Consider the following 115,343-nt stretch of genomic DNA (forward strand, 5'->3'; position numbering starts at 1 on the left):
TTTGCGGTGGCGCGGCTGCGGCGCGACGCGCCGCCCGAGTTGGCGGAGACGGTGGAGGTGCTGGCCACCGAGACGGCGCGGCTCGAGGCGCTGGCCAAGAATTTCTCGCAGTTCGGCAAGCTGCCCGAGGGGCCGCGCGCCGCGGTGGATCTGGGCGATCTGGTCCGTTATACCGCGCGGGCCTCGGTGCCCGAATCGGTGGCGCTGGCGATCGAGGTGCAGGACGGGGTTCCGATGGTGTGGGGGCACCACGATGCGCTGGCCCGCGCGTTCAGCAACGTGGTGCTGAACGCGGTGGAAGCGTGCGGCGGGACGGGCGCGATCACCGTGCGCGTGCAGCGCGCGACGTGCGGTGGCCGCGACGCGGTGGCGCTGGAGGTCCACGACACGGGGCCGGGGATCGCCCCCGACCGGTTAGCGCGGGTGTGGGAACCGTACGTTACGTACAAGGCGGGCGGCACCGGGCTGGGGATGGCGATTGCGCGCCAGACCGTGCTCGCCCACGATGGAGAGGTGTTTGCCGAGAGCACGCCGGACGCCGGCACGACGATCCGGTTCGTGATCCCGGTGGGCACGGAGACCGGCACCACGCCCGAAGGCGCCGGAGCGTCACCTCACTCATGAGACACGCAAGGAGCGCGGCACGATGAACGGTCAGGAAATGATAGTGGCGGTGACGTCCCTGGGGCTCGTGGCGTACTTCGTGCGCTCCGTCACCGGACTGATCGGCCGCAAGATCGACGCCCATCAGCGCGGGGCGCTGCATCCCGACACCGACCAGCGCATGGCGCGCATCGAGCAGGCGGTGGACGCGATCGCGCTCGAAGTGGAACGCATCTCCGAAGGCCAACGGTTCACCACGCGATTGCTGGCCGAACGCGCCTCCGTGGCGCCGCCCCTGCCCTCCTCCAAACCGCCGGTGCAATCATGAACACGCCCTTTCTGCTCCAGCAGATCATCATCCCGAGCGGCATTCCCAGCGACGTCGTGCCGATCGTCGGGATCGTGTTCGGCACGATCATGATCATGGTGCTCGGCACGCCGATCATCCGGGCGATCATCCGGGCCGTGGAGCGGCGCGCCGCGCCGCCCGCGGTGCCCTCCGACCTCAACGCGCGGCTCGAACGCATCGAGCAGACGGTGGATTCGATCGCCATCGAGATGGAGCGCGTGTCCGAAGCGCAGCGCTTCCTGACGCGGCTGCAGACCGAGCAGCGCGCGATCGGCAGCGTGCTGCCGCAGCCGCCCCGCTGACCGTCGCCCGCCCAGCGCGCCCATGTCCACCGTCCTGATCATCGACGACGAGCCCAACATCCGCCGGATGGTGGGGGCGTTGCTCGCCGCCGAAGGGTTCGAGGTGCGCGACGCGGCCGACGGGGCCACGGGGATCGCCCAGGCGATGGAGTTCGAGCCCGATGCCGTGCTGCTCGATCTGATGATGCCGGGCGAGCTGGACGGGATGGCCGCGCTCAACAGGCTCCGCGAAGTGGCGCCCGACACGCCGGTGGTGATGATGAGCGGCAAGGCGGGGCTGAGCGACGCCGTGAAGGCCACCAAGCTCGGCGCCTTCAACTTCCTGGAAAAGCCGCTGAGTCCGGAGAGCGTGCTGCTGGCGCTGTCGTCGGCCATCGAACTGCGCCGGGCGCGACGGGAAGCCAAGGCGCTGCGGGCGGAGGTGGGGCTGGGCGGCGAGATGGTGGGACGCAGCCCGGCCATGGAGAAGGTGCGGGAGATGATCGCGCGGGTGGCGGCGACGGACGCCCGGGTGCTGATCACCGGCGAATCGGGCACCGGCAAGGAGCTGGTGGCGGCAGCCATCCACAACGCCAGCGAGCGGCGCGACCGGCCGTTCGTGCGCGTGAACTGCGCCGCCATTCCGCGCGATCTCGTGGAGAGCGAGATGTTCGGCCACGAGAAGGGGGCGTTCACCGGGGCGTCGGAACGCCGCATCGGACGGTTCGAGCTGGCGCACACGGGCACGCTGCTGCTCGACGAGGTGGGCGATCTCGGGCAGGAGGCGCAGGCCAAGCTACTCCGCGCCATCGAGGCCAAGGAGATCGAGCGGGTGGGTGGCGGGAAGCCGATCCGGGTGGACGTCCGGATCCTCGCCGCCACCAACAAGGATCTGGCGCGGGCCGTGAGCGAGGGCGCGTTCCGCGAGGACCTGCTGTTCCGGCTCAACGTGATTCCGCTGCACGTGCCGCCGCTGCGCGAGCGGCCGGACGACATCCCGCCGCTCGTGGCCCACTTCTCGGCGCTGCACCGCGTGCGCACCGGCCACCCGGCGCCGCGGTGGACCGACGATGCCCTCACGCTGCTCACGCGGTACCGGTGGCCGGGCAACGTGCGCGAGTTGGCCAACGTGGTCGAGCGCCTGGCCATCCTCCACGCGGGGCACGACGTGACCACCGACGACGTGCAGGGCGTGATCGCGATCGGCGACGGCGCGGCCGCGGCGCCGGCGTTCCCCGACGCGTCCAAGCTCACGCAGCCGCTGAGCGACACGCTGGACGACTATGAGCGGATGCTCATTTCGCGCGCCCTGTCGGTGGCCGGCGGGAACGTGGCCGAGGCGGCGCGTCGTCTGCAGACCGACCGGCCGAACCTGTACCGCCGCATGCGCCGGCTCGGGATCGGCAATGGCGGGGATTGACGTGCGAGCGACTCAGGCCCTGAGGGGATGCACATGCGACGCATGATGTTCACGCTGGCGCTGGTGATCACCCCGCTGGCGCTCGCCGCGCAGCAGCGCGACACGACGCTCGCCGGACATTCGCTGCCGCGCGACGTGGCGCGGGAGGCGGTCCGGCTGTTCAATGGCGCCGCCACCCTGCGCACCACGGGGCCCATGGACATCGCCGAGGGTCGCGAGATCCACGGCGACGTGGCCGTGCTCAACGGCCCGCTGACGATCGCCGGGCACGTCACCGGGCGGGTGCTGGCCATCGACGGCGACGTCACGCTGCTGCCCACGGCGCGCATCGACGGCGACCTGCTGGTGGTGGGCGGCGAGGTGGACGGGCGCGATCGCGCCTACGTGGGGGGCGAGATCCGGGTATACCACAGCCGGCTGCGGTACACGCAGGCCGGCGACCGCATCGCCGCCGCGGAGCCCGACTCGGGGCGCGAGGAGCCCTGGTGGCGGCGGTTCGAGCACCGCCGCGACGAGAGTGGGAGCTCGTTCCTGGTGGCGAGCGCGGGCGCGTACAATCGCGTGGAGGGACTGCCGATCAATCTCGGCCCGCAGATGTTCCGCGACTTCAGCAAGGGGAGCGCCCGCCTCGACGCATACGCGGTGGTGCGGACGGCGAGCAGCTTCCGCGCCGGCAGCAACGACGTGGGCCACAATCTGACCGGCACGCTGCGCCTGGGACCCGGCAACGGGTTCCTGGTGGGCGCCGGCGTGTACGACGTGGTGGAGCCGGTGGAGTCGTGGGGGCTCTCCAATCTGGAGGTGGGCCTGGCCTCGGCCCTGTTCCGGCGCGACTACCGCGATTATTTCCAGCGCCACGGCGGCAACGTGCGGGCCGGCGTGTACGCGCGCGACAACACGACATTCACCATCTCGTATGCCGACGAGCACTGGACGCCGCGAGCGGCGAACAATGCGTGGACGCTGTTCCGGTCGGGCTCCCCGTGGCGGCCGAATCCGGCGATGGACGCCGCGCACTTCCACCTGCTGAACGCCACGTTGCACGTGGATACGCGCACCGATGAAGCCAATCCGTGGGCGGGGTGGTACGTGATGGCCGACCTCGAGCGGGGGCGCGGCCACATCGATGCCCTGGGGGCCACGGGGGTGGCGCGGGCGTATCCGGCCGGCCGGCCGGTGACCTACGAGCGCGGGTTCCTCGACCTGCGGCGCTACAACCGCATCTCGCGCCACGCCCAACTCAATCTGCGTCTGGTGACCGGCGGCTGGCTGGGCGGCGACCCGCTGCCGCTGGAGCGACGGCTGTCGGTGGACGGCTACGGATCGCTGCCCGGGTTCGAGTTCCGCACCGGGCGCGCCGGCGAGGACGTGAGCACGTGCAGCGTGGGCGCGATCCCGCCCGGGTATCCGGCGCAATGCGACCGGATCGCGCTCGGGCAGGTGGAATACCGCAGCGATCTGCACGTGCCACTGTTCAACTGGGACGATGACAGCTGGGTGCGGCCGCACTTCACGGCCGACGGGACGTGGGTGGTGTTCCTCGACGCCGGACGGGGGTGGCTGGTGGGCAACCCGGGGCCGCCGATGACCTACACGAGCGGCGGGATGCCGCCGTTGGGATCGTTCCGCAGCGACCTCGGCGTGGGTCTGGATTTCGACGTGCTGGGCATCTACCTGGCCAAGCCGCTGTCGTCACCGCAGCTGCCGATGCGGCTGTTCCTCAGTCTCCAGCACCGCTTCTAAGACGTGCGCTCCGCAATCCGGATCCTCCTCGGCCTGACGCTGCTCGCGGCGCCCCTCAGGGCGCAGCGCGGCGCCCAGTTACACGTGCAGCTGGCCACGGCGGGGAGCGCGGAGCGCGAGCCCGGCGTGTCGGTGTCGGGCGTGCTGGACGACGCGCAGCTCCGCGAGCTGATGCGGAACGGATTTCCGGTGGCGCTCCACTTTCGCCTCGAACTGTGGCGCATCGGCGGCGTGTTCAACGAACTCGAACGCTCCACCAAGTGGGACGTGCTGGTGCAGTACGACCCGGCGCCGTACCGCAAGGCGTACCGGGTGGTGCGGCGCGCCAACAACCAGACCGAGGATTTCGGCTCGCTCCCGACGCTCGATGCCACCGACGCCCTGCTGGCGCAGCCCTATCGCGTGGCGTTGCTGCCGGGGCATGCCGGCGCCCGGTACTACTACAACGCCGTGCTCGAGGTGGAATCGCTGAGCGCCAACGACCTGAGCGAACTGCAGCGGTGGCTGCACGGCGACCTGGGGCCGGCGGTACGGGGCAAGGGCAATCCGCTGTCGGCGCTCCGGAACGGCATCGGGCGGCTGCTGTCCCGCGTCCTCGGCGGGACCAAGCGGAACTACGAAGCGACCTCACCCACGTTCGTCGCCGAGCCGCGGTAGCGGCCGGCCGGGCGCGTTCACGCGTGCTCGACCTGGTGCTCGAGTCGTTCGAGCTGATGGAGCACGGCGTCGCCGTAGAAGGTGCGGATGTACCGCGCCTGGATCGGCGTGAGCTTGCGCACCGCCCAACTCAGGTGCACGAAGTGCGGCTCCAGCGGATGGGTGAGCGGATGCATGCCGATCTCCTCGGGCATGCGGTTTCCCTTGCGCGTGTTGCAGGGGCTGCAGGCGGCAACGACGTTGGTCCACTCGTTGGTGCCGCCGCGCGACAGCGGAATGAGGTGGTCGCGGGTGAGCGATTCGCGGGGCTTGAGTTCGGTGACGTGGCGCCCGCAGTACTGGCACTTGTAGTGGTCGCGCGCGAACAGGAAGGTGTTGGTCACCTGGCGCCGGAAGCGCCGCGGCACGTGGATGAACTTGGTGAGGCGGATGACCACCGGGCGCGGCATGGTGAGCCGTTCGGAGCGCACCATGCGGTCCTGCTCGGCTTCGACGATCTCCGCCTTGCCGTCGATCACCAGGCGCAGGGCCCGCTTGAGGGGCACCATGGTGAGCGGTTCGAACGAAGCGTTCAGCGCCAGGCAGCCGACAATCACACGCGCCTCCTGCTGGTGGCACGCGGGGTCGCCTGACGCCGCCTACTACTCATCGACCCGCCCCGACCGGTTCGGGAATCGGCGTGAGCCATCCATGCCGGTCCTCGATGGTCCCGTGGGAAATGCCGAGGTATTCCTTCTGGATGGCCGCCGTGATCGGGCCGCGTTTTCCGTCGCCCACCGGCATGCGGTCGACGCTGCGAATAGGCGTGATCTCCACCGCCGTGCCGCAGAAGAACAGTTCGTCGGCGATGTACAGGAATTCGCGCGGCATGAGCTCCTCGCGCACCTCGAGACCGAAATCAGCGGCGATGTCCATGACGGTGTCGCGGGTGATGCCCGGCAGGATGCCGGCGCTCACCGGCGCCGTGTACAGCACGCCGTCGCGCACGACGAACAGATTCTCGCCGCTACCCTCGGACACGAACCCGGACGAATCGAGCATGATGCCCTCGGCGTAGCCGTCCGCCTTGGCTTCCATCTTGGCGAGCTGCGAGTTCAGGTAGTTGCCGCCGGCCTTGGCCATCGTGGGGAAGGTGTCGGGGGCGGCGCGCCGCCAGCTCGACACGCGCACGTCCACGCCGGCCTCGAGGGCATCCTGGCCCAGATACGCGCCCCATTCCCAGGCGAGCATGTACACCTCCACCGGCGCCGAGCCGGGCAGCACGCCCATCTGCTCGCCGGTGCGGATGACGACCGGGCGGAAGTAGCACTCCCTGAGGTCGTTGGCGGCGATGGTATCGAGGCAGCCCTGCACGAGCTCGTCCACCGAGAATCGGACCGGCATGCGGTAGATCTTGCAGGAGTCGAGCAGGCGCCGCATGTGCTCGCGGGCCCGGAACACCGCGCCGCCGGTGGGGGTCTCGTAGCACCGCATCCCCTCGAACAGGCTCGAGCCGTAATGGACGACGTGGCTGATCACGTGGATCGTCGCGTCCTCCCAGTTCACGAGTTGACCGTCGCGCCAGATCTTGGCCGTGCGACCGGTCTTCGGCTGCGCCATGGGAATGCTCCTTGAGCCCTGAGTTCCCTCTATGATAAGCGGTGGACCGCGCCAGCCGCTAGCGGAACTCCGCCCCTACGCCCGGCCGGCGAGCCACTGCTGCAGGCGATCGGCGGTGAGCTGCACGCGCTGCGGGAGCCCGGCGTCGCGGTCCACGAGCGCCCCGTTCCGCACGAGCACGCGTCCGGCCACGGTCACCAGGCGGGCCGGCGTGCCGTGCAGCGCGAACAGCACGGCGCCCTCCACGTCGTGCACCGGGCCCGCCATCTCATCGAGCGGGAACGCGGCGAGATCGGCGGACTTGCCGGCCTCCAGCGACCCCACCTCGCGCTCCATCCCGAGCGCGCGCGCGCCGTCGATGGTGGCTAGCCGCAGCGCGCGCGCCGCCGTGACCGCGTCGTGCCGATGGACGCGCGCCCGTTGCTGCAGGGTGGCCAGCCACGCTTCGCCGAGAATATCCATCCGGTTATTGCTGGCCACGGAATCGGACCCGAGCCCGACGGCGATGCCGGCCTCCAGAAACTCGGTGAGCGGCGCCACCCCGTGGCCCAGCTTGGCGTTCGAGGCCGGACAGTGGACCACCGTGGAACCCGACGCGGCGATCGCATGCACATCGGTGGCGTCGGCGTGCACGCAGTGGATGAGCAGTGGCTGGGCATCGAGCACGCGGAGCCCGCGGAGCAGTTGGATGGGACTGCGCGCCCGCTCCTCGACGCGGATGCCCCGTTTGAGCAACGCGTCGGCGAACTCGCCGCGCGCGTCGACGACGAGGCGCTGCTCGGCCTCGCTCTCCGCGATGTGGATCGCCATCGGCAGATCGGCCTGGATGGCGTACCGGGTCGTGGCCGAGAACAGGCGGTCGCTCACCGTGTACGGCGCGTGGGGCGAGACGCCCACGCGGACGAGCGAAGTCTGCCGCGCGCGCAGCGCGTCCACCCGACCTTTGAGTTCGGCCAGCGCTTCATCGCAGGCCACCGGCGCCGGCCCGAACACTTCCTGATACACGATGCCGCGCACGCCCCGCTCCAGCATCGCGTCGAACGCCACGCCCGATTCGCAGGTATCGGCGTACGTCGTGATCCCGGCGCGGAGGCCCTCATCGAGGCCAAGGCGGGCCGAGTCGAGCAGCATCTCGCGCGTGCAGACGTTGCGTCGTGCCGTGGTCAGGCGCAGGATCCACGACCGGAAGTCGAGATCCTCGAGAAAGCCGCGCATGGCGGTGAGCTCGAGGTGCGTGTGCGCATTGATCAGCCCCGGCATCACCACGGAGGCGCCGAGTTCCACGTCCTCGCCGGGCGGCGCGCCGGCCCGCGGTCCCACGTAGGCGATGCGGTCGTGGGCCACGGCCACCGTCCCGTTGCGGACGGCGGGCGTGGCGATGGGCAGCACCCAGGCGGCATGGTAGCGGATCATGGCATCCCGCCGCCGCCCGGCTTCTTCTTGGGCGGAATGTAGAACGGACTGGTCGTATCCCGCGTGACCGGTTTTCTGGGAATCAGTACGGCCGGCGTCGTGTCGGGCCGCAACACCACGCCGTGCGCGGTGTGCACGGTGCACGGCCGCGTGGGCTCGGTGCCCGAGAGATAGACCTCGCTCATCACGTCGCTGGAGGGGCAGTACGGGGTACGGAGCATATTGGTGGTGAAGTCGATCTCACGCGTCACGATGCCGCCGGGACGGGGCCAGTCGGGCGGAGCCGGCTTCCGACGATACACCTCGGTCATGAAGGCTGTCCATGCCGGCGCGGCCAGGAGCCCCCCTTGCGCGTTGGCCTTGATCTTGGCGGGTTTGTCGAACCCGAGCCAGATCCCGGCCACGAGATCCGACGTGTAGCCGATGAACCAGACGTCGGCGCCGTCGTTGGTGGTCCCCGTCTTGCCGCCCGCGGGAATCGTGAAATACTGGCCCACGGAGCCGGCCGCCGACCCCTTGGTCACGACGTCCTTCATCATGTCCACCATCAGCCACGCCTCCTGCGGCGTGAGGATGGTGGTGAGCTGCGGACCCTGCGTCCACAACACCTTGCCGTCGGCGCTCTCCACCCTGGTGATCCCGAACGGCGCGGCCCGCGTGCCGAGGGTGGCGAACGTGGTGTACGCGGCGATCATCTCGATGGGGTACACGTCGGCGGCGCCGATGTTGATGGACGGATACGGGGGGATGGGCGTCGTGATGCCGAACTTCCGCGCCTCGTCGATCACGTTCTGCTCGCCGAGCCCCATGCCGATGCGGATGGCCGGCACGTTGCGCGATTCGTAGAACGCCTTTCGCAGCGTCATGCGGCCGTCGAACTTGAGATCGAAGTCCTGCGGGGTCCAATCGGTACCGTCCACCTGCGGCACGGACAGCGGCTCGTCGTCCACGAGGTACGACGGCGTGAGCCCGTTCTGGATGGCGTCGGAGTACACGATGGGCTTGAACGTGGAGCCGGGCTGCCGCAGGGCCTGCGTGGCGCGGTTGAACTTCGAGTCGTCGAAGTCGCGCCCGCCGACCATGGCCAGCACGGCGCCGGTGCGCGGGTCCAGGGCCACGAACGCGCCCTGCAGATACGGCGAACTGGCGTCGGCCTTGGCGTCGCCCTCGCTCGCCTGGGCCAGATAGTGCTCGAAGGTGGGGTGGTGGTACGGGCCGTACTTCCCCGCCTCGATCGCGCGCAGCTGCGTTTCCATGGCCCGCTCGGCCGCCGACTGGAGATCGAGATCGAGCGTCGTATAGATCTTGAGCCCCTGTTCGTACAGGCGCTGCCCGAACCGGGCGTCGAGCTGCTGACGCACCCACTCGACGAAGTACGGGGCCACGTCGCCCGATTCGGAGCGGCCGGCGAGCTGCAGCGGGTAGGCCTTGGCGAGGCTGGCGTCGGCGTCGCTCACCAGGCCGTCCTGGCGCATCAACTCGATGATCGTGTTGCGGCGCTGCACGGAGCGGTCGGGGAACCGGCGCGGATCGTAGCGGCTGGGAGCTTTGGGGAGGGCGGCGAGCGTGGCCGCTTCGGCCAGGTTCAGGTAGCGCGCCGACTTGCCGAAGTAGCGCTGCGACGCCGTCTCCACGCCGTGGGCGCCGTTGCCCAGGTAGATCTGGTTGAGGTACAGCTCGAGGATGTGGTCCTTGGAGTATCTCCGCTCGATGGCCAGGGCCACCTTGGCTTCCTTGAGCTTCCGGATCAGCGACTTCTCGCGCGAGATGCGGTCGGGAAACACATTGCGGGCGAGCTGCATCGTGATCGTGGAGAAGCCCTGCGCGTAACCGCCGCTGCGCAGGTTGCGCAGTCCGGCCCCGAACATGCGGATGAAATCGATGCCGTGGTGCGAGTAGAAGCGCTTGTCCTCGGTGGCGAGGAAGGCGTCGCGCACCACGGGCGGGATGTCGGCGAGCTTGATCAGCGTGCGGCGTTCGAGGCCCAGCTCGGTGATGAACCGTCCGTCGGCGGCGTACACCTTGGACGTCTGGCGCGGCGTGTAGGCCTCGAGCACGCCCACCGACGGGCAGCGCCCGGCGCTGCAGACCAGCGTCCAACTGGCGATCGCGAAGCTGGCGCCGAAGGACACCGCGAACACCCCCGTGACGACGACGCGGCGGGTAAGTACGGGGTGCCGCTTGCGGAATCCAGCCAGAGAGAGGCGCACGATGGCTGGAAGCTAATGGCCCGCCGTGACATGCAGCAACGCGCGGCGTGTGACATTCCCTCCCGGGGCCTCTATAATTGTGTCCATGTCCGCCCATTCCCTGCTCGACGAGCTCCGCTGGCGCGGCCTCGTATACCAGCACACCGACGGCCTGGCCGAAGCGCTCGGCGCCGGCGTCGTATCGGGCTACGCGGGGTTCGACCCCACGGCGCCGAGCCTGCACGTGGGGAACCTCGTGCCGGTGATGGGGCTCATGCACCTCCAGCGCCAGGGCCACCGGCCGGTGGTGCTGGTGGGCGGCGGCACCGGCCTGATCGGCGATCCCAGCGGGCGGACCAGCGAGCGCCAGCTCGCGTCGCCCGAGGTGGTGGCGGCCAACACGCGCGCCATTCGCGACCAGCTGGCGCGGTTCATGGATTTCGACGGGCCGCGGGCCGCGATCATGCGCGACAACGCCGACTGGCTCACCACGCTCGGCGCCATCGAATTCATGCGCGACGTGGGCAAGCACTTCACCATCAACTACATGTTGCAGAAGGAATCGGTGAAGGCGCGGCTCGAGGGCGGGATCTCGTACACCGAGTTCTCGTACATGCTGTTGCAGGCGTACGATTTCCTGGAACTCTGGCGGCGCGACGGCGTCACGCTGCAGGTGGGCGGGAGCGACCAGTGGGGCAACATCACGGCCGGCATCGAGCTCATCCATCGCGTGGAGGGCACCGGCGCGCAGGGTCACGCGCTCACGCTGCCGCTGGTGACCACGGCGAGCGGGGCCAAGTTCGGCAAGAGCGAGGCCGGCGCGGTATGGCTCGATCCGAACCTCACCTCACCGTACAAGTTCTACCAGTTCTGGATCAACACCGACGATCGCGACGTGAGCAGGTACCTGCGCTACTTCACGCTGCTGTCGCGGGACGAGATCACGGCGCTGGACGCCCTCGTGGCCGAGCAGCCCGAGCAGCGGGAAGCGCAACGCGCCCTCGCTCGCGAGATGACGCGCCGCCTGCACGGCGGCCCCGCGCTCCAGGCCGCCGAGGAGGTGTCGGCGTTCTACTTCGGCGGGCTGGAGCCGGCGGCGCTGTCGGCCGATGCCCTGGCGCAGCTGCGCACCGACGCGCCGTTCGTCGAGGTGGCCGAATCGACCGTGGCCGGCGAGAGCGCCGGCCAGATCGACGTGCTCAAACTCCTCACGGCGGCCGGCATCGCCAACTCCAACGGGGCCGCGCGCCGGCTGCTGGAGCAGGGCGGCGTGTCGGTGAACAAGCGCAAGCTCGGCGCGTCCGACCGGTACCTCGACGCGGCCGGCGTGCTCCTCACCGGGCGGCACCTGATCGTGGGCAAGGGCAAGCGCGAGTACGCCCTGGTGCGCGTGGCCGGCTGACCCTCAGCGCGCGCCGATCACCTCGAGCGCGCGGGTGATGTCGTCGTCGGTGTTGAAGCAATGGATGGCCAGCCGCATCGCGCCTTCGCGCTGCGAGTGGGCGACGCCGGCGTCGCGGAGGCGCTGGCTGGTGGCCTCCGGATCGGGGGGCGCGACGCAGACGATCCCGGCGCGCTTGCCGGCGTCGGCCGGCGTGACCAGCCGCATGTCGTCGCGCGCGCGAGCCCAGTCCACCACGCGGTCGGCGAGCGCGCGCACGTGGGTCTCGATGGCCGCCGGTCCGAGTTCGAGGAGCAGCGCCAGACTGGCGTTCATGCCCGCGAAATCCTGGAACGGCACGGTGATGAATTCGAAGCGCCGGGCGTCGTCGCGCCAGGTCATGTCGTAGTCCAGCAGCTTCCGGAAATCGTCCGATCCCTTCACGGCCATCCAACTCACGAACGGCGGATCCAGCGCGGGAATCAGATCCTCGCGCACGTACGTGAATCCGGCGCCCCACGGCGAGAGGAGCCACTTCTGCGCGCCGCAGCTGAGGATCGCCGGCTGCACGGCGCGCACATCGAGCGGCAGGGGGCCCAGTCCCTGGATGGCATCCACCACCAGGTGCACGCCGCGCTCGCGGCAGCGGCGTCCCATGGCCACGAGATCCACCCGGTAGCCGGTGGCGAATCCCACCCACGAGACGGCGAGGATCTTCACCTGCGGATCGTCGAGCGCGGCGAGCAGCGCCGCCTCGTCGGTGAGGCCGTCGCGCATCGGGATCACGCGCACCGTGGCGCCGCGCTTGGGGGCGAGTTCGAGCCACGGATAGACGTTCGCGGGAAAGTCGCCGTCGGGCACGACGACCACGTCGCCCGGCCCCAGCGGCAGCCCCGCCGCGGCCAGGTTGATGCCGTAGCTGGTGTTCACCGCGAGCGCGATCTCGGTGGGGCGCGCGTTGATCAACCGGGCCACGAGCTGCCGGGACGCGGCCAGCGTCTCGAAGAGCAGATCGTCGCCCATCCGGTGCGGCATGTGGCGGAGGTCGGTGAACGCGCCCACCGCTTGGACCGTGCGCCGCGGCAGCGGCCCGGTGGACGCGCTGTTGAGAAACACAGCGCTGGCGGGATCCATCCAGGGGAATTCGCGCGCGCGCAGCGCATGGACGTCGTAGCTCATGACGGTGGAACCTCGGGAACGGCGGACGCCCGGTTGGCGCCGCGGGGATCGAGGGCGTCGCGCAATGCGTCGCCCAACAGGTTGAAGGCCAGGACGGTGAGGCCAATGGCCAGGCCGGGAGCCACCGAGGTCCACGGCGCGCTCTGCAACTGCGCCAGGTCGCGCGCATCGGCGATCATCGCGCCCCAGCTGGGCGTGGGTGGCTGCACGCCCAGCCCCAGAAACGACAGCGACGACTCGGCCATGATCGCGCCGGCGATGCCCAGCGTGGCGGCGATCACCACGGGCGCCACCACGCTCGGCAGGACGTGCCGGAGGATCACGCGCCGGTCGCGCGCGCCCAGGGCGCGCGACGCCTGGACGAACTCCAACTCGCGCACCACGAGGACCTGGCCGCGCACCAGCCGCGCCATCGCCGCCCACCCCACGAATCCGATGGTGAGAAACACGACCGTGAGCGACGGTTGCAGCGCGGCGACGAGGGCGATCAGCAGCAGGAGCGTGGGAAAGGCCAGCGTCACGTCGGCCAACCGCATCACGAGTTCGTCGAGCCACCGGCCGTAGTATCCCGCGGCCAGCCCGAGCGCGAGGCCCACGGTGAGGGCGATGGCCTGCGAGAAGACGCCCACCGAGAGCGAGATCCGCGCGCCGTAGACCAGCCGCGCCCACACATCGCGTCCCTGCACGTCGGTGCCCAGCCAATGGGTGGCGCTGGGCGGCAGCAGCTGGGCGCGCAGGTCGATGGCCACCGGACTGTGCCGGGCGACGAGCGGCGCGGCCACGGCCACGAACCCCATCGCCACGATCACGCTCCCGGCGAACCAGGCGCGGGCGTCGCGGCGCAGGATCTCGCGCGGACGCGCGCTCACGACGGATCGCCCAGTTCGGCGGGCGTGCCGGGCCGCTGATGCTTCCAGCGGCGGTGGTGCCAGAAGTACTGCTCGGGGGCGCGACGCACCCAGCGTTCCAACACGTTCGTGTAGGCGCCGACGATCGCGTCCACGTCGGCCTCGCGGTCTCCCGTGCGCACCGTCTCCACGGGCTCGAAGCTGATCGCGAACCGTCCGCTCGGCTGCCGGAGCGCGGCGCCGAACACCATCGGGGCGTCGAGGCGCAGCGCGAACACCGCCGGCCCGCGCGGTGTCTTGGCCAGGCGGCCGAAGAACGGCACCCAGGTGGAGGCGAGGCCCGCCGCGCCCTGATCGAACAGGAAGGCCACGGCGCGTCCGCCGCGCAGGGAGCGCGGCACCTGACGCACCGCGTCGGCGTCGTGGACCACCGTCATCCCGATGCGCTCGCGGGTGCGCGTGAGGTACCCGTCGAACAGCGGATTCTGCATGCCGCGGGCCACGGCGTCGAGCGGGATGCCGCGGGCCGCCAGGTACGAGCCCCCCAACTCCCAGTTGCCCAGGTGGCCGGTGAGCACGATCAGTCCGCGGCCCAGCGCGCGGGCGCGCTCGACCACCTCCCAGTTGTCCACGCGTTCGAAGAGGTCGATCACGTCCTGGCGCGAGTAGGACGGGAGCACGGCGGTCTCGATGAACGTGCGCCCCAGGCTCTCGTAGCTGGCGCGCGCCACGTCGTGGACGCGGTCGGCCGTCCAGTCGGGGAACGCGGCGCGCAGTTGGCGCTCGACCACGCCGCGGCGAATGCCGAGCGGGGCGTAGGCCAGCGCGCCGAGGCGGGCGCCCACGGCGCTGGCGCGGCGGAACCCCAGGGCGTCGAGCGCGCCCACGGCGCCGCGCAGGGCGGCGTACTCGGCGCGGTGCGACAGGGTGATGCGGTGGACTGCCGCGTCGCTCATGGGCCCGTGGCGGCGGCGGGCTGGCGCTCGTCGCGGAACTGCAGCGAGTGCAGGCGGTGGTACGCGCCGTGCAGCGCGAGCAATTCGCCGTGCGTGCCCCGCTCCACGATCTGTCCGCGGTCGAGCACGAGGATCTGGCTGGCGTGGGTGATCGTGGACAGCCGGTGCGCGATCACGAACACCGTGCGTCCGGCCAGCAATCGGTCGATGGCTTCCTGCACCAGCCGTTCCGACTCGGTGTCGAGCGCCGAGGTGGCCTCGTCGAGAATCAGGATGGGCGGATCGGTGAGCAGCGCGCGGGCGATGGCGATGCGCTGCCGCTGGCCGCCGGAGAGGCGGGTGCCGCGTTCGCCCAGCACCGTGGCGTAGCCGTTGGGCAGTTCGGTGATGAACCCGTGGGCGTTGGCGGCGCGGGCGGCGGCCTCGACCTGGGCGTCGGTATACCGCGCGCTCGCGCCGTACGCGATGTTGCTGCGCACGGTGTCGTTGAACAGCACGGTGTCCTGACTCACGATGCCGGTGAGGGCCCGCAGCGACTGGAGCGTGATCTGGCGCGTGTCCCGGCCGTCGAGCACGATGCGGCCGGCCGTCGGCTCGTAGAAGCGCGGGATGAGATCGACGAGGGTGCTCTTTCCGGCGCCGCTCGCGCCGACGAGCGCGACCACTTCGCCCTTGCGCGCCACGAAGCTGATGTCGGTGAGCACCGGCTCGTGGTCGTAGGCAAAGCAGAGGCCCTCGAATTCGAGGCGGTCGCGGAACTCCAGCACCTGCACCGTGCCGCGGTCCATCTCCGCTTCGGTGGGCTGGTCGAGCACGCCGAACAGGCGCTCGGCGGCCGCCATGGACTGCTGCGCCGTGGTCGGCGCCTGCGACAGCTGCTTGAGCGGCGGCAACAGGCGCATCACCATGATCATGAAGGTGATCAGCGTGGCGCCGTCGAGGGTGGCCCCCGGCGCCAGCACCTCGCGCGCCCCCATCCACAGGATGAGCACCGCCACCGCGGTGCCGATCACCTCGGTGAGCGGCTGCGAGAGCACCGCCGTGCGCGCCACGCGCACCATGCCGCCGGAGTAGCGGTGGTTGGCGTCGGTGAACCGCCCGTCCTCGTACGGCTCGGCGCCGAACGACTTCACGAGGCGGATGCCGCTCACCACTTCCTGCAGCACGCTGGTGATCTCGCCGTAGTCGTTGCGCAGGCGCCGGTAGGCATGCCGCAGCCGCCGCAGGATGGGCTGGAGCGCCAGGGTGAGCAGCGGCGCGATGACCAGCGAGACCAACGTCAGGCGCGGCGAGTAGTAGAGCAGCACGACCACCGTGGCCGCGATCTGGGCCACGTTCTGGATGCTCTTCGTGACCAGCTCGGTGATCAGGGCCTTGGTCTGCTCGGTGTCGGAGAGGACCTTGGAGATCACCTGGCCGGTCTTGGTGCGCTGGAAGTAGCCGAGCGGCAGCCGCTGGAGATGGGTGAACACGCGGTCGCGCAGGTCGCGGGTGACCAACTCCTGCAGCGCCGCGCCCAGTTGGCCGCCCATCCACACGAACACGTTCTTCACGGCCACGATGATCACGATCGCGACGATCATCGCCTCGAGCGATTGCAGCGGCTTGGCCGGATCGAGGAACGCGCCGACCATGCGTTCCTGCAACGCCGCGAGCTTCCCGCTGGTCGGGATGTACTGCTTGGCCTTGAACAGCGCGTTCAGGAACGGGATCAGCAGCGTGAACGAGAACGCGTCGAGCGTGGCCGCGATGACGCTGCTCCCGATCGTGCCCGCCATGCGCCACCAGTGCGGGCGCACGAAGCGCAACAGCCGACGATACAATCCCATCAGCGGCGCGGCGTGAGGAGGGACACCGGCAGAATGCACTCCTCGGGGGTCACGCCCCCGTGCAGGAACGATCCGCGATACCGGCTCTGGTACTCGCGCAGTTTGGTGGGATACACGAAGAACCCGTCGCCGCTGGCGAGCAGGGTGTGCGCCCCCATGCCGCGACGCGGCAGCTTGAGCGCCTCCTCCCGGCGGAACAGCAGCGCCTGGTCGGGATGCTCGGCCCGCAGGTCCTCGCCGAACTTGTAGCGCAGATGCGGCGTGGCGTCGCGCTTGGCGAACACCGTGACCGGCGTGTGGCAGTGGATGGACCCGTGGTCGCTCGTGATCAGCACCTTGAGCCCGCGGCGGGCCGCTTCCTTGAGCACGGTGAGCAGCGGCGAACGCTGGAACCACTGGTGCGTGAGCTGGCGGAGCGCGACCTCGTCGCGCGCCACCTCGTACAGAATCGCCGATTCCGAGCGGCCGTGGGTGAGCAGGTCGATGAAGTTGAACACGAACGCACTGATCCCGTCGGGGGCGATGGCGTTGGCGAGCCGGCGCTCCAGATCGGAGGCGTCGAGCATCGTGTTCACCTTCTCGTAGCGCACCGGCACGCGCCGGTTCAACTCCACGAGCTGCGCCTCGAGCAGGTCGCGCTCGTGCGCGTTGAGCGATTCGTCGTCGCGTTCGCCCCACCAGTCGGGGAACCGGGCCGCGATCTCGCTGGGGAACAGCCCGCTGAACAGGGCGTTGCGCGAATACGGCGTGGCGGTGGGGAGAATCGAGAAATAGTGCGTGGTCTCGACCTCGAACAGCTGGGCGATGATCGGCTCGATCACCTTCCACTGGTCCAGCCGCAGGCAGTCCACGACCACGTAGAGCACCCCGCGGTCGTGCTGCAGCACCGGCATCAGGAATTCCGAGACGATGTCGATGCTCAGCGGCGGCCGATCGCCGTCGAGCCGAGCCAGCCAGTCGGGGTAGGCGCGCATCATGTAGTGGGCGAATTCGCGGCGTACGTCGGGGTACAGGCCGCGCAGCGACTCGTGCAGCCCGGACTCTCCCGCCTCGGCCAGATCGAGGTCCCAATGGGTGAGTTCGATGTACCGGTCGATCCATCCGCGCCAATCCAGATTGCGCATCTGATCCGTCTGCAACTCGCGGAATCGATCCACGAATCGGCGGGCGAGCGCCTGCTGCCGGATGCGCGGCCCCTCGAGGAGCCGCGCCACGAGCGCGAACACCTGTCGCGGCGTGACCGGCTTGACGAGGTACCCGCTCATGTCGGCGCCCAGCGCCTCGGTCAGCGTCTCGTCCTCTTCGCTCTTGGTAACCATCACGATGGCGAGGTTCGGGTCGATCTCGCGCAGCTCGCGAAACGCCTCCAGGCCGCGCTTGCCCGGCATCTGCTCGTCGAGGAGCACCAGATCGAACGTCCGTCGCCGAACCATCTCGGCGGCGTCGTCCGCGTTGGTCGCCATCTCTACCTGGAACCCCTTCTCGCGCAAGAACATGCGGTGGGGTTCCAGAAGCTCCGCCTCATCGTCCACCCAGAGGACGGACTTCGCCTGGTGCGCCATGTAGGCAGAATGTAGCCGTCAGAAAAAGTGCGAGCAACGGAGTGATCCACGTCGCTGGCAATGCGGTGCCTGACGGCGCAGATTGCGCCCGTGCTCACTCTTCCACCGTATGCCGTCGCCGCGCCCGCTTTCCCCTTTCCCGCGCTCGCGGCCCTGGCGGGGCGTGTGCCGCTCGGCGGGGCGCGGGAAGCGGTGATGGCCTGCTTCATGGCCGTCCGGCTGGCCGGGGACGCGGTGGAGACCGGGGCGTCGGCCGTGCCTCCGTCGCTCCGCGCGGCGCGGGCGCGGGGCGCGCGCGCCTGGCTCGGCGCCCTGGCCGTGCCGGCAGGCGTGCGCGGGCCGGTGGGCAAATTGATCGACGCCAGCGCCGCCCAGGATCCCTCCGCCATCCGGGTTCCCCTGGCCTCGGTGATGACCGTCACGGCGAGTTACCTCGATCCGGCCGCACGTTCAGAGCTCGAACACCTCGCGCAAGCCCTTGCGGCGTAAGGCGGTTCTGCTTGCTCGCCCGGGCGGGCGAGGCGTATAATGGGCCATGGCTCGGAGCACTGACATCTCACCGATTTCCAAACTGCTGTCGCGCGTTGACGCGACCGCGGACGGGGCACCCGTCAGGGACACCGTACCGAGCGGATTCCCGAGCATCGATCGCATGCTCGGCGGCGGCCTTCGGGGCGGGGACCTGCTCGTGCTCGGCGGCGACGTGGGCAGCGGCAAGTCCGCGCTGGCGCTCGCCATTGCCTTGCGGGCGGCGCAGCAGAGCGTGCGCACCGTGTTCTACTGCGGGGAGATGATCGTGGAGCGGGTGATGGAGCGCGCGCTGGCCATCGAGGGGCGCGTGCGGATAGACGACCTGCGGCAGGGCACTCTGGACGACGCCGCGCGGGCCGTGGTCGGTGCGGCGGCGGTGCGCCTGCGCGACGCCATGCCGGCCATCGACCGCATGCCGGCCGGCGGCGTGGCGGCGCTGGCGGCGGATCTCGAATCACGGGGCCACGTTTCGCTGGTCGTGGTGGACCCCCTCGAGTCCCTGGCCACGGGGGCCAGGCCGCGTGACGAGGAGCTGGCCCAGGCGGTGCTCGACCTCAAGGCGCTGGCGCTCCGCCACAATGTCGCCATATTCACGACCTCACAGCTCCCGGGCCTCGTTCCGCGCGAGGACCGGCGTCCTCACCTGGATGATTTCGGCGCCCTCGGCGCCGTCAAGCACCACGCCGATGTGATTCTGGCGCTCTTCCGCGAGGGGATGTACGACCCCCGCCGAGAACTCGAAGGCGCCACCGAACTGCTGGTCCGCAAGAACCGCAACGGCACCACGGGCTACATCGATCTGTACTTCTACGCCCAGTGGATGCGATTTGAAGACATGCTGGATCCCGACCGGTAGGAGGCAGGCTTATGCGCAGTCTTCGCTCCGTTGTCGTCGTCGCGCTCGCCGCTCTGCTTGGCGCCTGCGCCACGGCGGGCACGGTGGGCCCCGAGGGAATCGCGCGACTCGAGAGCGCCCGGTCCGAGCATCCGAGCGATGCGTCCGCCAGCCGTGCCCTCGGCATCGCGTACTACCAGGCCAAGCGGTACCCCGAGGCCCGGCAGGCGCTCGAGCAGGCGGCGGCGCTGGATCCGCGCGACGGGACCACCCAACTCTTCCTGGGCATGACCGCCGAGGCGCAGAACGACTTCGTTGCGGCGCGTGCCGCGTATTCATCGTACGTGAAGTACGGCCGCACGGCGCGGGTGCGCGGGATGCTCCAGGAGCGACTCGCGGCGCTGAACCAGAAAGAGCTGGTGCAGGGCGCGCAACAGGCCGTGGCCAATGAGGCCAAGCTCGCCTCGGTGCCCGGCTCGCCGAACACGGTGGCCGTGCTGCCAATGACGTTCAGCGGGAGCGACACGACGCTGCGTCCGCTGGGACGCGGGCTCACCGAGCTGCTGACCACCGATCTTGCGCAGTCGCCCAAGCTGACCGTGGTCGAGCGGGCCCGCGTTCAGGCGCTGGTGGACGAGATCCAACTGCAGCAGTCGGGCGCCACGGATCAGAGCACGGGCGTGCGGGCCGGCAAGATGCTGCAGGCGGGCCGGCTGATCGCGGGCGGCATCCAGCAGACCGGCAGCAATCTGCAGGTGAACGCGCCGATCGTGAACGTGGACAACGGACAGGTGGTGGGCGCGCCCAGCGACAATCGCACGCTCGACCAACTGTTCACGATCGAGCAGGACATCGCGTTCGGGATCTTCAATTCGCTGGGCGTGACGCTGACCACGGCCGAGCGCGACCGGATCCAGCAGCGGCCCACGAAGTCGCTGGCGGCGTTCCTCGCGTTCAGCCGCGGGCTCACGTTCCAGGACGAGGGCCGGTTCGACGACGCCAGCCAGCTGTTCGACCAGGCGATGCGGATCGATCCCGGATTCGGCGCGGCGGCCACGCGGGCGCAGCAGACGCACGCCGCGGCGCAGGGGCAGCAGGTCACGCCGGCGACCGTGGAAGTGGGCCTGCGCGGAACGGGTGAAGGACGGATCGTGGACGGCGCGTCGCAGGGCCTGGTGATCAGCGGATCCAGCGGCGGGCTGGCGAGCACGGCGGCGGCCACGGCGTCGGTGCTCAATCCGTCCCCGGCGAGCGTGGCCTCGACGGGCGGCGGCACCACCACCACCCAGACGCCGGGCAAGACCAATCCGGCGGCGACGGGCACCGGCACCGACAACGTGTCCAACAAGACGGCGATCATCTCCATCGTCGTCCAGATTCCGCACTAGCCATGAGGATCCCCGGCATGCGCCGCCTGCTTCCCCTCGCCCTGCTCGGCGGTCTGGCGAGTACGCTGCCCGCCCAGTCGGTGTGGGATGCGAGCGCGCGGATCGGTCCGCAATTCATGCAGTACGACATCAAGGCGCCGATCAGCGAGAAGATCTCGGAATACGCGGTGCCGCTGTACGTGCTCATTCCCGTGACCGACGCGTTCAGTTTCGACATCGGCACCTCGTGGGCGCAGGCGCGCGTGGAGAGCCCCGGCACCAACGGCGGCACCACGGTGAGCGAGCTGTCGGGGATGACCGACACGCAGATCCGCGCCAACTACACCATGGGCACCGATTTCATGGTGCTCACGGCGGGCGTGAACCTGCCCACCGGCAAGAGCCTAGCGCTGCCCGCGGAATACGCGGCCGCCACGCAGATCGCCAGCGATTTCCTGGTGTTCCCGATCACAGGATTCGGCACCGGCGCCGGGGGCACCGGCGGCGTGGCGCTGGCGCGGCCCATGGGCGACTGGAACGTGGGCGCGGGGCTGAGCGTGCGCTACTCGGCGGCGTACGATCCGTTCCAGGACGCAGCCGGCGCGCGGCTGCATTTCCAGCCGGGCAACGAGTATCGCGCGCGCATCGGCGTGGACCGCCCCTATGGCACCGGCCGTATTTCGATGGGCTTCACGTATTCCAAATTCGGCAACGACCAGGCCAACTCGTCGGCGTACAACACCGGCGACCGCTACATCACGCAGGCGTCGATCTCCAACTCGATCGGCAACGCCGACGTCGTGGTGGCGGGATGGGACCTGTTCCGCGCGTCGGGCGAGCTGGCCGACCACACGATCACGGGACGCGAGAACATCGCCAATACCGGCGTGGCGGTGGGCTTCCACTCCGGCGATCTGACCATCGAGCCGAGCCTCGAGGGCCGCGTGTGGACGCAGGATGCCGTGCCCACGAGCTACATGGGCACCGTCGGGCTGCGCCTGAACTACGACTTCGGCGGGTACGCGATCACGCCGTTCGCCGGCTACACGGCCGGCGTCGTGGGCAGCACGACCGGGAACTCGAACATGACGGGATTCCGCGCCACGCTCGCCATCCGGTTGGGCGGCGGCTGAGCGCGCGCCGCGTCGCGGGCGGGTGAGCGGGAGCCTCTCGGGGCTCCCGCGTTTCGTTTGCGCCGTGGGCCGGCCGGCGTTGGCCGGTGTGGGCGCGCGGGCTATATTGGCAATCGGTTCCGTGGTGCGTTCCATCCGACTCGCGAGCTGCCGATGGCTGGCCACAGCAAATGGAAGCAGATCAAGCATTACAAGGCAGCGACCGACGCCAAGCGCGGGGCGCTGTTCACGAAGCTCATCCGTGAAATCACCATCGCCGCCAAGCAGGGGGGCGGCGATCCGGGGGGCAACGCGCGGCTGCGCACGGCCATCGACACGGCGCGCCAGAATTCCATGCCCAAGGAGAACATCGAGCGGGCCGTCAAGAAGGGCACGGGCGAACTCGAGGGCGTGGACTACCAGGAACTGATGTACGAGGGGTACGGCCCCGGCGGCGTGGCGATCATGATCGCCGCGCTCACCGACAACGCCACGCGCACCGTGGCCGACGTGCGCCACAAGATGTCGCGCGGCGGCGGGAACGTGGGCGCTCAGAACTCGGTGGCCTGGATGTTCGACAAAAAGGGCCAGCTCACGATCGACGCCACCAAGTACGGCGAGGACAAGGCGCTCGAAGCGGCGCTCGACGCGGGTGCCGAGGACTTCGCGCGCGACGGGGACGTGTACGTGGTGACCACCGAACCCGCGGCGTTCCACGGGGTGAAGGAGGCGCTCGAAGCCAAGGGCATCGCCGTGGCCGAGTCGGAGCCCGTGGTGATGGTGCCCAGGAACACCGTGAAGGTCGAGGGGAAGACGGCCGAGCAGCTGCTCAAGCTGCTCGAAGAGCTCGAGATGATGGACGACGTGCAGAAGGTCTGGGCCAACTTCGACATCGACGTCGCCGACATGGCGAACGCCGGGTAGTGCTCGTCCTTGGCGTCGACCCCGGCACGGCGCAGACCGGCTACGGGGTCGTGCGCGGAGACGGCACCCGCCAACCGGTGCTCGTGGAGTGCGGCGTGCTGCGCACCAAGGCGCGCGACCCGCTGCCGGCGCGCCTCCGCGAGATCTACGACGGGGTGTGTGAACTGCTCGACCGGCACCGGCCCGACGCGATGGCCGTGGAGGACGTGTTCTACGCCCGCAACGTGCGGACGACGATCGTCCTCGGGCACGCGCGCGGCGTGATTCTGCTGGCCGGCGAGCAGCGCGGCATCCCGATCCACGAGTTCCCGCCCGCCGAGATCAAGAAGGCCGTGGTGGGCCGCGGCGCCGCCACCAAGGAACAGGTGCAGTTCATGGTCACCAAGCTGCTCCGCCTCAAGTCGCCGCCCCAGCCGTCCGATGCCGCCGACGGCGTGGCCGCGGCGCTCGCCTGCATCATGGGCGCGCGCGTGCCCAAGCTGTACGTGCTCCCGGGAGGCCGCGCGTGATCGCCGAAGTGCGCGGCAGCCTGAGCGCCCGCTCGCTCGACCGCGTGACCGTGATGACCTCCGGCGGCGTGGGCTACGAGCTGTTGATCCCGCTCAGCGTGTTCGAAGTGCTCCCCAAGCTGGGCGATCCGGTGCACCTGCACACGCATCTCGTGGTGCGCGACGACGGCTGGCTGCTGTTCGGCTTCCGCACGCCGTTCGAACGGCGGGTGTTCCAGCTCCTGCTCACCGCCAACGGCGTCGGCCCGGCGCTGGCGCTGGCGCTCGTGTCGCACCTCACGGCCGAGCGCCTGGTGCGCGCGCTGGGCGAGAAGGACATCGCGACGTTGCAGAGCGTGCCGCGCGTGGGGCGCAAGAAGGCCGAGCGCATCCTGCTCGATCTGGCCGACAAGCTGGAGGACCTCGCGGTGGACGGCGCCGCGCCGCGCCCCGAGGGGGCCGGCTCGGAGGACGCGATCCGCGCGCTCGTCTCGCTGGGCTACTCGCCGGCCGACGCCGAGAAGGCGGTGCGCGCCGCGCTCGATGCGGGCGGCCGCGGCCTGCCGGCGGCGGAGCTCATCCGCCGCGCGCTGGCCGCGGTAGCGGCGCGCTAGATTCCGAGCGACGTTCTCCCCTCCCCTCTCTGCCACGGAGCCCCCGGTGCGAGCAGCGCAGCGCACGGCGACGTTCACGGAATCCGTCATCCGCGAGATGACGCGAGTCGCCAACCTCTACGAAGCGGTCAATCTCTCGCAGGGCTTTCCCGACTTTCCGATGCCGGCGCCGATGAAGGACGCCGCGTGCGCCGCGATCCACGGCGACGTGAACCAGTACGCGATCACGTGGGGGAGCGCGGCGCTGCGCCTGGCGGTGGCCGAGAAGTACCGGCGCTGGTACGGCATGGAGGTGGACACGGAGCGGGAGATCACCGTGACGTGCGGAGCCACCGAGGCGATGGCCAGCGTGTTCCTGGCGCTCGTCGATCCGGGCGACGAGGTGATCGTCCTCGAGCCGTTCTACGAGAACTACGGCCCCGACGCGATCCTGGCCGGCGCCAAGCCCGTATTCGTGCCGCTCGACCGGCCCAACTGGACGCTCAATCCCGACCGCCTGCGGGCGGCGTTCAGCGAGCGCACCAAGGCGATCATCATCAACACGCCGCACAATCCCACCGGCCGCGTGTTCACGCGTGAGGAGATGAACCTCATCGCCGAGCTGTGCATCAAGTACGACGCCTGGGCGATCACCGACGAGATCTACGAGCACATCCGGTACGCCGGCGACCACCACGTGCTGGCCACCTGGCCGGGCATGCGGGAGCGCACGATCACGATCTCGGGATTGTCGAAGACGTTCAGCTGCACCGGGTGGCGGCTGGGATACGCCATCGCGCCCGCCGAGCAGACGGCGGCCATCCGCAAGGTGCACGACTTCCTCACCGTGGGCGCGCCGGCGCCGCTGCAGGCGGCGGGCGCCGTGGGCATGCGGTTCGACGCCGAGTACTTCAACCACATGGCGCAGGAGTACCGCGCGCGGCGCGAACTGCTCCTGCCGGCGCTGCGCGAGGCGGGATTCACGTTCTCCGTGCCCGAGGGGGCGTACTACGTGCTGGCCGATTTCTCGGCGCTCAGCGCCGACGACGACGTGACGTTCGCCAAGTGGATGGCCAAGGAGATCGGCGTGGCCACCGTGCCCGGATCGAGCTTCTACCACGACCCGGCGTTGGGACGCTCGCTGGTACGGTTCGCGTTCTGCAAGAAGCTCGAGACGCTCGAACGCGCGGTGGAGCGGCTGGCGAAGCTGAACCGCTGAGCGGTGTAAACGGCAGCTTCGCCGCATGGCCCAGACGGCGGCCGGCGCGTGCCGCGGCAACCCCACTCTCACGTATTCGGCGTCTATTCGGTATATTGGCCACGGTGGGGCGCGCCCCGGACAAGCGCCGCATATACTCTCTCACCTTCCATGACCCGCGCCGAGATCACCACGCCCGAAGCGCTCCCCGACGAGTCGGTCGTCGAGCTGTCGCTGCGCCCCCAGCGTCTGGCCGAATTCATCGGCCAGACCAAGGTCAAGGAGAGCCTGCGCATCTGGATCGACGCCGCGCTGGCGCGCCGCGAGCCACTGGATCACGCGCTGTTCTTCGGGCCGCCCGGGCTCGGCAAGACGACGCTCGCCGAACTGATCGCGCGCGAACTCGGCGTGAACGTGCGCACCACCTCCGGCCCGGCGCTCGAGAAGCCCGGCGATCTCGTGGGCACGCTCACCAACCTGCGCGCCGGCGACATCCTGTTCATCGACGAGATCCACCGCCTGCGCCCGATCATCGAGGAATTCCTCTACCCCGCGATGGAGGATTTCAAGATCGACATCCGGCTCTCCGAGGGGCCCAAGGCGCAGACGATCACGATGCCGATCGAACGGTTCACGCTGATCGGCGCCACGACGCGGTTCGGGATGCTGACGCCGCCGATGCGCGCCCGATTCGGCATCGTGGAACGCCTGAACTTCTACCCGCCCGAGGATCTGGAACAGATCGTCGTGCGCTCGGCCGAGGTGCTGCGCGTGGCGATCGATGCCGAGGGCGCCCGCGAGATCGCCCGCCGCGCGCGGGGGACGCCGCGCGTGGCCAATCGCCTGCTGCGCCGGGTGCGCGACTATGCGCAGGTGCGGGCCGACGGGGCGATCACGCGCGAGGTGGCCGGCGAGTTGCTGCGGATGATCGACGTGGACGAGTTCGGCCTCGACGACATGGACGCGCGCATCCTCAAGACGATCATCGAGAAGTTCGACGGCGGGCCGGTGGGACTGGCGAGCATCGGCACCGCGGTGGGCGAGGACGCGAATACGATCGAGGAGGTGTTCGAGCCCTTCCTGGTGCAGAACGGATTCCTGCAGCGCACCTCGCGCGGGCGCGTGGCCACGGCCCAGGCCTATCGGCATTTCGGATATGTGGTGCCGGCGGGCGGACAGGGAGAGCTGCTGTAACAACGGCGACGCGCGCGGAAGACCACCCGCGCGCTCGTCGCCCCGCGCTGGTCTCCGCACTGGCCGTTTAGCTTTCCGTCCCATGCCCCCACTCGGCCTCGCCACTTCCGACTACGACTTCCCACTGCCGCCGTCGCTCATCGCCCAGACGCCGGTCGAGCCGCGCGACGCGTGCCGGCTGATGGTCGTCGATCGGGCGGCCGGCACGATCGCCCACGCGCGATTCTCCGATCTCCGCACGCTCATTCCCGCCGGCGACGTGCTGGTGCTCAACACCACGCGCGTGCTCCGCGCGCGTCTGCTCGGCACGCGTGACTCGGGGGCGCCCGCCGAGATCCTGTTGCTCAAGCCGGTCGGCGACGGCACGTGGGAGGCGATGGTGTCGCCCGGCGGGAAGCTCAAGCCCGGCCGGGTGGTCCATGTCGCGCCGGGGTTCGACGCCGAGATCGTGTCGATCACCGAGCGCCGCACGCGGATCGTGCGGCTGCGGGCCGAGGGTTCGATCGACGACGCCATCGAGCGGTTCGGCCACGTGCCGTTGCCGCCGTACATCGACCGACCCGACGCGCCGCCGGATGCCGAGCGCTACCAGACCGTGTATGCCCGCGAGCGCGGGTCGGTGGCGGCGCCCACGGCCGGACTGCACCTGACGTCGGGCCTCCTCGACGCGCTCGCCGCCAAGGGCGTGCGCCGGGTCGACGTGGTGCTCCACGTGGGCGCCGGCACCTTCAAGCCCGTCGAGGTGGAGGACCCCGCGCAGCACGTCATGCACGAGGAGTGGTACGCCGTATCCGCGCCGGCCGCCGCCGCGATCAACGCCGCGCGCGCCACGGGAGGGCGGGTGTGGGCCGTGGGCACGACGGCGGTCCGCACCCTCGAGAGCACGGCCGGCGCCGACGGCGCGATCGTGCCGGGCGAGGGGGAAACGCGCATCTTCATCCGCCCGCCGTACGCCTTCCGCGCCGTGGATCGGCTGGTGACCAACTTCCACCTGCCCCGCTCCACACTCATCATGCTGGTCGCGGCATTCGCGGGCTACGAACTCACGATGCGGGCGTACCGGGAGGCGATCGCCGCCGGCTACCGGTTCTATTCGTATGGCGACGCGATGGTGATTCTCTAGCGATGCGCGAACTCTTCGACTTCACGATCGAGCACCAGCAGGGCGCGGCCCGCGCCGCCACCTTCACCACGCCGCACGGCGCGGTGGAGACGCCCGCGTTCATGGCCGTGGGGACGCAGGCCACCGTCAAGGCGCTCGACCCCGACGATCTGCGCGCCATGGGCGCGCCGATGATCCTCGCCAACGCGTATCATCTCCACCTGCGGCCCGGCGACGAGCTCATCCGGCAGCTCGGCGGCCTGCACCGGTTCATGCACTGGGACGGGCCGATCCTCACCGACTCGGGCGGCTTCCAGGTGTTCTCGCTGGCCTCGCTGCGCACGGTGGACGAGGACGGCGTGGAGTTCCGCAGCCACCTGGACGGCTCGCGCCATCGGTTCAGCCCCGAGGCGGTGATGGAGATCGAGCGGAACCTGGGCGCCGACGTGATCATGCAGTTCGACCACGTGATTCCCGGCCAGAGCGATGCGACCGCGGCGCGCGACGCCAGCGAGCGGAGCGTGCGCTGGCTGGCCCGCTGCCGCGCCGCGTTCAACGCGCTGGCGCATGACCGCCCGCAAGCGCTGTTCCCGATCGTGCAGGGTGGGATCCACGCCGGCCTGCGGCGCGAGGCCGCGCGCGCCATCCAGGATCTGGATGAGTGGCGGGGCTTCGGCATCGGCGGACTCTCGGTGGGCGAGGAGAAGCCCGATATGTACGCGATGCTCGACGTGGTGAACCACGCCCTGCGCACCGATCGGCCGCGGTATCTCATGGGCGTGGGGTTTCCCGAGGATCTGGTGGAGGGCGTGCGGCGCGGCGTGGACCTGTTCGACTGCGTGGCCCCCACGCGCCTGGGGCGCAACGGGGCGGCGTTCACGCGCGACGGACGGATGAACATCAAGCGGGCCGAGTACCGGGCCGACGAACGGCCGCTGGACGAGGCGTGCACCTGCTCGGCGTGCCGGCGATTCTCGCGCGCCTACCTTCGCCATCTGTTCCTGGCCGACGAGATGCTCGGCTTGCGCCTCCTCTCGCTGCATAATGTACATTTCCTGGTCTCGCTGATGCGCGACGCGCGCGCCGCCATTCGCGACGGCGCCTTCGACGGCTGGAGCCAGCACTGGCTGGACCGCTACCACTCACGGACGAGCACTCCCGTATGACACTTCCCCTGTACGCCATGCTCGCGATGGCGCCCTCGGCCGGCGGCCAGAGTTCGCTGGCCCCGTTCCTGTTCCAGATCGCCCTCATCATCGCGATCTTCTACTTCCTGCTCATCCGCCCGCAGCAGAAGCAGCGGCGCCAGCACGACCAGGCACTGATGGGCCTCAAGAAGGGCGACGAGGTGGTGACGGCGGGGGGCGTGGTGGGCGAGGTCGTGCACATCAAGGAGTCGCTCCAGAGCGACGGCACGACGAAGCCGACCAACGACGACCGCGTGACGATCAAGTCCGGCGAGACGCGGCTGGTGATCGAGCGGGGTCGCATCGCCAAGATCGTGGCGGGTGCCACGGTCACCTCGGCGTAATGCCGCTCCTCGAGATTCGCGTCCTCGGCGACCCGATTCTCCGTGAGGAGACCCTGCCCGTCGCGGAGGTCACGGACGCCCTGCGCGCCCTGATCGACGACATGTTCGCCACCATGCACGCCGCCAAGGGGATCGGTCTCGCGGCGCCCCAGGTGGGCCGGCGCGAGCGGCTCACGGTGATCGATGTGGACGGCCAGCGGTTCGTCCTCATCAATCCGGAGATCGTGCTCCGCGAAGGATCGGCCAAGGGCGAGGAGGGATGCCTCTCCATCCCCGACGTCTACGCCGACGTGGTGCGCGCCACGCGCGTCGTCGTCCGCGCCACCGATCGCGACGGCCAGCCGTTCGAGGTGGAGGCCACCGATCTCCTGGCGCGCTGCATGCAGCACGAGATCGACCACCTGCACGGCACGCTGTTCATCGACTATCTGAGCGTGCTCAAGCGCCGCAGCGCGCTGGCCAAGTGGACCAAGGAGAAGGAGAAGTATCCGGGCCTCATCCGCCGCCTCACGGCGGCCGATATCGCGGCGCATCATCACCGCGACGAGGAGATGTGAGTGCGCGTGCTCTTCTGGGGCACCCCTGATTTCGCCAGCCCGGCCCTCCGGGCGCTGATCGGCGAGGGGTTCGACGTCGTCGGCGTGGTCACGCAGCCCGACCGCCCGGTGGGACGGTCACGCTCCACGCTCGAGGCGTCGCCGGTCAAGCAGATCGCCGAGCGCCAGAACCTTCCCGTGCTGCAGCCCGAACGGCCGCGCGGCGAGGCGTTCCTGGCCAGCGTCGCCGCGCTCGAGCCCGACGTGTCGGTGGTGGTGGCGTACGGACACATCCTGCCGCAGGACGTGATCGACCTCCCGCGCCTGGGCACGCTCAACATCCATGCATCGCTGCTGCCGGCGCTGCGCGGCGCGGCGCCCATCCAGGCGGCCATCCGCGACGGGCTCAGCGAGACCGGCGTGTCGATCATGCGCATGGTGCCGGCGCTCGACGCCGGTCCCGTGATCCTGCGCGCCGCGACGCCGATCTACGACGACGAGACGACGGGCGAGCTGTCGCTGCGGCTCTCGGAGATGGGCGCGGCGGCGGTGATCGAGGCGCTGGCCCTGCTGGAACTGGAGGCCGCCCGCGAGGAGCCGCAGGACGACACCCGCGCCACCTATGCGCCCAAGATCACGCGCCCGATGACGCGGGTGGATTGGCGGCAGCCGGCGGGGGTCGTGTCGCGCGTCATTCGCGCCTACGATCCCAAGCCGGGCGCGTTCACGGTGCTCGACGGGGCCGAGGTCAAGCTGTTCGGCGCGCGCGCGGCCCCCGAGGCGCACGGCCGGCCGGGTGAGGTGGTGGGGGTGGACGACGCGGGGCTGCTCGTGGCGTGCGGCGACGGCGGCACCCGGCTGACCGCGGTCCAGCCGGCCGGCAAGCGGCGGATGGACCCCGCCGAGTGGTACCGCGGCCGCGGCATCGCCGTGGGGCAAGTGTTCGACCCCGCGCCCGCGGTGTGAGAGCGCTCAACCTTCCCGTCATCCATGCGGTCACCAGCGACGCGGTGATCGCACGCCAGGGATTCCTCGAGCGGGCGGAGCGCCTGATGCGCACGCTGGGCGCGCGGGGCGCGGTGCAGGTACGCGCGCCGGCGGCGAGCGCCGAACGGCTGATCGCCGTGGCCTCGGCGCTCGCCGCGCTGCAGGAGGAGACCGGCGCCTGGGTGGTGGTCACCGATCGCGTGGACGCCGCGCTGGCGTCTAACGCGCGCGGCGTCCAGCTCACCGGCGCGTCGATGGACGTGCGCACGGCGCGGCGCATCGCCCCGGCGCTGGCCGTGGGGGCGAGCATCCATGCCCGCGACCAGGGGCTGGCCGCGGCGCGCGACGGCGCGGCATGGGGCGTGATCGCCCACGTGCTCACCCCGCCGCCCGGACGCGCGCCGCGCACGCCGATGGCGCTGCTCGGCCACGAGCTGGCGGGGCTCACCGATCTGCCGCTCGTGGCCATCGGCGGCATCGCGCCGCAGCACGTGGCGCCGCTGCGCGCGTTGGGATTTCACGGCGTCGCCGTGATCCGCGGGCTCTGGGATCGCGACGATACCGAACGGGCGGCGGAGGAGTATCTTTCAGCCTACGCGGGGTCAGCGGACGCCGCGCCGTAGGACTCTCACGCGACGCACCTTATGGCAGGTCACGACCATCCAGTGCACGGCAACGCCACACTCGCCCGGCCCGCGGGGGTGACCGATGCGCGCGTGGTCGCCGCGGGCGTCTGCGCCGACCTGCGCCGCGGGGAACTGCTCGACGCCACGTTCGACCGGCGGACGCACCCGCTCGACGCGCGCGACCGCCGATGGACGCGCGAACTCGTGTACGGCATGCTGCGCATGCGCGGGCGCCTCGATGCCCTGCTCGCCGAGCGGGTGCGCGGCGGATTGGGACGGCTGGACGCCGAGCTGCTCGACCTCCTGCGCCTGGGCGCATACCAGCTGCTCGCGATGGGCAGCGTGCCCGCGTACGCCGCGATCGCGCAGACGGTGGAACTGGCCAAGGAGCGGGCCGGCGAAGGCGCCGGCAAGCTGGCCAATGCGGTGCTGCGGCGGCTGGACCGCGAACGCGACGCGCTGGCGCTCCCCGCCGCCACCGATGCCGTGGACGCGCTGGCCACGGAGTTCTCGCATCCGCGATGGCTGGTGGCGCGATGGCTGGAGCGCTGGGGCGAGGCCGACACGCGGCGGCTGCTCGCCGCCAACAACACCGAGCCGCCGATCGTCGCCCGCCCCGTGCACGTGGTGCGCGAGCAGCTCGAGGCGGCGCTCGAGTCGGCCGGCGTGCGCGCACTCGATGTGCCGCTGGTGAGCGACAGCATGGTGCTGGCCGGCCCCATTCCGGCGCTCACCGAATTGGGCGCGTTCAAGCGCGGGCTGTTCCACATCCAGGATCCGGCGTCCACGCTCGTCACCAAGTACGCCGCCATTCCAACGGGCGCGACGGTGGCCGACCTGTGCGCGGCGCCGGGCGGGAAATCGGTGGAGCTGGCGCGCACCGCGGGCGTCGTGCTCGCGAGCGACGCGTCGCTCAGCCGGCTCAAGCGCGTGATCGAGAACGTGAAGCGCCTGGAACTCGACAACGTGCATCCCTACGTGGCCGACGCGCGCGCGCCCGCGCTGCGGCCGGTGGACGTGGTGCTGCTCGATGCGCCGTGCACGGGCACGGGCACCATGCGCCGGCACCCCGACGCGCGCTGGCGCCTCAAGCCGTCGGATCTCGCCGTGATGACGGCGGTGCAGACGATGCTGCTCGCGTCCGTGGCGGGTCTCGTCCGACCCGGCGGGCTCCTCGTATACAGCACCTGCTCGCTGGAACCGGAAGAGAACGACGAGCAGGTGGATCGGTTCCTGGCCGGGCATCCGGACTGGCGGCTCGAGCCGCCCGGACCCGGGACGGTGCCTGGCGAGGTGCTGGACGGCGGACTGTTGCGCGTGCTGCCGCAGCGTCACGGCACCGACGGCGCGTTCGCCGCGCGACTGCGGCGGGGCGCGTGAGCAAGCCGGGATGGTGGCGGCGCGCCGCGCCCTATCTGATCGCCGCTGTGGCCGGCAGCGCGCTGGCGTGGGGCATCGTCGCGTTCGTGATATTCCCTCCGGGCGCGCCGCCCGAGGACGCCAGGGTTCCCAACGTCACGGGCCTGAGCTTCGATGCCGCGAGCCAACGCCTGCAGCTGATCGGGTTCAAGGCCCAGCGGGGCGAGATGCGGTTCCAGGACGCGGCGCCGCGGCTCACCGTGATCCAGCAATCACCCGACCAGGGCAGCCGCGAGCCGCTGGGATCCGTGGTGACGCTCGACCTCAGCGCCGGCGCGCGCACGGCCCAGGTGCCGAACGTCGTGGGCCAGGTGCGCGCGCAGGCAGATTCGGCGCTCACCGCCGCCGGGTTCACCACGGTGCTCGATTCCACGCCGCAGGTGAGCGACCAACCCCTCGGCACGGTGATCGGCACCCGGCCGGCCAGCGGCGCGCGCGCCGCGGTCCCGTCGGTGGTCACGCTCGTGCTCAGCGCCGGCCCGGCCAACGTCACCGTGCCCGATCTGGCGGGGCGCAGCCTCGTCGAGACGCGGATCCTGCTGGACCAGTTGGGGCTGACGCTCGGCGACGTTACGATTCTCAATGGCGGGGACAGCCGGCAGCCGCAGGCCGTCGTGCAGCAGAGCCCCGCGGCGGGCAGCCTGGTAGCATCGGGAGCCCGCGTGACCGTGAGCGTCTCGGGAGGACGCACGCCATGACCGTCCGGATCGCGCCATCGCTGCTCGCCGCCGACTTCTCGCGCCTCGCCGACGAGGTGGCGTTGTGCGTGGAGGGAGGCGCCGACTGGCTGCACATCGACGTGATGGACGGACGCTTCGTGCCCAACATCACGTTCGGCATGAAGATCATCGAGACGGTGCGCCGGCTCACGACCCTGCCGCTGGACGTGCACCTGATGGTGGTGGAACCCGAGAAGCACTTCCAGGCGTTCGCGGCGGCGGGGGCCAGCGGGCTCACGCTCCACGCCGAGGTGGCGCCGCATCTGCAGCGCCAGCTGGCGCACATTCGCGAGTTGGGGTGCCGGGCCGGCGTCGCGATCAATCCGTCCACGCCGCTCTCGGCGGTGGAGGACGTGCTCGATGATCTGGACCTCCTGCTCGTCATGACCGTGAATCCGGGGTTCGGGGGGCAGACGTTCATTCCGCACTCGCTCGACAAGGTGGGCCGCGCGCGCCGCCTGCTCGACGCGGCCGGGTGCGGCGCGCTGCTCGAGGTGGACGGCGGCATCGCGCGCGAGACGATCGGCGACGTTTGGCGCGCCGGCGCCGACACGTTCGTGGCCGGCCATGCGGTGTTCTCGGCGCGCGATCCCAGAGCGGAGATCGGCGCGTTGCGCCGTGCATGCGAGGTGAGGGTATGACGGTACGCCAGCAGTGGGTCGTGGTCCTCGGCGTGATCGCGCTGCTGGGGATGGGCTCGTACGCGTTTCAACGGGCGTTCGGCAACGAAGTCCAGCCGGTGGAGGTCGGGTCCAAGGCGCCGCCGTTCCGGGCGTGGACCATCGACGGCACCGACCGCGTGAAGCGACTGGCCGACTACAAGGGCGATGTGGTGCTGCTCAACGTGTGGGCCACCTGGTGCCCCCCGTGCAAGGCGGAGATGCCGACGCTCGAACGGCTGCACGAGATGTACGGCGCCGACGGGCTCAAGATCGTGGCCGTGAGCGTGGACGAGACCGCCTCGGACGATTCCATCCGCACGTACGCGCGCAACATGGGACTCCGGTTCGAGATTCTCCACGACTCCGCGGGCGCCATCGAGCAGATGTACCAGGTGATGGGGTACCCCGAGACGTACGTCATCGGGCGCGACGGCGTGATCCACAAGAAGTGGATGGGCGCCGCCGACTGGACCTCGGAGGGCAACATCGCGCTGGTGCGGAGTCTGCTCGGCCTCCCGGCGTCGGTCGCCACGGCCGACCCGGCCCCGACCGGCACGAGCGACCCGCGCCGCGCGCTCGCCATCCGCTGAGGCCGACATGCCCGCTCCCCCGCCGCGCTGGCGCCGCCGCCTGGTGGGCGCGTTCACCGAGCGCCTGGGCCTCAAGGCGGTGGCGATCGTGTTCGCGATCGTGCTCTGGTTCATCGCCACGTCCACCGAGCCCACCGAGGAGATCGTCCCCGTGCGGCTGGCGCTCGCCCTCGACACGGGGCGCGTGCTGCGCGATCCGGCGCCCGAAGTGCACGCCCTCGTGGCGGGCGAAGGCAAGGAGATCTTCGCGCTCTACGCCCACCCGCCCATGATCAGCCGGCGCGTGCCCGGCGGAGCCGATTCCACCACGCTCGAGCTGTCGCCCGACGACGTGGTGCTGCCGCCGGGGGTGACGGCGCTGGTGCGCGACGTGCAGCCGCACACCGTGGTCGTGCACGTCACGGCGCGGCGCCCATGAGCCGGCTGCTCGGCATCGAGACGTCGTGCGACGAAACGTCGGCCGCCGTGCTCGAGGGATCCGGGGACCGCGCCGCGCTCCGCTCGCTGGTCATCCTGTCGCAGGACGTCCACCGCGTGTTCGGCGGCGTGGTGCCGGAGATCGCATCGCGCGCGCATCTCACCAGCATCCAGCCGGTGGTGGCGCGCGCGCTCGCCGACGCCGGCGTGGACGGGCGCGACCTCGACGGCGTGGCCGTGACCCACGGCCCGGGCCTGGTCGGCGCCCTGCTCGTGGGCGTGAGCTTCGGCAAGGCGCTCGCGTTCTCGCTGGGCGTGCCGCTGGTGGGCGTGCACCACATGGAAGGCCACCTGTTCGCCACCGCGCTCGAGCATCCCGACGCGGTGCCGCCGTTCACGGCGCTCCTCGTGTCGGGCGGCCACACGCTGCTCATCGACGTCGAGGCGTGGGGGCGCTACCGCCTGCTCGGCCGCACGCGCGACGATGCGGCGGGCGAGGCGTTCGACAAGGTGGCCAAGCTGCTCGGCCTGCCCTACCCCGGCGGCCCGCACGTGGAACGACTCGCGGCCACCACCGGCGCCGGCGCGTTGCGCTTCGCGCGGCCCATGCTGCGCCGCGACCAGCGGCCCGGCGATGCCGATTATTTCGACGTGTCGTTCAGCGGGCTCAAGACCGCCGTGCTGCACGCCGTGCGCGACGCCGGCGGCGAGGATCGGGCGCGCATCGCGCGGGCCTTCCAGGACGCACTCATCGAGACGCTGGTCGAGAAGACGGCGCGGGCCGTGCGGGCGTTCGACCGCGAGCGCGTGGTCCTGGGCGGCGGCGTGGCCGGCAATCGCACGCTCGTCGAGGCGATGCGGGAGCGACTCGCGCCCGCGGGGGTATCCGTGTATGCTCCCGGAGCGCGGCTGGCCACCGACAACGCCGGAATGATCGCCCGCGCCGGTCTGTTTCACTTCGAGCGCGGCGAACGCGCCGGGCTCGATCTCAACGCGTTCGCCACCCTTTCCATTCCCGGCCTCATCGCCGCATGACCAATCCCATCGTACATCATCCGTTCGTCGTCCAGCTGGGCCCGCTGTCGCTCACCGGATTCGGCATCGCCGTGGTCACGGCGTTCGGCATCGCCCAATTCCTGGCCGAGCATGAACTCGACCGCCGCGGCCACGACACACGCGCCATCGCCGACATGATCCTCGCCGCCGTGGTCGGCGGGCTGCTCGGGGCCAAGCTCTACTACGTGATCATCCTCAAGAACTACGACGCGCTGTTCACGCGCGGCGGGTTCGTATTCTGGGGCGGACTGATCGGCGGCACGCTCGCCGTGATGGCCGTGATCCGCTGGAAGAAGATCCCGATGCTGCGCATCTTCGACGTCGGCGGACCGGCGGTCGCCGCCGCCTACGCCGTGGGGCGCACCGGGTGCTGGGCGGTGGGCGACGACTACGGGCGGCCGTTCAGCGGATTCGGCTCGGTGGTGTTCCCCAACGGCTCGCCGCCGACCACGGTGGCCAGCATGATGGCGGAGTTCCACACGCGGTTTCCGGCGGGCACCGATCCCGCCAAGCTGGTGTCGGTGTATCCCACCGAGTTGTACGAGGTGGCGCTCGGCTTCACCATGTTCCTCATCCTGTGGCGGATGCGCGATCACAAGCATGCCGAGGGATGGTTGTTCGGCGTGTATTGCGTGCTCGCCGGGCTGGAGCGGTTCGTGATCGAATTCTTCCGCGCCAAGGATGACCGATTCCTGGGCGGGCTCACCTACGCGCAGGGCATCGCGCTGGTGTTCGTGGCGCTGGGCTTCGTCTGGATGTACCTCCTCCGCGACGCGACAAAGAAACGGCCGGGCATCTACCCGGCGAACGCCGCGCGCGCGGCGTAGTCACCGCCGCCCCAACGCCACCTCGACGCCGGCGCCGGTCAGTCTTCCGGCGCCGGCGTCGTCTCGTCGGCCACCACGTCCTCCAGCGCCTGCAACCGCGCCCGCAGCGCGTCCTGCTCGGCACGCAGCTCGGCGAACGCCACGGCCACGTCGGAGCCCGCGGCCGACGGGGGCACCGTGGGCAGCGTCACCGACCGCTTGGGCCAGAACGTCTTGGCGAGCGCGAACACGAACAGCGCCAGCAGCAGGAGTTGGGCAAGCACCGTCTCCCACGTGGGGTACAGCCCCAGCGCCTCGACGTGCGGGAAGCCGGGGATCACGCTCATCGAGATCGCGTTGCCTTCCTGCAGCTCCCGGATTCCCTTGCCCGTGAAGACGAACGCCATGTAGTACAGCAGCACGCTCGTCACGCTGAAGAACGGCCGCAGCGGAATCCGCACGCCGTAGCGGTAGAACAGCGTGAAGATCACCGCCAGCGCCACGAATCCGGCCACGATGCCCAGCGACAGCGGGACCGCCAGATGCGGCCCCTCGCTGAACAACGCCTGATAGAACAGCGCCGTCTCGGCGCCCTCGCGGTACACGGCCAGGAACGCCACGAACGCCAATGCCCGTCCGCCGCCGTGCTGCAGCGCGTCGGTCACCTTCTCGCGAATGAATTGCTGCCACTTGGCCGCCTCGACACGCGAGATCAGCCAATAGCTCACCGAGAACAGCACGACCACGGCCACCAGCAGCGTGACCCCTTCGAGGATCTCGCTGCTCGCCGGCACGGCGCGGAGGATGGTGCGCAGCGCGACGGCGGTCACGGCGCTCGCGCCGAGCCCCAGCGCCACGCCCGTCCAGATGGAGCGCAGGCGCTCGCGGTGCCCGGTTTTGAGCAGGAACGCCACCACGGCGCCGATCACGAGGATGGCTTCGAACCCCTCGCGGAGAATGATCAGGAACGACTGCCAGAACGCCTCCACGGCGCTCCCCGCAGGACGCGTGAGCTCCACGATCGCTGGCAGGTTGGCCTCGATCACGTCCCGCGCGTGCGTGGCCCCCTCCACGTCGTTGGCGTTCACCGCGCCCTTGAAGTCGCCGAACAGCTTCTCCATCCGGGCCACGAGCCCGGGGTTCTTGGCCCGCGCCGGACCCTCGAGTGGCTCGAACGCGAGATAGGCGTCGAACGCGCGGTCCCCGGCCTCGTTCTTCCGCCCCAACTGCGCCGACGCCAGCGACTGCTCGAGCAACGCGCTGACGGTGCGCGCTGCGCCCGCGGCGCCGCTGTCCGACGTCGCCGCGACGGTGGCCGCCGGCGCGTTCTTGGCCGGCAGCGTGCGCAGATACGCGACCACGCTCCGCACCTGCGCATCGGTGAGACCCGGCGCGCCGGGCATGGCCGTGGCGCTCATCCCGCCCCGCACCACGCGCGCCAGACTGTCGTCGGTGCGCGTCACCTGCCAGGCCAGCGTCCCGATCTCGGTCGGCAGCTTGGACAGCGCGTGCGCGTACGAGCCGTCGCCAGCGCCCGTCACGCCGTGGCACTGCGCGCACCCCTGCATGTACAGCCCCTCGCCCTCGGCCACCTGAGCCGCCGTGGCGCGTAGCGAGACGACGTACGACATCACGTTCCACCGCTGCTGCGGCGTGAGCGTTCCCGCGAAGCCCACCATCGGCGTGCCCGACACGCCCACCGACGCGATGCGGAACATGATCGCCGGCGTGACGCTGGCCACGACCTTCGGATCGCCGATCGGCACCGGCTTGGGATTCAGCAGCTTCGCCTGCGGCCCGTCCCCGTGCCCGCTGATGCCGTGGCATTGCGCGCACGTGTTGTCGTAGATCCGTTTCCCGTCAGCGAGATCGACCGGCGCCGTGGGCAACTCGAGCTGTCCCTCGCTGCCCAGCGCCAGCGCAAAGCGATGCTCCAGCGCGCCGAGTACGCGCGGCGGCTGGCGGACCCGCGCCGCGGCGATGATCGAGTCGAGCAACGCGCGCGCCGCCGTGGCGTGTTCGCCGGTCAGCCGGTCGGCGATCTGCTTGGCGTCGTCCAGGAAGCCGACGGCCTCCTGATATTCCGACGCGGCGGTCAGTTGACCGCGGCTGTCCACTCCCTTGCCGTATTCCTCCACCGCAACGCTGACGATGTTGGCCATGCGTCGCACCGGGTGCTCCTGCGCCGCGAGCGGCGGCGCAGCAAACCCAAGCGCCGCGAGGGCAAGGCAGGTGATCCGTCGTAATCTCATTGCCGAGAAAATGTATCGGGATTACATCGCCAGTTCTAGCCTGGTGCCAACTCCACGCCCATCCATACGCAACGCCGACGCATCATTGCCCACGGTGGACGGACGTACCGCGGTCCAGATTCTCCCAGCACCGATCGGCCGCATGGAACAGGGCGTCGAGCGCAGCGCGCCACGCCCGCCAGCTCGCCACCCGCGCCGTCGTGGGGGGGCGGGCGGCGGCCGGACTCGCGGCGCGCAGGGTAGCCAGGGCGCGGCGCAGCGGCTCGGTCGCATCCTCGATGTGGGCGGCGTAGGCGCGCCGCGCCGCAGGGCGCGCGTCGGCGCTGTGCTCCACGGCCGCCGCGAGATAGGCAGCGAGGGCGCGGTCCAGGCGGTCGGGGTCGAACGCGGCCACGACCTCGTGCCGCGCCACCGCGTCCTCGGCGCGGCGGCGCGCGTCCAGCAGGGGCGCGAAGAATTCATGCTGGCCGGTGGCATTGGCGCGCGCCCGCGACGACCCCAGCCAGCGCAGCGCCCGCGTCAGTTCGGGCACGGTGCAGCAGGCGGCAACGAGGGCGGCATCCAGCGCCGGCGCCTGTTCGCACTCCAACACGATCGGCTCCCCGCGCTCGAGCGCGATCGCCACCTGCCCTCCGTCCAGGCGCACTTCGGCCACGTCGTCCAGGCGCACGACACGCGACAGCCGTCCGTCGGCGCTCGTGACCGCCAGATCGCCGGCGCCCACGCGGACGAACACCGCGGCGCTGCGGGCTCCGGCAAGGCGAGCCTCGAATTGGGCGGTGCGGAGCTCGCTCACGCCGCCAGGATTGCGTCGAGCACGGCGGCCGTGTCGCGAAAATCGGCGAATACGGCGGCGGCATCGTACGCGCTGAGCTCGCTCACCGAATACCGTCCGGTGGCCACGCCCATGGCGCGCGCGCCCACTCCGCGCCCGCAGGTGAGGTCGGCCGGCGTGTCGCCGATGACGGTCATGTCGTGCCCCGGCATCTCGCGCCCCAGGAGTTCGCGCGCCCGCGTCCGGGCGATTGCCGGGAGTTCGGCGCGCACGGCGTGGTCCGATCCGAACGCCCCGACGCGGAACCGCTCGGGCGCGATGCCCGCCGCCTGCAGCTTGGCGCGCGCCCCGGGCTCCACGTTGCCGGTGAGCAGCCCGAGCGTGACCTCGGGCCGCGCCTCGAGCGCGTCGAGCAGCGCGGGCACGCCGGGGTAGGCGCGCGCGCCATGTCCGGGCGTGGCCAGCTCGTCGTGGAGCAGCGCGACGTACCGGGCGAACACGGTGTCGAGGCGCGCCGAGATCGTCGCCGTCTCCACGCCGGCAAGGTGCATCAACTCGAACACGATCTGCGGATCGGTCTTGCCGTCGAACCAGTGGTGCTCGGGGCCGGCGGTGCCGAACGATTCCACGAGCGCCCGCTGGATGGCCCGGCGTCCGGCGCCGTCGCTGTTGAGCAGCGTGCCGTCGATATCGAACAGGATCAGCTTCATGCGCGGGTGAGCAGGAGTCCGGACATGATGCTCACCGCGCCCACACCCTGCCAGAACGTGGGGGTCTCGCCGAGCATGGCCCAGGCGACGACGAGCGCCACGAGCGGCTGCAGGTTGGAGTACATCGCGGTGCGCGTGGGACCGATGATGCGCACGCCGCGGTACCAGAACAGGTAGGCGATCACGAGGGAGCCCAGCCCGCTGTACAGGATGGCGGCCCACGCGCCACCGTGCACGGTGGTCCACGAGGTGCGGAGCATCGCCGGGGCGGCGATCACGCCCAGCAGGAGCGCCCCGCCGATCATGGTGTAGGCGGAGAGCGTGACGCCGTCGATGCGGCGCGTGTACGGCGTGAGCAGGACGGTATAGAGCGCCCAGCTCACGGAGCCGGCGAGCACCAGCAGGTCGCCGGTCACCGAGGCGCCCTTGGCCACCACCTGCGTGCCGCTGTACACCACGAACCCGATGCCGATCACCGACAGCGCGATGCCCGCCACGCCCCGGGCGTGGACGCGCTCCACGCGGCGTAGGCGGCTGATGATCGCGATCAGCGCGGGCGACGCCGCCACGACGAGCGCGGCGTCGCCGGCGCGCGTCCGCGCCACGCCCTCGATGAACAGCAGTTGATAGACGCCGTTGCCGATGACGCCGAGCGCCAGCAGGGCGACGACGTCGCGCCACGGCAGGGGCACGTGCCGCGGCACGAAGGCCAGCGCGGCCAGCGCGACGGCGGACATCACCACGCGCGCGCCGTTGAACGCGAGCGGCGACAGCACGTCGGTGCCGTATTTCACGACGCTGAAATTCACGCCCCAGATCACCGCCATGAGGATCAGCAGCAGATCGGTGACGGCGACGGCGGCGCGGCTTGGCGCGGGGTCGCCCGGGAGGGGCAGCGAGGCGGAGGTGGGGGAGGGCATCCACGAAACGTAGACGACGCCCAACCGCGAGTCTATGTTCCTCGCATGCATGTCTCATTCGCGCTGTTTGCCGATGCGGCCAACGTGTCGCAGGAAGGAAAGCTGAACATCCTCGGCGTGTTCGATGCGCTGCAGGTCGGCACCCTGCCGGCGGTGCACCCGCGGGCCCACCTCGTGGTGCATCTCAAGGGCACGTCCCTGGACATCGGGCAGCACACGGTCTCGCTGCGGTGGATCAACCCGGCGGGCACCGAGTTGTGGAGCAGCGCCGGCGACCTGAACGTGGGCCCCCTTCCCACGGGCGTGGTGGAGATGGACCTGCCGCTCATCGCGCAGATCGACCTGCCGATCGACGGCGCGGGCGGATACGCCATGGCGATCGCCCTCGACAACGAAGACACCGCCGAGGTGCCGGTGCAGGTGCGCGTGGGCACGCCCATCGGCGCGCCGTCCGGACTGGTGAGCTGAGCGCGGGCTAGAGAATGCGGCGCGCGAACAGGAAGCGTTCGCGCAGCCCGGCTACGTAGGCGTCGCGGCCGTCGCCCAGCCGCTCGATCGCGAACCCGCCACGGCCGATCGCGACGTGCGCCATGCGCCCGCCGCCGATGCCCAACCCCACGTGCGTGACGGCCCGGTCGTCGCGATCGGAGAAGAACGCCAGTTCGCCCGACTCCAAGGCCGTGAAGCCGTGCGCGCTGGCGTCTCCCGCGCCGGCCTGCTGCCAGGCATCGCGCGGCAGCGCCACGCCATGCAGCGCCAACACCGTCTGCGCGAACCCCGAGCAGTCGGCGCCCCACGGCGTGACCCCGCCCCACTGGTAGCTCGTCCCGTCGAAGAACTCCCGCGCCGTCCGCTCCACGGCCGCGGCGTCGCGCGGGAAGCGCGCCGCCAGGTCGCTCACGGCGATCGCTTCGCCCTGCTCCACGATCTCGTCGGGCGCCAGGTATGCGCCCAGCGGCAGCGCGCGGCGGCCGCCCCCGGCCGGCGTCCGCGTGACGCACCCCAACGAGAGCCGGCTCACGCCGCGGCTCCGGCGCGTGGCGCCCCCCGGAACGCGGGTGAGGTAGCCCGCGTGCATCCACCCTTCATAGCCGTCGGCGCCGCGCACGCGCAGCCAATCGCCCTGCTCGGCGACGATCTCCACGGGATGGCCAGCCAGCCGTTGCGACCGCTGAGGGCTCGACGCGCGCGGCTCGGCCTGTAGCGGCGCGATCGCCACGCGGATCACCGCGCCCGACCCGGCGCTCATGCGCGGTCGGCGAGCCCGGGGAACGCCGCGCTTCCCCTGGCCAGACGCACGCCGCGCTCGATGGCCTCCTCCAGCGCCGCCGCGGCCAGCGCCTCCACGTGGAGGGCGTTGGCCGACACGCCGTCGCGGCCGCAGAGCGCGAACACCACATCGCCGTCGAACGACGAACCGGCCGGCGCGATGCGGCGGAAGAGGCCGGCGCCGGCGGCCCGGGCCAACTGCGCCAGTTGCACGCGGTCGAGCAACGCGTTGGTGGCCACCACGCAGAGCGTGGTGTTGCGCATCGCCTGTTCGGCGGACAGCGCGGCAAGGCGATGCGGGTCGTCCACGAGCAGCCGCGCGGCATCGAGAAATCCGCCGCCGTCGGCCCGCGCACCGGCGATGACGTGGCCCGCCGCATCTCGCACGTCTCCGAACGCATTCACCACGGCCACGGCCGCCACCCACACGCCGGCCGATCCGCGCTCGGCACAGCCGACGCCGCCCTTCATGGCCCGGGCGGCACCCGCCGCCTTGCCCACCGTGGCGCCGGTGCCGGCGCCCACGCTCCCCTCGGGCACGTGCACGGACGTGGCCGATTCCGCGGCCTGATACGCCATCTCCGGCGTGGGCCGCGCGCCGAATCGTCCGATCGGCCCGAGGTCGAAGATCACCGCCGCCGGGACGATCGGCACCACGCCGCCGGCGATCGGGAAGCCGCGGTTCCGCTCCTCCATCCACCGCATGACGCCGGCCGCGGCGTCGAGGCCATAGGCCGACCCGCCGGTGAGGAGCACCGCGTCCACGCGGTCGGCCAGCGCGTCGGCGCTGAGCGCGTGGATCTCGCGCGACCCGGTGGCGCGGCCGAACACGGCGGCCGCGCCGCGCAACGGAGCGTCGATGCCGCGCACCACGGTGCATCCCGTGCCGCCGGCAGCGTCGGTGGCGTGCCCCACCGCCACGCCGACGCGGGAGAAGTCCACGCTCACCTCAGTGGCCCGAAGCGGGCGGCGCGACCTCGCGTTTGGCCTGACAGGCACGGCACCGCGTGACGCCGCGAATGTTGCACATCACACAGAGGAAGGTGCCGCAATCGACGCACGGGTAGCCCTCCGAGGCGCGCTCCTCGTTGCCGCACGCCCGGCAGGTCATCATGTCGTGTTCCTTCAATTCATTGGTCATCGTCCGCCTCCGGTGTGCACCGCCTGTCGCATCTCCATGCCGTATTCCTTGATCTTCTTGATCAGCGTGGCGCGCGAGATGCCGAGTTCCTTGGCGGCGCGCGTGCGATTGCCGTCGTGGGCGCGCAGCGTGCGGTCGATGTGCTGCCGCTCCACCTCGGCCAGGGTGCGCGGAACGTGGTGCTCCACCCCCAGCCCCGACGCGTCGCGTACCTCGGCGGCCAGGTGCGTTGCCGCGATCGCCGGCGCGCCGCGGCCGATGATCATCGCGCGTTCGAGCACGTTGCGCATCTCGCGGATGTTGCCGGGCCAGGAATACTTCAGCAGCCGCTCGAGCGCGTCGTCGTCGATCTCGGTGGGCCCCTCGGGAAGGTTCACCCGCAACTCGTCCAGCAGGTGGGCGATCAGCTCCACCAGGTCCTCGCGCGCCCGCGCCCGCAGCGGCGGGAGATTGATCGGCATCACGCTCAGGCGGTAGTAGAGATCTTCGCGGAACCGGCCCGCCGTGACCTCGGCCACGAGGTCGCGGCTCGTGGCGGCGATCAGCCGCACGTCCACCTGGACCTCGCGCGTGCCGCCCTGGCGGCGGAAGCTCTTGCCTTCGAGCACGCGCAGCAGCTTGGGCTGGAGGTGCGCGTCCAGATCGCCGATCTCGTCGAGGAACAACGTGCCCCCGCTCGCCACCTCGAGCAGGCCGGGACGATGCACCTCGCCCTCGGGCGACACCCCCTGCTCCACGCCGAACAGCTCGGAATCGAGCGACGCCGCGGTGAGCGCGGCGCAGTTCACCTCGATGAACCGCTGGCCGGAGCGCGGGCTCTGCCGGTGCATGGCGTCGGCCACGCGGCCCTTTCCCGTGCCCACCTCGCCCACCAGCAGCACCGTCGTGCGATCGCTGTGCGCCAACAGATCGATCTGCGCGGCCAGTTCGCGCATCGGCGGCGACGAGCCGAGCAGCGCCCGCGCCGGCATCTGCCCGCGCCGTTCCGTCAGATAGACGTTCATCTGGCGCAGATGCGCCTTCTCGAATGCGCGCTCGGCGGCCGCGCCGAGGTGGGCCAACTCGATGGGCTTGGTGAGGAAGCTCTCGGCGCCGGCCTGCATGGCGCGCACGGCGAGCGACACGTCGCCGTGCCCGGTGATCATGATCACCACCGGGTGCTCTTCCTTCACCCGCTCGAGCACCTCGAAGCCCGTGATGTCGGGCAGGCGCAGGTCGAGCAGCACGAGATCGGGACGCCGCTGCTTGATCAGCGCGACGGCTTCCTCCCCCGTGTAGGCCTTGAGCACCTGATGCCCGCTACGCTCAAAGAACGCCCCCAGGAACGAGGTGATGTCGCGTTCGTCGTCGACGATGAGAACGGTCGGCATGCCCGGGCGGTGGTGGCGGAGCTGGAAGGGCTCGGTTTCGAAGGGACTGCAGTGTAAAGAGAATGAACACTAATCCGCCGCGGAGCAACCCTCGATCAGCGCGACCCGGGAATCAGCACCCGCCCGGCGCCCGGCAACACCGTGGCATCGAGCGCCCCAACGGGCAGCAGTTCTCCGTCCGCTTCGGTCCGGCGCGGGGGCTCGGCCACCACGCGGATGTGGCGGCCGCGGTAGAAGCTCGTGAGCCCGTCGTCGGGGAACCGGCCGCGTAACATGCGCCAGGCCACACGCACCGCCTGGCCGAGCGACCGCGGCGAGTACACGGCCACGTCGAGCGCGCCGTCGTCCGGGCGCGCGTCCGGCGCGAGGGTGATCACGCCGCTGAGCACGGAGCCCACGTTGGCCACGAGGATGCTGAGCGCCTCGACCTCGTGGACGGCGCCGTCCACCTCGATGCGCGCGCGGAATCGCTCGCCGCGCACGGCGGCGCCGATGGCCGCACCGGCGCCGGCGACCACGTAGGCGCCGATCCCGAGCCGGCGCTTGTGCCAGGTCGCGGTGCGCTCGAGCATGCGGACGTCGATGCCGATGCCGGCGGCCACGGCGAAGTGCCCGCCCGACGCGAGCCGGGCGAGGTCGATCGCGCGCACGCGTCCGCCGCAGAGAGCGCGCACGGCGCGAGCCGGATCGAGCGGGATGCCGAGGGCGCGCACGAGCAGGTTTCCCGTGCCGGCGGCGAGCGGCCCCACGGGGACGGCCGTGCCGGCCAACGCCCCGAGCGCCTCGATGATGGTGCCGTCGCCGCCGAGGACGAACACGGCGTCGTAGGCCGTGGCCGCGGCGCGGGCCATGCCGCCGGCATCGCCGGGCCCCGTGGTGCGCCGCGTGTCGTGGGTCACACCGAGGGCGGCGAGCGCGGCTTCGACGCGGGCCAGGTCGCGCACCCCGCACCGCGACGCGGGGTTCACGATCAGCAGGGCGCGGCGGATCACCAGCGCCAGGATTTGGACAGCGAGACGCCCCACTGCTGCGGGGTGGGCACGAATCCGCGCAGGCCGCGGCCGCACAGCAGCGCGCTGGAGGGCGGATCCACGCCCACGTCCGCCGCCAGCGTATTGGAGAATCGATATTGCAGCTTGCCCCCGAGTTGCTGGAAGAATCCGTTCATCCCCGGGTCGCTGCCGGTCTGGTTGGGGTTGAGTTGGCACAGGCCGGCGCTGATGCTGAAGAAGAGATTGTTGGTGAGCTGCTTCTCGCCGCCCAACCGGGCGCCGGCGAAGAAGTCGCGCGCCGCGTTCGTCGTGGGCGCGTTGGTGGCGGTCTCGTCGGTGGCGCCGGCCTGGAACTGCAGGATGTCGAACGTGGAACCGAGCTGCCCGCGCAGCGTCTGGGCGAGCACGCTGCTGGCGGTGGGCAGCAGCACCTGCGCCGCCGTGCGCAGGTAGCTCTGGTTGGCTCCGAGCTCGAAGCTCGGCACGCCGCAACAGAGGTAGCTCACGAGGTCGGATTGCGGGATCGCGTAGCTCTCCCCGCTCTCCAGGTCGAGCGACGGCCCCGGATAGAGGTACCCGGAGAGCTTGGCGCGCACCTTGACGTCCTGCCGGTTGTACTGCCGCACGTTGTAGATGGCGCTGATATTGATGCGCGGATTGAGGTCCGGCGTGCCATAGAACGTGATCGTGCCGCTCTCCACCTGGAATTCGCGCTGCAGCGGCCCGAACGACAGCGTGTACGTGCCGCGTTCGGCGATGAGCGTCCCGTCGAGCGCCAGGCGGTACGTCAGGGTGTCCAGGGCGGGGTCGCGGCTGAACGGCGACCCGCCGTCGGTGGCGCGCTGGCCCGACCGCGTGACGTTGAGCGATCCCGCGAGCTTCACGTTGGCTTCCTGCGACCGTAGCCACACCTCGTCGCCGAGCGTCACGCGGACGTTGCTGATCGTCATGTCCTTGAGCAACGCCGACGGCGGGCTGGGCAGCTTGATCTGGCGGCTCAACTCGGCGGTGTCGATGATGCCTTCGAGATCGGCGTAGCTCAGGGCCACCAGCTGCTTCTTGGCCACGGCGCGCTCGGGGATGTAGATCGTGCCCCGCACGACGTTGACGGAGCCGGTGAGGGTGGATGCGTCCTGGCGTCCGCTCAGCGTGATGCCCTGGCCCACCGTGGACACGTCCAGCCGCGCCAGCGCGCGCTTGTCCATGACCCGGAAGTTGTGCGCGGCCAGCCGCAGGTTGAACAGCGGATTGCTGCGATCGGCGAAATCCACGAACCCGAGGACGGCCACGCTGTCGTTGGGCGAGGTGGCGTTCCAGGCCCGCAGCCGGCGGATGGCTAGGCTGTCGCGGGCGCTGAACATGGCGAGATCGGCGCTGATGTCGTGCAGCGTGAGCCCGATGTCGGCCACCGAGAGCTGGCCGCCGTTCATCTGCACCACGCCGCCCACGGTGGGGTGGTGCCACGTCCCGGCCACGTCGAGATCCAGATGCACGCGCCCCTTGGCGTCGGTCACCGCGGGCACGAAGGCCTCGACGATGGCGAAGTCGGCGCTGTCGGCACGGATCTTCCCGCTCAGGGAATCGTCGAGCAGCCGCGGGGCGTCGGACAGCGTCAGCTCCATGGGCAGCGACGCCGTGGCCTGCAGCGAGGGGGCCCCGCCCCGGAAGATCGTGAGCGCCGCCTGGGTGCGCCGGTCCGCGTAGGCCGCGGTGGCGTCGACGCGCTCCAATCGCATGCCGCCGTAGCGGAGGCCGTGCAGCGTCGCGTCCAGCGACGCCAGCGGGCGCGCCCGCGTGCCGCGCACCCCGGCATGGAGCGCGCCCCAGCCCGCCATCGTGTCGGCAATCTGCAGCAGCGTGGCCGCGTCGCGCACCGGCACGCTGTCGGCGCTGAACATGAGCGCCACGGAATCCACGGCCGGCACGCGGCCGGCGACCGCCACCGACCCGCCGCGCCCGTTGGTGATCCGCAGCGTGTCGATCGCGATCAGCGACGAATCGACGCTGATCCGCGCCGGCGCCGCGAGGGTCCACGTGTCGTGGCCGAGGTTGACGTCCACCGACTCCACCGTGGCGCCGATGAGCCCGTCGGTGCGGCTCACGCGTCCCGCCGCGGCGAACGTGGGACCGTTGTCGCTGAGTACGCCGAGGCGGAAGCTGCCGCTCGTGCGTGTGGCCAGCTGCAACTCGGCCCCGATCGTGTCCACCTTCACGCCGGCCAGCACGAGCGTGTCCAGTTCCAGGCCCACGGTGCCGCGCGGCGCGTTCAGGATGTCATCCACGGCGAACCGCCCGTGCATCGACGCGCCGCGATCCTTGTTGATGTAGAGCGTGCTCCCGAACACTTCGCCGCGCACGTTCAACGAGTCCAGGTTCCCGGTGACCATGCCGGTGAGCGACAGCGCGCCGGCCAGCGAGTCGGGCTTGCCGCTGGCTTTCGCCGCCGCCGTGGCCAGGAACGGACGCAACCCGCCCAGCGAATCCACCGACGCCTCGTAGGCGAGCGAGTCCACGGCGCCGCGCCGCAGCCCGAGCGCGCCCGAGGCCGTGATCGTGGCCGCCGACGTCTCGAGGCGCAGCGAGTCGACGTGCATCTTGGCATCGCCGAACCGGAACCGGGCGCGCGAGCCGAACAGCTGCACGTGATCGAGATCGGAGTGCTCCAGCGACACGAGGACCGAGCCGTTGAGGGTGGCGATCGAATCGCCGCGCAGATTCACTTCGTAGTTTCCGGTCAGCGAACCCGCCGGCACGCCGTCGCGGTCGAGGAGCTGCGCCGGATCGAGGGCCACCACGCGCCCGCTGCCCTGCGCGCCGAGCATGGGCGGGAAGATGTCTACGTGGCCGTTGAACGACGCGGCGCCGAGCGGCCCGCGGAGCGACACGTCGAGGAGCAGACTGTCGGTCGTGCCCTGGGCGCGGATCGTGCCCGCCACCATGCCCTTGACCGGCAGCCCGGCGTACGAGCGATGGAGCCCGGTGAGCGACAGCGAGTCGGCGAACAGGGCCACGTCATACCTCATGAACTGATCGCCGTAGGTGATCCGTCCATTGCCCACGAGCCGCGACGGCGGCGCGTCGCCGTCGTGCTGCTGCACGTCGGCATTCGAGAACCGGACGTCCATCCACGACGAGTCGAGCGTGGCCGCGCCCGACAGCCAGCCATGGAGCCGCGGGAAGGCGGGGTAGAGATACTCGATGGTGCGCAGGTCGACCATCTGCGCGGCGACGTCGAAATGCTGGAAGACGGTGAACCCGGGGTTCAGAATGTCGAGCCCGCCGCGGCCGCTCAGCGCCGACACCGCCCCGGGTACGTGCGCATCATGGAACGTGAGCTGCGCCGTATCGACCACGAAGTGCGTGAGCGGGCCGCCGCGGGCCACCACCGTGCCCCGCAACTGGCCCTGCCAGTCCACCGGGAAGGCCTTGCCGTTGAGCGTGCGCAACAGGTCGAAATCCACGGGATCGGCGTCGAGGTTCACGTCCTTGACCTGCAGCACGGGGCCGCCGACGCCGAACGTCATCGCGCCGCGCAGATGCGACCCGGTGCTCCGCACATCCATCTTCGAGAGCGCGTAGTCCAGCACGTGCAGATCGCGCTCGTTGTGGATGTCGAGATCCATCGATCCGCCGCCCGTCGTGGGGAGCGTGGGATACACCCAGTCGACATCGGCCAGCGAGACCGAGTCGCCGATGATGTGCAGCGCGTAGCGCGTGGGGAGATCGTTGCCCCACCAGATCTTGCCGCTGGCCGATCCCGTGGACGCCGGCAGGTCGAAGTGGCGCACCGTGGCCCACAGCGAGTCGCCCAGATTGCGCACCGTGCCGCGCACGTTGCGGAACAGGAACGGCGGCTCGCGCTCGTCCAGGTCGAGCGTGTCGAAGGCGAAGGTCCTCCCGGCGCTGTCGGGATCCGCCCAGCGCACGTACGGGAGCACGGCGTGGATGCGGCTCCACCGCCACGTGCGGGTGAACCCCTCGCGCGTGCGGCGCACCTCGGGCTCCGCGTGCGACAGCGCGGCCGCGATCGCGCTGTCGCGCCGCACGCCGTGGAGCGAATCGTCGGGGTGCCAGGGCAGCGTGAGTTCGAACGTCGCGTTGTGCACCCGCACCGAGTCGAAGACGAGGTAGTCGCCCCACTGGGGGCCCCGCGACGGCGGCCCCTGGATGCCGCTGCGGAAGATGCGCCGGAAGTTCCAGTCCCAGTTCTCGTGCTGCCGCAGGTACACCGTGGGATGCTGGATGTCGACGGACGAGAAGAGCAGCCGCTTGTCGACCAGGTCACGAGGATCGTACGCCACCGTGACCGGCCCGGTGGCCACGAACAGCGAGTCCTCGGCGTCGCGGATCTCGACCGAGTCGATGGTCATGCCGGTGAGATAGCTGCCGCTGATCCGGCCCAGATAGACGCGCCCGTGCACGGCGGCCGTGACGCGGTCCTGCACCAGATGGCGCACCTGATCCTGCCCCCAGCCGGTCTGCGTGAGCACCATCACGCCGCCCACGGCTAGGAGGATGAGCGACACCACCAGGCCGAGGCTCACGAAGAGAACGATGCGCCGGCGCGACATCGGCTAGAACTCCGGACCCACGGAGAACGTGAGCGTGAGCCGGTGGAAGAAGCCCGACGATTGCGACGGGGCAAAGGTGGCCGGGCACGCCTGTTCGGCCTGCGTGTACGTGGTGCCCGCGCTGCCGGTCTGCACGCTCACGGGAATCGTATTGCCGGGACTGACGCAGTAGAGCGGGGCCACCCCGGTTTCGCGATTCACGCTCGCGTCGTAGTAGATCGGGCCGCGCGGCTGGGGATACGGATTGTACCCCACGTTGACCTGCACCGGTCCCACCGGCGTGAACAGCCGGATGCCGATGCCGGGCGTCCATTTGAGATGCGACACCGACAGCCCCGTGCCCGGCGTGCCCCGCGTCCACACGTCGCCGGCGTCGGTGAACAGCGTGTACTGCAGCAGGCGCGGAAAGAAGAGGTCGGCGATGCGATACTCGAAGTTGGCCACGACCAGCGCGTTACCGCCCACCGGCACCACCCGATACGGACGCACGCCGTCGGGTGACCGGAAGTAGCGCGTGCTGTCGTTCACGGTCACCGAATCGTACCCCTGCGCGATGTACAGCAGCGACCCCAATTCGTTCTGCTGGAAGCCGCGCACGCTCCCCGCGCCGCCCGCGTACAGGCGCTCCTCGGGCGGGATGTAGCGCGTGGAGTTGGACAGCGAGAAGTTCGACCCGAGCACGATGCCGCCGCGCAGCCGCGACGCGAACACGCCGGACCGTCCCACCGGGTGGTACCACGCCACGTCGAACGTGCCCTTGTTGAACGTCAGATCGGCCGACGACCCCAGCGCGCGCTGCGAGCTGCGCAGCTCGGTGCGGAAGACGTATCCCTGGCTCGGGTTGAACGGATCGTCGGTGTTGGCCACGGAATACTGGACGCTGGCCACGGCCAGCGGCTGCGCGATGCGCGAGATCTGGTCGCGCGACTGCTGGTCGCAGCGATTGAACACCGCGCACAACAGCGCCGGTTGGGCCTGGGTGCGCCCGTACTCGAGGCTGTACGCCAGCCGCAACCGGCCGCCCACCGACAGATCGCGGCCCACCGACGCCTCGCCGCCGATCAGCGTGGAGCGCAGGTACGCGAGGTACTCGCTCCGGCGCTCGCGGTAGATCGTGTACGACGGCACCCACTCGGAGCCGAATAGTCCGGGCTGCTGGAGCGTGGCCGAGATGCTGTAGTTGGTCGTGTCGCTGAACGGATCGCGGCGCAGGATGTTCTGGTAGCAGAGATTGCGCGTGCCCGCCGACGCCAGCGGATACCCGTAGCCGATCTTGGAGAGCTGCCCCGACACTTCCAGATGCCGCGCTTGGTGGAGAAAGTTCTTGTTCGTGTACTGCGCGCTGGTGTGGAAGCAGTCCAGCGTCGCCCACCCGTACTTCGTGTCCAGCTGCTGCATGTAATCCTCGCGCAGGTTCACGAGGAGCGTGACCAGCGAATCGTTCTTCGGCTGCACCGAATCGAGCGCCACCTCGACGTGCCGATAGGCGCCCAGCTGGTACAGGCTGCGCTGCGCCGCGATCAACTTGTCGTCGCTGTACAGGTCGCCGAGGCGGATGCCGAGCAGGCCCCGCACCACGTCGTCTCCGATCTGCTGCCGGTGCGCGCTGTCCAGCGGAGCGACGATGACGCGGATCTGCCCGATGCGGGCCAGCGGTCCGGGAAGGGCGGTGATCGTCACGCTGGCCCGCAGCGAGTCGGTGCGCACCGTGTAGTTGCGCAGCAGATCCACTCTGGGATAGCCGGAGTTCCGCAGCCGCGCCTTGATCGTGTCCAGTTCGGCGGCCAGCAGGTTGACGTCGAACGGCATCCCCACGTGCAGCCCCAGGCCGGCCAGGACCTTCGCCCGATTGCGCACCGACTCCAGCCCGGTGATCGCCAGCGAGTCGATCACGATCGGCTTGCCCTCGTTGATCGCGAACACCACGCGCACGGCGCGCGGTCCCATGGGCTGCACGAGGGTATCGACCTGCGTGCTGTAGTAGCCCTTGTCGTGGTAGAACTTCTTGAGCCGCAGCACGTCGAGCGGGAACTCGCTCGGGTCCAGACAGTGCTTGGCGCCGAAGAACCCCACGTGAACGCGCATCCACCCCGACGCGGTGGTCGCGATGCGCTCCGCGAGATCCGAGCTGCTGAACGCGTGGTTGCCGCGGAACTCGAGCGCGCGCACCTCGCGGTCCCCGGCCGCGCAGGACCCGTCCTGCGCGTGCGCGCGCGCCGGCAACGCCACGGCCGCGAGCACGAGGCTCATCGCCCCGATCGCATAACGGGAGAACCGGCGCATCACCCGCCGGCGCTCGAGGAAAGTCGCTTGTCGGTCATGCGATCCCGGAACGAGACCCCCAGCCCTCGCCTCCCGCGCGAGTCCTGGGACCAGTGGGTCGTGGCATGCGCACTGCCGAAACACGACGCGCCCGCGCGGCGCGTAAATCCGGCGGGCGCTTGTGATTGACGCGTCATTGCGGGTAGCGTAAGTTCTCGCCCGCTATCCAAGGTGTCAACCGCCGTGCCGTCTCAAATCGCGCGACTGCTCCGCCTGTCGCTTCTCGTCGTCCTCCCCCTCCCCCTCGCCTGCCGCGGGGGAGAGCCGGGCACCCCGTCGCGCCGCACCCTGATCGACTCGCGCGACACCTACGACCCCCGGTCCCTCGACCCGGCGCGATCCACCGACGTGCCCACCGGCCGCGCCGTGAGCTACGTCTTCGAGGGCCTCACCCGCTTCACCGCCGACGCCCGCCTGGAGCCCGCCCTCGCCACCCGCTGGGACCTGGCCCCCGACGGCCTCACCTACACCTTCCACCTGCGCGCCGGCGTGTTCTTCCAGGACGGCACGCCGCTCTCCGCGCGCGACGTCGTCCACTCGTTCACCCGCGCCCTCGATCCGGCCACGCGCGGCAGCGGCGCCGTACCCCTCCTCCCCATCCGCGGCGCCGCCGACTTCGCCGACGGCAAGGCCCCCTCGGTGAGCGGGCTCGCCGCGCCCGACGACAGCACGGTCGTCATCACCCTCGCCCAGCCGCTCGCCACCTTTCCCAAGCTCCTGGCCATGCCCGCGGCCTCGGTCCTTCCCGCCTCGGCGCCCGCCGACGTGAGCGACCATCCCGTGGGCACCGGTCCCTGGAAGCTCGTCACCTGGAAGCACGACGACTACCTGCTGTTCGCGCGCAACGAACACTACTGGGGCGGCGCCCCCGAGGCCGACTCGCTCCGCGCCCGCATCATCGCCGAGCCGAGTACCGCGGTGGCGGAATTCGAGAGCGGCAACGTGGACGTCGTCGAGATCCCGCCCGACGAGACCGAGACCTGGGAGCACGATCCGGCCAGGAAGCGCTTGCTCACCGACGTCCCGGCGCTGCAACTCGTCTACGTGGCGATCAACACCACCCGCGGACCGCTCCGGGATCCGCGGGTCCGCCAGGCCATCAACGACGCCGTGGACACCCGGACCATCGTGCAGCAACTCATCCACGGCCGCGGCCGCGTGGCCGCCGGCGTCATCCCGCCCTCGCTGGGCGGCGCCGACACCACCCGCGCCCCCTACGCCTACGACGTGGCCCGGGCCAGGCAGCTCCTGGCAGCCGCCGGATACCCCAAGGGCATCGACGTCGAGCTCTGGACCGGCACCACGCCGATCATGGTGCGAGTGGCCGAGGCCCTCCAGGGCTATCTCGCCGCCGCCGGCATCCGGGCCACGATCGAGCAGCGCGACGCGGCCACCGCGCGCGCCGCCGCGCGCCGCGGGGAGACCGACCTGTTTCTCAAGGACTGGTACGCCGACTACCCCGACGCGGAGGACTTCCTGTACCCGCTCCTCGACAGCGCGAACATGGGCCCGGGCGGCAACGTCTCGTTCTACCACAACCCGGCGTTCGACCGCCTGCTGGACCAGGCGCGCCGCCAAGCGGACGAGGCCAAGCGCAACCTCCTCTACCGGCAGGCCGACTCGCTGGCCTTCGCCGACGCCCCCATGCTGTACCTCTACTTCTACACGCAGCTCTACGCCGTGCAGCCCTGGATCGAGGGGTTCACGCCGCCGGTGATCTTCAACGGCCAACGTTGGACCCACGCGCGGTTCCGGCCCCCGGGTCGCTGAGCGCGACATGCTGCGCTACGTCGCCCGTCGCCTCGCGCTCGCCGTCCCCACGCTGTTCGGCGTGCTCGTGGTGGCGTTCCTGCTCCTCAACGTGGCGCCCGGCGACCCGGTGACGGCGATGGTCGGCGAGCGCGCCGATCCGGCCACCGTGGCCAGACTGCGCGCCGAGCTCCACCTGGACGACCCGCTGCCGCTCCGCTTCGTCCGCTACGTGGACCAGGTGGCGCACGGCCAGCTCGGCCGGTCGTTCGTCACCGACCGCCCGATCACCGCCGACATCGCCGAGCGGTTTCCCAAGACGCTGGAGCTGGCGTTGGCGGCCATGCTCCTCGCCACCGTGTGCGGCATCTCGCTCGGCGTGCTGAGCGCGCGCCACCCGGGCGGCTGGATGGACCGCCTGGCGCTGGGCGTGGCGTACCTGGGCATATCGTTTCCCGTATACTGGGTGGGGTTGCTGCTCATCCTCGTGTTCGCGGTGGGACTCCGATGGCTCCCGCCGTCGGGGTATGGAGGCCTCGAGTACCTGATCCTGCCGGCGCTGGCGCTCGGCATGCGGTCCATCGCCTTCCAGGCCCGCGTCACGCGATCGTCGATGCTCGACGCGCTGGGCGCCGACTTCACGCGCACCGCCCGCGCCAAGGGCGCGCGCGAATGGGTCGTGGTGCTGCGGCACGCGCTGCGCAACGCCCTCATTCCCGTGATCACCGTGGTCGGCCTCGACTTCGGCTCGTACCTCACGGGAAGCATCCTCACCGAGACCGTGTTCTCCTGGCCCGGCCTGGGGCGCTACGTGGTGAACGCCATCGCGCGCCGCGATCTTCCGGCCATCCAGGGCTCGGTGCTGTTTCTGAGCGCCGTGTTCGTGCTCGTGAACCTCGTGACCGACCTCGCCTACGCGAAGGCAGATCCGCGAATCGCCTACTGATGACTACCGGTAGGACGGTAGGACGGCAGGAGGGAAGGACGGATGCCTGCCGAACGCCGTTTACCCACTACCCCCCTACGGTCCTACCGTCCTACCCTCCCACTCCAATGACTCTCTCCGAATACGAACGCTCCGCCGGCCGCACCATCAACCCGGCCCTGAGCGACCGCGACCGCCTCCTCGACGCCGCGGCCGGCCTGGCCGAAGAATCGGGCGAGGTGCTCGGCTTGGTGCGCAAGCATCTGATGCAGGGGCGCGGGCTGGACGCGGCGCGGTTGCGCGAGGAGTTGGGCGATGCGCTGTGGTGCCTGACCATCGCCGCGCAGAGCGCCGGGCTCACATTGGACGACGTGGCCCAGGCAAACGTGGCCAAGCTGACGCAGCGCCACCCCGGCGGATTTCAGGCCTGACCGGAGATCGGCCGCGCACCGCACGCTGCGTTTTCTCCGCGTGCCGTGCGCGGTCCGCTGTCCTTAGTCGTCCTTCTGCCCGAACACCGCCATGTTCGAACTGTGTCCCGGATTGACCTTCTTGTCCGGGTACACCCAGTGCACCGCCTGATTCACCGCGGTCGTCGCTTCGCCAAAGCCGGTGGCGATGAGCTTGAGCTTGCCGGGATAGGTCACCACGTCGCCGGCCGCGTACAGACCGGGCCGCCCCGTCTCCATCCGACTGTTCACGGAGATCTCGTCCTTCTCGATCTTCAACCCCCAGGTATTGATCGCACCCATGTCGCTCACGAAGCCGAGCATCGGCAACACGGCGTCGGCGGCCACCTGATGCGTGGTCTTGGCTTTGATGTCCTTGAGGATGAGGTGCGTGAATCGCTCCCCGCCCGCATCGGGCACCAGGTCCGCCAGTTCGTGGAACGTGAGGAGCCCCGCCTTCCCCGCCGCCACCGCCTGCTGGAACTGGGCCACCGTGGCGTCGTGAGCGCGGAACCGATCGCTCCGGTGCACGATCGTCACGCTCGCGGCGCGGCCGAGCAGCTGCGTGCCCCAATCGAACGCCGAGTCGCCGCCGCCGATGATCACCACGTGGCGCCCCCGGAACCGCTCGGGATCGGTCACCACGTCGTGGATGCCGCGACCGTACCAGGGCTCGGCGGCCGCCTGCGGCAGGCGGCGCGGCGCGAACGCGCCGATCCCAGCCGCGATGACGATGGCGCGTGTGGGAAAGCGGTCGGTCTCGGTCACGAGCACGAAGTGGCCGTCCTGCTCCTCGAGCCCTACCACGCGCTGGGAGTAGTGCATGGGCTGGGCGAACTGCGCGGCCTGCTCGCGCAACGCCCGCACCAGGTCCTTGGCCAGCACTCTCGGGAACCCTGCCACGTCGAAGATGTACTTCTCCGGGTAGAGCGCCGTCAGCTGGCCCCCGGGCTCGGCCAGGGCATCCACGATTTGCGCCGTGGCCCCGCGCATGCCAGCATAGAACAGCGCAAACAGTCCGGTGGGGCCGCCCCCAATGATCGTGATGTCGCGGATTTCGTGATTCATCCGATAACGTTCGCCTGACCTCAATCGTTATACAAGCAGCCGGCGGCGCGCCCCCCGCCGGCCCCGTCCCGCCAGCCGCGCACCCCGCGGCTCCGCCCGTCCCCAGCACAGCCCGCATGCCAGAAAGTCTCGACTACCACGGCTCATTTCATCTCGTTCGCAAAGTGGCCGAAGGCGGGATGGCCACGGTGTACGAAGCCGAACAACTCGGACCGTCGGGTTTTTCCAAGCGCATCGCGCTCAAGGTCATCCACCCCGATCTCGCGCAACGCCGCGAGTTCCTCCAGCTGTTCGTGGACGAGGCCAAGCTCTCGGCCAACCTGATGCACGGCAACATCGTGCAGATCTACCAGCTGGGCGAGGTGCGCGGGCAGTACTTCATCGCCATGGAGTACATCCAGGGCCCCACGCTCCGCAGCGTGATCGACCGGCACAACGAACTCGGCCGCCCGATCCCCGCCACGATGGTGGCGTACGTGGGCAGCCGGCTGTGCCGGGCCCTCGACTTCGCCCACAACGCCGTGGGCCCCGACGGCCGCCGGCTGGACGTCGTGCACCGCGACGTCTCGCCCGGCAACGTCATGATCACCTGGGACGGCCACATCAAGCTCGGCGACTTCGGCATCGCCAAGGCCCGCACGTCCATCGACCCGGCGTCGGATCAGCACGTGCGCATGGGCAAGAAGCGCTACATGAGTCCGGAGCAGGTGCTGGGCACGCTCGTCGACGCGCGCAGCGATGTGTTCTCGCTGGGCGTGGTGCTGTACGAACTCCTCGCGCTCAGCCCGCTGTTTCACGAGGACAACACGGCCCTGTCGGTGGAAGAAGTGGTGCTGCGTCCCCTGCCCGACCTGCGGTCGAGGATCACCGACCTCGATCCCGATCTCGACGCGCTGCTCCAGCTCTCGCTGCAGCGCAACCCGGCGGAACGCGCCACGGCGGCTCAACTCGGATCGCTGCTCGATCAGTGGATCTCGGCCCAGCACGACCGCGCCGGCGCGTCGCCCGACTGGCTGCAGAACCACCTGGCAGAGATCTTCCCGACCACCTTCGAAGCGCGCTTCGAGGCCGACCCCGTGGCGGTCCAGGCGGCGTCGGAGGTATTCAAGAAGAAGCGCGGATCGATCATCGCGCGGCTGTTCGGGTGATCGGTAGAACGGTAGAACCGTAGGACGGCGACCACGCCGTCGCGGTCCTGCCCCATGCTTTTTTTGGTACATTCCTGTCATGAAGATCTACACCAGAACCGGCGACACCGGCGACACCGGCCTGTTCGGCGGCGGCCGCACGCCCAAGAACGATCCGCGCGTCGAAGCCTACGGCGACGTGGATGAGTTGAACGCCGCGATCGGCCTCGCGCGGGCCAGCGAGGCGATGCCGCGCGTCGACGAGGTCCTGGTCCCCATCCAGCGCGACCTGTTCGCGATCGGCGCGCTGCTCGCCACGCCAGATCGCGCGAAGATGAAACAGCATCTCGACAAGGCGCGCATCGACGACGGGCGCATCGCGGAACTCGAGCGCGCGATCGACGACGCCGACGCCGAACTGGAACCGCTCAAGGCGTTCATCATCCCGGGGGGCACGCCAAAGGCCGCCGCGCTCCACCTCGCCCGCACCGTGTGCCGGCGCGCCGAGCGCCGCGTGGTCGCGTTGCGCGGCACGGTGGACGTGCCCGACCTCGCCATCATCTATCTGAACCGGCTGTCCGACCTGCTGTTCACCCTCGCCCGCGTGGCCAACCGGCGGGCCGGTGCCGGCGAGGTGACATGGTAGCGCGCCGTCCGCGGAATCGGCGCGCATGATCGAGACCACGTACCGCGTCCACATCATGCCCGGGGCGCTCGACGCGCTCGGGGGCGTGGTGCGCGTCGTGGCCCGGGGCCACCGCTATGCGATCATCACCGACAGCACCGTGGGCCCGCTGTACGCCGCGCGCGCGCAGGAAGCGCTGGCCGGCCAGCTGTCCGACGTGTTCACCATCCCCGCCGGCGAGACGAACAAGACGCGCGAGACGTGGGCCGCCGTCACCGACGCCATGCTCGACGCCGGGCTGGGCCGCGACGCGGTCGTCATCGCCCTCGGCGGCGGCGTCGTGGGCGACCTCGCCGGATTCGTGGCCGCCACGTTCATGCGCGGCGTGCCGTTCGTGCAGGTGCCCACCACCCTGCTCGCGATGCTCGACGCATCGATCGGCGGCAAGACCGGCGTCGATACGCCGGCCGGCAAGAATCTCGTCGGCGCGTTCCACCAGCCGGCCGCGGTGATCGCCGACCCCGGCCTGCTCGCCACGCTGCCCATGGAGCAGCTCCGGGCCGGTTTCTCCGAAGCGCTCAAGCACGGCGTGATTGCCGACCCCGCGCACTTCGACGCCGTGGCCGCGCTCGGCGCGATGTTGCGCCGCCACCGGCCCGATGACCGCGCGGTGAGCGCGTTGATCGCCCGCAGCGTGGAGATCAAGTCGGCCGTCGTCGCGTCGGACACGCGCGAGTCGGGACGCCGCAAGACGCTCAACTTCGGCCACACGATCGGCCACGCCATCGAGCACCTGAGCGGATACACGCTCCTCCATGGCGAGGCCGTGGCCATCGGCATGTGCGTCGAATCGGCGATCGCCGAGCGCTTGGCGATCGCCGAACCGGGCACCGCCGAACGGATTCGCGCCGCGTGCGCGGCCATCGAGCTCCCGACGTCGGTACCGCAGGACCTCCCGGCCGCGGAGATCCTGCGCATCACGCACGGCGACAAGAAGGGACGCGGTGGCCGCGCCGCGTACGCGCTGCCCACGCGCATCGGGGCCATGGCGTTCGCCGATCACCACTGGGCCGAGCCCGTGCCCGACGATGTGGTGCTCGCCGTGCTGCGCGGCGAGTGAGCGCGCGTTGACGACGCCCGGTCGCGAGGGCCGATCGCTGTCCGTCGCCGGCGCGCGACAGCTGCTGCTGTTGGGGATCATCGCCGCACTCGCCGTCGCGGCATTCCTGCTCGACGTCCCCGTGGTGGCGATCGCCATCGGCGCCGGCATCGCCGTGGGCGCGCTCTTCGCGTACATGTCGAGCCGGTTACGGCGATCGAAAGCCCGCGCCTCCGACCACTCCACGCGATAATCCGATCGCTGTCATGAAGTTCGCCGTCAGTTGCGCTGGCCCAGACGACTGACGGCGAGGTTCGGACTATTTTCGGAACAACTGACCGAAGATCATATGTTTACATGTGTACCAATATTTAACCGTGCAAATTTCTGCCACATCAGCGGTTAACTAGTCAAACTAGTGTTTATCACGATGTACCGATCATCACCACTGTTGACGCCCCCGGAAGTCGACATTATCGTGCCCGTCCCTGCTAGTCGCCGGCGTGCCGCGAGCGTTTACGCTCGCTCCCACCTTCCCGCTTTCCGTCAGATAGGGGCGTGTATGGAGCAAGTGACCGAGACCAGGTCCAAGGGATACTTTCGCTCTTCTCCCTCCTCGGCGTTTGACCAGTACCTGCAGGACATCCAGAAACTCCCCCTCATCGACGATCCGCAGGAAGAGCGACGACTCGCGCGTCGCGCGCAGAAGGGCGACGAGAAAGCCGCCGAACGGCTCGTCACGGCCAACCTCCGCTTCGTCATCTCGTACGTCAAGAAGTACCAGGGCCACGGACTCGACCTGAGTGAGTTGGTGGCGATCGGCAACGAAGGCCTGCTCAAGGCGGTCCGGAAGTTCGACCCGGATCAGGGCGTCAAGTTCATCTCGTACGCCGTGTGGTGGGTGCGCCAGGCCGTGCTCAAGGCATTGGCCGAGCAGACGCGCTCCGTGCGCATTCCGCTCAACCAGAATTCGCAGCTCATCCGCCTGGCCCGCGCCGAGACGGTGCTCGCCCAGGTGCTCAAGCGCGATCCCACCGAGAACGAGATCGGGCGCCTGCTCGACGAGACGCCGGAAACGATCCGCAGCGCCAAGCAGATGTCGGCCACCGAAGTCTCGCTCGACGCGCCGATCGATCGGTCCGACCGCGAAGCCTCGACGCTCGGCGAGCGGTTTGCCGGCGTGGACGGCACCGAGATCGAAGAGGTCACCGATTACAAATTGATGCGCGAGTTCATCGACCGCGTGTTCAAGAAGTATCTCACGCCGCGCGAGCGGAAGATCCTCTATCTGTACTATGGCCTCGAAGAGGGCAGCGAGGCGATGACGCTCGAGAAGATCGGCGCGCTCATGGGCGTGACGCGCGAACGCATTCGCCAGATCCGCGAGCGCGCGTTCGAGAAGCTGCGCGAGAGCCCCGACGGGCGCGCGCTGTGCGGCTTCTGGGCCGCGTAACCGGTCCGGCCACCACACGAATCGCACCAACCCCCGGCGAGCCTCGCCGGGGGTTTTTTCTTGGCACACCACGGGCCCCCGCTTCTATAATGTAGGCCAGCCCGATCCGCGCCTCGCGAGAGCCATGACCCCACCCACCGATCACGTGCCGGGAACCATCGACGCCGATCTCGCGGCGCGGCTCGCGCACATCGTGGGCGAGCGGCGCCTGCTGCGCCGCACCAGCGAACTCGTGGCCTACAGCGCCGACGGCCTGCCGTCGTATCATCGGCAACCCGCCTGCGCGGTGTTTCCCGGCACGCGCGACGAGGTGGTGGCCGTCGTGCGCGCGCTCGCCGACGCCGGCGTGGCCTTCGTCCCGCGCGGCGCCGGCACCGGACTGTCGGGCGGCGCGCTGGCCGACGGGGTCGTGCTGCTGGGACTCAATCGCCTCACGCGCATCCTGTCCATCGATCCCGACAACCGCCTTGCCGTGGTCGAGCCTGGCGTGGTGAACGTCGCGCTCACGCGCGCCGCGAGCCCGCACGGCCTGCACTACGCGCCCGATCCGTCCAGCCAGGCGGCGTGCACGATCGGGGGCAACGTGGCCGAGAACGCCGGCGGTCCGCACTGCCTCAAGTACGGCGTGACCACCAACCACGTCGTGGCGCTCACCGTGGTGCTGGCCGACGGACGGATCGTGCACCTCGGCAACGCCGACGGGGAAGCCGACGGCTACGACCTGGTCGGGGCGTTCGTGGGATCGGAGGGATGCTTCGGCGTCGCGCTCGACATCACCGTGCGCCTCACGCCCGACCCCGAAGCGGTGCGCACGCTGCTCGTCGACTTCACGAGCCTCGACGCCGCGGCACGCGCGGTGTCGGCGATCGTCGCGAGCGGGATCGTGCCCGCCGCCCTCGAGATGCTCGACGCGCCCACCATCCGGATGGTCGAGGCGTCGATCTACGCCGCCGGCTATCCGGTGGACGCCGCCGCCGTGCTGCTCATCGAACTCGACGGCGCGCTGGCCGGTCTCGAAGCCGACGTGACGGCGGTGGACGCGATGTGCCGCGCCGAGGGCGCGCGCGCGGTGCGCATTGCCCGCGACGAGCCCGAGCGCGCGCGCCTCTGGCAGGGACGCAAGAAGGCGTTCGGCGCGATGGGCCGGTTGTCGCCCCACCTCGTGGTGCAGGACGCGGTGGTGCCGCGCACGCAGCTGCCGCGGGTGCTGGCGGAGATCCAGGCGATCGCGATCCGCCGGCGGGTGACGGTGTGCAACGTGTTCCACGCCGGCGACGGCAACGTGCACCCCAACGTGGCCTACAACGCCAACGACCCCGACGAGACGGCCCGGGTGCACGCGGCGATGCGGGACATCATGCAGGCGTGCATCGCGGCTGGCGGCACGATCACCGGCGAACACGGCGTGGGCCTCGACAAGCTGCCCTACATGGACGCGATCTTCTCCGCCGAGTCGCTGCGCGCGATGTGCGATCTGCGCGACGTGTGGGATCCGGCGCGGCGCCTGAATCCGGGCAAGGTGGTGCCCGTGCACAGTTGCCGTGAATGGCACGCGGCGCCGAACGCGCGAGGCGGACGGTGACCGCGGCCACGCGCGACATTGCCGCGCGCGTGCGCGAAGCCGCCGCCGCGGGCACGCGGCTGCGCGTGACCGGGCGCGGCACCTGGTCCGCCGCCAATCGGCCGGTGATGGCCGACGCCCTGCTCTCGGTTGCCGAGTGCGCCGGGATCGTGGACTACGTGCCGGGCGACCTCACGCTCACGGCCCGCGCGGGCACGCCGCTCGCCGACATCGCGCGGGCCACGCGCGCCCACGGCCAGTGGCTGGCGCTCGATCCCTATGGCGGCGACGCGGGAAGCATCGGCGCCACCGTGGCCACGGCGTCGGCGGGGCCGCACGCCACGGCGTTCGGCACGCCGCGCGATCTGCTGCTCGGCGTCGAGTTCGTCACCGGCGCGGGCGACATCGTGCGCGGCGGCGGGCGCGTGGTGAAGAACGTGGCGGGCTTCGACCTCGTGCGCCTGACGGCGGGCGCGTGGGGAACGCTGGGCGTGATTACCGAGGTCACGGTGCGGCTGCGCGCCCTGCCCGAAACGCACGAGACGCTCGCGCTGGGCGCCGCCGACGACCCGGCGGCGCTCGATGCGCTCGCCACCGGATTGCGCGCGCTCACCACCGTGCCATTCGCGTGCGAACTGGTGAGCGGCGCGTTGGCGGCTCGGCTCGGGCTGCCGGGAGCACCGGCGCTCATGGTGCGCATTGCTGGCAACGCGGACTCGCTGCGCGCCCAGCGCGACGGGCTGGCGCGCCTCGGCGCCGGCGCCTTCCGGCCGGCGGACGACGCGGTGTGGTCCGCGCTGCGCGGCGCCGAGTCGCCCGACTGCGCCGTGTGGCGGATGTCGCAGCGGCCGTCGCGGTTCGCGGCCACGTGGGGGGCGGCGCGACAGGCGGTGGCCCCACTCGACGGCGCGTGGATGCACGGGAGCCCGCTGCGCGGCGTGGTGCGCTGCGTGGCGCCGGCAACGCTCACCGACCCGGAGGCCGTGCGTCGCGTGCGCCAGGCGCTGGCCGCGCCATTCGACGGCATGCGCATCGGCGAGGTGTTGCCGGGCCCCGCGTGGTCGGCGCTTCGGCCGGCGGCAGCGGATCACCTGTCGCGCGGCATCCGCGCCGCGTTCGACCCACGGCGCATCCTCAATCCGGGCATCATGGGAGACGTGGCATGAGCGGCGCCACCGGGTCGCCCCCCGCCTGCGCGCTTCCCGGCACACCACTGGCCGGCGCGCGCGCGGGGATCGACGCGTGCGTGCACTGCGGCTTCTGCCTGCAGAGCTGTCCCACGTATCTGGCGCTGGAGGACGAGAACGACAGCCCGCGCGGGCGCGTGGTGCTCATGCGCGGCCTGCTCGAGGGTACGCTGATGCCGCAGGACCCGGACGTGCGGTCGCATATCGACCGCTGCCTGGGCTGCCGCGCCTGCGAGACGGCGTGTCCGTCGGGCGTCCCCTATGGCGACCTGCTCGAGGCCACGCGCGCCACGCTCGTCGAGCAACGGCCGCTGCCACTCGCGGCGCGGGCGATGCTGGCGGTGTTCGCGCGCCGCGCGCCGTTGCGCGCGGCGATGGGCATGGCGCGCGCGCTGCGGGCCACGCGCCTGGCGAGCCTCCTGTCGCGGCTTCCGGGGCGCGCGGGGTTCGCGTTCGCGATGCTCGACGCCACCCGCCGTCCGGTGGCCGCCCCGGCGTATCCCGTTCCGGCCAGCGACGCCCGCGGCACGGTGGCGTTGCTCGACGGATGCGTGATGGAGGGGCTGTTTGCCGGGACCAATCGCGCCACGGCGCGCGTGCTCGCGGTGAACGGTTTCGGCGTGGTGCCGGCGCCGGGCCAGCAGTGTTGCGGCGCGCTGCACGCCCACGCCGGCGATCTGGCCGGCGCGCGCGCGCTGGCCCGCGCCAACATCACCGCCTTCGAGCGCGCGGGGACCGACCTCGTGGCCGTCAACTCGGCCGGATGCGGCGCGATGTGCAAGTCGTACGGCCATCTGCTGGCCGACGATCCGGAATGGGCGGCTCGGGCGGCGGCGATGGCCGCGCGCGTGCGCGACGTGAGCGAGCTGCTGGCCGAGGCGGGGCCCACGACGGCCCGGGGCGCGGCGCGGCGCGTGACCTACGACGCGCCCTGTCATCTGCTGCACGCGCAGCGGGTGAGCGATCCGCCGCGCCGCGTGTTGGCTGCGGTGGGCGGATTGGACGTGGTGCCGCTGGCCGACGCCGACCAGTGCTGCGGCGGCGCCGGCATGTACGGTCTCCTCGAGCCGGCGATCTCGGCGGCCGTGCTCGCCCCCAAGCTGCGCAACATCTCGGATACGGGGGCGGCCTACGTGGCCACCGGAAATCCCGGATGCCTGATGCAGATCGGCGCCGGGATGAAGCGCGCCGGGATGTCGGCGCGGGCCATTCACCCCGTGGACCTGCTCGACGCGGCGTACGCGGCCGACGTGGCGGTCGGCGGCGCGCGGGTGTTACTTACGAGTCATGCTCGACGCCCTGCTTCTTGAATTGGAGGGGGTTGTGGTCGAAACGCGCGCCGCTCGTTTCGACGCTCTCTCCCGCGCGCTGGCCGACGAAGGGGTGGTGGCGCTGCCCCCCGGCGCATCCGACGTGGTGCTCGGCGTTCCCTCTCGCACCGCGGCGGCGGTGGCCGTGAAACTGATGGGGCTCACGCGCGACCCCACCGCGCTCGACCTGATCAGCCTGCGCGCCGAGCGGTATTTCACCGAGCGCGCGAGCCGCGGGATCACGCTGCGCGAAGGCGCGCGGGTGATGATCACGATCGCCCAGGCACGGTCGCGCCTGGCGCTGGTGACGCGCGCCAGCCGGTCCACGGTGGACTTCGTGCTCGGGCTGTCGGGGTTGCACGACGCGTTCGAGGTGATCGTGTGCGCCGACGACGTGCTGGACAACAAGCCGGCGCCGGAGAGCTACGCGCGCGCGCTGGCGCGTCTCCAGAGTCGCCGCCCGCTGGCGCGCGACCGCGTGCTGGCCCTCGAGGACGCGCTGCCCGGCATCCTCGCGGCGCGGGCCGCGGGCGTGCGTTGCCTCGCGGTGGGCGACGTGCCGGCCCATCAGGCCGTGGAGGCGGACGGACTCGTGCCGTCGCTGGCCGACGCCGGCCACGACGTGCTCTCCGAACTCGAACGGTGGGCGCACGAGGCGGCCTCGTGAGCGAACTCGTGGCCGGAACGATCACGCCCGCCGCGCCGTCATACGCCACGATCGCCGGCGCGAACGTGGTGATGGCCTACACGAACGCGGCCGCCGAATACGGCGCGCTGCGGCAGCGCGCCGTGGTCGTGGACCGCAGCCATCGCGTGCGGCTGCGCGTGAGCGGCGCCAAGGCCGCCGAGATGATCGCCGGTCTCGTGACCAACGACACGCAGGCGCTGCAGCCCGGACAGGGGCAGTACGCGGCAGCGCTGTCGCCCAAGGGAAAGATCATCGCCGACGTGCGGATCTTCGTGGACGAGGGGAGCGTGCTCACCGACACGGGGCCGCGGGCGGGCGAGGGATGGCGCGAGATGATCCGGAAGTACGTGAATCCGCGGCTCGCGCCGCATGCCGACGAGACCGCCGGCCTGCGCACGATCGGCGTGTACGGGCCCACGGCGCGCCACGTGGTGGAGGCGATGACGGGCGTGAACAGCAGCGCGCTCGCCCTGCTCCCGCCGTACGCGCACGTTCGCGCGATGGTGGACGGCGTGCCGGTGCTGGTGGCGCGCACCCCGGAGCTCGCCGCGGACGGGTACGAACTGTTCGCGCCCACGCCGGCGTTCGCGGCGCTCTGGCAACGCGCCACCAAGGCCGGCGCGACGGCGTGCGGCCTGGCGGCGTGGGAGATCGCGCGCGTCGAGGCCGGGCGCCCCGAGTGGGGGCTCGACATGGACGACACGACGCTGGTCCAGGAAGCGAACCTCGACGAGCTGCACGCGATCAGCTACACCAAGGGTTGCTACGTGGGACAGGAGATCGTGGCCCGGGTGCACTTCAAGGGCCACGTGAACCGGCATCTGCGCGGGCTGCGCGCGCCCGGCGCGGGGGGGGCGCCGAGCGGCGCCGTGCTAGTGGACGACGCGGGCAAGGAGGTGGGCGACGTGCGAACGTCGGTCACGTCGCCGCGCCTGGGCGCGATCGCGCTGGGCATGGTGCGGCGCGAGATCGAACCGGGCACGACGCTCACCGCCCGGTGGGACGGCGGCGAAGGGCGCGTGGACGTGTGCGCCCTCCCTTTCGCCGGCGAATAATGCGCGCGCTCGTCACCGGCGCCACCGGGATGGTGGGCTGGCACATCGTCGAGCGCCTGCAGGCCGACGGGTGGACGGTGCGCGCCCTGGTGCGCGACCCGTCGCGGGCGCAGGAGCTGGCCGCGCTCGGCGTGGAGCTCCGCCGCGGCGACGTGCTCGACCAACCGTCGTTCGCCGCCGCGGCCGTGGGGTGCGACGTGATCTTCCACGCCGCGGCCGAGATCATGACCCGCGGCTGGGAAGCGTATCGCACGGTGAATGTGGACGGCACCCGCAACGCGATCTCGGCGGCGGCCTCGGCGGGCGCGCGCCTGATGCAGGTGAGCAGCGTGGCCGTGTACGGATCGGAAACGCGGTACCTGGGCGAGCGGCAGGGCACGAAGACGAGCGAGGATCTACCCCTGCTGCCGCTGCACGAGCGCGCGTACTACGCGCGCTCCAAGCGGGAGTCCGAGGAGTTGGTGATGGCGGCGCACCGCGAGGGGCGCATCTGGGCCACGGCGATTCGCCCCGACGTGGTGTACGGACGACGCGACCGGCAGTTCGTGCCGCGGCTCGCGCCGCTGCTGCGGTTCGGTGTCGTGCCGTTGATCGCCGGCGGGCGGAGCACACTCGCCGTGGTGCACGCGGCGAACGTGGCCGACGGCGCGGTGCGCGCGGCCACGAGCGACGTGGCCGGCGGGCGGGCCTACAATCTGGCCAACGACTATGACGTGACGGTGCGCGAGTTCTTCGCGTACGGCGCGCGCGGCCTCGGGCGCACGGCGCACTTCGTCCCGATTCCGCTCGGGATGGCGCACGGCGCGCTGCGCGCCGCCAAGACGGGCGTGCGGGCCCTGTCGCTGGGACGGCTGCGGGTGGGCGGCGCGACGGCGGTGGATTTTCTCACCCGCGACAATCCGTTCACGTCGGAGCGCGCCCGGCGGGAACTCGGGTGGACCCCCGCCGTGCGCCCGGCCGACGGCGTGCGCGACGCCTTCGCCTGGTGGCGCGCGCGGTCACGGGATGCGCGGTAACGCAAACGGGCGCGACCTTGCGGTCGCGCCCGTTCGGCGGTCTTGAAATACCCTGCAGTTACGGCTTCTTGACCGGAACGGCCTTCTTCGTCGTCGTCGACGTGGTCGTGGTCGTGGTCGTCGTCTTCGTCGAGTCCTTCTTCACCGTCGTGTCCTTCTTGGTCGAGTCCATGTTCATCGCCGACGAATCGGCGGGCGCAGCCGCCGGAGCAGCGGCGGGCGCCGCGGCAGCCGTGTCAGCGGCGGGTTTGGACTGCGACGAGCATGCGGCAACCGCGAATACAGCGGCAACGAGGGCCAAGCGCTTCATGGAAATCTCCTGGGAAAATCGGGGGTGGCTGAGAGCCGCGTAGCACCGCTGCACACAACGGAAGGTGCCCGAGCATCTGCGGCACGTAACTTACCGACCCGGGCGTAGGTGTCAAGAGTCACAATCTGCGCCAAGTGCGTGTGGCGCAACAGCTTCCTCCACCACCCGACGATGCGCCGGAGCGCGTGCTCGCCAATTGCATGGGAGCGCAATGTCTTGAGGCGTGGTACGGTAACTCGTTTGTTTGAAATCGATTACCTACACTAGGAAACCTTAACCAGCGGCGGGAATGTGCGCCGCGACCGGCGTTGCGCCGCCAACCAGCGCGCCTAGGTTAGGAACCCACGCCCGCGACGAGACCAGATGCCGCCGTCTTCCCACCCGCGCCCCACCACCGAAATCGTGCAATCCGGTGTGGTGCGGGCCGCCTGTCCACACGACTGCCCTGATACGTGCGCGATGCTGGTCACGGTCGAGAACGGACGCGCGACGCGCGTCGTGGGCGACCCCGCGCATCCGTTCACGAACGGCTTCCTCTGCGCCAAGGTGAATCGCTACATCGAGCGCACGTATCACCGCGATCGCCTGCTGCAGCCGCTGCGGCGGGTGGGCCCCAAGGGGCGGGGACAGTTCGAACCGGTGTCGTGGGACGACGCGTTGCGCGACATCGCGGCGCGCCTGACCGCCGTGGCGCAGTCGAGCGACGGGCCGCAGGCGATCCTGCCCTACTCATACGCGGGGACGATGGGCCTGGTGCAGGGCGCGTCGATGGACCGCCGCTTCTTCCACCATCTCGGCGCGTCGAAGCTCGACCGCACGATCTGCTCCATGGCCGGCACGATGGGCATGCGGATGACGGTGGGCGCCAACGTCGGGGCCGACGCCGAGGGCCTCCCGGACAGCGATCTCGTGCTGCTGTGGGGCACCAACACGCTGACGTCGAATCCGCATCTCTGGCCGTTCGTGCTGCGGGCGCGGGAACGGGGGGCGCGCGTGATCGCGATCGACCCCATCTGCACGCGCACGGCGGCGCAGTGCGACGAATGGATCGGCATCCGCCCCGGCGCCGACGCGGCGCTGGCGTTGGGGATGATGCACGTGATGTTCGCGAGCGGGCTCGAGGATCGCGACTACCTGGCGCGCCACGCGCTGGGCGAGGCGGCGCTGCGCGAGCGCGCCGGGGAGTATCCGCCGGACCGCGTGGCGGCGATCACGGGAATCGACGCCGACGTGGTGGCGCGATTGGGCGAGGAGTTCGGCCGGGCCCGGGCCGCGTTCATTCGCGTGAACTACGGGTTGCAGCGGCACGCCGGCGGCGGGATGGCGGTGCGCACCATCGCCTGTCTGCCCGCCGTGGCCGGGCACTGGCGCCGGCCCGGCGGAGGCGTGCAGCTCTCGACGAGCGCCAACTTCCGGTTCAACACGCAGGCGTTGGAGCGTCCCGATCTCTCGCCGCCGGTGCGCACCATCAACATGATCCGCCTGGGCGAGGCGCTCGCGCAGCCCGACGCGGGGGTGGGCGGGCCGCCGGTGAAGGCGCTGGTGGTGTACAACTCCAATCCGGCGGCGGTGGCGCCCGACCGCAACGCCGTGCTCCGGGGGCTGGCGCGCGACGATCTGTTCACGGTGGTGCTGGAGCACTTCCAGACCGACACCGCCGACTGGGCCGACTACGTGCTCCCCGCCACGACGCAACTGGAGCACTGGGACGTGCATCTGGCGTACGGCCACCATTACGTGACGCTCAACCGGCCGTCGATCGCGCCGCTCGGGGCGTGCAAGCCGAACACCGAGATCTTCCGTCTGCTCGCGGCGCGCATGGGCCTGGCGCACGAGGCGTTCGGCGACGACGATCTGACGCTCATCCGGCAGGCCCTGGACACGCGGAGCGAGGCGCTGCGCGGCGTGACGTTCCAGGCGTTGCTGGAACGCGGCTGGATGCGGCTCGACGTGCCGACGCCGTACCTCCCGTTCGCCGACGGCGGGTTCCCCACGCCGAGCGGCAAGTGCGAGCTGTACTCGGCGCGGATGCTGGAGATGGGACTCGATCCGCTGCCGGCGTACACGCCGCCGTACGAAGGGCCGGAGCTCGCCCCCGAACTGGCGGCGCGATTTCCGCTCGTCCTCATCTCGTCGCCGGCGCACCAATTTCTCAATTCCACGTTCGTGAACGTGGACGCCCTGCGCCGCGCGGCGCGGGAGCCCGAGTGCGTGCTCCACCCGCGGGACGCCGAGCGCCGCGGCATCGCGCCCGGCATGCGCGTGGCCATCCACAACGACCGCGGCGCGTTCACGGCGCTGGCCCGCGTGGAGGACACGATCCGCGAGGGCGTGGTGTGGGCGCCGTCGATCTGGTGGGGCAAGCTGGCGTCCGACGGCGCCAACGCCAATCAGACCACGTCGCAGCGCGAGACGGACATGGGCCATGGACCCGTGTTCTACGACAATCGCGTAGAGATTTCGCTCGCCGACTGAGCGGCCCCTTGCGCCTCGCGGCATGGCTTAGCTGATTCCGCGTATCACCTCGGAGCAGCCCGTGACGCACTTTCCAGAAACCCTCGGCGCTCTCAAGCGCTCACCGTTCGGCGTCCCCGAGCGGGCCATGCGTTCCGTGAAGGACGAGATGCGCCAGAACCTGCTGGCGCGCCTGTGCACCGACGGGCCGTTGTTCGACGGAGTGCTCGGCTACGAGGACACCGTGATGCCGCAGATCGTGAACGCGATCCTGTCGCGGCACAACTTCATCCTGCTCGGGCTGCGCGGGCAGGCCAAGTCGCGCATCCTGCGAGCGCTCACGACGCTGCTCGACGACGCGATGCCGATCGTGGCCGGGAGCGAGGTGAACGACAATCCGTTCGCGCCGATCTCCAAGTTCGGCCGTACGCTGATCACCGAAGCGGGCGACGACACGCCGATCGCCTGGGTGGGACGCGAGCACCGGTACGTGGAGAAGCTGGCCACGCCCGACGTGACGATCGCCGACCTGATCGGCGATCTCGATCCGATCAAGGCGGCGCGCGGCGGGCACGTGCTGTCGGACGAACTCACCATCCACTACGGCATGCTGCCGCGCGCCAACCGCGGCATCTTCGCGCTCAACGAACTGCCCGACCTGGCCGGCAAGGTGCAGGTGGGGTTGTTCAACGTGATGCAGGAAGGCGACGTGCAGATCAAGGGGTATCCGGTGCGCCTGTCGCTGGACGTGCAGCTGTGCTTCACGGCGAACCCCGAAGACTACACGGCGCGCGGCAAGATCATCACGCCGCTCAAGGACCGCATCGGCAGCGAGATCATGACGCACTACCCGGAGACGGTGGAGCTGGGCATGGCGATCACGCAGCAGGAAGCGTGGACGGCGCGCGGGCATCGGCCGGTGCGCATTCCCGACTTCATCGCCGAGTTGGTGGAGCGGGTGGCGTTCGCGGCGCGCGTCGACCGGCGCGTGGACAAGCGCTCGGGCGTGTCGCAGCGGATGCCGATCAGCGTGACCGAGAACGTGGTGTCGAACGCCGAGCGGCGCGCCGTGGCCACGGGCGACGCGGAGATCGTGCCGCGGGTGTCGGATCTCTACGCGGCGCTCCCCGCGATCACGGGCAAGCTCGAACTGGAGTACGAGGGGGAGCTGGTGGGCGGCGCGACGATCGCCCGCGAGTTGATTCGCAAGGCGGCCGACGAGACCTTCGAGGAGCGGGCTGGGGGCGTGAACGTGGACGAGATCGTGATGTGGTTCGACGAGGGCGGCGCGCTCCAGGTGGCCGACGACGCCAAGGCCGACGTGGTCCTGCAGGGGTTCGACGTCGTGCCCGACCTGCTCCGCATCGTGCACAACACGGGTCTGGCGCGGGAGGACGATGCGCCGCAAGCCGTGGCGGGGTGCGAGCTGGTGCTCGAAGCGCTGGTCGCGCGCCGGCGCATCTCGCGCAGCGACGGCGGCCGGTACACGCGCGCCGTGGCCGAGCCGCGCCGGCGTCCCAATCAGGATTACTTCGGCGGCGGGCTCGGGTAGCGCGCCGGTGATGCACGCCACGGACGCGGCACGCGCGATGGCGCCGGCCCGGGTGGCCGGGCTCGTCGTGCGCGAAGCCACGGCGGGCGACGTGGATGCGGTGGTCGCGCTGCGCCTGGCACTGCTGCGGGAGTTCGCCGGGCATCCGGTGTACGGGCGGCTGCATCCCGACGCCGAGGACCGCGCCCCCGCGATGTGCGCGGAACAGATCGCGTCGGCGCACGACGTGTTCCTGCTGGCGGTGCTCGGCGGCGGCGTGGTGGGCCTGCTGCGGTGCACCGAATCGCACGCCTCGCCGCTGCTGTTGCCCGAGCATTTCGCGTACGTCTCGTCGGCCTACGTGGTGCCGGCGCTGCGCCGCCGCGGCGTGCTGCGCGCGCTGCTCGACGAGGCGGACCGCTGGTGCGCGGCCCGCGGGCTGGACGAGATGCGGCTGCACAACGTGCCCGGCGAGACGGCCGGCGCCGCCGCGTGGGCGTCGCTCGGATTCGGGGTGGTGGAGGAAGTGCGGATCCGCCGGCTCCGGCGCGGGTGACGCGATGGCCATCGTGACGATCTCGCGCATGTTCGGCTCGGGCGGTTCGCTGGTGGCGGAGCGCGTGGCCGAGTCGCTGGGCTGGGATCTGCTGGACAACCGCGTCGTGGACGCGGTGGCGGAGCGGTTGGGCGTCTCGCGCGCCGAGGTATCGGCGCACGAGGAGCGCGTGCCGTCGCTGGTCGAGCGCATCGCGGCCGCGCTCACGCTGAGCGCCCCCGAGATGCTGCCCGTGGCCGACTCGTCGCTCCCGCCGACCGAGGAACGCATCGTCGCCGTGACCCGGGTGGTGATCGAGGAAGCGGTGCAGGCCGGCCCCGCCGTGCTCGTGGGGCGCGGCGCACAGTGCGTGCTCGCCAACCGGCCCGACGCGCTGCACGTATTCTGTTATGCGCCGCGCCCGGCGCTGGCGGCGTCCGTGAGCACCGAACGCGGCGTGTCGCAGGACGAAGCCCTGCGGATCGTGGACCAGATGAACCGCCAGCGCGAACGCTACGTGAACCAGCACTGGCACCGCGACTGGCGGGCCGTCGAGAACTACGATCTGTGCGTGAACACGGCGACGCTGGGCATCGAGGGCGCGGCGCAGATCGTGCTGGAGTTGGCGCGCGAGCGGTTCGGGTAGATCGCCCGCGGCTCAGAGCTTCCGCTTGAGCCGGGCCAGCCAGCCCTCCACCTCGGCCGGCAGGAGCAGATTGTCGGAGATGCCGGCAATCTCCTCGGCCTCCTTCCACGCCGCTTCGAGCATTGCCAGCTCGCCTTCGAGGGCGCGCCGCTCCGCGTCCTCGTGCGCGGTCATCTCGAGCGCCAGGCGGATGGGTTTGGGGATGTCCTTGAGCATGCGGCCCTTGGCGGCCAGCGTGGCGGAGCCGGCGATGGTGCGATGGGTCTGCGCGGCGAAGAACCGGCGCGGGTCGGCGTCGTTCTCGATCAGTCGCACGGCGCGCTGCACGTCGTCCTTGCCGGCGCCCCTGACGTTGATCTTGGGCAGGATCTTGCCGGCCACGCGGATGGCCTCGTCGCCGGTGAACAGGGCGCGCGACTTGCGCGGGGTATCGAACACTACCCGCGGCAGCGGCGGGTCGCCCAGGCGGCGGGGCGCGTCGGGCAGGCCGATCTTCTTGTACGAGATGGGTACGCTGAGCGCCCAGCCGAGGTCGTTGTCGTCGGGCACGAGATTGACCTTGGCCACCTGGTCGGGCTGGAGCACGATCGCCTTGTCCATCCACGGGACGGGCAGCTTTACGCGGCCGAACAGACGGCGGTGCGCCTGCACGAACAGTTGTGGGGTCTGGCCGAGAAACCCCATGCCGCCGATGGCGTAGAGCCCGAGCGCCGGCCCCACCACGTAGACGCCCGCGATCGCGGTGACGCCGAGGCCGGCGTAGGTGTAGTAGCGCCGACGCCGCCGGCCGAACTGGTCGCCATAGCGCCAGGCGGCCATCTCCGGGCGCTGCGGTTGGCCGATGCGCACGAGTTCCAGCCCTTCGCTCACGCGGGCCAGCCCGACGTTGTCGGTGGAGACGCGGAGCTTGGTGTCGCGGAACAGGCGCTCGCACTCCTCGATCGCTTCCCAGCGCTCCTCGAGCGGACTCAGGTTCCACCGCTCGCACTTGCGGCACACCGCCCACAACCGGCCCTTCACCGGATCGAACGCCAGGCGGCGGCCGATCGGGAAGTGCTCGATCACCTCGTTGGCGCCGAGGCTGGAGTTGCAGAACAGGCAGGTGGAATACATGGATCGGTGAACGGCGGGCCACTACCCGCGCGCCGCGGCCATGGGGTGAACGTTCACGTCGGCTTCCGGGTCTCGCAGTTCGGGACTCTTCCGGAACGCCCACATAGTATACGCGAGGATGATCGCGGCGGTGCCGGCGATGGCCCATTGGTCGCCGAAGTGTTCGGCGACGGTCCCGCCGATGAGGGAGCCCACCGCTTGCGACAGGCCGACCGCCACGAACGAGTAGGCGGCCATGAGGCGGCCGCGCATCTCGTCGGGCACGATGGTCTGCAGGATGGAGTTGGCGAGCGCCCCGCTCACGATCATTGCGAAGCCCACGACGAGCAGCGACGAATAGGCGAGGATGGCGTTGGGGACGAGCCCGAAGACGATCAGGAGGAGCGCGAAGGCGCGCGTGGACTGCTCCCAGAGCCGGCCGCGGGGCCGCTGGCCGCCGACGGCGGCCAGCCAGAGCGCGCCGCCCAGCCCACCCACCCCCACGCACGCGAGCAGCAGGCCGTAGCCGCCGGCGCCCATGTGCAGGCGGTCGCGCGCCACGACCGGCATCAGGGTCAGGAACGGGATGCCGAGCACCGAGTACACGAGCACCACCTTCATCATCGCGGCCACGACCTTGGTGTCGCGCACGTAGCGCACGCCGTCGAGGGCGCTGGCCCACGACGAACGGGCGATCGCCGTCGGCTGCCATTCGGGAACGCGCATCATGTAGAGCCCGATGAGGACGGCCACGTAGCTCAGCGCGTTGAGGCCGAAGCACCACGACATGCCGAGCCGGGCGATGGCCACGGCGCCGATGGCCGGCCCGACGATGCGCGCCAGATTGAATCCGCTGGAGTTGAGGGCGATCGCGTCGCCGAGGTCTTCGCGGCCGACCAGTTCGACCATGAGCGACTGACGGGCCGGGATCTCCAGCGTATTGATGAGGCCGTTGGCGAACGAGAGCACGACCAGCCACCAGATGGTGGCGTTCCCCGACCAGGCGATCCACCAGAGGACGGCCGCCTGCACGAGCAGGAGGGCCTGGCCCAGTTTCACGAGGCGCAGCCTGTCGCCCCGGTCGACGAGGACCCCGGCGAAGAACGAGAACCCGACCACGGGCCACGAGATGGCGGAGGCGACGAGGCCGACGAGGAACGGGCTATTGGTGAGTTGGAGGGCGAGCCAGCCCATCGCCATCGTCTGCATCCACGTGCCGATCAGCGACAGCGTCTGCCCGAACCAGAACAGCCGGAAGTTGCGGTGTCTGACGAGGGTGCGGAATGGATTCGCCGTCGGCATCCGAACAATATACCAGAGATTCTGCGCCGGCCCGTCGCGCCCGAGCGCGATCCCGGGCGCGATTGGCACACACCGCCGGCCCGGGGTATTCTTCGGAACGGAGGGGGGCCGGATGCGCTTTCACACGTACACCAAGTTCAGCCCGCAGGCCGCCGACCAGGTGGACCTGCAGTCGCTGCTGGACAAGCTCGCGGACTTCCTGCTGCAATCCGGCTTTGCCGGGGGCAACCTGCCCGCGCAGGGCGACTTCGATTTCAACGACGCGCACGACCGCTCGCTGGACGCGCTGCGCCAGGCCATCATCGACGCGCTCATCGAGAGCGGCCAGTTCACGCCCGAGATGCTCGAAGCGCTGCGCGGCGAGGGCGACGACGAGGGGCAGGCCAAGCTCGCCAAGCTCCTCGACGACCTCGTGCAGCGCCTGATCGACGAGGGCTTCCTCAACCTCGAGGCCCCGCCGCAGATGCCGGGCGGCCATCAGCCCATGGAAGGACCGGGCAGCCTCGCGCGGGCCGCGGCGCGCGACGTCCAGTTCAACCTCACCGAGAAGGGCGTCGACTTCCTGGGCTACAAGACGCTGCGCAACCTGCTCGGTTCGCTCGGCAAGTCCAGCGCCGGCAGCCACGAGACGCCGCACCTGGCCACGGGCATCGAAGCCGACGGGTGGAGCAAGCCGTACGAATTCGGCGACGTGCTGAACCTCGACGTCAACGAGACGCTGAAGAACGCGCTCGTGCGCAACGGCACCCTCGACGTCCCGATCGATCTCGACTACGGCGACCTGATGGTGCGCCAGGCCGAGTACCGCTCGTCGTGCGCCACCGTGCTGATGCTCGACTGCTCGCACTCGATGATCCTGTACGGCGAGGACCGGTTCACGCCGGCCAAGAAGGTGGCGCTGGCGCTCACGCATCTCATCCGCACGCAATTTCCCGGCGACACGCTCAAGGTCGTGCTCTTCCACGACTCCGCCGAGGAGATCCCGCTCGGCGCCCTCGCCTCGGCGCAGGTGGGCCCGTATCACACGAACACCGCCGAGGGGCTCAAGCTGGCGCGCCGGCTGCTCATGGCGCAGAAGAAGGACATGCGCCAGATCATCATGATCACCGACGGCAAGCCGAGCGCGCTCACGATGCCCAACGGGCAGATCTACAAGAACGCGTTCGGGCTCGACCTCACGGTGATCGCCGAGACGCTCAAGGAAGTGGCGCGCTGCCGGCAGAGCGGGATCATGATCAACACGTTCATGCTGGCGCGCGATCGCGCGCTGGTGGAGTTCGTGAAGCGCGTGTCGGAGATCAGCCGCGGCAAGGCCTACTTCACGACGACGATGACGTTGGGGCAGTTCATCCTCATGGACTTCCTCAAGCGGAAGACCCGGAAAGTGTCCTAGGGTGACGCGCCGGCCGCGTCCCGCCGGACCATCCCAGGCCACCGCTCCGCGCCCCGCCCGCCCGAGGGGCCGCGCCGCGCCGGCGCCGCGCGTGGATGCGGCGACGGCGGCGGAGTTCTCGCGCCGGCTCCGGGCCTGGTTCCGCCGCCACCACCGCGACCTCCCGTGGCGCCGCACCCGCGATCCATATCACGTGCTGGTGTCGGAGCTGATGCTGCAGCAGACGCAGGTGTCGCGCGTGCTCGAGTTCTACCCGCGGTTCCTGTCCCGCTTCCCCACCGTGCACCATCTGGCCAACGCCACCCCCAAACGGGTGCGCGAGGCCTGGGACGGACTGGGCTACTACGCGCGGGCGCGGAATCTGCACGCACTGGCCAAGCACATCTCCAAGGACGGCACCGACGGCGTGTTGCCCGAGCACCCGCACGAGCTGCGCGCGCTGCCCGGCGTGGGCGCGTACACGGCCGGCGCCGTGGCGAGTTTTGCCTACGAGCGGCGCGCCGCCGCGGTGGACACCAACGTGGCCCGCGTGCTCACGCGCGCCTTCGCGCCCACGCTCGATCCCAAACGTGGGCGCGATCTCACCAGGTTGTGGGCGATCGCCGAACGCGTGCTGCCGAGGACGGGCAAAGCCACCTGGGTGCACAACCAGGCGCTGATGGAACTCGGCGCCCTGGTGTGCACGGCGCGCGTGATGCGCTGCGGCGAGTGTCCGGTGCGGACCCTCTGCCGGACCGGCGCGCGGCGGCTCGAGACGCCCTGAGCCAGGCCGCGCCGGGACGGGAACGGCGGCAGCGCGGACGGGGCCGGCCCCCGAACGGGCCCGGGAGCGCCGAACACCTTATCTTTCGGATGCCGCACGACGCGGATTCCGAGCCTCCATCCCCATCGTCTACCCTGGCCGGTACGACTCACCCGGGTGCATCCATATGGCCAAGAAACCGAATTATGGATTCGAGAAGCGCATGAAGGAGATGGCGCGCAAGCAGAAGAAGGAAGAGAAGCAGCGCCTCCGGCGCGAGCTCGCCGACGAGAAGCGCAACGAACCGGGCGCCGAGCCCGTGGACGGCGAGCCGGACACGGCGCAGGAGTAGGCCGCCGCCGTCCTGCCGCGCTCACCGCGATGACACTCATCTCATTTTCCGGCGTCGGCGTCGATTTCGGCGCGTCGACGCTGTTCTCCGACGTCACGTTCACGGTCGGCGCGCGGGATCGGTGGGGCATCGTGGGCCGCAACGGCACCGGCAAGACCACGCTCTTCCGGCTGCTCACCGGCGAGATGCAGCCCACGCGCGGATCGATCGCCCGGCAGCCGGGCACGCGCGTCTCGCTGCTGGAGCAGCACCGCGACTTCGGCGACGCCACCATGGTGTGGGAGGCCGCGGCCGGCGAGCTGCGGGCGCTGCTCACCCTGGAGCAGTCGCTGGTGGAACAGGCCGCGGCCCTCGCCCACGATTCGTCGCCGGCGGCGCTCGATCGCTACGGCCGCGACCTCGAACGGTTCGAGCACGAGGGCGGCTACGAGGTCACCTCGCGCATCGACGCCGTGCTCCACGGACTGGGCTTCGATCCGGCCGCGGCGCGCACCACGCCCGTGGGCGTGCTGAGCGGCGGCGAGCGCGGCCGCCTGGGGCTGGCCCGCCAGCTCATGAGCACCGCCGAGGTGCTGCTCCTCGACGAACCCACCAACCATCTGGACCTCGAAACCACGCAGTGGCTGGAGCAGTACCTCAAGGAGATCGACAAGACGGTCTTGCTGGTGAGCCACGACCGCGCGTTCCTGGCCGGCACCGTGGACCACATCCTGCACTTCGAGGGCGGTGGCGCCACGCCGTACACGGGCGGGTATCAGGCATTCGTCGCGCAGCGCACCGAGCGCCGGCTCACGCAGCAACGGGCGTTCGACCAGCAGCAGCGGGTGGTGGCGCAGGAGAGCGACTACATCGCGCGCAACCTCGCCGGCCAGAACAGCCGCCAGGCCAAGGGGCGTCGCAAGCGTCTGGAGCGGATGCCACGACTCAGCGCGCCCATCGGGGGCGACGACGCGATGGCCCTGCGGTTCGACGTCTACCAGCGCGGCGGCGACCGCGTGGTGGCGGCGACGAACGCGACGGTGAAGGTGGGCGACCGCGTGCTCGTGGACCACTTCAACGGCACGCTGATGCGCGGCGACGTGCTCGGCCTCGTGGGGCCCAATGGCGCCGGCAAATCCACGCTGATCCGGGCGCTGTTCGGCGAGCACCCGCTGGCCGGCGGCGAACTGCGGTTGGGCGCGTCGATCGACGCCGGCTACTACCGCCAGGACCTGTCGCAGGTGCCGCTCGACGAAACGATCTACGGCGCGATCGAGCAGCTGCGGCCGATGTGGGAACGCCGGTTCATCCAGGGGCATCTGGGTCGGTTCGGCTTCTCAGGCGACGAGGTTCAGCGGCGGGTGGAGACCCTGTCCGGCGGCGAGCGGGCGCGCGTGGCGCTGGCCATGCTGATGCTGTCGCGCGCCAACCTGCTGGTGCTCGACGAGCCCACCAACCACCTCGACGTGGAGTCCATCGAGGCGCTCGAAGACGCCATCGATGCCTACGACGGCACCGTGATCCTGGTGAGCCACGACCGCGAGCTGCTCCGCGCGCTCACGACCAAGGTGTGGGTGCTGCACGACCGGCACATCACGGAGTTCAACGACGGATTCGCCGACTGGGAAGTGGTGAGCGCCGAACGCGCGCACGCGGCGTCGGTGCGGGCCTCCGAGGAGGAGGCGCTGCGCCGCGTCCACGAGCGCAAGCGCGTGGCGTCCACCGCCCGGCGCGATCAGGAAGTCCGCGCGCGCGCCACCCCCCGCTCGGCGCTGCGGGCCGCCGAGCGCGAGATGCAGGGCGCGGAAGCGGTGGTGGCCCGGCTCGAGTCCGCCGTGGCGGCGCTCACCTCGGCCCTGGACGATCCCGCGCTGTACACGCGGCCCGACGGCGTGGGCGAGGCCAAGCGCCTGGGCGCCGAACTCGAAGCGCGCCGGCGCGAGTTGGACGCGGCGCTGGAACGGTGGAGCGCGGCCAGCGAGCAGTTGGAATCGCTCGCCGTCAGCGAACCGTGAGCGTGCCCCGCAGGCGGATGTCCTTGGAGCTGGCGCCCACCATCACGCGGATCTGACCGGGCTCCACCACCCAGTGCAGGTTGCCGTCGAGCATGTGCAGCTCGGCCGACGACAGGGGGAACGTCACGGTGCGCGCCTGGCCGGGGTCGAGATGGACGCGCTGGAATCCCTCGAGCTGCATCACCGGCCGCGCCACCGAGGCGAGGATGTCGTGGAGGTAGAGCTGCACCACCTCCTCGCCCGCCCGTGAGCCCGTGTTCCGGACCGTGCAACGCACGGTCGCCGTTCCATCCCGGGCGATCGCGGCGGGCGTGATCGCGAGATCGGAATACTCGAATGTCGTGTAGCTCAGGCCGAAGCCGAACGGGAACAGCGGCTGCCCCGTGAGATCCACGTAATCGTCGCCGCGGCCGGTGGGCTTGTGGTCGTACACCAGGGGGAGTTGGCCCTCGGCCATCGGGAAGGTGATCGGCAGCCGGCCCGCCGGGTCGGCGTCGCCGAACAGCACGTCGGCCACCGCGGGGCCGCCCTGCTCGCCCGGATACCAGGCGTCGAGCACGCCGTCCACGCGATCGAGCCATGACGACATCGTGATCGCGCTGCCGCCGATGAGCACGACGATCGTCGGCTTGCCCGTGGCCGCCACGGCGTCGATCAGCGCCTCCTGATGGCCCGGCAGTCCCAGCAGCGCGCGGTCGGCGAACTCGCCCTCGTCGATGCCGGCCACCACGATGGCGACGTCGCTGGCGCGGGCGGCGGCCACGGCGCTGTCGATCCGGGCGCGCCAGTCGTCGGCCACCCCGGCGTCCCACACCAATTTGAGCCGCGCGTTGCCGGTGCTCTCGAAATACTCCAGGCGAATGGCGTGCGCGCTGCCCGGCGCGAGCGTGACGTCGGCCATCCGCGTGCCGTACGACCGCTTGGTCCAGTCGTCGATCACCAGCCGGCCGTCGAGGTACAGCCGGTAGCCGTCGTTGCCCTCGACGCCGATGCGGTGCAGGCCCGACGCGGGGACGGTGAGCGTGCCCGTCCAGCGCGCGGAGTACCAGTCGAAGGGGAGGCCCGGTCCCGGCGAGTTGAGCGTCCAGCGAAAGTCCACCTGCGGATCGGTGCGCACGAACACCGGCGGGCCGGCCAGCCGGTTGTTGGCGAAGTACTCGCCGTGGAGCCCGGGCACCGCGCGGCCGCTGTCCACCGACGAGAGGTCCGCCGCCGGCACCGCCACGTGCTCCACGGCGGCGCGGCCCGGCCCCGGGGCGTAGCGCACGGCGGAGGGCGCGCCCAGCCGCTGCCGAATGCCGTCGAGGATGGACACGCTGCGCAGGCCGGGCCCGCTGTAGTCGCCCAGCCGCGCCTCGGCGGCGTCCACGCCGATCACCGCCACCGACCGCACGGACGGCGCCAGCGGGAGCACCCCATGATCGTTCTTCAATAGAACGATCGACTCGCGGGCCGCCTGGCGCGCCAGCGCGACGTGGGCCGGACTGCCGTTCCAATAGGCGGCGCTGTCGGGGTCCACGAACGGGTGGTCGAACAGACCGAGCGCGAACTTGACGCGGAGCACGCGCGCCACGGCGGAATCGATCACCGGGCCGGGCACGAGGCCGCGCGCGAACGCGGCCAGATATGGACGGTATTGGGGATATGACGATTGGAATACCACGTCGAGCCCGGCATCGAAGGCGTCGCGGGTGGCGGTGGCCGTGCTCGCCTCAGTGTGGTGCAGCACCGTCGCTCCCCCCGTGGCGGCGGCATCGGAGATCACGAAGCCGGTGAATCCCCAATCGCGGACGAGCTTGTCGGTGAGCAGGGCGCGGTTCTGCGTGGCCGGCCGGCCGTCCACCGAGTTGTAGGCGCTCATCACCGAACGCGCGTGGGCCTGCTGGATGGCGGCCTTGAACGGCGGGAAGAAGTACTCGGCGAGCGTGCGCTCGTCCCAGTCGATGGGATAGCTGTCGCGTCCGCCTTCACCGACGTTGGCGATGAAGTGCTTGGGGGTGGTGACCACGCCCAACTGCTCGAACGGCGCGATGAAGTGGCGCCCCATGACGGAGGCGAGATACGGGTCCTCGCCGTAGGTCTCCTCCACGCGTCCCCAGCGCACGTCGCTGGCGATGTTGAGCACGGGCGACAGCACCTGCCGCACGCCGCGGCTGCGCGTCTCGTGGGCGATGGCGGTGGCCACGCTGTCCATGAGCGTGGTGTCGAAGGTGGCCGCGAGGGCGATGGCCTGTGGGAAGACGGTGGCCCCCTCGCGCACGAGCCCGTGCACCGCCTCGTCGAACGGGATGATCGGGATGCCGAGTTTCGTACTGTCGGTGAAGAACCGCTGGATGGCGTTGATGCGCTCGGCGTGCCGGCGGGCGGCGTCGGCGAGCGGCACGCTATCGCCGTGGGGCGATTCGGAGATCTGGAGGCCGAAGATGCCGTGCGAGTAGTCATCCGCCGGGTTGTCGCGATCGCCCGGGATCATGAACAGCTGCCAGAACTTGTCCTCGAGGGTCATCCGGCCCATGAGGTCGTGGACGCGCGCGCTGATCGGCGCCCGGGGGTCCCGGTAGAGGGGCCGGGCGGCGGGGGCGGGATGTTGGGCGGCCGCCGAGCCGGCCGCGAAGATCAGGCCGGCGGCTGCGAGGAGAGGATGGCGCATGGCGAGGGGGTGATGCTATCACGGCGCGCGCGTGGTCGCCAGCCGAACGGGCGGATCGCGGCGAGGCCGGCAGCCAGGACTGGGGGCCGCCGAGGGGCCGGCATCTTTGTGAATTCTTTGTCTTAACGTTTTCCCACAGTGTAACGGCGCATTTCTTCGCGTTAAAGGGGGGGAGGTAGGCGCGGGGGCCCCTTGCCGGTTGGCCCGGATTGGAAAAGAATAGTTTATCCAATCCCCGCCTTGGAGAATCTCGACCGTGTTCACCGGCTTTGCCCCCAATGCGTTTGTGCGCGTGAAGCCGTTGGTCGTGGTGTCGCTTGCCGCCGCGTTGGCGCCGCTGGCTGCCGCGCACGCGCAGGTGGACTACCATCGCGCCGAGCAGTCGCTCACCTGGAACGAGTTGCGTCTGGTGTACGGCGACTACATCGCCCCCCATTGGATGCCGGGCGGCACGCGGTTCTGGTATCGCGTCACGACGCCGCGGGGCGCCGAGTTCATCGTCGACGATCCGGCGCGCGTGCAGCGCGCGCCGTTGTTCGACAACGCGAAGCTCGCCGCGGCGCTGTCGCTCGCGGCCGACACGAGCTACGACCCCACGCAGCTGCCGTTCACCACGTTCCGGTTCGGCGATGACGGGCGCGACGAGCAGCACATCGCGTTCAATGCTCACGCCAGGCGGTTCGTGTGCGACATCGCGCGATACGCCTGCACGATGGGCGACACGCTCCCGAGCCCGGTGCCGTACGTGCGCTCGCCCGACGGCAAGTGGGACGCGTTCGTGAGCGGCCACAACGTGTACGTGCGCGCCGTGGGCAGCGTCGATTCGACGGCGCTGACCACCGACGGCGCGCCGCTGGACGGCTACGGCCAGGACGCGCGCCGGCCCACGCAGGTCATCCATCCGACGCCGGTGCGACCCACGCTGCAGTGGTCGCCGGACTCCCGGAAGATCGCCGTGCCGCAGTTCGACGAGCGGCACGTGCTCACGATGCCGCTCATCTCGATGACGTCGCAGCGGCCCAAGCTGTACACCTATCCCTACGCGCTGCCCGGCGACTCGATCATCCCGCGGTTCGACATCCACATCCTGGACGTCGCGGCCCGCACCAACGTCCGCGTGGACGCGCCGCCGCAGAACGCGCAGGACAACGGACTCACGGGGATGCAGGATTCCTCGTGGAGCAGCGTGAAGTGGGGCGACCGGTCGCAGCACCTGTACTTCACCTACGGCGACCGCGGCCCGAAGCACGTGCAGCTCATGGAGGCCGACGCGGCCACGGGGCGCGCGGCCACGATCGTGGCCGACTCGAGCCGCACCTTCGTCGAGTTGAATCTCGAATCCGGCGGCGCGCCCGACTGGCAGCCGGTGGCCGACGGCGCCGACGTCGTCTGGTTCTCGGAGCGCGACGGCTGGGGCCACCTGTACCTGTTCAGCCACGCCGGCGCGCTCGTCGATCAGATCACCAAGGGCCCGTGGACGGTGGGCGATCTGGTGCACGTGGATCCGGTGGGGCGCTGGGTGTACTTCACGGCCCGGGGCCGCGAGGCGGGCGATCCCTACTATGCGCGGCTCTACCGCGCGCACCTCGACGGCACGGGCCTCGAACTGCTCACGCCCGAGGCGGCGGAGCACACGATCCGCATGACGCCGTCGGGCCAGTACATCATCGATACCTACTCCACCGTGCAGTCGCCGCCGGTGACGGTGGTGCGTACGCCCGACGGCCACGTGGTGCAGACGCTGGAGAAGGCGGACGTCAGCGCGCTCCTCGCCAGCGGGTGGCGATATCCGGTGCCGTTCCGCGTGAAGGCGCGCGACGGGGTGACGGATCTCTACGGCGTGATGTTCCTGCCCGCGCACTTCGATTCGACCCGCAAGTACCCGGTGATCGACCACATCTATCCCGGTCCGCAGATCATCGCCGCGCCCAAGAGCTTCTACCCCACCAGCTCGCCGGCGCTCGAGTATTCGACGATGGGCCAGGTGGAAGCGTTGGCCCAACTGGGGTTCGTCGTGGTGGAAGTGGATGCGATGGGGACGAATCTGCGGTCGAAGGCATTCCACGACGCCTGGTACGGCAACATGCACGACAACGGGATCCCGGATCACGTGACCGCGATCAAGCAGCTCGCGGCGCGCTACGGCTTTCTCGATCTCGACCGGGTGGGGATCTACGGGCACTCGGGCGGCGGATTCGCGTCCACCGACGCGATGCTCAGCTACCCCGACTTCTACAAGGTGGCGGTGTCGAGCTCGGGCAATCACGACAACCGCAGCTATTACTACGGGTGGGCCGAGCGCTATCAGGGGCTGCTCACCCGCGACGCGGCGCGCGGCACCGACAACTACGCGAGCGCCGCCAACAAGACCTATGTGTCGCACCTCAAGGGCAAGCTGTTCCTCATCCATGGCGACATGGACGACAACGTGCATCCGGCGAACACCATCCAGATGGTGGATGCGTTGATCAAGGCCAACAAGTCGTTCGACCTGCTCATCTACCCCGACCGGAATCACGAGATCACGCAGGAGCCGTATCTGATCCGGCGCACGTGGGACTACTTCGTACAGAACCTGCTCGGCGTGACGCCGCCCAAGGACTATGCCATCACGCCGCCGCCGGCGCGCTGATCCGGTGGTCCAACCTCACGACTAGAGAAATTTCATCCGGACTCCGGCCCGCGGCGTGACGCCGCCGCATGGTCGGTGAGTTGAGAAATTGAAGGACCGGTGAACGTCGCCCCCGCGGACCCACCCGATCGATCTCCGCTGCGGTGAGCGCGCGTCGAGTATCTGCAGTGCCCTTCCTCCTTCCCCACCCCGGCATCGAGCGCTGGCGTACGAGCCGCTGATTGCCGGTTTCCTTCCCGATTGGGCTTCCTGGACGCGCGCGCGTGCGCCGTCCATGCAGACGCGGCCCCTCGCCGCAGCAGTGTTCCCTTTCTCACCACCCTCCTCCGGGGGACCCCATGGAGCGATTCCGCAGTTTCCTGCGGCTGCGCCTGGTGCCGGCAGTGCTGGCCCTGGCGAGCGTCGTCGTGACGCTCACAGCCGTTCCACTCGCCGCCGCGCAGGCCCAGTCGGGCCTCGTCGAAGGCACCGTCCGTGACCGCGTGTCGCAGCAACCCATCGAGGGTGCGCTGGTGTCGATCGTCGGCACGAAGCTCGGCGGCACCACGGACGGCCGTGGCCACTACGTCATCCGCGGCGCGAGCGGCGCGGTGTCGGTGCACGTGCAGCGCATCGGCTACCGGCCCTTGACCAAGAACGTGACCGTCCCCTCCGAGGGCATGGTGACCGCCGATTTCGTGCTCAACGTGAGCGCGGTGGAACTCAACGAGGTCGTGACCACGGGCACGGGCGGGGCGGTGTCCAAGCGCGAGCTCGGGGCGCCCCTGGCCATCGTGAACGTGGCGCAGGTGCAGGCCCTCAAGCCGTCCAACGACATGACGCAACTGTTGGAAGGCCAGGTGGCCGGCCTGCGCTCGGTGAGCGTGGGCGGCGGCGTGGGCGGCGCGATGGATCTGCGCATCCGCGGCGCGTCGAGTTTCGCGCTCGACCAGCGCCCCGTGGTCTACATCGACGGCGTCAAGGTCGACACGCGCGCCACCGACTGGACCGCCAGCCTGGGCAACCAGGGCTGCTGCAACTTCAACGGCGGCGTGGCGGAAGATCGCCTGTCGGACATCAACCCCGACGACATCGATCACATCGAGATCCTCAAGGGCGCCGCGGCCGCCACGCTGTACGGCTCGGAGGCCAGCAACGGCGTGATCCAGATCTTCACCAAGAAGGGCAAGACCGACAGCCCGCCGCAGTGGACCGTCGAAGCCGGCACGGGCTTCGACCGCCAGCGCCCCAACTATCCCACCAAGCTCTATCCCAACTTCGTGGGCAAGGACGGCACGCGCGCGCTCGACATGAACAAGACGCTCATCGGCAACGGCCCGTACGGCGAGTACAACGTCGAGGTGCAGGGCGGCGCGCAGAAGGCCACCTACTTCGTGTCGGGCGGCTACACCGACGAGGTGGGCAGCCTCCAGCCCAACGACGAGAAGCGCGGCAACCTGCGCATGAACGTGACGTGGGACGCGGCCGACAAGTGGTCGTTCGCCGTGCGCTCGGCGTTCGATCACAACTTCATCGACGCCCTGCAGTCGGGCAACAACTGGACGACGCTGACCGGCAACGCCTCGAACGGCGATCCCCGCCAGGCCACGGCGCTCCGCCCGTACGGCGAAGCCTGGGTCTCGGTGGCCGACATCCAGCGCATGACGTCGTACAACTCCGCCAACCACTGGACCGGCGGCATGACCATCAACTACCAGACCACGCCCAACTTCCAGAACCGCCTGACCGTGGGCAGCGATCTGGTGGGCGAGGCGAAGGTCCGCTTCTTCCCCCCCGACGGCAACTACGGCGCCGCGTACGTGAACAACGGCGAGAAGGACGACGACTTCCGCAACCAGTCCACGTACACCGCCGACTACCTGGGACAGGTCACCTTCAAGCTGCCGTTCGGCATCGGGTCCAACCTGTCGTTCGGCGGCCAGGGCTACTACACCACCGAGTGGCTGAGCGCCGCGATCGGCAAGGTGTTCGCCGGACCGGGCGTCTCCACCGTGTCGTCGGCGTCGCAGACGTACGGCGGCGAGATCTACACGCACCAGGTGAACCTGGGCGGCCTGGTGCAGGATCGCTTCTCGTTCGGCGATCGCCTGTACAGCACGGTCGGGCTGCGCATCGACGGCAACAGCGCGTTCGGCAAGAACTACGGCTTCCAGAAGTATCCCAAGATCGACGTGGCGTACAACCTCGACGGATATTCCTGGCTGCCCTCGTTCATCAACAGCTTCAAGCTGCGCGGCGCCATCGGCAAGGCCGGCAAGGCCCCCGGACCGTACGATTCGTTCCTGACGCTGGCGCCGGGCGCCGTGTTCGTGAACACGCCGTCGCTGGTGCCGAACAGCCCCGGCAACCTGAACCTGCAGCCCGAGGTCACCACCGAGTTCGACGCCGGGTTCGACGCCGGGTTCTTCCACGACCGCCTCGGCGTGTCGGGCTCGGTCTTCACGTCGGGCACGCACGACGCGATTCTCGCCATCCCGCTGCCGCCCAGCGCGGGCTTCAACAACGCGCAGCAGCAGAACGTGGGCGGCATCGTGAACCACGGCTGGGACCTGAGCTTCAACTGGGTCACGATCGAGAAGGGCGATTTCGAATTCCACAACGACATCAAGTTCGACGGCAACCACAACAAGATCACGAGCCTCGGCACGGCGACGCCCACGACCACGGTACGCGTCGGCTACCCGGTAGGCGGGGTCTGGGCCGTGGCGCCCAAGGCGTACAATTCCACCACCAAGACCTGGACGTCCACCGACACCGCGGTGTTCTTCGGGCCGCCGATGCCCACGTTCAACATGTCGTACAGCCCCACGGTGCGGTGGCAGCGCTTCCAGGCCTACGTGCTGTTCACCATGGCCCAGGGCGCGGTGTTCAACAACGGCGACCGGCCGTACCGGTTCCGCCAGCACGCGGGTGACGAATACCTGGCGCTGCTCGGCCCCGGTGGGGTGGACACGCCGGCGGCCGACTCGGCCGTGGCCCTCTGGTCGCGGTTCACGGACATCAGGTCGCGCGACAACGTGGAGCTGCGCGAGATCTCGCTGGCCTGGCAGGTGCCGCAGGCGCTGTCGTCGATGGCCCGGCTCGGCCAGACCACGCTCACGCTCTCGGCGCACAACATCATGTGGTGGGACCACTGCGCCTGTCAGGATCCGTACACCAACTGGGCCGGGGCTTCCGCGTTCAACGTGGCGTCGGCGTTCCTCACCGATCCGGCACCGCGTCAGTTCCGCATCACCGTTCGCAGTCGATACTAGCATCGCGTGAACCGGCCGCGTGTATCACGCGGCCGGCCAGCGCGGACTTCTCACTTGGAGATACCGATCATGCGTGATCTGTTCAACCGCGGGGCTCGAGTGGCGGGATGCGCTCTGGCGGCGGTGTCGGTGGTGCTGGTAACGGCATGCCACGACATCCTGCAGGTACAGAACCCCCAAGCATTCACCAACGCAGCCGCGAACAGCGCCAGACTGCTGCCCGCCGTGGCGGCCGGCGCCGAGGGCAACTTCCAGTTGTCGATGGCGTACCTGTCGATCATGACGGGCATGCTGTCGGACGAATTGCAGAACTCCAGCACCTGGATCGCCTGGAAACAAGTCTCCGACGGCGTCGTCGTCGCGAACTGGCCTGGCGGAGGCAACGATTACACCACGCCGGACGACCAATTGCTGCGGGCACGCTACGACGCCATTTCGGCCGCGCAGCGGTTCGAGAGCGTGATGGGCGATTCAGCCCATACCAGTCCCCTGTTCATCCAGGTGGAAATCACGAGGGCCTGGGCGGACCTCGAACTGGCAATGGGTTTCTGCGAATCCCCGCCAGCGCCCGGCCTCGCCGCCGTGTCCGATACCGCGATGTTCAAGCAGGCGGTGGACAGCCTGAAGGCGCTGCTCCCGCTCATCCAGAATGCCCACTTCTCGCCCGCGTCCGCCCGCCAGGCGCGGCTCGACCTGGCCAATGCCGGCATTGCCCGGGCCAGCTTGATGCTCGGCAACTATGCCGATGCGCTGACCTACGCCAAGGCGGTGTCGCCGGGATTCGAATACGACGCCATCTTCTCCACCAACAGCGGATCCCAGAACAACGCGATGACGGTTCAAGGTACCTTCACCAATAACCGCTCCTACACCATCCGCAACACGTGGGATCAGTACGTGGACACGCTCAACGGGTACATGCGCGATCCGCTCAGCGGCCAGGACGATCCGCGCATTCCGCTGGGCCACGATAACAACAACGGTCACGGCTATTGGTACGGTGCCGACGGCGTCTCGCCGTTCTACAGCATGAGCAAGTACCTCAGCCTGGCCTCGCCGATCCCGATCACCAACTCGGCCGAGATGAACCTGATCCAGGCCGAGGTGGCGTGGCACGCCGGCGACTACAACACGGCGATTGCCGAAATGAACGTCAATCGCCTCGCGGTCGGGCTGCCGGCGCTGAGCGTGCCCGGCGCCAATCCGCAGACGGGTGTGTTCAACATGCTGTTGCAGGAGCGGTTCGCGCAGATGTTCGCGCAGGGCGATCGCCTTGAAGACCTCAGTCGGTTTGGTCTCATGAAATCACGCGTCGGACCGGGCCGAGCCCTCAAACTGCCACTCTCCTACAACGAGGTACAGAACAATCGCGCCATCGGACCCGGCGGAGGTAAGTGCCCCGGTCTGAGTTGAGCGGTGCGCCGCATGTCGTACGCTGCAAACAGCCGGGGTGGGCAGATGGCCCACCCCGGCTGTGCCCCATTCCCGCCCGATGGCGGTCCTTCCAGGAAGGCGTGTCATGAGTCGTCACACCCCGCGCGATAACGCGACGCCCGGAACGCCGCCGAGCGTCACCCGCCGAGAGTTCCTCGCCACGGTCGGCTCGGCGGCCGCGCTGTTCTCCGCCACGGCGCTGCTCGGCGATTGCGCCGGCGGCACGAGCACGGCGCCCGCGGCCAACCCCACGGGCACCGTGAGCGGCACGGTGGCCGATCTGCAGGGAAAGCCGCAGGCCGTGGGTCGCATCTATCTGCTCACGAATGCCGGACTCAACCAGGACGTCTACGCGGACGTCGACGCCGCCGGCAACTTCACTCTAGGAAGTATCGACGTTGGCCCGTATCAACTCCGCTTCTGGGGCGGCAATCTGGCCGACGTGCCCGAGACGTTTGACAATCCGGTGCGAATCACCGTGGCGGCCAATCAGGCCACCGTGGTGCACTTCCAGATCCAGCTCGGCGGCCTCGGCGCCATCGACCGCGAGATCTACGCCGGCGACTTCTTCTACCAGGAGCAGCCGTACGGGCTGCCCAACGCCACCGTCGTCGTGCCGCTCGGCACGGGCGTGTGCTGGTACAACGTGGGCAAGCACACGCACACGGTGACCGGAGGCCCGTGGGGAGACTCCGGAGACATCCCGCCCGTCGGCAACTTCATGTGGACCGCCAATCAGGTGGGGACCTTCCCATACCGCTGCACCTATCACAGCCCGGACATGCAGGCGGTGCTCCAGGTCGTTCCGGCCTGAACGCGGGCGCCGCAGCGCCCTGCCCGCCATATCCGGAATCATTCCCGCCGCTCGGAGGAGCGTGATCATGACACGTCCTGGATTCACCGCGAACGTCCGCCTGTGGGCCGGCGCGCTCGTCGTCGCTGCCGCGCACGGCGGCGGCCGCCCGGCCAACGTCGCCCGATGGGTCGTGCTCGGCCCGGTGCCGGCGGTGGCGCCCGCCTTCGGCGCCGCGAGCGACTCGGCGCTCCTCGCGTCGGGCCACGTCTCGCTCGCCCACGCATGGCCGGCGGCCGGCGACGCCGAGGCGTGGATTGACGGCACGACGGCGCGATGGCAGGCGCGCACCGAGACTGGCGGTACCCTGCAACTCGAGGCCGCGGCGCCCTCGCTCGCCTTCGCGGCAACGTACCTCGACGCCGATCGGTGGACGCGGGCGCGCGTCACCGTGTCCGGCGGCAGCGCGCGCGTGGTCTCGATGGACGGAGCGCCCGTGCACGGAGAGACCGTCGCCCTCGAACGCGGCAAGCACGTGCTGCTCGTGGAGGCGGTGGTGCGCCCGGGCGCCGGAATGGCGCTGACGGCGTCGGTGGAGCCCCTCACGCCCGGCGCGACGATCACGTCGAGCAGCGATCCGCGGCACGCCGCGTCGCTGGCCGAGTTGATGGCCACGACCGACGTGAACGGCATCGCCATCGACGCGCCGGGGAACCGCGTGGCCTGGGTGGCGCGCCGCGTCGACGACACCAACGACGACTTCGCCACCGTGCTCGAGATCCACGATCTCACCAGCGGCAAGCTGTTGGCGCAGATCCGCGGCCCTGGCATCGGGGCCCCGCGGTGGTCGCGCGACGGGAGCGCGCTCGCATACGAGACCGCCACCGACGAGAAGGGCGCGCCCGGCCGCGATCTCTGGATCTGGGATCCGGCCACGGGCGCGAGCCGGCGCCTGCTGCGCGGCGAGCGCGGGCTCGGCGCCGTGGATTGGTCGCCCGACGGGCGGTGGATCTACTACACCGCCGCCAAGCACATCGGAGAAGCCGAGAGCTACAAGCCCGGCGACCTGCAGCGGCTGTCCGACGTGTGGGACCGCTGGTCGTTCTATCCCGAGAAGGCGCAGCTGTTCGCGCTCGACGTGGCGCAGGGCACGCGCGTGCAACTGCTGGCCGACACGCTCACCTCCGCCGAAGCGCCCACCGTGTCGCCCGACGGACGGGAGATCGTGTTCGCGCGCAGCGTGCGCACCGACTCGGCGCCCCCCTGGGTGCGCGCCGAGATCTGGATGCTCGACCTGCGCGACCGCAGCGTGCACAAGCTGCTCGATCTGCCGCGCGAGGCCTTCGGCGCGCCCACGGCGTTCGCCTGGTCGCCCGACGGCAAGGCGGTGGCGTTCTGCGCCAGCGCCGAGGAGCTGCAGCCGCATCCGGCGCCCACGTTCAGCGTGTACGAGAACGAGCTGTATGCCACCACGGTGGACCGGCCGTCGCTGGTGCATCTGAGCGCCGGATTCGTTCCCGCGGTGGCGTGCAGCAAGCCGCTGTACTGGAGCAAGGCCGACGGGCGCATCTACGTCACGGCGGACGAGGGCGCGCAGACCATTCCGGCGCGCACGTCGGGCCCGGTGCCGAGTTCGCTGGCCCAGCGTCCCCGGCTCGAAGCCGTGGCCATGCCCGGCAACAACATCACGGCGTACGACTTTGCCGGGACGACGATGGTGGCGGCCATCCAGACGCCCGTGTCTCCCGCCGTGGTGTACCGCATTCCGTTGGACGGCGGCGCGGCCGTGTCGCTCGAGCGCCCCTCGGACGGCGTGCTGACGTCGGCCGTGGAGTTGCCCACCTGGCGGCCGTGGAGCTTCACCGACAGCCGCGGCGCGAAGATCGAGAGTTGGTACTGGCTGCCGCCGGGATTCGACTCCACCAGGACGTACCCGATGATCGTGCACTACTACGGCGGCACGCTGCCCATGAAGGAGACGTTCGACCCACGGCTGGTCTGGTTCGCCGACAATGGCTACGTGATCTGGATGTGCAATCCCGCCGGCGCGCCCGGCTACGGCCAGGCGTTCGCCGACCTGCACATCAACGACTGGGGCTACCCGGCCGGCACCGACATCATCGAGGGCGTGCAGCAATTCGAGAAGACGCACGCGTTCGTGGATGCCGCGCGGGTGGGCAACTTCGGCCACTCGTACGGCGGCTTCATGACCATGCACATGGCCACGCGCACGTCCATCTTCCATACGTCGATCGAGATCTCGGGCATCAGCAACATCGCCGACTACTGGGGCGTGGGCTGGACGGGCTACAGCTACACCGAAGGCACCTGTCCGTCGTGCTATCCCTGGAACCGCCGCGACGTGTACGTGGACCGGTCGCCGTTGTTCAGCGCCGACAAGATCCACACCCCGATGCTGCTCATCCACGGGACCTCGGACACCAACGTGCCGGAGAACGAGAGCGAGCAGATGTTCACGGCGCTCCGCATGCTGGGCCGCGACGCCGAACTCGTGCGCGTGTACGGCGAGAATCACGGGATCAATTCCAAGCCGTCGATCTCGCGCCACCTGTGGGGCGTGATGCTCGACTGGTACGATCGCTATCTGCGCGGGGAGCCGGCCGCGTGGACGGCCCGTTGGCAGGACGGCGACCGCGTGGCAGCCACTCCGGCGGGCGCGCATGCGCCCGCGCCCACCATTCACTGACGCTCATCGGAGACACCCCGACATGTCGTCGTCTCGCAGGACGTCCTCGTCCCCCGCTCATCGTCTCGCGCTCGCCGCCGCGGGCGCGCTCCTCGCGGTCTCGCTGCATCCGGCGGCGAGCGCCGCGCAGGGCACGCGCGACGACTACGCGCGCGCCGAGCAGTTTCTCGGGCCCAACGCGCAGGAGTTGGTCATCGACGATGCCGTGCAGCCGCACTGGATGAGCGCCGACCGGTTCTGGTATCGCAACCGGTCGGCGCAGGGCTACGCATTCATGATGGTGGATGCCACCACCGGCATCCGGCAGCCGGCGTTCGACCAGGCGCGGCTCGCCGCGGCGCTGTCGGTGGCGGCCGACACCGCGTACGACCCGCGCGCCCTGCCGTTCCGCGAGATCCGGTTCGTGGACGGCGACCGGAGCGTCCGGTTCTCCGTGGGCAAGAACCGCCAGTGGACGTGCAGCATCGTCAGCTACTCGTGCGCGGGGCCCGACACGATGCCGCTCGATCGCGTGACCGAGGTCGCGTCGCCCGACGGCAAGTGGGTGGCGTTCACGCGCCAGGACAACCTCTGGGTGCGCGACGTGGCCACGGGGCACGAGGTGCAGCTCACGAACGACGCCGGCCCCGACGACGGATACGCCAAGCCCACCGGCTGCTGCGCGCAGGTGACCACCGTCGTGCGCCACCTGCCGCAGCGGCCGGTGCTCGCATGGTCGCCCAACTCCAAATACATCGCCACCTACAAGATGGACGAGCGCGGCGTGCGCCGCATGTACCTGCTCGAGACCAAGAGCCCGGCGTTCGTGCTGCACACGTATCCCTACGCGCTGCCCGGCGACTCCGTGATCCCGACCTACGACATGTACGTGTTCGACGTGGCGGCGGGCCGCGGGGTGAAGGTGGACCGTCCGCCGCAGCCGGCGGTGAACACCACGTGCTGCTGGCTCACCACGCAGGACAGCGTGTTCAAGGACGTGAAGTGGGATCCCACGAGCGAGCACCTGTTCATGACCTACGGCCACCGCGGGTATCACGCGCTCGATCTGCTGGACGTGGATCCGGGCACCGGCCACGCGCGCACGGTGCTCACCGAGCGGAGCAAGACGTTCGTGGAGACCAACCTCGCCTCGGGGGGCGTGCCAGACTGGCGGCCGCTGAGCCACGGCCGCGAGGTGATCTGGTTCTCCGAGCGCGACGGGTGGGCGCACCTCTATCTGTACAATGCGCGGACCGGCGCGCTGGAACACCGCATCACGGGCGGCGACTGGACGGTGGGCGACGTGCTGCGCGTGGACGAGACCGGCGGCTGGGTGTATTTCACGGCGCGGGGGCGGGAGCCGGGCCGCGATCCGTACTTCCGGTTTCTCTATCGCGTGAAGCTCGACGGCACGGGCATGCAACTGCTCACGCCGGAGAACGCCGACCACGACGTGTCGTTCGCGCCGTCCGGCAACGAGTTCCTGGACAACTATTCGCGGCTCGACGCCACCCCGGTCACGGTAGTGCGCCGCGCCGACGGCACCCTCGTCCACGAGGTGCAGCGGGCCGACGCCAGCCGCCTGTTCGCCACCGGTTGGAAGTACCCCACCCCGATCACGGTCAAGGCCCGCGACGGCATCACCGACCTGTACGGGGTGCTCTACCGTCCGTCCACCTTCGATTCCACCAAGCACTACCCGATCATCGACTACATCTACCCCGGTCCGCAGGTCGGCCCGATCGGGGACCGCACGTTCGCCTCGGCGCTGCGCAGCAGCAACGCGGCGATGGCCGAATTGGGGTTCTTCGTGGTGGAGATCGACGCCATGGGAACGCCGTTCCGCTCCAAGGCGTTCCACGACACGTACTACGGCAACATGGGCGACAACGGGATTCCCGATCTCGTCACCGGCATCGAGCAACTCGCCGTGCGGTACCCGCAGATCGACCTCAACCGGGTGGGGATCTACGGCCACTCGGGCGGCGGGTTCTCATCCACCGACGCGATGCTGCGCTATCCGGATTTCTTCAAGGTGGCCGTGTCGCGGGCCGGCAACCACGACAACCGCAGTTACGACTACACGTGGGGGGAGAAGTACCAGGGCCTCCTCGTGAAGACCAGCGACAGCACCGACAACTACGACCGCCAGGCCAACCAGCGGCTGGCCGCCAATCTCAAGGGCAAGCTGCTGATCATGTACGGCACGATGGACGACAACGTGAGCCCGGTGAACTCCCTGCTCCTGATCAATGCCCTGATCAAGGCCAACAAGAATTTCGACCTGCTCGTACTGCCCAATCGCAACCATGGGTTCGGGTCGGAGCCGTACGTGACCCGGCGCACGTGGGATTACTTCGTGCAGAACCTCCTCGGCGTGACGCCGCCCGAGGGGATCGAGCTGCACCTGCCGGCGCCCACGCCCTGAGCGCCGGCGCGGCAGGCCGGAGGGGGTTGGGGGGTGAGGACCGGAGCGCGGAACGCTATGTTACGGCACGAGCGCTTCCGGCCCGCCCACCCCTTGCCCTCTGCCGATGGTGAAGAAGCAGCCGTCAGGCCGCCGCAGGAGCCCGCGCCGCGGACGTGGACGCGGTCCGGCGCAACAGGACACCTCGCTGCCCACGACGCGCGCTGCGTACACCGAGACGCGCCGCTGGCTGCTGGCGCGCCACGGTCCGGTGTGCGCCTACTGCGAGCGGCGCATCGATCCCGACCTCATCACGCTGGACCACGTGACGCCGCGCCGCGGCAAGACGGCCTACGACCGGCGCGACAACCTGCTGCTCTGCTGCCCCGAGTGCAACGGGAAGAAGAAGGACCAGTCGTTCCTCGCGTTCCTGCTCGGACGGCGCGAGCGCGCGGCGAGCGTGCTGCGCTACGGACAGCATCTGAGCCCGCTGCTGCTGCATCACGCCAAGGACATCGCCGGCCCGGACGCCACGGCGCGGGCGGAACGATTGGCGGATCCTGACTATCCGTACAAGGACTGATCCACCGCTACGACGCAGGGCCGCAGCCTGGCGGGGCCCATGCGGCGCACACGCTGTGCGCGAGCGCCTGGGTGCGGCGCCCTAGCGCCGAGGCGCGGCCGTCTCCATGATTTCGGACCCCCTTTCACCCGCACCGGGCCCCGTCCTGCAATACACACTCTGGAGTCACGACGAATTGCTCGGCTACACCGATCTCGGTGCGCCCGGCGACGATTCGGATCAGCAGACCGGTGTGTTCCAACCCGAACCGCCCTTCGAGCGGATCGAGCCCATCCTTTCCGCGCTGCAGTCGGCAATGAGCGAATTCGTGACCGACGCGCCGCTCCCCGCGCCCGACGAGCTGGCCGGCATCCCGAAGGCCGAACAGCTCCGGCTGCTCCGGCAGGCGCTCGGGCGGAACTCGACGGTGCGCCGGGTGGTAGAAACCCAACGCGCCGTGGATGCCTTCGCGCTCCATCTCCGCGACGAGCACGATCGCGAAGTGCCCACGCAGTTCATCACGATCCACCGGCTGCCCGCGGACGTGGCCGTGGACGGCGGCCACGCGCCCGGACAGCCTTCCGCCGCGCGCTATGTGATCGTGGCGCGGATGGACGCGGAGTCCACCCGCTGACGCTGCCCGTGGTCTCCCGTTCCAACGCCACATCGCCATGACTGACTGGGACGTTCGATATTCTGAACCCGACTACGCGTACGGCACCGAGCCCAACGCGTTCCTCGCCGCCGTCGCCTGCCAGATCCCGTCGGGCCCGGTCCTCTGCCTCGCCGAAGGACAGGGGCGCAACGCCGCGCATCTGGCCAGGCTCGGCTACCGGGTCACGGCCGTGGATCAGTCCGCGGTGGGGATGGCGCGGGCCGGCGAACTCGCCGAGCGCAGCGGCGTGCACGTCGAGTGCGTCGTGACCGACCTCGCGCACTACGTGATCGAGCCCGGCGCATGGGCGGGGATCGTCTCGATCTTCGTGCACCTGCCCGCCGCGCTGCGCGCGCAGGTCCACCAACGCGTGGTCGCCGGCCTCCGGCCCGGCGGCGTATTCGTGCTCGAGGCCTACACGCCGCGCCAGCTCACGTTCGGAACGGGCGGCCCCCGCGCCGTGGAGTTGCTGGTCCCGCGCTCCGCGCTGGAAGACGAACTCTCGGGACTGCACTTCGTGCTGGCGCAGGACGCCGAGCGGGAAGTGGCGGAGGGCAAGTACCACCGCGGGCCGTCGGCCGTGGTCCAGGTGCTGGCCCGCAAGCCGGACCCGGCGAGCCACTCGTGAACATCCACGACGTCGCGGTCACGACCATCGACGGGCGCGAGGAGACGCTGGCCGCGTATCGCGACCGCGTGCTGCTCGTGGTGAACGTGGCCAGCAAGTGCGGGTTCACGCCGCAGTACACGGGACTCGAAGCGCTGTATCGGAAGTACAAGAAGCTCGGGTTCGTGATCCTCGGATTCCCCTGCGACCAGTTCGGCCACCAGGAGCCCGGCGACGAGGCCGAGATCCAGCGCTTCTGCTCCACCACGTACGACGTCACGTTCCCGATGTTCGCCAAGATCGACGTCAACGGCCCCCGGGTGCATCCGCTGTACCGCCATCTCAAGGCGGAGGCCACCGGCGTACTCGGCAGCGAAGCCATCAAGTGGAACTTCACGAAGTTCCTCGTCGGGCGGGACGGCGCGGTGCTCCGGCGCTACGCGCCGTCCGACACCCCCGAGCGCATCGAGAAGGATCTGCAGGCGCTGCTCGCGTCGCCGGCGTAGGATGGACCGCCGCTCGTTCGTGCTCTCGGGCGCGGCGGCCCTGGCCGGGTGCTGGCTGCCGCATCGCGGCGCGTGGGCACCGGCGCCGGCCCTGGGCCGGCCGCATCCGTCGCCGTCGCAGCTCGCCTGGCAGCGCGACGAACTGGCCATGTTCTGCCACTTCGGGGTGAACACGTTCACCGACCGCGAGTGGGGCGACGGCCATGAGGATCCGGCGATCTTCAATCCGGCGCACTGCGACCCGCGGCAGTGGGCGCGCGCCGCGCGCGCCGCGGGATTCCGCGCCATGATCCTCACCGCCAAGCACCACGACGGATTCTGTCTCTGGCCCACCGCCACCACCAGGCATTCCGTGGCATCCAGCCCATGGCGCGACGGCCATGGCGACGTGGTGCGGGAATTCGTGGACGCGTGCCGCGCCGAGGGATTGCGCCCCGGACTCTATCTGTCGCCCTGGGACCGCAACAACCCCGCGTACGGCGACTCGCCGCGCTACAACGATCTCTACTGCGACCAGCTCACCGAACTGCTCACGCACTACGGGACGATCGCCGAAGTGTGGTTCGACGGCGCCAACGGCGAGGGGCCCAACGGGAGGAAGCAGACGTACGACTGGCCGCGGTTCTGGGGGCTGGTGCGCCGGCTGCAGCCCGGGGCGGTCATGTTCTCCGATGCCGGCCCCGACATACGGTGGTGCGGCAACGAGCGCGGCGTGGCCGGCGACCCGAACTGGTCCACGGTCGATCCTGGCGCCGTGCCCTACCCCGGCGCCAGCGGGCCCGGCGTCACGCCCGCTCTGCAGCACGGCGATCCCGCCGGTCCGGTATGGCGCCCTGCCGAAGCCGATGTGTCGATCCGGCCGGGCTGGTTCTACCACGCCGCGGAGGACCGCCGCGTGCGGAGCGTGGAATCGTTGATCGAGCTGTACTTCAGCTCGGTGGGCCGCAATTCCAAGCTGCTGCTCAACGTGCCCCCCACACGCGAGGGCCTGCTGCACGACGTCGACGTGGCGCGGCTTCGCGAGTTCCGCGATCGGCGCGACACCCTGTTCGGCCACGATCTCGCCTCGGGGGCACGCGCGTCCTGGCGCGCCACCGGCCCGCGGTCCGCGGAGTTGGAGGTGGCGCTCGATGGCGCGGCGCGCGTGGGCATCGCGCGCCTGGAAGAACGCATCGAGGGCGGACAGGCCGTGGCGGGCTACACGCTGTACGGCGCCGACGGCGGTGACTGGCGCGTGCTCTCTCGCGGGACGACCATCGGCTACGCCAAGCTCGATCGCCTCGAGCCGGTCATGGTCTCGCGCGTGCGCCTCACAATCGACGACGCCGTGGCGCCGCCCCAGCCGCTCACGATCCGGCTATACTCAGTCTAGACGGCGCCCGATCGCGCAGGCCGCGTCGAGGGCGGGCCGTTCGCTCATCTCCACCGGGAAGGCTGGTGCTCACCACTGCCGCAGCGCGCGAGACCCTGGTCCGGAACCTCGTCACGGATGCCGACGCGCACGACGCCGGCCGCTACGACGAGATCGGCCGGCGGTTCGACAGCTTCGAGCACGCGTTCCCGTTGGGCGATGCCGGCGAGCTCACGGAGTTGCGCATCGCGCTCACCTTCTGGGACTCGTGGATCGACGCCCGGAACCACGGATGGCAGCCCACGGCGGGCATCCAGCCCCAGGAGTGGCCGGGGCTGGCGCGCGACATCGCCGCCGATCTCGCCGCGCTCCGCCCCATCGCCAGCGAGCGGATGCGAAAGTTGTTCGACGCCGACCTGCAGTCCGGGTTGGGAGACCGCGTGCACATTCTCGCCGACCGCCTGCGCGAACGCGCGCGGCGGGTCTAGGCGAACGCCGCGGACCTACTTGGCAGGGCGAGCCTTGGCTTTGGCGGCCACGCCCTTGGCCACCGCACCCTTGGCGGCCACGCCTTTCGCGGCCACGCCCTTGGCGACCGGCACGGGCACCTCGACCGGCACCTCGACAGCGGGCGCTGCCGCGGCGGCCGGCTGGCCACCCTGCCCCGGTCCGCGACGCCAGTACGGCGTGGGCGGGGCGGCGCGGCGCACCAGGAGGTCGTCGTAATACGCCACAATCCGTGCCCGCACGGACTTCTGGGTGTCACGCGCGCTGGCCCGGAAGGGCGCATACCGCTGCCGATCATCGGTGGAAACGCGGAACCACCACCACGCTTCGTTTCCCGGCGTCCGCGCTTCTTCCACCGTGCACGTGAAGGTGCGGTCCTGATCGACAAACTCGAATGCTTCGATCACGTCTCTTCCTGTTAGGCTGTCTTTCAATCTAGTCGAATGCAGCGTTTCATGCCGCTTTTCGCCCTGATTTTGGCCATTCCGGGCCCCGGCGGACGCCCCGGAGCCCCACGACCCCGGCCATCCGCCCCCCCGGGCAACCGGCCGGCGAGATTGACCTCGTGGTGCCGCCGGGTGCACTCTAATGCGACTATAACAAACCGGAGATCGGTCCCATGTCCCGAAAGAAAGTCACGCGCCGCGAATTCGTTTCCGACGCGAGCAAGCTGGCGCTCGGCGCCCTCGTGTTGCCCCACGGATTTCCCACCATCGTCCCGCGCCACGTGCTGGGAGGGCCCGGCTACGTTGCCCCGAGCGACCAGCTCCAGGTGGCCATCGCCGGATTCGGCGGCATGGGATCGGTGAACGCGCTCGAGCTGTCGAAAACCGAGCGCATCGTGGCCGTCTGCGACGTGGATCTCGCGTATTCCGGCCGCAACCTCGCCGCCAAGCTCAAGAACCGCGACGGCACCCCCCGCCCCGACGGGCTCAAGCTCCAGGAGCAGTTCGACGCCGCCGCCAAGTACACCGATTGGCGCGAGATGCTGGAGAAGCAGAAGGACATCGAGGGCGTGGTGGTGGCCACCCCCGACCACAACCACGCGGTGATCGCCAACGCGGCGATGCTCGCCGGCAAGCACGTGTACGTGCAGAAGCCCCTCACCTATTCGGTGTACGAGGCGCGGGTGCTGCGGGCCACGGCGGCCAAGACGGGCGTGAAGACGCAGATGGGCAATCAGGGCCACTCCGGCGACGGGGCGCGCCTGATCAACGAATGGATCCAGGCCGGCGTCATCGGCACCGTGCGTGAGGCCCACGTGTGGACCAACCGCCCCTGGGGGTACTGGCCGCAGGGCATTCCGCGTCCGGCCAAGGCCACGCCCGAACAGGCGGCGCGCTTTGGCACGAGTTGGGGCCAGGCCGCGGTGGACAACTTGCTGGCCAACGCCATGGCCGGCGACTATCCCATGCCCCCGGGCCTGCGCTGGGATATGTACCTGGGTCCGGTGGCGGAGGACGTGGCGTATCACCCCATCTACCACCCGTTCAACTGGCGCGGGTGGACGGATTTCGGCATCGGCGCGCTGGGCGACATGGGCGCGCACCTGATCGATCAACCGTACTGGGCGCTGGGGCTCACGCAGCCCACGAGCATCGAAGCCACATCCACGCCCTGGGGCACGAGCGTGGTGCAGCCGGTGGCCGGCGCGATGGGCCCCGACGGGAAGCCGGCGCATCCGTACCGGGTGCCGGTGACGTATCCGCTGGCCACGACCGTGCACTACCAGTTCGCGGCGCGGGGTTCGCAGCCGCCGGTCAAGCTCTTCTGGTACGACGGTGGGCTCTTCCCGCCGCGCCCCGACGTGCTGCCCGACGACGTGACGCTCCAGAGTGACGGCGGGGTCCTGTTCATCGGCGACAAGGGCGTGCTCCACAACGACACGTACGGCGAGAATCCGCACTGCTACCCGGAGTCGCTGATGGACGTGGCGCGCGCGGTGCCGAAGACGATCCCGCGGATCACGGTGAGCCACGAGCGGAACTGGGCGCTGGCGTGCAAGGGACTGGCCGAGGAGAGTTCGCCGATCTCGTACGCGTCGCAGCTCACCGAGACGATGCTGCTCGGCGTCGTGGCGGTGCGGGCGGGCCAGGGCAAGAAGATCTATTATGATGCCGAGCACATGCAGGTGACCAACATGCCCGAGCTGAACCAGTACCTGAAGCGGGAGTTCCGCGACGGGTGGGCGATCTGACCAATGCACATTCCGAGGACTCCCTGATGAAGCATTCTCTGGCAGCACGTGCGGCCGTGTTGGTGTCCGTCGTCTCGCTCGCGGCGGCGGCGAGCGCCGGCGCCCAGGCTACCACCAACACCCTCACCGCCGCCCAACGCGCCGAGGGCTGGCATCTGCTCTTCGACGGCCACTCCATGGACCAGTGGCGCGCCTACAAGGGCCAGTCCATGGACGGATGGCACGTCGTGGACGGCACCATGACCAAGAGCAAACCCACGGGCGACATCGTCTCCAAGTCCAAGTACGCCAACTTCGAACTCGAGATCGACTGGAAGATCGGCACGGCCGGCAACAGCGGCATCTTCTACCGCGGCACCGAGGAGTACGACCACATCTACTGGAGCGCGCCGGAGTACCAGCTCCTCGATGACGCCAATGCCCCCGACGGCAAGCAGCGCATCACCTCCGCCGGCTCCGACTACGCCGTCTATCCGTCCCCCGCCGGCTACCTGCACCCCGCCGGCGAGTGGAACTCCACGCGCATCATCGTGAACGGCAACCACGTGGAGCACTGGCTCAACGGCCACAAGCTGCTCGCGTACGAGTTGGGCGGCCCCGATTGGACGGCCCGCGTCAAGGCGAGCAAGTTCCACGCCTTTCCGGATTACGGAAAGGCGGCCACGGGCTACATCGGCATCCAGGGCGACCACGAAGGCGATTTGTCGCTGCGCAACATCAGGATCCGGGAGCTGCACTAGCGATGGCAAACACCGTCGGCCTGGTGATTCTCCTCGCGTTTCCCCTCGGCGTCGCCATCGCCGCCGTGCGCGCCGCCATCCGGTGGAAGGGCGGCTGGCGCACGGCGGCCATCCTGCCACTGGTCGGCATCGGCGGCGATCTACTGTTCTCGTATTACAGCGGCCGCGTGGATCCGGCCACGCACCATCTGTGGCCGTTCGAACTGATGACGGTGAGCGCGATCTGCGCGGTGTTCCTCATGGCCGCCGCGTCGCTGCGTAAGGGGACGCAGCACACGTAGCAACGCACATGCCGCACCGCCCCCCCAGCGGCAGCCGCAAGCCTCCGACCTTCGGCCAATGGCTGATGCTCGGCATCCTCGTGTTCCTGGTGGTCGTGCTCGCCCTCCAGGACACGCGGTATGCGATCATCGTCAGCAAGCACACCGCGGCCCTCTGGGCGTCGGTGCTGAGCGCCCTCGCCGGCGTGATCATTCTCCGGTCGGGGTGGGGCGCGAGCGAGGAGCGCACCGACAAGCAGCTCGAGTTCGGGACGGTGGAGAACAGCTTCTACGAACCGCGGCGCCACGGGCTCGTGCAGGGGGGCGCCGTGCTCGGGGGCGTGGCCGGCGCGCTCTGGTGGGGCATGCAGTCGTGGTTGCTGCTGTTCGCGGGCATGCGGCGGCATCAGGCCACGCGCGGACTGCTCGACTTCGAACTCTCGGTGCTGGTGGGCGCGCTCGCCGGCGGCGTCGTGGGCGCCACGCTGGGGCTCGTCGTCGGACAGGTCTGGGAGCAGCGGCACCGGCGCAAGCGCCGCGAACGCGCGTCCGCGAAGTAGACGGCCCGCTGGTAAGACGCCGCGCGAAGCGACATCTTCCACAGCGGCGAGATGTTCCCGTCGTGGGCCCGAGTCCGTCTGCTCATCTTCCCGAGACCGCCTGACATGTCCGTTCGCACGCTTCGCCACGCCGCCGCGTGGCTCGCTCTCTTCGCGGTCGGCGCCGCGGCCCCGTCGGCGCGCGCCCAGACCGCCAACGCCGCGTCCCGCATCTGCGACCGGCCGGTCGTCCCCTGGCTGCTCATCGGACCCTTCCCCGTGGACACGGGCGCCCTGCGCCTCGACAAGCAGGACATCGGCGACCCCGCCACCCTCATCGCGCGCGCCGGCCAGGCCGCTAGCGGCCACGTCTGGCAACCCGTCGCCATGGACGAGTTGGGGCAGTTCGACTTCTTCAAGGCCTTCGCCGCCACCACGCTCGACAACGTGGCGGCATACGCCGAGACCTATCTCGCCAGCCCCGACGACCGCACGGTGAAGCTCGGCGTCGAGAGCGACGACGATGTGATCGTGTGGCTCGACGGCGCGCTGCTCGAACGCCGCGACATCGCGCGCGGCGTGGGCACGGGCACCGATACCCTCACGCTGCATCTGCATCGGGGCGTGAATCGTCTTGTGTACAAGGTGGTGAATCGCGGCGGCGGCATGGGGATGGGCGCGCGCTTCCTGGCCGACAGCCCCGATCCGGTGGGCGACATCGTCGCTTCCGATTCGCCGGACGTGACCGTTCCGACGGGCGCGGCCGCGTCGCGGTTCCGCGTGGGCCCGGTGGCGGCGCCGAGCACGGCCCGTCTCGCCGACGGAGTGCTCACCGTGCCGCTGCTGGTCTGCGCCGAGCGCGGTGAATCGGCGGAGTCGGCCGCGCGGTTCGAGTTGGGATCCTCGCACACCACGACCACCATCGCCGCCGGCGGCTCGCACCCCGCCGCCACGCTCAACGCCCCCTGGGGCGAGCTGGCGCGCGGCGCGCTGGGCGGCGGCGCGGAGCTTCGCGCCGCGCTGTTCCCCGCGGGCGCCGAGGGAGCGCTCGATTCCGTTCCCGCCGGCCGCCGCGGCTCGGCCACCGTTCCGGTGAGCCTCACCGCGCTCCTCGACATGCTGTCGCGCCCCATCGGCATGACCATCTGGAAGCAGGCGCCCAACGCCGCCGACGCGATGCGGCCGTCCACCGACTGGGCGCCGCTCGATACGATCCTCGCCGACTCGACCGTGCGACGGTCCATGGCGGCGATCGGCTTCTCCGCCCGCGTGCCCGTGGAACTGGGCGGACTCACGCTGCAACTGCACGCCGGCGAGTTCATGCCCGGCGGCACGTACACCGTGAACGGCGCCGCCGTCTCCGCCGATTCGCTGGGCCGCGTCACGCTCTGCGCGCCGTGCACCGCCGGCGCCACGCTCGACGTGGTCGTCCATCCCAACGGCGGCACCTGGTGGGATCCGCCGGTTCTCCGCGTGGCCGACCTCGGCTGGCACGAGATCCACGACGGCGCGCAGTGGGCGCGCTTCTTCACGCGCGACAGCACCATCGCGGTGCCCGGCGATGACGTGGCCCGGCAGATGGCCGCCGCCGTGCTGCAGCCGGACAAGGTTCGGTACCATGCCATCGTCCAGCAGTGGCTGACGACCCTGGCGCCGGCCATCGCCCAGGTGCGGCGCGACACGATCGATATCGTGGGCAATTCGCACATCGACGCCGCGTGGCTCTGGCGGTGGCGCGAGACCGAAGGCGTGGTGGACGCCACATGGGCCACGGCCACGAAGCTCATGGCCAAGTACCCGGACATGCACTTCGCGGCGTCGGCGGCCGTGTACTACGACGTGGTGCAGCAACGCGACCCCGCGATCCTGGCGCGCATGCAGCGGCTCGAGAAGGAGGGCCGCTGGAACCTGGTCGGCGGGTGGTGGCTCGAACCCGACGTCAACATGCCGTCGGGCGAGTCGCTCGTGCGCCAGGGGCTGTACGGCCAGCGCACGTTCATCAAGCTGTTCGGCCATCCGGCGCGCGTGGCCTGGATTCCCGACACCTTCGGCTATCCGTGGTCGCTGCCGCAGATCTTCCTCAAGAGCGGGCTCGACTTCTTCGTCACGCAGAAGCTGCGCTGGAACGACACCGACAAGTGGCCGGCGCGGTTGAACCAGTTCTACTGGCAAGGCCCCGACGGCTCGAAGATCTTCTCGTACATCCCCTACGGCTACGACAGCGATCTCGATCCCCACGCGCTGGCCACGCAGGAGCGTGCGACGATCGATTCCAGCGCCGTGCCACAGATGCTCACGCTCTACGGCGTGGGCGATCACGGCGGCGGCCCCACCATGCAGATGCTCGAGCGCTCGCACGATCTCAAGCGCATCCCCGCGTTCCCGGTCATCCGCGACGACAGCCCCACCGCCGCGCTCGCGCGCATGCGCTCCGAATTCCCCAAGAGCGGCCCGGTGGTGCGCGACGAACTCTACCTGGAATACCACCGCGGCGTGTTCACCACACAGGCCGAGATGAAGTGGTGGAACCGTCACATGGAAGGCCTGCTCGGCGGCGCCGAAGCCGCGGCCACCGTGGCCCCGGCGCCCTACCCGCGCGATGCCCTCACCCGGGCCTGGGAAGCCACGCTGTTCAATCAGTTCCACGATCTGCTCGCCGGTTCCGGCATCGATTCCATCTACCAGGATGCGACGGCCGATTACCGGCAGGCCGGCGCGCTGGCCACGGGCGCGCTCGATGCGTCTGTGCGGGCCATCGCCGCGCCGCTCGACACGCGGCCGCTTGCCCGGGGCGACGTGCCGATGGCGGCGTTCAACCCCAGCGGCGTGGCGCGCACCGGCGTCGTGGACATCCAGCCGCCGGCCACGGCCGACGACGCCGGTTCGGCGGCCGACTGGACCGCCGTCGACGCACGCGGCCGCGTGCTCCCCAGCGAGCGCGGCGACTCCGGCCGCATCCGCGTGCGCGTGGGCCCGGTGCCGGCGCTCGGGACGAGCATCTTCTTCCTTCGCCCCGGCCGGCCGCGCGCCGCGGCCGCCGTGGACGGATGGACGCTCGAGAATCGCTATCTGCGCGTCACGATCGACTCCACCACCGGCGGCATCGCCCGCATGTACGACAAGGTCCGTCGCCGCGACGTGCTCGCCCGCGGGCCATACGCCAACGGCCTCGTGCTGATGGTGGACGATCCCAAGGACTACGACGCGTGGAACATCGACAACCTGAACGGGGCCCGCACCTGGCTCACGGCGCGCGCCGGCGGCGCGCGGCCGGCCGTCACCCGCGACGCGTTCGGCACCTCGATCACCGTGTATCGCGGCCAGGACCGGTCGCTCGTCACGCAGCGCTACGAACTGCCGGCGGACGCCGACCGGCTCGACATCGAGACCAAGGTGGACTGGCACCAGTCGCATCAACTGATGAAGGCGGTGATCCCGCTCGCGTTCCACATCGACAGCACGCACGCCGAGATCCCGTACGCCGTGATCGGCCGCACCACCCGGCCGCGCACGCGCCAGGACAGCGCGCGGTTCGAGACGCCGATGCTGCGCTTCGTGGACGGATCGGCCACCACGGGCGATTACGGCGTGGCGGTGGTCAACGCCGGCAAATACGGCTACAGCGCCAGCGGCGACACGATCTTCCTCACGCTGCTCCGCTCGCCCAAGTCCCCCGACCCCCGCGCCGACATGGGCGTGCAGCACTTCGAGTACAGCATCGTCCCGCACGCCGGCGACTGGCGCTCACCCGCCGTGCGCGTGGCGGCCCGCGCGCTCAACGAACCGCTGCGCGCCGTGCGCGTGGACCCGCACGCCGGCACGGGACGCGCCACCGCCAGCCCGCTCACGATCACCGGCGGCACCGTGGAACTGGGCGCGCTCAAGCGCGCCGAGGACAGCGACGCCTGGGTGGTGCGCCTGGTGGAGACCACCGGCAAGCCGACCACGGCCACGCTGCGGTTTGCGCATCCCGTGACCGCCCGGGAAACCGATCTCCTCGAGCGGCCCACCGGCAAGACCTTCACGTCGCGCGGCAACGTGCTGTCGGTGCCGATGGGACCGTGGGATATCGAGACCGTGCTGATTCCCAAGACTCCCTGACCCCGCCGCCATGACGCTGCGCGACATTCTCTCTCCCAACCCTCGCCTCTCGCGCGAGGAATATGAGCTGGCGGCGTCCATCGGCCGCCGCCGGTACGCCGTGCGGGGCGCCCTGCGCATGGCCCGCTGGCTGGCGCTGCTGAGCGTGGTCATCTTCGGCTTCCGCGGCACGAGCGGCGAAGGATGGGCCCAGTTGATCACGCTGCGGGTGGGGTTCGAGGTGCTCGCCCTCATCGTGGCGTGCTCGGCGTTCGTGGGCTACACCACCTACGCGCTCACCTGGCGCGCGCTGCACCGGATGTACGCCCGCGGCGACGGCACCGACGGCCGCGACAGCACGGAATGATCTGGTGAGCCCGGGAGACGGGCCGTAAGTTCGACGCGACGCAGGCTCCGCCCGCCGCCCTTCTCCCGCCGCAGGATCGCCGATGATCGACCGCCTCTCCCGGGCCGCGCTGCTGCGCGCCCTCTACCTCACGGCGCTCGCCGCGCTCCCCGCGCTCCCCGCCACGACGCCGGCACAGACGCCCGCCATCGCCCGCACGGATTCGGCCCGCGACCTGCGCGATATCTTCGCGCCCGGCTACATCCTGCAGGACCGCAATCACGATGGCGTCATCGACTTCCTGAACGCGAAGATCGTACGGCCGGCCTCGCCGAGTGAAGCCGACGTCGCGGCGGCGGCGAACGTCGCCGCCAGGCTCGGCTACGAGACCTCGGCCGCCGACCTCGACCTCACGACGGCCGATGCGGCCACGACCGCGGCGTACGACGTGCCGGTGATTCTCATCGGCCGCGGCAATGCGCTCATCGCCCGGGCCGCTCCCTCGGTGGCGCGGGCCCTGGACGACCTCGCTCCGGGCCAGGGCGCCGCCGTGCTCATCCCGCCCAACGATTTCTTCCGAGAGGGTGGCGTGCTCCTGGCCGGCGAGGACGGCTCGGGCCTGATCGCGATCGCCGACTACTTCTCCAGCCGCTATCCGAGCATCTGGGCGCTGCACGGCGATTCGTACGGCGACATCGATAGCAGGCTCTCCGCCTTTCTTGCCGCCGGCGGAGCCGCGCCGCGCACCGTGTCGCTCGACCGCATCGTGATCGACGCGGGGCACGCCGGCGTGAACCGCGCGCAGCTCGCGGTCCGCCTGCCCGATAGCGCCGCGTACGCCCGCGCGGTGGCCGCGCTCGAGGCCCCCGACACCGGCGCCGCCCACGCCGGCGCGCGCGGCGCCAGGCCCGGCGGCCGCCCGCGCCGCGCCGACCTCGACTTCGCCGATCTCGACCGCCTGGACGTCATGGTGAGCGACGGCACCCAGCGCCGCACCCTGCGTCTCCTGCCGGCGCACCCCTGGCAGACCAAGCCGGACGCCGAGTACGCAGTCCGCGACAACCCCGACTTCACGCTCTCGGATCTCTACACGATCAGGGGACTATTCCGCGATTCGAATCAGGATCTCGTGCCCGATCGCACCGACGCCTATGTCTCGCTGCACGGCACGCAGGCGCCCGATGCGCTCGCCGCGTTCAGCGCCCGCGTGGGGCTCGAGACCCCCGGCATGCGCTTGCCCTTCGTGCAGGTGAGCGGACAGAACGATCACCCCGAGACCGCCGGATTCCCGATCATGTTCGGCGTCGGCCATTATCAGACCGAGCGGCTGCGCGAAGCCGGGAAGCTCGTGGGCGACACGACCGCTCCGGCCGAGGGCTCGATGCGGTTCGTGAAGGGCGCATTCGGCGGCAAGAACGGAATGGTCATCGACGCCGCCGACCGGGCGGGGCTCGACGCGATCACCGACTACGCGGCCACGCGCATGCCGTATCTCTGGGAGTACGGCAAGGGCAACTACCAGCTCTCCGACGTCGAGACCCAAGTGCGCCGCTTCTTCCAGGCCAGGGAAGCGCCGGGCCAGACGGCGCTCGCCGTGGTCAAGCTCGGCCAATGGCTCGACCGGCTGAAGGGCAAGGCGGTGGATTCCATCGGCGTCGAGATCGCCGCCAAGGATCGCTACGCGGGGCTGGACCGCTACGCCGAACAGATGGTGCACGCGCGCTTTCCCGACGCCAAGGTCACCGTGCTCACGCAGCAGACCGGATTCGGCGTCGGCAAGATGATCTTCACCCAGGAGGCCACACTGCCCTGGGAGGTGAACACCTTCTGGAAGGACTTCCGCGAGCAGGCGCTGCCCAAGCTCACGGCGGCGAGCCGCGGGCGGATCGAGGTGCGGCTGAGCGAATCGCCCGCCGAACGCGCGAAGATCGCCGAGCAGATTCGCCGCGAACTGGCGGCCCGCGGCGTCGCCAGCGATGCGTTCGACGTCCAGGTGCTGAGCGCCTACAAGCAGGGCTACAGCTGGCTCCACGACGAGATACTGCCGCAGCTCCTGGGCAAGCGCGTGGGAAGGATCGAGATCACCTACCGCACGCTCAAGGATTCCAAGGAAGTCAAGTGGAGCACCGTGGAGTCCGACACGCGTTGGCTGCAGGAGCTCTACCCGATCGACGACGTGATGGCCAGAACGCTCGGCATCTCCGACTCGGCCATCACGTTCACGCCCACGCAGCACGGCGACTCCATCTACACGGTGCGCGCCCTGGCGCCCGATGGCCGCGAGATCGTCGCGGCATCGTTCAGCCCACGGTATGTCATCCGGCCGATGTTCGACCTCTTCCCGGCATACGAACACGTGCGCGTGACCACCGGATGGGTGCACGTGGTGGACAACGGGCGCACCGTGCTCGACCAGCGCGTCGAGACCGATCCCGAGACCTTCTGGGACTATTTCCAGCAGAAGACGTATCCGCGCATCGCCGACTATTTCATGGACGTGCAGCACGGCCGGCCGTCGCAGAGCTACGCGCCCTACTTCGACGAGCTGAACGTCGACCTCGCGATGAGCGAACCCAGCTACCGCATCGGGATCGACGAGGAACAGATCTCGTCGCTCGAGGCCATCCACGAAGACATCTACTTCGAGACGCTCACCCTGTTCGATCTGCTGGGCGGCCGGTGGGGCATCGGCAGCGTCAATTACCCGGGGCGCATCATCCCGCACATCGCACCGCCCGTGGACGGCCAACCCCCGCACCTCAAGATCACCTTCACCGGCAAGGACAACGCGGTGCCGCGGCTGGTGATGGCGTATCGCGAGCATGGCCGCGACCCCGTGCGCGACCGGTACGACCTGAGCCCGCTGCCCGTGGAAACGCCGCCGCTGCGCGGCATCTCGGTGCGCGCCGGCGCGTCGGGCGTGGCGCAGCTCACGTTCCACGTCACCGCGCTCGATTCGTCCTACCGCTGGGACGACTACCGGCTGCGCGGCACCGAGGAGAGCGTGGACCGCCAGCTGCTGCCGGCCACCCTCCTCGCCGGCATGGTGCGCGCCATGGCCGACCTCCACGCCCACGGCGTGGCCGAGCGCGCGATGAGCTTCGACCGCGTGGGCAACCTGCTGTTTCACGTCACCCTGCAGGACACCACCGCGCGCTTCGCGACCCTCGCGTCGCTACCGCGCGGCGCGCACCCGATGTCCACGGCGCGCCCCGTGCTCCTGGCCCGGAATTTCAGGTACACCGGGCAGCGGCTCGTACAATGGAACAATCCCATCCCGCCGCCGGAGAGCGATTCGGTGCTCGCCGAACTCGCGACCTTCCCCGGCGTTCACCCCTACTGGGTGGGCCGGTCGTTCCTCGGCAAGGACATCTTCGCCGCCGACTTCCTGCCGCCCATGGAGTCGCGATTCGTATCGCAGGCCAAGCTCGACGCACTCAAGCCCACGCTGCTGCTGTCGGGCCGCCAGCACGCCAACGAGGTGTCGAGCACCAGCTACATCCTGCGCCTGGGCGAGCTGCTCGCCACCGACACCAACTACTCCAGGCTCCTGCGCAAGGTGAACGTCGTGCTCCACCCGATCATGAACGCCGACGGCGCCCAACTGGCCTACGATCTGCAGAAGGTGACCCCGGACTTCATGGTTCATGCGGGCTACCTCGGCGCGCTCGGCGTGGACGCCACCACGGGCGCCGGCACCGAGGACCCCGTGTACCCCGAGTCGAACGTGCGGCCGCTGCTGCAGCAGACGTGGCTCCCCGACATCTACATGAACCTCCACGGCTACCCGAGTCATGAGTGGGTGCAGCTCTTTGCCGGCTACTCGGCGTGGGTGCGCGGGCGCACCGGAGAGCAGCGCCAATGGTGGTCGCCCCGCGGGTGGTTCGTGCCGGGCTTCACCTACGTGGACGATCCCGCGCATCCGCAGTTCGAGCGGGCCCAATTCGCGATTCTCGATTCGGTGGCGGCGGCGATCACGGGCGATTCAGCCGTGAACGCCATGGACCAGCGGCTCTACGCGCGCTACCGGAAGTACGGCGAGCAGGACACCGAGAATTTCCGCCAGTACTTCAACCACGGCATTCTCGTGTATCAGGCGCTGCGCGGGCGGCCGCTCGACGGCGGCGGTCGGGGCGGGCGCGGAGGCCCGCCGCCCGGCGGCGCCGCGGCCGCGGCGCTCAACAGCCCCCGCATCAGCTACTTCTCGCTCGTCACCGAAGCCCCCGACGAGACGGCGCACGGCGCCTGGCTCCATCTCGTGGCGGGCGCCGGGCTCACGGAGACGTCGGCGTTGCTGCGCTATCTGGCCGAGGGCGTGAACGAGATCCGGCGCGACAACACGGCGTACGCCGGATTCGTGAATCGCGCCGAGTTCCGCGTGAAGCCGGTGCTGCCGAGGGACAGTACCGCGCACTAGGGCATCTCGACGGGCGGCGGGCGGCGGGCGGCGGCGTGGAGGCTCGCCCGACCGTCCGGTGGCCCCTCGCCCCGGCGCCGGGTCTATCCTGCGGGTATAATGCCCTGACGACCGCGCGGCTCGACTGGCCGCGCCACCCTTTGGAGGCCCGAGCATGCGATTGACCGCGAAGATCGTGCAGATGCTGATCCGACTCTGCTTTGTCGTTCTCCTCGTCCTCGGCGTGCTTTTCTGGTCCGGACGCGCGCTGGACCTGGTGAATGTGCACATGCTGATCGGGACGATCCTGGTCCTCGGCTTGTGGGTCTTGGCCATCCTCGGCATCCGCGCGCGCGCGGGCTGGGGACTCATCGCCATGGCGGTGATCGGCGGCCTCGTCGTCATGGGCCTCGGCATGGCCCAGACCCAGCTCGTCCCGGGCGACCTCCACTGGACGGTCCGCGTGGTCCACCTGCTCGTGGGCGTGGCCGCGATCGGGCTCGCCGAGCAGCTCGCCGCGCGCATCAGCCGGGCCACCTGACCGACGCCGCGGCGTCGGTTAAGCAAATCCTCATCTTGAGTTAATCCGGCCGCCCTTTCGCGGCCCGGGCTTTTGCATACCGTAGAGTCCATGTCCCTCCCGACATGGATCCGCTCCTGCGTCCGCGCCGCCGTGCCCGGCCTCGCCCTCGCCGCCGGCGCGTGCGTCCGTGCGCCCGGGGCGGCCCCGTTGCCCGAGCGGTCGCGTGACGCACTGGCCGTCTACCGGACGATCGCCGAATCGGTCTATGTGCGCACGGCCGGCCGCTCAGTGGCGATCGTCACCGCGGGCCTGGACACCGCGTGCGGCGGCGCCGCGTGCCGTCCCCTGCTCGCGCGCTGGGGCCTGGATCCGCTCTGGTGGGCCCGGGGCGATTCGTCGTCCGCCCGCGAGGCGCGGTCCGACCTCCTCTCGCGTTCCGCCTCGCCACTCGTGCTCGCCCAGGTGCCCGAGGGACAGCGGCTGCTGCAGTCCATGGCGCCCGACTCGGCGGCCGCCGTCCTGGCCGCGCCCGATACGGCCCACTGGCAGGCATTCAAGGAGGCCCACGGCGGGGCCGCCGGGTTCCTCCGGTTCTCGTCCGTGGGATTCGACCGGTCGCGTGATGCGGCGATCGTGCTCGTGGAGTGGGAGTGCGGCCCCGCGTGCGGCCACGTCGTCGCCGTGGCGCTCGGCGCCAACGGCGCCGGGGCCTGGCGCATCGACGACATGCTGCTGGTGTCGTCGCGCGCGCCCAGGCCCGGGATCGGTAACCCCTGAGCCCGCCGCCGATGGCCGATCGGGCGACGGCCGCCGACACCCTCGTCGCGCTCACCCGCGACGTGGCCGACGCGATCGTCGACTGCGAGCTCACGCACCGCGCGCGGGCCGCCATCGACGTCGCGGTGGCCCGCGCGCAGCACGCCGCGTACGAGGCCCGGCTGCGCGCCGCGGGCTGCCAGGTGGTGCGCGCCGCGCCGGCCCCGCATCTGCCCGACTCGGTGTTCATCGAAGACACCGCCGTCGTGCTCAACGAGGTGGCGGTCGTCACGCGGCCCGGAGCCGCCTCGCGCCGCGCCGAGATCTCCGCCGTCGAGGCGGCATTGGCGCCGTTCCGCGTGGTGGAGCGCATCGAGCCGCCCGGCACGCTCGACGGCGGTGACGTGCTGGTGGTGGGGCAGCAGGTGTTCGTGGGCTGGTCGTCCCGCACCAACGACGACGGCATCGAGCAACTGCGCGCCCTCGTGACGCCGCACGGCTACACGGTGCAGCCGGTGCCGGTGCACGGGTGTCTGCACCTCAAGTCGGCGGTGACCGCGCTCAGCGACGAGACGCTCCTCATCAACCGCGCCTGGACGCACGTCGAGTCGTTCCGCCGGTTCGACCTGCTCGACGTGCACCCGTTCGAGCCGTTCGCGGCCAACGCGCTCCGCGTGGGCGGCCAGGTGATCGCCGCCGCCGAGTTCCCGCGCACCATCGAGCGCATGGCGCGCCGCGGCATCGCGCCGCTCACGGTGCCGGCGAGCGAGTTGGC

100 protein-coding genes (1 of these 100 running past the window's edge) are annotated in these 115,343 nt (G+C 70.3%); 74 read left to right on the forward strand and 26 right to left on the reverse strand.

The window, feature by feature from the left end; genetic code table 11:
- The 6 genes from VNE60_08865 to VNE60_08890 all read left to right on the forward strand — a co-directional run.
- Positions 1–624 (forward strand): HAMP domain-containing sensor histidine kinase (locus VNE60_08865; protein ID HVB31618.1); only part of this gene is annotated, 624 nt, incomplete at its 5' end.
- Positions 625–667: 43 nt separating this feature from the next.
- Positions 668–931 carry a hypothetical protein gene (locus tag VNE60_08870; protein HVB31619.1) on the forward strand — a complete coding sequence of 88 codons (264 nt, stop codon included), beginning with the start codon at positions 668–670 and terminating at the stop codon, positions 929–931.
- Positions 928–1,254, forward strand: a complete 327-nt coding sequence (locus VNE60_08875) for a hypothetical protein (protein ID HVB31620.1) — start codon at positions 928–930, stop codon at positions 1,252–1,254. Before VNE60_08870 ends, VNE60_08875 begins: the two co-directional genes overlap by 4 nt.
- Before the next feature lie 22 nt (positions 1,255–1,276).
- Positions 1,277–2,653, forward strand: coding sequence for a sigma-54 dependent transcriptional regulator (locus tag VNE60_08880; protein HVB31621.1), 1,377 nt, complete (start codon positions 1,277–1,279; stop codon positions 2,651–2,653).
- A 33-nt stretch (positions 2,654–2,686) separates the two neighbouring features.
- Positions 2,687–4,396: a hypothetical protein gene (locus tag VNE60_08885; protein ID HVB31622.1), complete on the forward strand. Its 1,710-nt coding sequence runs from the start codon at positions 2,687–2,689 to the stop codon at positions 4,394–4,396.
- A gap of 3 nt (positions 4,397–4,399) precedes the next feature.
- Entirely contained in the window at positions 4,400–5,053 is a 654-nt protein-coding gene (locus tag VNE60_08890; protein HVB31623.1) for a hypothetical protein, read from the forward strand.
- A gap of 17 nt (positions 5,054–5,070) precedes the next feature.
- Here VNE60_08890 and VNE60_08895 read toward each other — a convergent pair whose 3' ends face one another.
- The 4 genes from VNE60_08895 to VNE60_08910 all read right to left on the reverse strand — a co-directional run bounded on the left by VNE60_08895 (position 5,071) and on the right by VNE60_08910 (position 10,275).
- The gene (locus VNE60_08895) at positions 5,071–5,649 is read right to left on the reverse strand and encodes an HNH endonuclease (GenBank protein HVB31624.1); all 579 of its coding nucleotides are present in this window, start codon (positions 5,647–5,649) and stop codon (positions 5,071–5,073) included.
- Between the two features lie 49 nt (positions 5,650–5,698).
- Positions 5,699–6,652 (reverse strand): branched-chain amino acid transaminase, encoded by a 954-nt coding sequence (locus tag VNE60_08900; protein ID HVB31625.1) that lies wholly within the window; start codon positions 6,650–6,652, stop codon positions 5,699–5,701.
- Positions 6,653–6,727: 75 nt separating this feature from the next.
- Positions 6,728–8,065: an amidohydrolase family protein gene (locus tag VNE60_08905; protein HVB31626.1), complete on the reverse strand. Its 1,338-nt coding sequence runs from the start codon at positions 8,063–8,065 to the stop codon at positions 6,728–6,730.
- The gene (locus VNE60_08910) at positions 8,062–10,275 is read right to left on the reverse strand and encodes a PBP1A family penicillin-binding protein (GenBank protein ID HVB31627.1); all 2,214 of its coding nucleotides are present in this window, start codon (positions 10,273–10,275) and stop codon (positions 8,062–8,064) included. Before VNE60_08910 ends, VNE60_08905 begins: the two co-directional genes overlap by 4 nt.
- Before the next feature lie 85 nt (positions 10,276–10,360).
- Here VNE60_08910 and tyrS point away from each other — a divergent pair, with 85 nt between their 5' ends.
- Positions 10,361–11,656, forward strand: a complete 1,296-nt coding sequence (gene tyrS / locus VNE60_08915; protein ID HVB31628.1) for a tyrosine--tRNA ligase — start codon at positions 10,361–10,363, stop codon at positions 11,654–11,656.
- 3 nt (positions 11,657–11,659) lie between these two features.
- Here tyrS and VNE60_08920 read toward each other — a convergent pair whose 3' ends face one another.
- Genes VNE60_08920 through VNE60_08940 form a run of 5 tightly spaced genes read right to left on the reverse strand, consistent with a single transcriptional unit; the run spans position 11,660 to position 18,009 of the window.
- Positions 11,660–12,814: an aminotransferase class V-fold PLP-dependent enzyme gene (locus tag VNE60_08920; protein HVB31629.1), complete on the reverse strand. Its 1,155-nt coding sequence runs from the start codon at positions 12,812–12,814 to the stop codon at positions 11,660–11,662.
- Entirely contained in the window at positions 12,811–13,683 is an 873-nt protein-coding gene (locus tag VNE60_08925) for an ABC transporter permease (protein ID HVB31630.1), read from the reverse strand. The genes VNE60_08920 and VNE60_08925 overlap by 4 nt, the downstream gene beginning before the upstream one ends.
- Positions 13,680–14,618 carry a lysophospholipid acyltransferase family protein gene (locus tag VNE60_08930; protein ID HVB31631.1) on the reverse strand — a complete coding sequence of 313 codons (939 nt, stop codon included), beginning with the start codon at positions 14,616–14,618 and terminating at the stop codon, positions 13,680–13,682. The genes VNE60_08925 and VNE60_08930 overlap by 4 nt, the downstream gene beginning before the upstream one ends.
- A complete protein-coding gene (locus VNE60_08935) occupies positions 14,615–16,447 on the reverse strand; it encodes an ABC transporter transmembrane domain-containing protein (GenBank protein HVB31632.1) in 1,833 nt (610 codons plus the stop codon). The genes VNE60_08930 and VNE60_08935 overlap by 4 nt, the downstream gene beginning before the upstream one ends.
- A complete protein-coding gene (locus VNE60_08940) occupies positions 16,447–18,009 on the reverse strand; it encodes a response regulator (protein ID HVB31633.1) in 1,563 nt (520 codons plus the stop codon). Before VNE60_08940 ends, VNE60_08935 begins: the two co-directional genes overlap by 1 nt.
- 90 nt (positions 18,010–18,099) lie before the next feature.
- Between VNE60_08940 and VNE60_08945 the strand changes: the two genes are divergently transcribed.
- The 22 genes from VNE60_08945 to VNE60_09050 all read left to right on the forward strand — a co-directional run bounded on the left by VNE60_08945 (position 18,100) and on the right by VNE60_09050 (position 36,723).
- A complete protein-coding gene (locus tag VNE60_08945; GenBank protein ID HVB31634.1) occupies positions 18,100–18,498 on the forward strand; it encodes a hypothetical protein in 399 nt (132 codons plus the stop codon).
- A gap of 46 nt (positions 18,499–18,544) precedes the next feature.
- Positions 18,545–19,396: a DnaB-like helicase C-terminal domain-containing protein gene (locus VNE60_08950; GenBank protein ID HVB31635.1), complete on the forward strand. Its 852-nt coding sequence runs from the start codon at positions 18,545–18,547 to the stop codon at positions 19,394–19,396.
- Between the two features lie 11 nt (positions 19,397–19,407).
- Positions 19,408–20,763, forward strand: coding sequence for a tetratricopeptide repeat protein (locus VNE60_08955; protein ID HVB31636.1), 1,356 nt, complete (start codon positions 19,408–19,410; stop codon positions 20,761–20,763).
- 2 nt (positions 20,764–20,765) lie between these two features.
- Positions 20,766–21,875: a hypothetical protein gene (locus VNE60_08960; GenBank protein ID HVB31637.1), complete on the forward strand. Its 1,110-nt coding sequence runs from the start codon at positions 20,766–20,768 to the stop codon at positions 21,873–21,875.
- 153 nt (positions 21,876–22,028) lie between these two features.
- Entirely contained in the window at positions 22,029–22,778 is a 750-nt protein-coding gene (locus tag VNE60_08965; GenBank protein HVB31638.1) for a YebC/PmpR family DNA-binding transcriptional regulator, read from the forward strand.
- Positions 22,778–23,287 (forward strand): crossover junction endodeoxyribonuclease RuvC, encoded by a 510-nt coding sequence (gene ruvC / locus VNE60_08970; protein ID HVB31639.1) that lies wholly within the window; start codon positions 22,778–22,780, stop codon positions 23,285–23,287. The genes VNE60_08965 and ruvC overlap by 1 nt, the downstream gene beginning before the upstream one ends.
- On the forward strand, positions 23,284–23,880 hold the full coding sequence (gene ruvA, locus VNE60_08975; GenBank protein ID HVB31640.1) for a Holliday junction branch migration protein RuvA: 597 nt from the start codon (positions 23,284–23,286) through the stop codon (positions 23,878–23,880). The genes ruvC and ruvA overlap by 4 nt, the downstream gene beginning before the upstream one ends.
- Positions 23,881–23,926: 46 nt before the next feature.
- Complete coding sequence (locus VNE60_08980) at positions 23,927–25,078, forward strand: aminotransferase class I/II-fold pyridoxal phosphate-dependent enzyme (GenBank protein HVB31641.1); 1,152 nt, start codon at positions 23,927–23,929, stop codon at positions 25,076–25,078.
- Positions 25,079–25,228: 150 nt separating this feature from the next.
- Positions 25,229–26,251 carry a Holliday junction branch migration DNA helicase RuvB gene (ruvB, locus tag VNE60_08985; protein ID HVB31642.1) on the forward strand — a complete coding sequence of 341 codons (1,023 nt, stop codon included), beginning with the start codon at positions 25,229–25,231 and terminating at the stop codon, positions 26,249–26,251.
- An 82-nt stretch (positions 26,252–26,333) separates the two neighbouring features.
- Entirely contained in the window at positions 26,334–27,374 is a 1,041-nt protein-coding gene (gene queA / locus VNE60_08990; GenBank protein HVB31643.1) for a tRNA preQ1(34) S-adenosylmethionine ribosyltransferase-isomerase QueA, read from the forward strand.
- A 2-nt stretch (positions 27,375–27,376) separates the two neighbouring features.
- Entirely contained in the window at positions 27,377–28,519 is a 1,143-nt protein-coding gene (gene tgt, locus VNE60_08995; GenBank protein HVB31644.1) for a tRNA guanosine(34) transglycosylase Tgt, read from the forward strand.
- Positions 28,516–28,884 (forward strand): preprotein translocase subunit YajC, encoded by a 369-nt coding sequence (yajC, locus tag VNE60_09000; protein HVB31645.1) that lies wholly within the window; start codon positions 28,516–28,518, stop codon positions 28,882–28,884. The genes tgt and yajC overlap by 4 nt, the downstream gene beginning before the upstream one ends.
- Entirely contained in the window at positions 28,884–29,441 is a 558-nt protein-coding gene (gene def / locus VNE60_09005; protein ID HVB31646.1) for a peptide deformylase, read from the forward strand. Before yajC ends, def begins: the two co-directional genes overlap by 1 nt.
- The gene (gene fmt, locus VNE60_09010) at positions 29,442–30,386 is read left to right on the forward strand and encodes a methionyl-tRNA formyltransferase (GenBank protein ID HVB31647.1); all 945 of its coding nucleotides are present in this window, start codon (positions 29,442–29,444) and stop codon (positions 30,384–30,386) included. It begins immediately after the preceding gene.
- Positions 30,383–31,030, forward strand: coding sequence for a thiamine phosphate synthase (locus VNE60_09015; GenBank protein HVB31648.1), 648 nt, complete (start codon positions 30,383–30,385; stop codon positions 31,028–31,030). The genes fmt and VNE60_09015 overlap by 4 nt, the downstream gene beginning before the upstream one ends.
- A 21-nt stretch (positions 31,031–31,051) precedes the next feature.
- Positions 31,052–32,413: a 16S rRNA (cytosine(967)-C(5))-methyltransferase RsmB gene (gene rsmB / locus VNE60_09020; GenBank protein ID HVB31649.1), complete on the forward strand. Its 1,362-nt coding sequence runs from the start codon at positions 31,052–31,054 to the stop codon at positions 32,411–32,413.
- Positions 32,410–33,150, forward strand: a complete 741-nt coding sequence (locus VNE60_09025) for a PASTA domain-containing protein (GenBank protein ID HVB31650.1) — start codon at positions 32,410–32,412, stop codon at positions 33,148–33,150. The genes rsmB and VNE60_09025 overlap by 4 nt, the downstream gene beginning before the upstream one ends.
- Positions 33,147–33,812: a ribulose-phosphate 3-epimerase gene (gene rpe / locus VNE60_09030; GenBank protein HVB31651.1), complete on the forward strand. Its 666-nt coding sequence runs from the start codon at positions 33,147–33,149 to the stop codon at positions 33,810–33,812. The genes VNE60_09025 and rpe overlap by 4 nt, the downstream gene beginning before the upstream one ends.
- Positions 33,809–34,423: a TlpA disulfide reductase family protein gene (locus tag VNE60_09035; protein ID HVB31652.1), complete on the forward strand. Its 615-nt coding sequence runs from the start codon at positions 33,809–33,811 to the stop codon at positions 34,421–34,423. Before rpe ends, VNE60_09035 begins: the two co-directional genes overlap by 4 nt.
- Before the next feature lie 7 nt (positions 34,424–34,430).
- Positions 34,431–34,841, forward strand: a complete 411-nt coding sequence (locus VNE60_09040; protein HVB31653.1) for a hypothetical protein — start codon at positions 34,431–34,433, stop codon at positions 34,839–34,841.
- Positions 34,838–35,875, forward strand: a complete 1,038-nt coding sequence (gene tsaD / locus VNE60_09045) for a tRNA (adenosine(37)-N6)-threonylcarbamoyltransferase complex transferase subunit TsaD (GenBank protein ID HVB31654.1) — start codon at positions 34,838–34,840, stop codon at positions 35,873–35,875. The genes VNE60_09040 and tsaD overlap by 4 nt, the downstream gene beginning before the upstream one ends.
- Positions 35,872–36,723, forward strand: coding sequence for a prolipoprotein diacylglyceryl transferase (locus tag VNE60_09050; GenBank protein HVB31655.1), 852 nt, complete (start codon positions 35,872–35,874; stop codon positions 36,721–36,723). The genes tsaD and VNE60_09050 overlap by 4 nt, the downstream gene beginning before the upstream one ends.
- A gap of 38 nt (positions 36,724–36,761) precedes the next feature.
- On the opposite strand, the gene VNE60_09055 is transcribed toward VNE60_09050, so the two are convergent.
- The 4 genes from VNE60_09055 to VNE60_09070 form a co-directional block, all read right to left on the reverse strand.
- Positions 36,762–38,864, reverse strand: coding sequence for a cytochrome c/FTR1 family iron permease (locus VNE60_09055; protein HVB31656.1), 2,103 nt, complete (start codon positions 38,862–38,864; stop codon positions 36,762–36,764).
- Positions 38,865–39,036: 172 nt separating this feature from the next.
- Positions 39,037–39,750, reverse strand: a complete 714-nt coding sequence (locus VNE60_09060; protein HVB31657.1) for a hypothetical protein — start codon at positions 39,748–39,750, stop codon at positions 39,037–39,039.
- Complete coding sequence (locus VNE60_09065; protein HVB31658.1) at positions 39,747–40,439, reverse strand: HAD family hydrolase; 693 nt, start codon at positions 40,437–40,439, stop codon at positions 39,747–39,749. The genes VNE60_09060 and VNE60_09065 overlap by 4 nt, the downstream gene beginning before the upstream one ends.
- Complete coding sequence (locus tag VNE60_09070; protein HVB31659.1) at positions 40,436–41,359, reverse strand: EamA family transporter; 924 nt, start codon at positions 41,357–41,359, stop codon at positions 40,436–40,438. The genes VNE60_09065 and VNE60_09070 overlap by 4 nt, the downstream gene beginning before the upstream one ends.
- Before the next feature lie 45 nt (positions 41,360–41,404).
- Between VNE60_09070 and VNE60_09075 the strand changes: the two genes are divergently transcribed.
- A complete protein-coding gene (locus tag VNE60_09075) occupies positions 41,405–41,827 on the forward strand; it encodes a hypothetical protein (protein HVB31660.1) in 423 nt (140 codons plus the stop codon).
- A 7-nt stretch (positions 41,828–41,834) separates the two neighbouring features.
- Here the strand turns inward: VNE60_09075 and VNE60_09080 are convergent, their stop codons facing one another.
- From VNE60_09080 to VNE60_09110, 7 genes are all read right to left on the reverse strand, one after another.
- Positions 41,835–42,608 (reverse strand): NlpC/P60 family protein, encoded by a 774-nt coding sequence (locus tag VNE60_09080; protein HVB31661.1) that lies wholly within the window; start codon positions 42,606–42,608, stop codon positions 41,835–41,837.
- Positions 42,605–43,570 (reverse strand): P1 family peptidase, encoded by a 966-nt coding sequence (locus VNE60_09085; GenBank protein ID HVB31662.1) that lies wholly within the window; start codon positions 43,568–43,570, stop codon positions 42,605–42,607. The genes VNE60_09080 and VNE60_09085 overlap by 4 nt, the downstream gene beginning before the upstream one ends.
- Positions 43,571–43,577: 7 nt before the next feature.
- Positions 43,578–43,769, reverse strand: coding sequence for a hypothetical protein (locus VNE60_09090; GenBank protein ID HVB31663.1), 192 nt, complete (start codon positions 43,767–43,769; stop codon positions 43,578–43,580).
- On the reverse strand, positions 43,766–45,139 hold the full coding sequence (locus VNE60_09095; GenBank protein ID HVB31664.1) for a sigma-54 dependent transcriptional regulator: 1,374 nt from the start codon (positions 45,137–45,139) through the stop codon (positions 43,766–43,768). The genes VNE60_09090 and VNE60_09095 overlap by 4 nt, the downstream gene beginning before the upstream one ends.
- Before the next feature lie 95 nt (positions 45,140–45,234).
- On the reverse strand, positions 45,235–46,164 hold the full coding sequence (locus VNE60_09100; protein HVB31665.1) for a diacylglycerol kinase family protein: 930 nt from the start codon (positions 46,162–46,164) through the stop codon (positions 45,235–45,237).
- The gene (locus tag VNE60_09105) at positions 46,128–50,702 is read right to left on the reverse strand and encodes a translocation/assembly module TamB domain-containing protein (GenBank protein HVB31666.1); all 4,575 of its coding nucleotides are present in this window, start codon (positions 50,700–50,702) and stop codon (positions 46,128–46,130) included. Before VNE60_09105 ends, VNE60_09100 begins: the two co-directional genes overlap by 37 nt.
- Positions 50,703–50,705: 3 nt before the next feature.
- Positions 50,706–52,985, reverse strand: coding sequence for a BamA/TamA family outer membrane protein (locus VNE60_09110; GenBank protein ID HVB31667.1), 2,280 nt, complete (start codon positions 52,983–52,985; stop codon positions 50,706–50,708).
- 210 nt (positions 52,986–53,195) lie between these two features.
- On the opposite strand from VNE60_09110, the gene VNE60_09115 reads away from it, so the two are divergent.
- The 3 genes from VNE60_09115 to VNE60_09125 all read left to right on the forward strand — a co-directional run bounded on the left by VNE60_09115 (position 53,196) and on the right by VNE60_09125 (position 56,129).
- Positions 53,196–54,794: an ABC transporter substrate-binding protein gene (locus tag VNE60_09115; protein HVB31668.1), complete on the forward strand. Its 1,599-nt coding sequence runs from the start codon at positions 53,196–53,198 to the stop codon at positions 54,792–54,794.
- Positions 54,795–54,801: 7 nt separating this feature from the next.
- Complete coding sequence (locus VNE60_09120; protein HVB31669.1) at positions 54,802–55,719, forward strand: ABC transporter permease; 918 nt, start codon at positions 54,802–54,804, stop codon at positions 55,717–55,719.
- A gap of 107 nt (positions 55,720–55,826) precedes the next feature.
- Positions 55,827–56,129, forward strand: coding sequence for a nucleoside triphosphate pyrophosphohydrolase family protein (locus VNE60_09125; GenBank protein HVB31670.1), 303 nt, complete (start codon positions 55,827–55,829; stop codon positions 56,127–56,129).
- 63 nt (positions 56,130–56,192) lie between these two features.
- On the opposite strand, the gene VNE60_09130 is transcribed toward VNE60_09125, so the two are convergent.
- Complete coding sequence (locus tag VNE60_09130) at positions 56,193–57,215, reverse strand: NAD(P)/FAD-dependent oxidoreductase (GenBank protein HVB31671.1); 1,023 nt, start codon at positions 57,213–57,215, stop codon at positions 56,193–56,195.
- 116 nt (positions 57,216–57,331) lie between these two features.
- On the opposite strand from VNE60_09130, the gene VNE60_09135 reads away from it, so the two are divergent.
- The 11 genes from VNE60_09135 (at position 57,332) to VNE60_09185 (ending at position 68,336) form a co-directional block, all read left to right on the forward strand.
- Positions 57,332–58,363, forward strand: a complete 1,032-nt coding sequence (locus tag VNE60_09135) for a serine/threonine-protein kinase (GenBank protein ID HVB31672.1) — start codon at positions 57,332–57,334, stop codon at positions 58,361–58,363.
- A gap of 79 nt (positions 58,364–58,442) precedes the next feature.
- A complete protein-coding gene (locus VNE60_09140) occupies positions 58,443–58,988 on the forward strand; it encodes a cob(I)yrinic acid a,c-diamide adenosyltransferase (protein HVB31673.1) in 546 nt (181 codons plus the stop codon).
- A gap of 25 nt (positions 58,989–59,013) precedes the next feature.
- Positions 59,014–60,087, forward strand: a complete 1,074-nt coding sequence (aroB, locus tag VNE60_09145; GenBank protein HVB31674.1) for a 3-dehydroquinate synthase — start codon at positions 59,014–59,016, stop codon at positions 60,085–60,087.
- A gap of 7 nt (positions 60,088–60,094) precedes the next feature.
- On the forward strand, positions 60,095–60,319 hold the full coding sequence (locus tag VNE60_09150; protein ID HVB31675.1) for a hypothetical protein: 225 nt from the start codon (positions 60,095–60,097) through the stop codon (positions 60,317–60,319).
- A 309-nt stretch (positions 60,320–60,628) separates the two neighbouring features.
- The gene (locus VNE60_09155; protein ID HVB31676.1) at positions 60,629–61,519 is read left to right on the forward strand and encodes an RNA polymerase sigma factor RpoD/SigA; all 891 of its coding nucleotides are present in this window, start codon (positions 60,629–60,631) and stop codon (positions 61,517–61,519) included.
- Between the two features lie 124 nt (positions 61,520–61,643).
- A complete protein-coding gene (locus tag VNE60_09160; GenBank protein HVB31677.1) occupies positions 61,644–63,101 on the forward strand; it encodes an FAD-linked oxidase C-terminal domain-containing protein in 1,458 nt (485 codons plus the stop codon).
- Entirely contained in the window at positions 63,098–64,246 is a 1,149-nt protein-coding gene (locus tag VNE60_09165; protein HVB31678.1) for an FAD-binding protein, read from the forward strand. The genes VNE60_09160 and VNE60_09165 overlap by 4 nt, the downstream gene beginning before the upstream one ends.
- Positions 64,243–65,577, forward strand: coding sequence for a heterodisulfide reductase-related iron-sulfur binding cluster (locus tag VNE60_09170; GenBank protein HVB31679.1), 1,335 nt, complete (start codon positions 64,243–64,245; stop codon positions 65,575–65,577). The genes VNE60_09165 and VNE60_09170 overlap by 4 nt, the downstream gene beginning before the upstream one ends.
- The gene (locus VNE60_09175; protein HVB31680.1) at positions 65,555–66,244 is read left to right on the forward strand and encodes an HAD family phosphatase; all 690 of its coding nucleotides are present in this window, start codon (positions 65,555–65,557) and stop codon (positions 66,242–66,244) included. The genes VNE60_09170 and VNE60_09175 overlap by 23 nt, the downstream gene beginning before the upstream one ends.
- On the forward strand, positions 66,241–67,320 hold the full coding sequence (locus VNE60_09180) for a glycine cleavage T C-terminal barrel domain-containing protein (GenBank protein HVB31681.1): 1,080 nt from the start codon (positions 66,241–66,243) through the stop codon (positions 67,318–67,320). Before VNE60_09175 ends, VNE60_09180 begins: the two co-directional genes overlap by 4 nt.
- A complete protein-coding gene (locus VNE60_09185; GenBank protein ID HVB31682.1) occupies positions 67,320–68,336 on the forward strand; it encodes an NAD-dependent epimerase/dehydratase family protein in 1,017 nt (338 codons plus the stop codon). The genes VNE60_09180 and VNE60_09185 overlap by 1 nt, the downstream gene beginning before the upstream one ends.
- Before the next feature lie 58 nt (positions 68,337–68,394).
- Here the strand turns inward: VNE60_09185 and VNE60_09190 are convergent, their stop codons facing one another.
- A complete protein-coding gene (locus tag VNE60_09190) occupies positions 68,395–68,646 on the reverse strand; it encodes a hypothetical protein (GenBank protein HVB31683.1) in 252 nt (83 codons plus the stop codon).
- A gap of 363 nt (positions 68,647–69,009) precedes the next feature.
- Here VNE60_09190 and VNE60_09195 point away from each other — a divergent pair, with 363 nt between their 5' ends.
- From VNE60_09195 to VNE60_09210, 4 genes are all read left to right on the forward strand, one after another.
- Entirely contained in the window at positions 69,010–71,121 is a 2,112-nt protein-coding gene (locus tag VNE60_09195) for a molybdopterin oxidoreductase family protein (protein ID HVB31684.1), read from the forward strand.
- 61 nt (positions 71,122–71,182) lie between these two features.
- Entirely contained in the window at positions 71,183–72,652 is a 1,470-nt protein-coding gene (locus VNE60_09200) for a sigma 54-interacting transcriptional regulator (protein ID HVB31685.1), read from the forward strand.
- A gap of 10 nt (positions 72,653–72,662) precedes the next feature.
- Complete coding sequence (locus tag VNE60_09205) at positions 72,663–73,187, forward strand: GNAT family N-acetyltransferase (protein ID HVB31686.1); 525 nt, start codon at positions 72,663–72,665, stop codon at positions 73,185–73,187.
- Positions 73,188–73,191: 4 nt separating this feature from the next.
- The gene (locus VNE60_09210; GenBank protein ID HVB31687.1) at positions 73,192–73,812 is read left to right on the forward strand and encodes a cytidylate kinase-like family protein; all 621 of its coding nucleotides are present in this window, start codon (positions 73,192–73,194) and stop codon (positions 73,810–73,812) included.
- Positions 73,813–73,824: 12 nt separating this feature from the next.
- Here the strand turns inward: VNE60_09210 and VNE60_09215 are convergent, their stop codons facing one another.
- Positions 73,825–74,925 (reverse strand): hypothetical protein, encoded by a 1,101-nt coding sequence (locus VNE60_09215; GenBank protein HVB31688.1) that lies wholly within the window; start codon positions 74,923–74,925, stop codon positions 73,825–73,827.
- 21 nt (positions 74,926–74,946) lie between these two features.
- Positions 74,947–76,275 carry an MFS transporter gene (locus VNE60_09220; protein HVB31689.1) on the reverse strand — a complete coding sequence of 443 codons (1,329 nt, stop codon included), beginning with the start codon at positions 76,273–76,275 and terminating at the stop codon, positions 74,947–74,949.
- Positions 76,276–76,318: 43 nt separating this feature from the next.
- On the opposite strand from VNE60_09220, the gene VNE60_09225 reads away from it, so the two are divergent.
- From VNE60_09225 to VNE60_09240, 4 genes are all read left to right on the forward strand, one after another.
- Positions 76,319–77,599: a VWA domain-containing protein gene (locus tag VNE60_09225; protein ID HVB31690.1), complete on the forward strand. Its 1,281-nt coding sequence runs from the start codon at positions 76,319–76,321 to the stop codon at positions 77,597–77,599.
- A gap of 91 nt (positions 77,600–77,690) precedes the next feature.
- Positions 77,691–78,362 carry a hypothetical protein gene (locus tag VNE60_09230; GenBank protein ID HVB31691.1) on the forward strand — a complete coding sequence of 224 codons (672 nt, stop codon included), beginning with the start codon at positions 77,691–77,693 and terminating at the stop codon, positions 78,360–78,362.
- 166 nt (positions 78,363–78,528) lie between these two features.
- Positions 78,529–78,693, forward strand: coding sequence for a hypothetical protein (locus VNE60_09235; protein HVB31692.1), 165 nt, complete (start codon positions 78,529–78,531; stop codon positions 78,691–78,693).
- A gap of 29 nt (positions 78,694–78,722) precedes the next feature.
- On the forward strand, positions 78,723–80,687 hold the full coding sequence (locus VNE60_09240) for an ABC-F family ATP-binding cassette domain-containing protein (protein ID HVB31693.1): 1,965 nt from the start codon (positions 78,723–78,725) through the stop codon (positions 80,685–80,687).
- On the opposite strand, the gene VNE60_09245 is transcribed toward VNE60_09240, so the two are convergent.
- Entirely contained in the window at positions 80,674–83,337 is a 2,664-nt protein-coding gene (locus tag VNE60_09245) for a glycoside hydrolase family 3 C-terminal domain-containing protein (protein HVB31694.1), read from the reverse strand. The two genes, VNE60_09240 and VNE60_09245, sit on opposite strands and share 14 nt — an antisense overlap.
- 256 nt (positions 83,338–83,593) lie before the next feature.
- Between VNE60_09245 and VNE60_09250 the strand changes: the two genes are divergently transcribed.
- The 12 genes from VNE60_09250 to VNE60_09305 all read left to right on the forward strand — a co-directional run bounded on the left by VNE60_09250 (position 83,594) and on the right by VNE60_09305 (position 100,712).
- A complete protein-coding gene (locus VNE60_09250) occupies positions 83,594–85,969 on the forward strand; it encodes a DPP IV N-terminal domain-containing protein (protein ID HVB31695.1) in 2,376 nt (791 codons plus the stop codon).
- 338 nt (positions 85,970–86,307) lie between these two features.
- Entirely contained in the window at positions 86,308–89,223 is a 2,916-nt protein-coding gene (locus tag VNE60_09255) for a TonB-dependent receptor (GenBank protein ID HVB31696.1), read from the forward strand.
- Between the two features lie 69 nt (positions 89,224–89,292).
- Positions 89,293–90,636: a RagB/SusD family nutrient uptake outer membrane protein gene (locus VNE60_09260; protein ID HVB31697.1), complete on the forward strand. Its 1,344-nt coding sequence runs from the start codon at positions 89,293–89,295 to the stop codon at positions 90,634–90,636.
- A gap of 106 nt (positions 90,637–90,742) precedes the next feature.
- The gene (locus tag VNE60_09265) at positions 90,743–91,471 is read left to right on the forward strand and encodes a hypothetical protein (GenBank protein HVB31698.1); all 729 of its coding nucleotides are present in this window, start codon (positions 90,743–90,745) and stop codon (positions 91,469–91,471) included.
- A 67-nt stretch (positions 91,472–91,538) separates the two neighbouring features.
- Positions 91,539–94,157, forward strand: coding sequence for a S9 family peptidase (locus VNE60_09270; protein HVB31699.1), 2,619 nt, complete (start codon positions 91,539–91,541; stop codon positions 94,155–94,157).
- A 22-nt stretch (positions 94,158–94,179) separates the two neighbouring features.
- Complete coding sequence (locus VNE60_09275; protein ID HVB31700.1) at positions 94,180–96,564, forward strand: DPP IV N-terminal domain-containing protein; 2,385 nt, start codon at positions 94,180–94,182, stop codon at positions 96,562–96,564.
- 106 nt (positions 96,565–96,670) lie between these two features.
- The gene (locus VNE60_09280; protein ID HVB31701.1) at positions 96,671–97,126 is read left to right on the forward strand and encodes an HNH endonuclease signature motif containing protein; all 456 of its coding nucleotides are present in this window, start codon (positions 96,671–96,673) and stop codon (positions 97,124–97,126) included.
- A gap of 106 nt (positions 97,127–97,232) precedes the next feature.
- On the forward strand, positions 97,233–97,739 hold the full coding sequence (locus tag VNE60_09285; protein HVB31702.1) for a hypothetical protein: 507 nt from the start codon (positions 97,233–97,235) through the stop codon (positions 97,737–97,739).
- Between the two features lie 37 nt (positions 97,740–97,776).
- Positions 97,777–98,388: a class I SAM-dependent methyltransferase gene (locus VNE60_09290; protein ID HVB31703.1), complete on the forward strand. Its 612-nt coding sequence runs from the start codon at positions 97,777–97,779 to the stop codon at positions 98,386–98,388.
- Entirely contained in the window at positions 98,385–98,873 is a 489-nt protein-coding gene (locus VNE60_09295; GenBank protein ID HVB31704.1) for a glutathione peroxidase, read from the forward strand. The genes VNE60_09290 and VNE60_09295 overlap by 4 nt, the downstream gene beginning before the upstream one ends.
- A 1-nt stretch (position 98,874) precedes the next feature.
- On the forward strand, positions 98,875–100,245 hold the full coding sequence (locus tag VNE60_09300; GenBank protein HVB31705.1) for an alpha-L-fucosidase: 1,371 nt from the start codon (positions 98,875–98,877) through the stop codon (positions 100,243–100,245).
- Positions 100,246–100,310: 65 nt separating this feature from the next.
- A complete protein-coding gene (locus VNE60_09305) occupies positions 100,311–100,712 on the forward strand; it encodes a hypothetical protein (GenBank protein HVB31706.1) in 402 nt (133 codons plus the stop codon).
- A 15-nt stretch (positions 100,713–100,727) separates the two neighbouring features.
- On the opposite strand, the gene VNE60_09310 is transcribed toward VNE60_09305, so the two are convergent.
- The gene (locus tag VNE60_09310) at positions 100,728–101,138 is read right to left on the reverse strand and encodes a hypothetical protein (protein HVB31707.1); all 411 of its coding nucleotides are present in this window, start codon (positions 101,136–101,138) and stop codon (positions 100,728–100,730) included.
- Positions 101,139–101,350: 212 nt separating this feature from the next.
- Between VNE60_09310 and VNE60_09315 the strand changes: the two genes are divergently transcribed.
- The 10 genes from VNE60_09315 to VNE60_09360 all read left to right on the forward strand — a co-directional run.
- Positions 101,351–102,928 (forward strand): Gfo/Idh/MocA family oxidoreductase, encoded by a 1,578-nt coding sequence (locus VNE60_09315; GenBank protein HVB31708.1) that lies wholly within the window; start codon positions 101,351–101,353, stop codon positions 102,926–102,928.
- A gap of 26 nt (positions 102,929–102,954) precedes the next feature.
- Positions 102,955–103,668, forward strand: coding sequence for a DUF1080 domain-containing protein (locus VNE60_09320; protein HVB31709.1), 714 nt, complete (start codon positions 102,955–102,957; stop codon positions 103,666–103,668).
- A gap of 2 nt (positions 103,669–103,670) precedes the next feature.
- The gene (locus VNE60_09325) at positions 103,671–103,949 is read left to right on the forward strand and encodes a hypothetical protein (GenBank protein ID HVB31710.1); all 279 of its coding nucleotides are present in this window, start codon (positions 103,671–103,673) and stop codon (positions 103,947–103,949) included.
- An 8-nt stretch (positions 103,950–103,957) separates the two neighbouring features.
- A complete protein-coding gene (locus VNE60_09330; protein ID HVB31711.1) occupies positions 103,958–104,488 on the forward strand; it encodes a hypothetical protein in 531 nt (176 codons plus the stop codon).
- A 105-nt stretch (positions 104,489–104,593) separates the two neighbouring features.
- Positions 104,594–108,568, forward strand: coding sequence for a glycoside hydrolase family 38 C-terminal domain-containing protein (locus VNE60_09335; GenBank protein HVB31712.1), 3,975 nt, complete (start codon positions 104,594–104,596; stop codon positions 108,566–108,568).
- Between the two features lie 10 nt (positions 108,569–108,578).
- Positions 108,579–108,914 (forward strand): hypothetical protein, encoded by a 336-nt coding sequence (locus VNE60_09340; protein ID HVB31713.1) that lies wholly within the window; start codon positions 108,579–108,581, stop codon positions 108,912–108,914.
- A gap of 82 nt (positions 108,915–108,996) precedes the next feature.
- A complete protein-coding gene (locus tag VNE60_09345; GenBank protein HVB31714.1) occupies positions 108,997–113,310 on the forward strand; it encodes a M14 family metallopeptidase in 4,314 nt (1,437 codons plus the stop codon).
- 154 nt (positions 113,311–113,464) lie between these two features.
- The gene (locus VNE60_09350) at positions 113,465–113,830 is read left to right on the forward strand and encodes a hypothetical protein (GenBank protein HVB31715.1); all 366 of its coding nucleotides are present in this window, start codon (positions 113,465–113,467) and stop codon (positions 113,828–113,830) included.
- A gap of 90 nt (positions 113,831–113,920) precedes the next feature.
- On the forward strand, positions 113,921–114,589 hold the full coding sequence (locus tag VNE60_09355; protein ID HVB31716.1) for a hypothetical protein: 669 nt from the start codon (positions 113,921–113,923) through the stop codon (positions 114,587–114,589).
- A gap of 11 nt (positions 114,590–114,600) precedes the next feature.
- Positions 114,601–115,343, forward strand: partial view of an arginine deiminase family protein gene (locus VNE60_09360; protein ID HVB31717.1) — the 5' portion only. Its footprint extends 49 nt past the window's final position; 743 of the gene's 792 nt are visible here — the first part of the coding sequence; it begins with the start codon at positions 114,601–114,603; the stop codon falls past the right edge of the window.

It is taken from the genome of Gemmatimonadaceae bacterium (assembly GCA_035533755.1).
Taxonomy (GTDB): domain Bacteria; phylum Gemmatimonadota; class Gemmatimonadetes; order Gemmatimonadales; family Gemmatimonadaceae; genus JAGWRI01.

Excerpts from the sequence above, each read along its gene's own strand:
- VNE60_08875 (HVB31620.1), top strand. The coding sequence starts at position 928 with ATGAACACGCCCTTTCTGCTCCAGCAGATCATCATCCCGAGCGGCATT.
- VNE60_08880 (HVB31621.1), top strand. The coding sequence starts at position 1,277 with ATGTCCACCGTCCTGATCATCGACGACGAGCCCAACATCCGCCGGATG.
- VNE60_08885 (HVB31622.1), top strand. The coding sequence starts at position 2,687 with ATGCGACGCATGATGTTCACGCTGGCGCTGGTGATCACCCCGCTGGCG.
- VNE60_08900 (HVB31625.1), bottom strand. The coding sequence starts at position 6,652 with ATGGCGCAGCCGAAGACCGGTCGCACGGCCAAGATCTGGCGCGACGGT.
- VNE60_08905 (HVB31626.1), bottom strand. The coding sequence starts at position 8,065 with ATGATCCGCTACCATGCCGCCTGGGTGCTGCCCATCGCCACGCCCGCC.
- tyrS (HVB31628.1), top strand. The coding sequence starts at position 10,361 with ATGTCCGCCCATTCCCTGCTCGACGAGCTCCGCTGGCGCGGCCTCGTA.
- VNE60_08920 (HVB31629.1), bottom strand. The coding sequence starts at position 12,814 with ATGAGCTACGACGTCCATGCGCTGCGCGCGCGCGAATTCCCCTGGATG.
- VNE60_08930 (HVB31631.1), bottom strand. The coding sequence starts at position 14,618 with ATGAGCGACGCGGCAGTCCACCGCATCACCCTGTCGCACCGCGCCGAG.
- VNE60_08935 (HVB31632.1), bottom strand. The coding sequence starts at position 16,447 with ATGGGATTGTATCGTCGGCTGTTGCGCTTCGTGCGCCCGCACTGGTGG.
- VNE60_08940 (HVB31633.1), bottom strand. The coding sequence starts at position 18,009 with ATGGCGCACCAGGCGAAGTCCGTCCTCTGGGTGGACGATGAGGCGGAG.
- VNE60_08950 (HVB31635.1), top strand. The coding sequence starts at position 18,545 with ATGGCTCGGAGCACTGACATCTCACCGATTTCCAAACTGCTGTCGCGC.
- VNE60_08955 (HVB31636.1), top strand. The coding sequence starts at position 19,408 with ATGCGCAGTCTTCGCTCCGTTGTCGTCGTCGCGCTCGCCGCTCTGCTT.
- VNE60_08960 (HVB31637.1), top strand. The coding sequence starts at position 20,766 with ATGAGGATCCCCGGCATGCGCCGCCTGCTTCCCCTCGCCCTGCTCGGC.
- VNE60_08965 (HVB31638.1), top strand. The coding sequence starts at position 22,029 with ATGGCTGGCCACAGCAAATGGAAGCAGATCAAGCATTACAAGGCAGCG.
- ruvB (HVB31642.1), top strand. The coding sequence starts at position 25,229 with ATGACCCGCGCCGAGATCACCACGCCCGAAGCGCTCCCCGACGAGTCG.
- queA (HVB31643.1), top strand. The coding sequence starts at position 26,334 with ATGCCCCCACTCGGCCTCGCCACTTCCGACTACGACTTCCCACTGCCG.
- tgt (HVB31644.1), top strand. The coding sequence starts at position 27,377 with ATGCGCGAACTCTTCGACTTCACGATCGAGCACCAGCAGGGCGCGGCC.
- yajC (HVB31645.1), top strand. The coding sequence starts at position 28,516 with ATGACACTTCCCCTGTACGCCATGCTCGCGATGGCGCCCTCGGCCGGC.
- def (HVB31646.1), top strand. The coding sequence starts at position 28,884 with ATGCCGCTCCTCGAGATTCGCGTCCTCGGCGACCCGATTCTCCGTGAG.
- rsmB (HVB31649.1), top strand. The coding sequence starts at position 31,052 with ATGGCAGGTCACGACCATCCAGTGCACGGCAACGCCACACTCGCCCGG.
- rpe (HVB31651.1), top strand. The coding sequence starts at position 33,147 with ATGACCGTCCGGATCGCGCCATCGCTGCTCGCCGCCGACTTCTCGCGC.
- VNE60_09035 (HVB31652.1), top strand. The coding sequence starts at position 33,809 with ATGACGGTACGCCAGCAGTGGGTCGTGGTCCTCGGCGTGATCGCGCTG.
- VNE60_09040 (HVB31653.1), top strand. The coding sequence starts at position 34,431 with ATGCCCGCTCCCCCGCCGCGCTGGCGCCGCCGCCTGGTGGGCGCGTTC.
- tsaD (HVB31654.1), top strand. The coding sequence starts at position 34,838 with ATGAGCCGGCTGCTCGGCATCGAGACGTCGTGCGACGAAACGTCGGCC.
- VNE60_09050 (HVB31655.1), top strand. The coding sequence starts at position 35,872 with ATGACCAATCCCATCGTACATCATCCGTTCGTCGTCCAGCTGGGCCCG.
- VNE60_09055 (HVB31656.1), bottom strand. The coding sequence starts at position 38,864 with ATGGCCAACATCGTCAGCGTTGCGGTGGAGGAATACGGCAAGGGAGTG.
- VNE60_09065 (HVB31658.1), bottom strand. The coding sequence starts at position 40,439 with ATGAAGCTGATCCTGTTCGATATCGACGGCACGCTGCTCAACAGCGAC.
- VNE60_09070 (HVB31659.1), bottom strand. The coding sequence starts at position 41,359 with ATGCCCTCCCCCACCTCCGCCTCGCTGCCCCTCCCGGGCGACCCCGCG.
- VNE60_09075 (HVB31660.1), top strand. The coding sequence starts at position 41,405 with ATGCATGTCTCATTCGCGCTGTTTGCCGATGCGGCCAACGTGTCGCAG.
- VNE60_09080 (HVB31661.1), bottom strand. The coding sequence starts at position 42,608 with ATGAGCGCCGGGTCGGGCGCGGTGATCCGCGTGGCGATCGCGCCGCTA.
- VNE60_09090 (HVB31663.1), bottom strand. The coding sequence starts at position 43,769 with ATGACCAATGAATTGAAGGAACACGACATGATGACCTGCCGGGCGTGC.
- VNE60_09095 (HVB31664.1), bottom strand. The coding sequence starts at position 45,139 with ATGCCGACCGTTCTCATCGTCGACGACGAACGCGACATCACCTCGTTC.
- VNE60_09105 (HVB31666.1), bottom strand. The coding sequence starts at position 50,702 with ATGTCGCGCCGGCGCATCGTTCTCTTCGTGAGCCTCGGCCTGGTGGTG.
- VNE60_09110 (HVB31667.1), bottom strand. The coding sequence starts at position 52,985 with ATGCGCCGGTTCTCCCGTTATGCGATCGGGGCGATGAGCCTCGTGCTC.
- VNE60_09120 (HVB31669.1), top strand. The coding sequence starts at position 54,802 with ATGCTGCGCTACGTCGCCCGTCGCCTCGCGCTCGCCGTCCCCACGCTG.
- VNE60_09125 (HVB31670.1), top strand. The coding sequence starts at position 55,827 with ATGACTCTCTCCGAATACGAACGCTCCGCCGGCCGCACCATCAACCCG.
- VNE60_09130 (HVB31671.1), bottom strand. The coding sequence starts at position 57,215 with ATGAATCACGAAATCCGCGACATCACGATCATTGGGGGCGGCCCCACC.
- VNE60_09135 (HVB31672.1), top strand. The coding sequence starts at position 57,332 with ATGCCAGAAAGTCTCGACTACCACGGCTCATTTCATCTCGTTCGCAAA.
- VNE60_09140 (HVB31673.1), top strand. The coding sequence starts at position 58,443 with ATGAAGATCTACACCAGAACCGGCGACACCGGCGACACCGGCCTGTTC.
- aroB (HVB31674.1), top strand. The coding sequence starts at position 59,014 with ATGATCGAGACCACGTACCGCGTCCACATCATGCCCGGGGCGCTCGAC.
- VNE60_09155 (HVB31676.1), top strand. The coding sequence starts at position 60,629 with ATGGAGCAAGTGACCGAGACCAGGTCCAAGGGATACTTTCGCTCTTCT.
- VNE60_09160 (HVB31677.1), top strand. The coding sequence starts at position 61,644 with ATGACCCCACCCACCGATCACGTGCCGGGAACCATCGACGCCGATCTC.
- VNE60_09170 (HVB31679.1), top strand. The coding sequence starts at position 64,243 with ATGAGCGGCGCCACCGGGTCGCCCCCCGCCTGCGCGCTTCCCGGCACA.
- VNE60_09175 (HVB31680.1), top strand. The coding sequence starts at position 65,555 with ATGCTCGACGCCCTGCTTCTTGAATTGGAGGGGGTTGTGGTCGAAACG.
- VNE60_09185 (HVB31682.1), top strand. The coding sequence starts at position 67,320 with ATGCGCGCGCTCGTCACCGGCGCCACCGGGATGGTGGGCTGGCACATC.
- VNE60_09190 (HVB31683.1), bottom strand. The coding sequence starts at position 68,646 with ATGAAGCGCTTGGCCCTCGTTGCCGCTGTATTCGCGGTTGCCGCATGC.
- VNE60_09195 (HVB31684.1), top strand. The coding sequence starts at position 69,010 with ATGCCGCCGTCTTCCCACCCGCGCCCCACCACCGAAATCGTGCAATCC.
- VNE60_09205 (HVB31686.1), top strand. The coding sequence starts at position 72,663 with ATGCACGCCACGGACGCGGCACGCGCGATGGCGCCGGCCCGGGTGGCC.
- VNE60_09210 (HVB31687.1), top strand. The coding sequence starts at position 73,192 with ATGGCCATCGTGACGATCTCGCGCATGTTCGGCTCGGGCGGTTCGCTG.
- VNE60_09215 (HVB31688.1), bottom strand. The coding sequence starts at position 74,925 with ATGTATTCCACCTGCCTGTTCTGCAACTCCAGCCTCGGCGCCAACGAG.
- VNE60_09225 (HVB31690.1), top strand. The coding sequence starts at position 76,319 with ATGCGCTTTCACACGTACACCAAGTTCAGCCCGCAGGCCGCCGACCAG.
- VNE60_09235 (HVB31692.1), top strand. The coding sequence starts at position 78,529 with ATGGCCAAGAAACCGAATTATGGATTCGAGAAGCGCATGAAGGAGATG.
- VNE60_09240 (HVB31693.1), top strand. The coding sequence starts at position 78,723 with ATGACACTCATCTCATTTTCCGGCGTCGGCGTCGATTTCGGCGCGTCG.
- VNE60_09245 (HVB31694.1), bottom strand. The coding sequence starts at position 83,337 with ATGCGCCATCCTCTCCTCGCAGCCGCCGGCCTGATCTTCGCGGCCGGC.
- VNE60_09255 (HVB31696.1), top strand. The coding sequence starts at position 86,308 with ATGGAGCGATTCCGCAGTTTCCTGCGGCTGCGCCTGGTGCCGGCAGTG.
- VNE60_09260 (HVB31697.1), top strand. The coding sequence starts at position 89,293 with ATGCGTGATCTGTTCAACCGCGGGGCTCGAGTGGCGGGATGCGCTCTG.
- VNE60_09265 (HVB31698.1), top strand. The coding sequence starts at position 90,743 with ATGAGTCGTCACACCCCGCGCGATAACGCGACGCCCGGAACGCCGCCG.
- VNE60_09270 (HVB31699.1), top strand. The coding sequence starts at position 91,539 with ATGACACGTCCTGGATTCACCGCGAACGTCCGCCTGTGGGCCGGCGCG.
- VNE60_09275 (HVB31700.1), top strand. The coding sequence starts at position 94,180 with ATGTCGTCGTCTCGCAGGACGTCCTCGTCCCCCGCTCATCGTCTCGCG.
- VNE60_09280 (HVB31701.1), top strand. The coding sequence starts at position 96,671 with ATGGTGAAGAAGCAGCCGTCAGGCCGCCGCAGGAGCCCGCGCCGCGGA.
- VNE60_09285 (HVB31702.1), top strand. The coding sequence starts at position 97,233 with ATGATTTCGGACCCCCTTTCACCCGCACCGGGCCCCGTCCTGCAATAC.
- VNE60_09290 (HVB31703.1), top strand. The coding sequence starts at position 97,777 with ATGACTGACTGGGACGTTCGATATTCTGAACCCGACTACGCGTACGGC.
- VNE60_09300 (HVB31705.1), top strand. The coding sequence starts at position 98,875 with ATGGACCGCCGCTCGTTCGTGCTCTCGGGCGCGGCGGCCCTGGCCGGG.
- VNE60_09315 (HVB31708.1), top strand. The coding sequence starts at position 101,351 with ATGTCCCGAAAGAAAGTCACGCGCCGCGAATTCGTTTCCGACGCGAGC.
- VNE60_09320 (HVB31709.1), top strand. The coding sequence starts at position 102,955 with ATGAAGCATTCTCTGGCAGCACGTGCGGCCGTGTTGGTGTCCGTCGTC.
- VNE60_09325 (HVB31710.1), top strand. The coding sequence starts at position 103,671 with ATGGCAAACACCGTCGGCCTGGTGATTCTCCTCGCGTTTCCCCTCGGC.
- VNE60_09330 (HVB31711.1), top strand. The coding sequence starts at position 103,958 with ATGCCGCACCGCCCCCCCAGCGGCAGCCGCAAGCCTCCGACCTTCGGC.
- VNE60_09335 (HVB31712.1), top strand. The coding sequence starts at position 104,594 with ATGTCCGTTCGCACGCTTCGCCACGCCGCCGCGTGGCTCGCTCTCTTC.
- VNE60_09340 (HVB31713.1), top strand. The coding sequence starts at position 108,579 with ATGACGCTGCGCGACATTCTCTCTCCCAACCCTCGCCTCTCGCGCGAG.
- VNE60_09345 (HVB31714.1), top strand. The coding sequence starts at position 108,997 with ATGATCGACCGCCTCTCCCGGGCCGCGCTGCTGCGCGCCCTCTACCTC.
- VNE60_09350 (HVB31715.1), top strand. The coding sequence starts at position 113,465 with ATGCGATTGACCGCGAAGATCGTGCAGATGCTGATCCGACTCTGCTTT.
- VNE60_09355 (HVB31716.1), top strand. The coding sequence starts at position 113,921 with ATGTCCCTCCCGACATGGATCCGCTCCTGCGTCCGCGCCGCCGTGCCC.